General features: G+C 61.5%; 99 protein-coding genes and 2 pseudogenes (2 of these 101 only partly in view). 42 read left to right on the forward strand and 59 right to left on the reverse strand.

Translation table 11 applies throughout. The annotated features are described in order from the left end of the window. Positions 1–114, forward strand: partial view of an inositol monophosphatase family protein gene (locus HJB89_RS18600; RefSeq protein ID WP_221150365.1) — the final stretch only. It extends 708 nt beyond the left edge of the window; 114 of the gene's 822 nt are visible here — the last part of the coding sequence; its start codon lies off the left edge, out of view; it ends in the stop codon at positions 112–114. Here the strand turns inward: HJB89_RS18600 and HJB89_RS18605 are convergent. The 10 genes from HJB89_RS18605 to HJB89_RS18650 form a co-directional block, all read right to left on the reverse strand. After that, positions 111–974, reverse strand: a complete 864-nt coding sequence (locus HJB89_RS18605) for a glycerophosphodiester phosphodiesterase family protein (RefSeq protein ID WP_207585890.1) — start codon at positions 972–974, stop codon at positions 111–113. The two genes, HJB89_RS18600 and HJB89_RS18605, sit on opposite strands and share 4 nt — an antisense overlap. Positions 975–1044: 70 nt before the next feature. Next, entirely contained in the window at positions 1045–2139 is a 1095-nt protein-coding gene (locus HJB89_RS18610; RefSeq protein ID WP_207585891.1) for an alanine--glyoxylate aminotransferase family protein, read from the reverse strand. A gap of 11 nt (positions 2140–2150) precedes the next feature. Further along, a complete protein-coding gene (locus HJB89_RS18615) occupies positions 2151–2933 on the reverse strand; it encodes an ABC transporter ATP-binding protein (RefSeq protein ID WP_207585892.1) in 783 nt (260 codons plus the stop codon). Next, positions 2930–3724, reverse strand: coding sequence for an ABC transporter ATP-binding protein (locus HJB89_RS18620; RefSeq protein ID WP_207585893.1), 795 nt, complete (start codon positions 3722–3724; stop codon positions 2930–2932). The genes HJB89_RS18615 and HJB89_RS18620 overlap by 4 nt, the downstream gene beginning before the upstream one ends. Beyond that, complete coding sequence (locus HJB89_RS18625) at positions 3721–4554, reverse strand: ABC transporter permease (protein WP_207585894.1); 834 nt, start codon at positions 4552–4554, stop codon at positions 3721–3723. Before HJB89_RS18625 ends, HJB89_RS18620 begins: the two co-directional genes overlap by 4 nt. Then, entirely contained in the window at positions 4551–5540 is a 990-nt protein-coding gene (locus HJB89_RS18630) for an ABC transporter permease (RefSeq protein WP_207585895.1), read from the reverse strand. Before HJB89_RS18630 ends, HJB89_RS18625 begins: the two co-directional genes overlap by 4 nt. 40 nt (positions 5541–5580) lie before the next feature. Then, entirely contained in the window at positions 5581–7191 is a 1611-nt protein-coding gene (locus HJB89_RS18635; RefSeq protein WP_207585896.1) for an ABC transporter substrate-binding protein, read from the reverse strand. Positions 7192–7365: 174 nt separating this feature from the next. Beyond that, positions 7366–8763 (reverse strand): LLM class flavin-dependent oxidoreductase, encoded by a 1398-nt coding sequence (locus HJB89_RS18640; RefSeq protein WP_207585897.1) that lies wholly within the window; start codon positions 8761–8763, stop codon positions 7366–7368. Positions 8764–8781: 18 nt separating this feature from the next. After that, the gene (locus HJB89_RS18645; RefSeq protein WP_207585898.1) at positions 8782–9834 is read right to left on the reverse strand and encodes an ABC transporter permease; all 1053 of its coding nucleotides are present in this window, start codon (positions 9832–9834) and stop codon (positions 8782–8784) included. Continuing rightward, complete coding sequence (locus tag HJB89_RS18650; RefSeq protein WP_207585899.1) at positions 9831–11315, reverse strand: sugar ABC transporter ATP-binding protein; 1485 nt, start codon at positions 11313–11315, stop codon at positions 9831–9833. Before HJB89_RS18650 ends, HJB89_RS18645 begins: the two co-directional genes overlap by 4 nt. Before the next feature lie 230 nt (positions 11316–11545). On the opposite strand from HJB89_RS18650, the gene HJB89_RS18655 reads away from it, so the two are divergent. Beyond that, positions 11546–12592, forward strand: a complete 1047-nt coding sequence (locus tag HJB89_RS18655; RefSeq protein WP_207585900.1) for a substrate-binding domain-containing protein — start codon at positions 11546–11548, stop codon at positions 12590–12592. Between the two features lie 79 nt (positions 12593–12671). Continuing rightward, positions 12672–13880, forward strand: a complete 1209-nt coding sequence (locus HJB89_RS18660) for an acyl-CoA dehydrogenase family protein (protein WP_221150366.1) — start codon at positions 12672–12674, stop codon at positions 13878–13880. A 79-nt stretch (positions 13881–13959) separates the two neighbouring features. Here HJB89_RS18660 and HJB89_RS18665 read toward each other — a convergent pair whose 3' ends face one another. Continuing rightward, the gene (locus HJB89_RS18665; RefSeq protein ID WP_221131193.1) at positions 13960–15177 is read right to left on the reverse strand and encodes an SfnB family sulfur acquisition oxidoreductase; all 1218 of its coding nucleotides are present in this window, start codon (positions 15175–15177) and stop codon (positions 13960–13962) included. A gap of 169 nt (positions 15178–15346) precedes the next feature. On the opposite strand from HJB89_RS18665, the gene HJB89_RS18670 reads away from it, so the two are divergent. Together HJB89_RS18670 and HJB89_RS18675 are read left to right on the forward strand one after the other, a co-directional pair. Further along, on the forward strand, positions 15347–15490 hold the full coding sequence (locus tag HJB89_RS18670) for a hypothetical protein (protein ID WP_221116194.1): 144 nt from the start codon (positions 15347–15349) through the stop codon (positions 15488–15490). Between the two features lie 8 nt (positions 15491–15498). Then, positions 15499–16836: an LLM class flavin-dependent oxidoreductase gene (locus HJB89_RS18675; protein WP_207585903.1), complete on the forward strand. Its 1338-nt coding sequence runs from the start codon at positions 15499–15501 to the stop codon at positions 16834–16836. An 18-nt stretch (positions 16837–16854) separates the two neighbouring features. Here HJB89_RS18675 and HJB89_RS18680 read toward each other — a convergent pair whose 3' ends face one another. The 3 genes from HJB89_RS18680 to HJB89_RS18690 form a co-directional block, all read right to left on the reverse strand. Next, positions 16855–17286: a type II toxin-antitoxin system VapC family toxin gene (locus tag HJB89_RS18680; RefSeq protein ID WP_221131194.1), complete on the reverse strand. Its 432-nt coding sequence runs from the start codon at positions 17284–17286 to the stop codon at positions 16855–16857. Beyond that, on the reverse strand, positions 17286–17537 hold the full coding sequence (locus HJB89_RS18685; RefSeq protein WP_221131195.1) for a type II toxin-antitoxin system Phd/YefM family antitoxin: 252 nt from the start codon (positions 17535–17537) through the stop codon (positions 17286–17288). Before HJB89_RS18685 ends, HJB89_RS18680 begins: the two co-directional genes overlap by 1 nt. A gap of 108 nt (positions 17538–17645) precedes the next feature. Then, positions 17646–18689, reverse strand: coding sequence for a LacI family DNA-binding transcriptional regulator (locus HJB89_RS18690; RefSeq protein ID WP_221131196.1), 1044 nt, complete (start codon positions 18687–18689; stop codon positions 17646–17648). Positions 18690–18903: 214 nt separating this feature from the next. Between HJB89_RS18690 and HJB89_RS18695 the strand changes: the two genes are divergently transcribed. The 16 genes from HJB89_RS18695 to HJB89_RS18770 all read left to right on the forward strand — a co-directional run bounded on the left by HJB89_RS18695 (position 18904) and on the right by HJB89_RS18770 (position 34572). Further along, positions 18904–19938, forward strand: a complete 1035-nt coding sequence (locus tag HJB89_RS18695) for a Gfo/Idh/MocA family protein (RefSeq protein ID WP_207585907.1) — start codon at positions 18904–18906, stop codon at positions 19936–19938. Between the two features lie 11 nt (positions 19939–19949). Beyond that, entirely contained in the window at positions 19950–20852 is a 903-nt protein-coding gene (locus tag HJB89_RS18700) for a sugar phosphate isomerase/epimerase (RefSeq protein ID WP_221141323.1), read from the forward strand. A gap of 61 nt (positions 20853–20913) precedes the next feature. Beyond that, positions 20914–22146 carry a sugar ABC transporter substrate-binding protein gene (locus HJB89_RS18705; protein ID WP_221150367.1) on the forward strand — a complete coding sequence of 411 codons (1233 nt, stop codon included), beginning with the start codon at positions 20914–20916 and terminating at the stop codon, positions 22144–22146. A 191-nt stretch (positions 22147–22337) separates the two neighbouring features. After that, a complete protein-coding gene (locus HJB89_RS18710; RefSeq protein WP_221116190.1) occupies positions 22338–23240 on the forward strand; it encodes a carbohydrate ABC transporter permease in 903 nt (300 codons plus the stop codon). After that, positions 23237–24064, forward strand: coding sequence for a carbohydrate ABC transporter permease (locus HJB89_RS18715; RefSeq protein ID WP_221116189.1), 828 nt, complete (start codon positions 23237–23239; stop codon positions 24062–24064). The genes HJB89_RS18710 and HJB89_RS18715 overlap by 4 nt, the downstream gene beginning before the upstream one ends. Then, positions 24061–25131: an ABC transporter ATP-binding protein gene (locus tag HJB89_RS18720; protein ID WP_221150368.1), complete on the forward strand. Its 1071-nt coding sequence runs from the start codon at positions 24061–24063 to the stop codon at positions 25129–25131. Before HJB89_RS18715 ends, HJB89_RS18720 begins: the two co-directional genes overlap by 4 nt. 254 nt (positions 25132–25385) lie before the next feature. Next, positions 25386–26408 (forward strand): LacI family DNA-binding transcriptional regulator, encoded by a 1023-nt coding sequence (locus HJB89_RS18725; protein ID WP_221116187.1) that lies wholly within the window; start codon positions 25386–25388, stop codon positions 26406–26408. Between the two features lie 38 nt (positions 26409–26446). Then, positions 26447–27400: a substrate-binding domain-containing protein gene (locus HJB89_RS18730; protein WP_164010972.1), complete on the forward strand. Its 954-nt coding sequence runs from the start codon at positions 26447–26449 to the stop codon at positions 27398–27400. After that, positions 27397–28218 carry an ATP-binding cassette domain-containing protein gene (locus HJB89_RS18735; RefSeq protein WP_221150369.1) on the forward strand — a complete coding sequence of 274 codons (822 nt, stop codon included), beginning with the start codon at positions 27397–27399 and terminating at the stop codon, positions 28216–28218. The genes HJB89_RS18730 and HJB89_RS18735 overlap by 4 nt, the downstream gene beginning before the upstream one ends. Next, the gene (locus HJB89_RS18740; protein WP_221150370.1) at positions 28215–29219 is read left to right on the forward strand and encodes an ABC transporter permease; all 1005 of its coding nucleotides are present in this window, start codon (positions 28215–28217) and stop codon (positions 29217–29219) included. Before HJB89_RS18735 ends, HJB89_RS18740 begins: the two co-directional genes overlap by 4 nt. A gap of 4 nt (positions 29220–29223) precedes the next feature. After that, a complete protein-coding gene (locus HJB89_RS18745) occupies positions 29224–30303 on the forward strand; it encodes a phosphotriesterase (RefSeq protein WP_221150371.1) in 1080 nt (359 codons plus the stop codon). Positions 30304–30341: 38 nt separating this feature from the next. Next, a complete protein-coding gene (locus HJB89_RS18750; protein ID WP_221150372.1) occupies positions 30342–31115 on the forward strand; it encodes a glutamine amidotransferase in 774 nt (257 codons plus the stop codon). Positions 31116–31150: 35 nt separating this feature from the next. After that, positions 31151–31993 (forward strand): BtpA/SgcQ family protein, encoded by an 843-nt coding sequence (locus HJB89_RS18755; RefSeq protein WP_221150373.1) that lies wholly within the window; start codon positions 31151–31153, stop codon positions 31991–31993. A 2-nt stretch (positions 31994–31995) separates the two neighbouring features. Then, positions 31996–32643 (forward strand): TenA family protein, encoded by a 648-nt coding sequence (locus HJB89_RS18760; protein WP_221150374.1) that lies wholly within the window; start codon positions 31996–31998, stop codon positions 32641–32643. A gap of 24 nt (positions 32644–32667) precedes the next feature. Then, complete coding sequence (locus HJB89_RS18765; protein ID WP_221150375.1) at positions 32668–33561, forward strand: ribokinase; 894 nt, start codon at positions 32668–32670, stop codon at positions 33559–33561. 177 nt (positions 33562–33738) lie between these two features. Beyond that, positions 33739–34572, forward strand: coding sequence for an inositol monophosphatase family protein (locus HJB89_RS18770; protein ID WP_221116178.1), 834 nt, complete (start codon positions 33739–33741; stop codon positions 34570–34572). Between the two features lies 1 nt (position 34573). Here the strand turns inward: HJB89_RS18770 and HJB89_RS18775 are convergent, their stop codons facing one another. Genes HJB89_RS18775 through HJB89_RS18790 form a run of 4 tightly spaced genes read right to left on the reverse strand, consistent with a single transcriptional unit; the run spans position 34574 to position 38541 of the window. After that, positions 34574–35653: an ABC transporter ATP-binding protein gene (locus HJB89_RS18775; RefSeq protein WP_221150376.1), complete on the reverse strand. Its 1080-nt coding sequence runs from the start codon at positions 35651–35653 to the stop codon at positions 34574–34576. Between the two features lie 28 nt (positions 35654–35681). Continuing rightward, entirely contained in the window at positions 35682–36509 is an 828-nt protein-coding gene (locus HJB89_RS18780; protein WP_221150377.1) for an ABC transporter permease, read from the reverse strand. Continuing rightward, positions 36506–37396, reverse strand: a complete 891-nt coding sequence (locus tag HJB89_RS18785; protein WP_221116175.1) for an ABC transporter permease — start codon at positions 37394–37396, stop codon at positions 36506–36508. The genes HJB89_RS18780 and HJB89_RS18785 overlap by 4 nt, the downstream gene beginning before the upstream one ends. Continuing rightward, the gene (locus HJB89_RS18790; protein WP_221150378.1) at positions 37396–38541 is read right to left on the reverse strand and encodes an extracellular solute-binding protein; all 1146 of its coding nucleotides are present in this window, start codon (positions 38539–38541) and stop codon (positions 37396–37398) included. Before HJB89_RS18790 ends, HJB89_RS18785 begins: the two co-directional genes overlap by 1 nt. A gap of 186 nt (positions 38542–38727) precedes the next feature. On the opposite strand from HJB89_RS18790, the gene msrA reads away from it, so the two are divergent. After that, positions 38728–39237 (forward strand): peptide-methionine (S)-S-oxide reductase MsrA, encoded by a 510-nt coding sequence (gene msrA, locus HJB89_RS18795; RefSeq protein WP_221150379.1) that lies wholly within the window; start codon positions 38728–38730, stop codon positions 39235–39237. 5 nt (positions 39238–39242) lie between these two features. On the opposite strand, the gene HJB89_RS18800 is transcribed toward msrA, so the two are convergent. Then, a complete protein-coding gene (locus HJB89_RS18800) occupies positions 39243–40115 on the reverse strand; it encodes a LysR family transcriptional regulator (RefSeq protein ID WP_221150380.1) in 873 nt (290 codons plus the stop codon). 82 nt (positions 40116–40197) lie between these two features. Between HJB89_RS18800 and HJB89_RS18805 the strand changes: the two genes are divergently transcribed. Continuing rightward, positions 40198–40983 carry an SDR family oxidoreductase gene (locus HJB89_RS18805; protein ID WP_221150381.1) on the forward strand — a complete coding sequence of 262 codons (786 nt, stop codon included), beginning with the start codon at positions 40198–40200 and terminating at the stop codon, positions 40981–40983. Positions 40984–41010: 27 nt separating this feature from the next. Next, entirely contained in the window at positions 41011–41709 is a 699-nt protein-coding gene (locus tag HJB89_RS18810; RefSeq protein ID WP_221150382.1) for a ribonuclease activity regulator RraA, read from the forward strand. Positions 41710–41804: 95 nt separating this feature from the next. On the opposite strand, the gene HJB89_RS18815 is transcribed toward HJB89_RS18810, so the two are convergent. From HJB89_RS18815 to HJB89_RS18840, 6 genes are read right to left on the reverse strand one after another with little or no spacing between them, the layout of a single operon-like run. After that, positions 41805–43094 (reverse strand): amidohydrolase family protein, encoded by a 1290-nt coding sequence (locus HJB89_RS18815; protein ID WP_221150383.1) that lies wholly within the window; start codon positions 43092–43094, stop codon positions 41805–41807. Positions 43095–43120: 26 nt separating this feature from the next. Beyond that, positions 43121–44065 (reverse strand): ABC transporter permease, encoded by a 945-nt coding sequence (locus tag HJB89_RS18820; protein WP_221150416.1) that lies wholly within the window; start codon positions 44063–44065, stop codon positions 43121–43123. Continuing rightward, entirely contained in the window at positions 44062–45111 is a 1050-nt protein-coding gene (locus HJB89_RS18825; RefSeq protein WP_207585709.1) for an ABC transporter permease, read from the reverse strand. Before HJB89_RS18825 ends, HJB89_RS18820 begins: the two co-directional genes overlap by 4 nt. After that, positions 45101–46633, reverse strand: coding sequence for an ABC transporter ATP-binding protein (locus HJB89_RS18830; protein ID WP_221150384.1), 1533 nt, complete (start codon positions 46631–46633; stop codon positions 45101–45103). The genes HJB89_RS18825 and HJB89_RS18830 overlap by 11 nt, the downstream gene beginning before the upstream one ends. Further along, positions 46630–48042 (reverse strand): amidase, encoded by a 1413-nt coding sequence (locus HJB89_RS18835; RefSeq protein WP_221150385.1) that lies wholly within the window; start codon positions 48040–48042, stop codon positions 46630–46632. The genes HJB89_RS18830 and HJB89_RS18835 overlap by 4 nt, the downstream gene beginning before the upstream one ends. Before the next feature lie 8 nt (positions 48043–48050). Then, a complete protein-coding gene (locus HJB89_RS18840; RefSeq protein WP_164010930.1) occupies positions 48051–49037 on the reverse strand; it encodes a BMP family protein in 987 nt (328 codons plus the stop codon). Positions 49038–49360: 323 nt separating this feature from the next. Here HJB89_RS18840 and HJB89_RS18845 point away from each other — a divergent pair, with 323 nt between their 5' ends. From HJB89_RS18845 to HJB89_RS18855, 3 genes are read left to right on the forward strand one after another with little or no spacing between them, the layout of a single operon-like run. Next, positions 49361–49990, forward strand: a complete 630-nt coding sequence (locus HJB89_RS18845) for a CDP-alcohol phosphatidyltransferase family protein (protein WP_221116169.1) — start codon at positions 49361–49363, stop codon at positions 49988–49990. After that, the gene (locus tag HJB89_RS18850; protein WP_221150386.1) at positions 49987–50607 is read left to right on the forward strand and encodes a 1-acyl-sn-glycerol-3-phosphate acyltransferase; all 621 of its coding nucleotides are present in this window, start codon (positions 49987–49989) and stop codon (positions 50605–50607) included. Before HJB89_RS18845 ends, HJB89_RS18850 begins: the two co-directional genes overlap by 4 nt. Further along, positions 50604–51533: a phosphatidate cytidylyltransferase gene (locus HJB89_RS18855; RefSeq protein ID WP_221116167.1), complete on the forward strand. Its 930-nt coding sequence runs from the start codon at positions 50604–50606 to the stop codon at positions 51531–51533. Before HJB89_RS18850 ends, HJB89_RS18855 begins: the two co-directional genes overlap by 4 nt. Positions 51534–51560: 27 nt before the next feature. On the opposite strand, the gene HJB89_RS18860 is transcribed toward HJB89_RS18855, so the two are convergent. The 3 genes from HJB89_RS18860 to HJB89_RS18870 form a co-directional block, all read right to left on the reverse strand. After that, a complete protein-coding gene (locus HJB89_RS18860; protein ID WP_207585714.1) occupies positions 51561–51887 on the reverse strand; it encodes a chaperone modulator CbpM in 327 nt (108 codons plus the stop codon). A gap of 2 nt (positions 51888–51889) precedes the next feature. Further along, on the reverse strand, positions 51890–52804 hold the full coding sequence (locus tag HJB89_RS18865; protein WP_207585715.1) for a DnaJ C-terminal domain-containing protein: 915 nt from the start codon (positions 52802–52804) through the stop codon (positions 51890–51892). 92 nt (positions 52805–52896) lie between these two features. Continuing rightward, positions 52897–53364, reverse strand: a complete 468-nt coding sequence (locus tag HJB89_RS18870; protein ID WP_221150387.1) for a universal stress protein — start codon at positions 53362–53364, stop codon at positions 52897–52899. A 159-nt stretch (positions 53365–53523) separates the two neighbouring features. On the opposite strand from HJB89_RS18870, the gene HJB89_RS18875 reads away from it, so the two are divergent. Then, positions 53524–54426, forward strand: a complete 903-nt coding sequence (locus HJB89_RS18875) for an NAD(P)-dependent oxidoreductase (RefSeq protein WP_221150388.1) — start codon at positions 53524–53526, stop codon at positions 54424–54426. Positions 54427–54615: 189 nt separating this feature from the next. After that, positions 54616–55491: a glutathione-dependent disulfide-bond oxidoreductase gene (gene yghU / locus HJB89_RS18880; protein ID WP_221116165.1), complete on the forward strand. Its 876-nt coding sequence runs from the start codon at positions 54616–54618 to the stop codon at positions 55489–55491. A 77-nt stretch (positions 55492–55568) separates the two neighbouring features. On the opposite strand, the gene HJB89_RS18885 is transcribed toward yghU, so the two are convergent. From HJB89_RS18885 to HJB89_RS18905, 5 genes are read right to left on the reverse strand one after another with little or no spacing between them, the layout of a single operon-like run. Beyond that, positions 55569–57083, reverse strand: a complete 1515-nt coding sequence (locus tag HJB89_RS18885) for an ABC transporter substrate-binding protein (RefSeq protein WP_207585718.1) — start codon at positions 57081–57083, stop codon at positions 55569–55571. 19 nt (positions 57084–57102) lie between these two features. Then, positions 57103–58812 (reverse strand): ABC transporter ATP-binding protein, encoded by a 1710-nt coding sequence (locus HJB89_RS18890; protein WP_207585719.1) that lies wholly within the window; start codon positions 58810–58812, stop codon positions 57103–57105. Then, positions 58809–59660, reverse strand: a complete 852-nt coding sequence (locus tag HJB89_RS18895; protein ID WP_207585720.1) for an ABC transporter permease — start codon at positions 59658–59660, stop codon at positions 58809–58811. Before HJB89_RS18895 ends, HJB89_RS18890 begins: the two co-directional genes overlap by 4 nt. Beyond that, the gene (locus HJB89_RS18900; RefSeq protein ID WP_207585721.1) at positions 59657–60595 is read right to left on the reverse strand and encodes an ABC transporter permease; all 939 of its coding nucleotides are present in this window, start codon (positions 60593–60595) and stop codon (positions 59657–59659) included. The genes HJB89_RS18895 and HJB89_RS18900 overlap by 4 nt, the downstream gene beginning before the upstream one ends. Before the next feature lie 51 nt (positions 60596–60646). Beyond that, entirely contained in the window at positions 60647–61537 is an 891-nt protein-coding gene (locus HJB89_RS18905; RefSeq protein WP_207585722.1) for a proline iminopeptidase-family hydrolase, read from the reverse strand. Between the two features lie 128 nt (positions 61538–61665). Here HJB89_RS18905 and HJB89_RS18910 point away from each other — a divergent pair, with 128 nt between their 5' ends. Next, positions 61666–62463, forward strand: coding sequence for a LuxR family transcriptional regulator (locus HJB89_RS18910; protein ID WP_207585723.1), 798 nt, complete (start codon positions 61666–61668; stop codon positions 62461–62463). Positions 62464–62527: 64 nt separating this feature from the next. Beyond that, positions 62528–63430: a proline iminopeptidase-family hydrolase gene (locus HJB89_RS18915; RefSeq protein ID WP_207585724.1), complete on the forward strand. Its 903-nt coding sequence runs from the start codon at positions 62528–62530 to the stop codon at positions 63428–63430. A gap of 49 nt (positions 63431–63479) precedes the next feature. Here HJB89_RS18915 and HJB89_RS18920 read toward each other — a convergent pair whose 3' ends face one another. The 5 genes from HJB89_RS18920 to HJB89_RS18940 form a co-directional block, all read right to left on the reverse strand. After that, on the reverse strand, positions 63480–64391 hold the full coding sequence (locus HJB89_RS18920; RefSeq protein ID WP_207585725.1) for an acetamidase/formamidase family protein: 912 nt from the start codon (positions 64389–64391) through the stop codon (positions 63480–63482). A gap of 255 nt (positions 64392–64646) precedes the next feature. Continuing rightward, entirely contained in the window at positions 64647–65264 is a 618-nt protein-coding gene (locus HJB89_RS18925; protein ID WP_207585726.1) for an outer membrane protein, read from the reverse strand. 737 nt (positions 65265–66001) lie between these two features. Continuing rightward, on the reverse strand, positions 66002–66259 hold the full coding sequence (locus tag HJB89_RS18930; protein WP_007637043.1) for a GlsB/YeaQ/YmgE family stress response membrane protein: 258 nt from the start codon (positions 66257–66259) through the stop codon (positions 66002–66004). 354 nt (positions 66260–66613) lie between these two features. Then, positions 66614–66910, reverse strand: coding sequence for a hypothetical protein (locus HJB89_RS18935; protein WP_207585727.1), 297 nt, complete (start codon positions 66908–66910; stop codon positions 66614–66616). Between the two features lie 289 nt (positions 66911–67199). Further along, positions 67200–67646, reverse strand: a complete 447-nt coding sequence (locus HJB89_RS18940; RefSeq protein WP_207585728.1) for a GNAT family N-acetyltransferase — start codon at positions 67644–67646, stop codon at positions 67200–67202. Positions 67647–68048: 402 nt separating this feature from the next. Between HJB89_RS18940 and HJB89_RS18945 the strand changes: the two genes are divergently transcribed. Then, positions 68049–70304 (forward strand): EAL domain-containing protein, encoded by a 2256-nt coding sequence (locus HJB89_RS18945; protein ID WP_207585729.1) that lies wholly within the window; start codon positions 68049–68051, stop codon positions 70302–70304. A gap of 159 nt (positions 70305–70463) precedes the next feature. On the opposite strand, the gene HJB89_RS18950 is transcribed toward HJB89_RS18945, so the two are convergent. Genes HJB89_RS18950 through HJB89_RS18965 form a run of 4 tightly spaced genes read right to left on the reverse strand, consistent with a single transcriptional unit; the run spans position 70464 to position 75062 of the window. Then, entirely contained in the window at positions 70464–71453 is a 990-nt protein-coding gene (locus HJB89_RS18950; RefSeq protein WP_207585926.1) for a substrate-binding domain-containing protein, read from the reverse strand. Positions 71454–71506: 53 nt separating this feature from the next. Continuing rightward, the gene (locus tag HJB89_RS18955) at positions 71507–72550 is read right to left on the reverse strand and encodes an ABC transporter permease (RefSeq protein WP_207585730.1); all 1044 of its coding nucleotides are present in this window, start codon (positions 72548–72550) and stop codon (positions 71507–71509) included. Continuing rightward, positions 72550–74067 (reverse strand): sugar ABC transporter ATP-binding protein, encoded by a 1518-nt coding sequence (locus HJB89_RS18960; protein WP_221131209.1) that lies wholly within the window; start codon positions 74065–74067, stop codon positions 72550–72552. The genes HJB89_RS18955 and HJB89_RS18960 overlap by 1 nt, the downstream gene beginning before the upstream one ends. After that, on the reverse strand, positions 74064–75062 hold the full coding sequence (locus tag HJB89_RS18965; protein ID WP_207585732.1) for a LacI family DNA-binding transcriptional regulator: 999 nt from the start codon (positions 75060–75062) through the stop codon (positions 74064–74066). The genes HJB89_RS18960 and HJB89_RS18965 overlap by 4 nt, the downstream gene beginning before the upstream one ends. A gap of 193 nt (positions 75063–75255) precedes the next feature. Between HJB89_RS18965 and HJB89_RS18970 the strand changes: the two genes are divergently transcribed. Continuing rightward, entirely contained in the window at positions 75256–75696 is a 441-nt protein-coding gene (locus HJB89_RS18970; protein WP_207585927.1) for an RbsD/FucU family protein, read from the forward strand. Positions 75697–75781: 85 nt separating this feature from the next. On the opposite strand, the gene HJB89_RS18975 is transcribed toward HJB89_RS18970, so the two are convergent. From HJB89_RS18975 to HJB89_RS19005, 7 genes are read right to left on the reverse strand one after another with little or no spacing between them, the layout of a single operon-like run. Further along, positions 75782–76486 carry a hypothetical protein gene (locus HJB89_RS18975; protein WP_221150389.1) on the reverse strand — a complete coding sequence of 235 codons (705 nt, stop codon included), beginning with the start codon at positions 76484–76486 and terminating at the stop codon, positions 75782–75784. Between the two features lie 8 nt (positions 76487–76494). Next, positions 76495–77547 carry an ABC transporter ATP-binding protein gene (locus HJB89_RS18980; protein WP_221150390.1) on the reverse strand — a complete coding sequence of 351 codons (1053 nt, stop codon included), beginning with the start codon at positions 77545–77547 and terminating at the stop codon, positions 76495–76497. Between the two features lie 19 nt (positions 77548–77566). Continuing rightward, a complete protein-coding gene (locus HJB89_RS18985; RefSeq protein ID WP_207585735.1) occupies positions 77567–78409 on the reverse strand; it encodes a carbohydrate ABC transporter permease in 843 nt (280 codons plus the stop codon). Further along, positions 78399–79331, reverse strand: coding sequence for a carbohydrate ABC transporter permease (locus HJB89_RS18990; RefSeq protein ID WP_207585736.1), 933 nt, complete (start codon positions 79329–79331; stop codon positions 78399–78401). Before HJB89_RS18990 ends, HJB89_RS18985 begins: the two co-directional genes overlap by 11 nt. 11 nt (positions 79332–79342) lie before the next feature. Next, positions 79343–80626 (reverse strand): sugar ABC transporter substrate-binding protein, encoded by a 1284-nt coding sequence (locus HJB89_RS18995; protein ID WP_207585737.1) that lies wholly within the window; start codon positions 80624–80626, stop codon positions 79343–79345. Between the two features lie 28 nt (positions 80627–80654). Continuing rightward, a complete protein-coding gene (locus HJB89_RS19000; protein ID WP_207585928.1) occupies positions 80655–82256 on the reverse strand; it encodes an FAD-dependent oxidoreductase in 1602 nt (533 codons plus the stop codon). A 13-nt stretch (positions 82257–82269) separates the two neighbouring features. Next, complete coding sequence (locus HJB89_RS19005; RefSeq protein ID WP_221116153.1) at positions 82270–83301, reverse strand: LacI family DNA-binding transcriptional regulator; 1032 nt, start codon at positions 83299–83301, stop codon at positions 82270–82272. 148 nt (positions 83302–83449) lie between these two features. Between HJB89_RS19005 and HJB89_RS19010 the strand changes: the two genes are divergently transcribed. From HJB89_RS19010 to HJB89_RS19040, 8 genes and pseudogenes are all read left to right on the forward strand, one after another. Beyond that, complete coding sequence (locus HJB89_RS19010; protein WP_259672077.1) at positions 83450–84070, forward strand: SGNH/GDSL hydrolase family protein; 621 nt, start codon at positions 83450–83452, stop codon at positions 84068–84070. A gap of 597 nt (positions 84071–84667) precedes the next feature. Then, the gene (locus HJB89_RS19015; protein WP_221150391.1) at positions 84668–86710 is read left to right on the forward strand and encodes an SPFH domain-containing protein; all 2043 of its coding nucleotides are present in this window, start codon (positions 84668–84670) and stop codon (positions 86708–86710) included. A gap of 198 nt (positions 86711–86908) precedes the next feature. Next, positions 86909–88177, forward strand: coding sequence for a DNA repair exonuclease (locus tag HJB89_RS19020; protein WP_221150392.1), 1269 nt, complete (start codon positions 86909–86911; stop codon positions 88175–88177). Beyond that, on the forward strand, positions 88177–91650 hold the full coding sequence (locus HJB89_RS19025; RefSeq protein WP_221150393.1) for an AAA family ATPase: 3474 nt from the start codon (positions 88177–88179) through the stop codon (positions 91648–91650). The genes HJB89_RS19020 and HJB89_RS19025 overlap by 1 nt, the downstream gene beginning before the upstream one ends. A 266-nt stretch (positions 91651–91916) precedes the next feature. Next, positions 91917–92240, forward strand: a pseudogene (locus tag HJB89_RS33775) (lysozyme inhibitor LprI family protein); the annotation flags it as partial. 189 nt (positions 92241–92429) lie between these two features. Continuing rightward, a complete protein-coding gene (locus HJB89_RS19030) occupies positions 92430–97553 on the forward strand; it encodes a hypothetical protein (RefSeq protein WP_259672078.1) in 5124 nt (1707 codons plus the stop codon). 7 nt (positions 97554–97560) lie between these two features. Further along, positions 97561–103527 carry an MG2 domain-containing protein gene (locus HJB89_RS19035; RefSeq protein ID WP_221150395.1) on the forward strand — a complete coding sequence of 1989 codons (5967 nt, stop codon included), beginning with the start codon at positions 97561–97563 and terminating at the stop codon, positions 103525–103527. A 49-nt stretch (positions 103528–103576) separates the two neighbouring features. Beyond that, positions 103577–105865, forward strand: coding sequence for a transglycosylase domain-containing protein (locus HJB89_RS19040; protein ID WP_259669399.1), 2289 nt, complete (start codon positions 103577–103579; stop codon positions 105863–105865). Positions 105866–105955: 90 nt separating this feature from the next. Here the strand turns inward: HJB89_RS19040 and HJB89_RS19045 are convergent, their stop codons facing one another. Continuing rightward, positions 105956–106192, reverse strand: coding sequence for a BrnA antitoxin family protein (locus tag HJB89_RS19045; RefSeq protein WP_207585745.1), 237 nt, complete (start codon positions 106190–106192; stop codon positions 105956–105958). Between the two features lie 556 nt (positions 106193–106748). Further along, a pseudogene (locus tag HJB89_RS19050) lies at positions 106749–106959 on the reverse strand (transposase); the annotation flags it as partial. A 124-nt stretch (positions 106960–107083) separates the two neighbouring features. On the opposite strand from HJB89_RS19050, the gene HJB89_RS19055 reads away from it, so the two are divergent. Continuing rightward, positions 107084–107389, forward strand: a complete 306-nt coding sequence (locus tag HJB89_RS19055) for a hypothetical protein (RefSeq protein WP_207585746.1) — start codon at positions 107084–107086, stop codon at positions 107387–107389. Between the two features lie 148 nt (positions 107390–107537). Here the strand turns inward: HJB89_RS19055 and rsgA are convergent, their stop codons facing one another. The 8 genes from rsgA to HJB89_RS19095 all read right to left on the reverse strand — a co-directional run. Continuing rightward, positions 107538–108560 (reverse strand): ribosome small subunit-dependent GTPase A, encoded by a 1023-nt coding sequence (gene rsgA / locus HJB89_RS19060; RefSeq protein WP_221150396.1) that lies wholly within the window; start codon positions 108558–108560, stop codon positions 107538–107540. Positions 108561–108873: 313 nt separating this feature from the next. Next, entirely contained in the window at positions 108874–109140 is a 267-nt protein-coding gene (locus HJB89_RS19065; protein ID WP_221117933.1) for a DUF2277 domain-containing protein, read from the reverse strand. Positions 109141–109482: 342 nt separating this feature from the next. Then, the gene (locus tag HJB89_RS19070; protein ID WP_207585749.1) at positions 109483–110553 is read right to left on the reverse strand and encodes an ABC transporter ATP-binding protein; all 1071 of its coding nucleotides are present in this window, start codon (positions 110551–110553) and stop codon (positions 109483–109485) included. A 124-nt stretch (positions 110554–110677) separates the two neighbouring features. Then, positions 110678–111976 (reverse strand): D-tagatose-bisphosphate aldolase, class II, non-catalytic subunit, encoded by a 1299-nt coding sequence (locus HJB89_RS19075; protein WP_221131215.1) that lies wholly within the window; start codon positions 111974–111976, stop codon positions 110678–110680. After that, entirely contained in the window at positions 111973–112926 is a 954-nt protein-coding gene (locus HJB89_RS19080) for an SIS domain-containing protein (RefSeq protein WP_221117937.1), read from the reverse strand. The genes HJB89_RS19075 and HJB89_RS19080 overlap by 4 nt, the downstream gene beginning before the upstream one ends. Before the next feature lie 11 nt (positions 112927–112937). Continuing rightward, positions 112938–113771: a carbohydrate ABC transporter permease gene (locus HJB89_RS19085; RefSeq protein WP_207585930.1), complete on the reverse strand. Its 834-nt coding sequence runs from the start codon at positions 113769–113771 to the stop codon at positions 112938–112940. Positions 113772–113794: 23 nt separating this feature from the next. Further along, positions 113795–114712: a carbohydrate ABC transporter permease gene (locus HJB89_RS19090; protein ID WP_207585752.1), complete on the reverse strand. Its 918-nt coding sequence runs from the start codon at positions 114710–114712 to the stop codon at positions 113795–113797. Further along, on the reverse strand, positions 114709–115343 hold the 3' portion of the coding sequence (locus HJB89_RS19095; protein ID WP_207585753.1) for a sugar ABC transporter substrate-binding protein. 622 nt of this gene lie beyond the right edge of the window; only the last 635 of its 1257 coding nucleotides appear in the window; its start codon lies off the right edge, out of view — the gene reads right to left on this strand; it ends in the stop codon at positions 114709–114711. The genes HJB89_RS19090 and HJB89_RS19095 overlap by 4 nt, the downstream gene beginning before the upstream one ends.

The following is a 115343-nucleotide window of genomic DNA, read 5'->3' on the forward strand; positions in this document are numbered from 1 at the left end:
CCGCCGGTCGACAGGCTGCTTGCGGATGGCGGACCGGTCATCGCCCACTCACCGGGGCTGGCCGGCGAATTCGCCTTCATCCTCGACATCGAGGGGCTCACGCCCAACGGTTAATCCGCCATGCGTCGGCGCCAGGCGCGTTCGGTCGCCGGTGCCTCGTCGGTGGTGATCTGGTCCGGCTTCAGGGCCATCAGCGCCTGGAAGTTCCGCCATTCCTCTTCGCTGAAACCGGCCGCCGGATCCTTCAAGGTAAAGGTCCAGGCATCGACCCGTTTGCCTTCGTCCTGGCAGAGCGCGATCATATCGAGACCTCCATTGGCGGCGGCAAGGATCAGCGGCCAGTGGAGATAGACCGTGTCCGGTTCGGTCGGGCCGCGCAGATCGGCGCGCAATGCCGTCTCGACAGCCTTCCAGCCGCTGGCGTTCCCGATATCGTAGAGCTTGTCGGTCGGATCGATGCCGCGCAAGAGATGCGGAAGCTTCTCCTTGACCGCGACGATCAGGTCGAGACTGCCGCCGCTGACGATCACCGAGGCGGCGATATCCCGGAAATGCTCGGCAAGATGCTCGATGCCGCCGGCGCCGATCGCTTCGAAATCGTCCTTCATGTCGAATTGCAGCAGTGCGGCCGGATGCGTCGATTGCATCATGGCGGCGAGATCCTCGCTCAGGATGAGCGGCCGGCCGCCCTCCTGCATCCTGATATCCCGGAGGTCGGCGAGGCTCTTCTCAACGATCGGCCCATATCCTGTCGTTTCGCCTTCGAGATCTTCGTCGTGCAGCACGACGAAACCGCCATCGGCGCGCACCCGCAAATCGAGTTCCATCGAGGCACCTGCTGCAAATCCCTCCGCCATGACCTCGGCGGAAAACAGCGGATCGGCAAAGCGTTTGCGCAGCCGGTGCCATTTCAGACGGGTGCGATGTCCCTCATGTGAAATCTCCAGGCCCTGCGCATCCAGCAATCTCGTCATCTGCACAAATCTCCGCGATGCTACTCTCCTGCCTTGACGCGCCGTGATTATCAAGGGCCGGATACGGCTTTCAGCGGCAGTAGGCCTCGCATATCGCCTCCGCAGCGGCGGCGACATCCGTGGGATAACCGGCCTGCCTGAGGGCGGCGCCATAGGCCACGACGTTCGACAGCACCGCCTGGAATGCGGCGCGCGGACCTGTATGGTTCAGCCGGACGAGGCGGGCCGGCGCGGTTCCCACACCTTCGGTCAGCTCCACTCCCAGCCGCCCCGCGGCGGCGATCAGCGCATCAGGCGCCAGTGCCTTCGGCATCGGCACCGCCGTCACCAGGTTCGAAGCTTTGGCTGCCGGCACCCAGACCCCCACGCCGAGCGCTGCAAGCCCCGCCCGTGTTGCCGATGCTGCCAGTGCATGGCGGGCGACGACATTCTCCAGGCCTTCGGCCTCGATGCGGTCGAGTGCGGTTTCGAGCGCGAAGAATTCCAACGGCGCCGGCGTTCCCGGCAGGCCGCGCCGTCCGCCGTCGACCCAGGTCTTCAGATCGGCCAACGACAGGATCGAATCGCGCGGCGCGCCATCGCTCAGAATGAGGCCCCAGGCGCGCCGGCTGATCGAGAGCGCCGAGACGCCCGCTGGACCGCCAAGCGCCTTCTGCGCACCGATCACCGCGATGTCGATGCCGAGATCGTCGACGTCGAGCCGATGGCCGCCGATCGAGGCGACCGCATCGACGACGGTGACGATGCCGCGGGCACGCGCAAGCGCCAGTATCTCAGGGAGGGGGTTGAGAATGCCGCTTGCCGATTCCGCATGAACCAGGGCGAGCACATCGATAGACGGGCCGGCTTCCAGCGCCTCGGCGATCGCCTCGATCTCCGTCGGCCGCCCTGGTTCGGCGATGATATCCTTGACCGCAGCACCACCTCGCCGCAGCCATTGCCCGAACCAGCCGCCATAGGGGCTGGTGACGATGTTGAGCGCCGTAAGGCCCGGACGGGCAAGGCTGACCGCCGCCGCCTCCAGCGCCACCATCGCCTCTGCCTGCACCAGCAATATGTCGTTGCCGCTGCTCAAGATGCTGCCAATTCTGTCGGCAAGAACGGCATAGCGCTCTGGTGGATAGGAGGGCGCGCCATGCAGGGGATTCCAACCAAGATCGGACATGGATACTTCCTTCAAGATGGATCCGTGACGAGACGGGGGACAGCGGCAACAAGCGCGCGGGCGGCATCGGATTGCGGCGCGGCAACGACCGCCGCTGCCGGGCCGATCTCGACGATCCGCCCGCCTTCCATGACGGCGATGCGGTGGGAGACGGCGCGGACCACGGCAAGATCGTGCGAAATGAACAAACAGGCAATGCCCTGTTCCTTCTGCAGATCGACCAGAAGTTCGAGGATCCTGCCGCGCACGGTGACGTCGAGTGCCGAGACCGCTTCGTCGAGCACAAGCAACGAGGGCCGTGTCGCAATCGCCCGCGCGATCGCCACACGCTGTCGCTGGCCGCCGGAGAGCGCACGAACGGGACGAGTGGCATAATCTGCAGCCAGACCGACACGCTCGAGAAGCATGGCGATCTCGCCGGGGCGCTGGTCTTTCGGGACGACGCCATGGATGCGCAACGGATCATCGAGGACAGTGCCGACAGTCGCCAGCGGATTGAAGGCCGCCAGCGGATCCTGGAACACTATCTGCATGCGCGCCCGCTTGCGGCGCAAAGTCGCGCCATTCAGCGTTAGCCAATCCTCTCCCTCGAAGCGGATCGAGCCGGCATCGGCCGCAAGAAGCCGCAGCAGGATGCGCGACAGCGTCGATTTCCCGCTGCCGGAAGCGCCGACGAGCCCGAGTGTTTCGCCGGCCGCAATCGTCAGCGACACGTTGTCGAGGGCGGCAACCCGACGCCCTGCGGAAGAAAACCCTTTCGCCAGGTTTTCGACGGACAGCAGGGTATCATTCATGACGGCACCTCCGCGATCAGCGGCGGTGTCGCGAGGTCGCGGTGGCTGGCGATGAGCGCGGCGGTATAAACGCTTTTCGGCGCCGAAAGCACTGAACGGACCGGTCCCGCCTCGACCAGCCTCGCGTCGCAGAAAACCGCGATGCGATCGACGAAGCCGGAGGCAAGGGCGATGTCGTGCGTGATGAAAAGCAGCGTCATGCCGTCCTCGCGAACCAGCCCGTCGAGCAGGCGGACGATCTCGGCCTGGACGACGACATCGAGCGCGCTGGTCGCTTCGTCGGCGATCAGCAGCGCTGGTTTCGCGGCAATGGCTGCGGCGATCGCCACGCGCTGGCGCTGACCGCCGGAAAGCTGATGCGGAAAAGCCCGCATCACCTTGTCGGGCTGCGGTATCCGCACCCGCCCAAGCAGCTCTTCGGCCCTGATATAGGCCTGTTTCCAGCTGACGCCGAGATGGCGCCTCGCGCCTTCGGCGACCTGTTCGCCGACCGTCAGCACGGGATTGAGGCTCGCGCCCGGATCCTGGAAGACGAAGCCGAAATCGCGACCAGGGCGGGGCGGATGGCCAAGCCCAGGCCAAAACACCTCGCCGCCAACTCTCGTTCCCTCCGGCAGCAGGCCGGCGAGCGCGCGGGCGACGGTGCTCTTGCCGGAGCCGCTTTCGCCGATGATCGCAAGCCTTTCGCCTGTAGCGATATCGAGATCGATATGGTCGAGCGCGGCAGCACTGTTCCTGCCGCGCCCGTAGGTGACCGAAAGCTGCCGCAGGCTGCAGAAAACGCCGTTCATGCCGCCCTCACGCCGTCATCGCCAAGCGCCTTGCTAATACCTTCGCTGAAGAGATGGACGCCGAGCACGGTGACGGCGAGTGCCGCCCCCGGTAGGACCGAGAGATAGGAGGCCGAACGCAGCACACTGCGGCCCTCGGCGATCATCGAGCCCCAGGTGGCGATATTGGGATTGCCAAGACCAAGAAAGGAAAGTGCTGCCTCGGTGAGAATTGCGCCGGCGACAATGGTGGCCGACAGCGCCAGCACCGGCGGCAAAGCGTTCGGCAGGATCTCCCGGAAGGCGATCTCGGCCGGATGCATGCCGATCACCCTTGCAGAGGCGACGTAATCCTGCTCGCGGATCGCCAGCACCTGCGCTCTCGTCAGCCGCGCCGGATCGGCCCATGTGCCAAGCGCGATGGCAAGGACGACGACAGGCATCGAGACCCCGATGGTGCTGACGAAGGCAAGGGCGAGCAGAAAGCCCGGCACGATCTGGAAAGCGTCGACCACGCGCATCAGCGCCTCGTCGACGATCCCGCCGGCAAAACCGGCCGCCATGCCGACGCAGAGGCCAAGCAGCATGGCCGAAAACGCTGCCGCAAGGCCGACGGCAAGCGAGGTTCGCGCACCATAGAGTAAGCCCGCCACCACGTCGCGGCCAAGCCGGTCGGTGCCAAGCGGAAAACCTGGATCGGTGAATGGCTGAAGCAGCGCCCGGCCGGCAATTCTCAGCGGATCGCCCGGCGAAATGATCGGAGCAAGCAGCCCAACCGCAAGCAGGACGAGAAGGATCACAAGCCCGACCGCGCCTTCCGGCGTGCTGAGGAGGCGGCGGAGACGGCTCATGCATTGCCCTCCGAAGCGCCGATGCGCGGATCGAGCGCGGCATAGACGAGATCGACGAGAAAGTTGACCGAAATAACGAGGACGGCACTGGTAACGATAATACCCATCAACAGCGGCGCGTCGCGGCCGTTGACCGCCTCCTGCGCCAGCCGCCCGAACCCGGGAATAGCAAAGACGCTCTCGATCACCACGCTGCCGCCGAGCATGGCCGCCGATTGTAGCCCGAGCATGGTGACGAGCGGCAGCAGCGCATTGCGCGCCACGTGGCGTAGCACGATGCGACTGCGCGACAGACCTTTGGCGCGGGCAAAGAGCACGAAATCCAGCTTCCAGGCCTCCGCCATGCCGGCGCGCATCACCCGCAGGAACAGGGCGAGATAGATCAAGGCGAGCGCGCCGACCGGCAGGACCAGATGATCGGCAATGTCGAGCGCGCGCGACAATCCTGTCTTGCCGGAAGCGATCGTCTCGATGCCGGCGATCGGAAACCAGCGCAGCGTCACCGAAAAGGCGATGCTCAGAACCAGGCCGAGCCAGAAGCTCGGAATGGCGTAGACAATCAGCGAACCGATCGACAGCAATCGGTCGCGAAGGGTGCCCGGCCGGGCGCCGGCAAGGATACCGAGCGCCGAGCCCAAGCCGAAAGACAGCGCGGTGGCGCTGCCCATCAACAGCAGCGTGTTGGGCAGGCGTTCGGCAATTAGTGCGCCGACCGGCCGCCCGAAGGCCACCGACCAGCCGAGATCGAGCCGGGCAAGCGAGGAAAGATAGAGCCACAGGCGCGCGAGCACGGACCGGTCGAGGCCATAGCTTTCGCGCAGCGACTGCCTGAGTGCCGCATCGCCGCCCCCGATCGAGCCAAGATAGGCGTCGACGGCATCGCCCGAAGCGGATTCGAGCAGCAAAAAGGTGAAGATCACCACGATCAGCAGCACCGGAATACTGCTGATCGCCCTGCGCCTCAGGAGGATGATTGCACGTTTCACGCCGGACTGGGCCCCCGGAAGAGAATTGCCGCCAATCTTATCATGATTGCAGCGCGGTATCGCCCCAGTTCGAAACGGCCCAGCGCGGATTGTCCGAGACGTTGAGCACGGTATCGCGCGCAACGGTTATGAAGCCCCATTCCGCGACGTTGATCAGCGGCAGATCGGCGACGACGAGCTGCTGGAACTTGCGGTAGAGATCGGTGCGCGCCGTCGTGTCGACGGTTTCGGAGGCCTGATGGATGATCTTGTCGAGCTCCGGATTGACGTAGCCGCCCTGGTTGGAAAAGGGCACACCATCAGGTGTGCCGGACTGGACGAGAATGGTGGTGGAGATCGCCGGATCGCCGCGGAACACCGGCGGACCGACGGCAAGATCGAAATCGTGGTCGGTATAAACAGCTTTCTGGTGGGCGGCCGCATCGGCATTGACGATCTCGGCATCGATGCCGATCACGGCGAGCGCCTGGCGAAGGTAATCGCCGAACTGGCGGGTCTCGTTGAAATAGGGCGCCGGGCGAAGCTTCAGCTTGAAGCGGTTACCGTCCGCCCCTTTGGCGTAACCCGCCTTGTCAAGAATATCGTTGGCGGCGGCGGGGTCGAATGCATAGGCCGCGACATCTGATGTGTAGAACTCCGGCGCATTCCTCGGCACCGGGCCTGTGGAGGCAGCGGCGTAACCGAGGAAGATCGTGTCGACCACAAATTTCTTGTCGATCGCCTGGGCGATCGCCTGGCGGACCCGGAGGTCGGCCAACTCCTTGCGGCGGTGATTGATCTCGACGACCAGCTGATAGGTCAAAGCCTCATAGCCCTTCGAAATCACCTTGATACCGTCGACCTTGGAGATGCGGCCGAGATCGGCAAGCGGCACTGCCGAAAAGGCGGCAAGCTGGATTTCGTCGGCTTCGAGCGCCGCCCCCGCCGACGCGCGATCCGGCAGCACGCGGAAGACGATCTCATCGAGTTTCGGCTGGTCTTTGCCCCAGTAATTCTCATTGCGCGTCAGCCGGTAATATTCGCCGGGCTTGTATTCGGCGAACTTGAACGGACCAGTGCCGACGAGCGCGTTGTTGGCCGGATTGGTGGCGATATCGCTGCCGTCGAAGATGTGCTTGGCAACGACGCTGGTGACGACGGGCAGGGCATTGCGGATCAGCTGGAACGGCGTCGGCTTGGAGAAGCGGAAGACGGCGGTGTAATCATCAGGGGTATCGACGGCTTCGAGATCGGCGAAGACCAGGCGGCCGAGATTCTGCAGCGGCTTCCAGATATTGAGCGCGGAAAAGGCGACATCGAGCGAGGTGAACGGCTTGCCGTCGTGCCAGGTGACGCCGTCGCGCAGCTTGAAGGTGACGGAGAGGCCGTCGGCCGAGCCCTCCCAGGACGTGGCGAGGCGCGGCGAAAGCCCGTCCTTGCCGTCGAACGAGGCTTCGGCCAGTGGTTCGATCACCTTGCTTGCGACGAAAAAGACGCCGTTCGAGGCAACGATGGCAGGATTGAGGTTCTTCGGCTCGGAATCCGCAGCAACGATCAGCCGGCCACCGGCGGGCGCCGTCTGCGCCAGCGCGTGGCGGCTAAGCGCCGTCGAAGCGAGGAGCAGGGCGGCGCCCTTCATCAGCGTGCGCCGCGAGATAGATGGTACGGTCATGACCCCTCCTGATCGATAAAATTTCAAGTGCCCATATTCAGGGCGAAATGCCAACTATCATAGATAATTAAATTCGAATGGTCGGGCCGGGCGAGACATTTTTTGTCACCCAGCCATTATTTGCTTGGAGCAGGATATTCCTCGAAAACCGCTCACACTTTGCGGCATCATGCTCTAGCCGCTGGCGGCGAGGCGTGTTGGCTCGCTAAAGAGATCGCGGTAGGCGGCACCCGGATGCGGCGCGACAAGTCGCGGTCCTGCTCCCCCAAGCTTTTCCCGCAGCGTGCCCTTGGCATATTCGGTCTTGTAGACGCCGCGCTTCTGCAATTCCGGCACCAGCAAATCCACAGCATCCTCGAAACTCTCGGGCGTCACGGCATAGGCGAGGTTGAAACCGTCGACATCGGTGTCCTCGATCCATTCCTGCATCAGATCGGCAACCGTCTGCGGCGAGCCGACGAAAACAGGACCAAAACCGCCGACGCCGACCCAGTCGGCCATTTCGCGCACCGTCCATTCCTTGGTGGGATCGATGGTGGTGAAGGTCTCGACGGCCGATTGCACCGCATTGGTATGACGGTGGCGCAGCACTTCGTCCGGCCCGAATTGGCCGAAATCGATGCCGGTCCAGCCGGAGATCAGCGTCAGCGCGCCTTCGAAGGAGGCATATTTGCGGTATTCGTTGAATTTGCGCTGCGCCTCGGCATCGGTCTCGCCGAGGACTACTGTCTGGAGGTTGAAGGCGAGAATGTCGCGCGGGTTGCGGCCGATACGCTCGGCCGCCTCGCGGACATTCGCGACATAGCGTTTCAGCACCGCCTTCGATGGCGACGCCACGAAGATGCATTCGGCATGGGCGCCGGCGAAATCCTTGCCGCGGCTGGAGGCGCCGGCCTGGTAGAGCACCGGCGTGCGCTGCGGCGAGGGTTCGCTCAAATGAATGCCGGGCACGTTGAAATGCCGGCCGGAATGGCGGATCGGGTGGACTTTTTCTGGATGGGTGAAGATGCCGGTTTCGCGGTCTCGGACCACGGCGCCGTCCTCCCAGCTTCCCTCCCAGAGCTTGTAGCAGACTTCGAGATATTCTTCGGCGAGGTCGTAGCGATCGTCGTGTCCCGTCTGCGCCGGCTGACCGATGTTGAGCGCGCCGCTGTTGAGATAGGAGGTGACGATATTCCAACCGACGCGGCCTTTCGTCAGATGATCGAGCGTCGAGATGCGGCGGGCGAAGGTGTAGGGATGCTCGAAAGAGAGCGAAGCCGTCAGGCCGAAGCCGAGGTGCTCGGTGGCGTAGGCCATGGTCGGGATGAGCTGCAGCGGATCGTTGACCGGCACCTGCGCCGAATGTCGAAGGGCGGCATCGACATTGCCGTTCAGCACATCGTAGACGCCGAGCACGTCGGCGATGAACAGGCCGTCGAACCCGCCGCGCTCCAGCGTCTTTGCCAGATGCACCCAGTAGTCGAGATCCTTATAGGTCCACGACTTGTCGCGTGGATGGCGCCAGAGCCCCGGCGACTGGTGTCCGACGCAATTCATGTCGAAGGCGTTCAGCCTGATTTGGCGGGTCATGTCTTTCTTCCTTGGAATTTAGGAATTGCTGCGGCCGAGGCCGTAGGTCAGCGCCAGCGCGCCGACGAGCACGGCGCCCTTGACAAAATCCTGGGTGTAATAGGGGGCGTTCAGCATGGTCAGACCGTTCAGCAGCACGCCGACGAAGACGGCGCCGGCGATGGTGCCGAGCACGTTTGGGCGCCGCAGGTTGAAAACGGCAAAACCGATCAGCGCGGCGGCAACCGAATCCATCAGCAGCGAGCCGCCGGAAGAGATGTCGCCACGCCCAACGCGGGCGGCAATGATGATGCCGCCGAGCGAGGCCAGCGTGCCCGACAGGACATAGGCGAGCGTCTTCAGCCTGACGGTCGAAGCCCCAGCGAGCCGGGTGGCGACCTCGTTGCCGCCGGTCGCAAACAGCAGCCGGCCGATGCGGGTGCGTTCGGTGAGGATGAAGAGTACGACGGCGACCGCCGCCATTAACACCACTGAGACGGGGAGGGTGCCGAAGATGCTGTAGCGGCCGATCAGCAGGAAGGCCGGGTCGTAGGCGCCGGTCGCCTTCGAACCGTCGGGCAAGGTGAGGCCTGATGAAATCGACCGGCCGGCAGTGGGTATCAGCTGCAGGCCGGAGAGCAGGAACATCATCGCCAGTGTCGCCAGCAGATCCGGCACCTTCAGGCGGACGATCAGCAAGGCGTTGACGAGGCCGACCAGGGCGCCGAAGGCGAGCACCAGCGGCACCGTCGCGTAGGCGTCGAGACCCCAGACGATCATCGCATAACTCGCCGCCATCACGCTCGATGCGGCGACCGCGCCGATCGACAGGTCGAAACCGCCGACAGCAAGCGTGACAGTGACGCCGGCACCGAGGATGGCGACGACCGACACCGCCTGCAGGATGCTCATGAGATTGGCGATGTTGATGAAAGCGGGCTCGGCGATCGAAAAACCGACGATCAGCAGCGCAAGCAGGATAAACACCGCGCCTGCGCGGAGAAACGCCCCTAAGGCTGCAAGGCGGCCGCTTTCGGCGTGCGATACCGTTTGCAGAGTGCCTGCCCGAGTGTCGTCGTCGAACGTCGTCATGCCGATATTTCCTGAATGGCAAAAGGAGCGGCATTTCCGTCCGCGGCGGGTTCCAACACGTGGCGGTCGATGACCAGGATGCGGTCGGCCACTTCATAGGCCTCCTCGGGATCGGAGGTCGCGATCAGCGTCGCCCGGTCGGTGCGGGCACGGATTGCCTGTATGATATCGCGGCGGGCGCCGACGTCGACGCCCTGAAAGGGCTCGTCGAGCAACAGGAGGCGGCTTGGCTCCGCTTCCCAGCGGGCGATCACCGCCTTCTGCTGGTTGCCGCCGGACAGCGACCAGACGGAGGCGAGCGGACCGGCTGCCTTGATGCCGAAATGGGCGATCGCCTGCTCGGCCTCATGTCGTTCGCGCCTGCCGAGGAGGAACCCGCGCGGATACCATTTGGAAAGATGCGGCAGGCTGATCGTCGCCGAGAGCGAATGGCCCGGCCATGCCGGCGGCATCAGCGAGGAACGATGACGGTCTTCGGCCGCCATCGCAACGCCTGACGCAATCGCTTCGGCCGGGCTTTTCGGTCGGTAAGGCCGGCCCTCGAGAAACATCGTGCCACCCTCAAGCGCCGTCGCGCCGAAGATCGCCTGGAGCAGCCGGCTCTTGCCGGCGCCGAGCACGCCGGTCACCGCCACCACTTCGCCCTCATGGAGCGACAGATCGAAGGACGCGCCTGTGGGCAGCAGGCAGGCATCGCGCATCTCGAAAATCACCGGGCCGGTCGCGGGCCGCGCATCCGGCCGGGCCGCATCCAATCTGCGGCCGATCATCGTCTCGATGGCGCTCGAAAAATCGATCGGCCGCGAGAAGGTGCCGACGACGCGGCCGCCGCGCATGACGAGCGCGCGGTCGGCAATCGCTTCGAGATCGGCTGTGCGATGCGATATATAAAGGATTGCCAGTCCCCTCTGGCGAAGCCTCAGCAGAATGTCAAAGAGACGGCGGCTTTCCTCTCCGGAAAGGCTCGCCGTCGGCTCATCGAGAATGAGGAGATCGGCGCGGTTGGCTAGCGCCCGTGCAATCGCCACCAGTTGCCGGTCGGCGCTGGCGAGTTCGCCGAAATCACGGTCGAGCGGCAAGGTGAGGCCGGCAGCATCGAGCATCGCCTGCGCCGCTCGGCGAATGCCGGCGCGCGTGACGAAGAAGGGCGTGCTGCGATCGGCGAAACGGTTGAGAAGCAGGGCGTCGGCGACGGTCAGGCCGGCTGCACCGACCAGATCCGTCGACTGATGCACGGTGACGATACCGGCCCTTGCCGCTTCCGCCGGGCTGCGCGGCGCGAAGGGACGGCCATCGAAACGGATCGTACCGCCGTCGGCCGGAAGCACGCCGGAAAGGATTTTGACCAGCGTCGATTTTCCCGCGCCGTTTGCGCCCATGAGCGCTACGATCTCGCCGCGCTCGATCGAAAGATCGGCGCCGGCAAGCGCCCGCGTCGACCCGAAGCTGCGGCTGATATTTTCTATGTGAAGAAGCGGCATCGACAAGATCCGGGACTGCATTTGTATCAGGAGTGTGCCTCTTTTGGGCGGTCGAATTCCAGGCACGCATTTCCCCGGCGGACAGTGCCGGGGGAACAAAGAATCTCCCGCAGCCCGCAAAATCGGATCATTTAATCTACTAAAAACATAGAGATTATATCTAATAACTTGACGCGTCGCGGGGTGCTGCCTGTCAGACGACGCCTCTTTTTGCCAAAAGGAACGCGACGATGAAATCCCTCGCACGGCTCGCACTGTCTGCCGCCGTCATTCCGTTCATTTTCATTCAAGGCGCAAAGGCCGACGGCCTGTCCGGTGCTCCGGCTCCCTTCGACAAGGGTGGCGTCAAGGTGGCGTTGATCAGCTACATCTCGGCCGGCGATTTCTTCCAGGCCTACCAGGCGGGCGCCGAGGCCCAGGCCAAGGCACTGGATATCGACCTGCGCATCTTCCCCGGGCGGCAGGATGCCGCCGAGCAGCGCGAGCAGATCCTGCAGGCGATCAACCTCGGCGTCTCCGGCATCGTCATCGACCACGGCCTGCCGGAATCGCTCGGCGACGTCGTGCAGCAGGCGCTCGACAAGGGCATCAAAGTCGTGGCTTTCGACGTCAACCTCAACAATCCCAAAATCCCACAGGTGGAGCAGAGCGACCACGAGCTTGCCTCGCTGGCGCTCGCGCAGGTGGTGAAGGATAACGGCAACAGCTTCAACGCCGGTTATGTCTATGTCGCGGGCTTTGCGCCGCTCGACCGCCGCAACGAAGTCTGGGACAAGTTCAAGTCGGACAACAAAGGCGTGGTCGAAAAGGCCCGCTTCGGCAATGTCAGCGACACGACGGCAACCTCGACCGCCGACCAGGCCAAGGCCGTACTCACAGCCAATCCCGATATATCGGTGGTCTTCGCCCCCTATGACGAATTCGCCCGCGGCGTAAAACTCGCTGCCAACGATCTCGGCATTGCAAACAAGCTCAAGATCTATTCTGCCGATGTCTCCACGGCCGATATCCAGGAAATTACCGAGGAAGGCAGTCCCTGGGTCGCGACCGTCGCCACCAATCCGGCCGTGGTCGGCGCCGTCTCGATCCGCGCCGCCGCTCTCGAAATCGCCGGCCAGACGGTACCCCATCAGATTACCGTGAAGCCGACGCTTCTGACGCAGGAGAGCCTGCGCGCCGCCGGCGTCAAGACGATCGAAGAGCTGGCCGAAAAGGTCCCCGCCTTCAGCATCAGCGATGCGGCGACCGCCAGCTGGATCCCGGACAAACTGTTCTGAGGCTTTTGGCTTGATCCTTTCCGGCGGGGAGCGTGCGGCTCCCGCCGGAACATCCCCTTGGAGAATTGGAGTTCCGCCCATGAGCCAGTCCAATGTCGTCTTCGCGGCCCCCCGCAACCCGACGCGAGAAGACCTCTTTGCCCGTGCCGAGGCTATCTCGGCCGACCTTTCCCAGCGCGCGGCCGAACTCGACCGCGACGGCCGTCCGCCACTTGCCGAGATCGTCAAGCTGAAGAATGCCGGCCTGCTCAACGCGCTGCATCCGTCAGAGATCGGCGGCGGCGGCCTCGATTGGGTCGACGGGCTGAGGCTGGTACGCATTCTCGCCCGTGGCGAGAGCTCGATCGGCCAGTTGCTCGGCTACCATTATGTCAATAGCCAGTACATCTACTGGGCGCTCGATGCGGCGCGCGCCCAAGCGCTCGGCGGCGAGACGGTGGCGAAGAACCTCTATTGGGGCGCGGCCGTCAACCCGCGCGACCCCGGGCTGGTGCTGACCCGCCGCGGCAACGGCTATGTGCTGAACGGCCGCAAGTCCTTCTCCACGGCAGCGCGGGTCTCCGACTATATCAACGCCAACGCCACGCTCGATGACAAGATCGCCGGTTTCGCCGTGCCGACCAATCGCCCAGGCTACGTTGCCAGCGACGACTGGGACAATATCGGCCAGCGCCTCTCCGACAGCGGCAGTGTCGAATTCCACGATTTCCCCGTCTACGAGGAGGATTTCGTCGGTGCGCCCGCTGCAGCCGATGTGGCGCCGCCCGTGCTCTCGACCTTCAATACGCCGTTCATCCAGCTGGTCTTCGTCAACCTTTATCTCGGCACCGCCGAAGGCGCGTTGCAGGCGGCCGTCGACTACGTCAGAACCACGACCCGGCCGTGGATCACATCAGGCGTCGAGCGGGCAGCGGACGATCCCTATATCCTCGAACGTGTCGGCGAATTCACCGCCGCGCTGAAGGCCTCGGCAGCCCTTGCCGACAGCGCGGCAACCGCCGTGCAGGCGGGTCTAGCCCACGGCCGAGATGTGACGGCACGCGAGCGCGGCGAGGCGGCGGCGGAAGCCTATGCCGCCAAGGTCCATGCCACCCATGTCTCGCTCGACATCACCTCACGCGTCTTCGAACTGACGGGCGCGCGCTCGACAGCGAACAAATATCGCTTCGACCGGTTCTGGCGCAATGTCCGCACCCACACGCTGCACGACCCGGTCTTCTACAAGGCCAAGGAAGTTGGTGAATTCGTGCTGAACGACAAGATACCGGAGGTCAGCCTCTATAGCTGAGGCGGCCGTCTTCCCTCGAACGCAAAAGCCCCACCGCCAACGCTGGCGGTGGGGCTTTCGTTTGCAAGCGACGGAAATTTCAGAGCGCGCCGTTTTTCGGCGGCGTCACGCCGTTCAGATGGTAGTTGCCGACAACGTGATATTTCCAGCGCACCGGATCGTGCAGCGTATGAGTGCGGGCATTGCGCCAGTGGCGGTCGAGATTGAGGCCTGCCTGTACCGACGAGGTTCCGGCAAGTTCGAAGAGCGTATTCGCCGCCTCGATCGCCACCTCGGTCGTCAGCACCTTGGCGGCGGCAACCGCAAGCGTCGCCTCGACAACGTTTTTCTCCGTCGTCTCGATCTGCGCGGCATCGACCTTGTGGCCGGCACGCTCGACGAGCGCCGTTGCGGCTTCCAGCCGGATGGCGATCTGGCCGACCTTGGCGATCGTCAGCGGATCGTCGGAGGCACGGTCGAGGCCGCTATCCATCCAGGGGCGCGATTTCGTCCTGACGAACTCCAGCGTTTCGGCAAAGGCCGCCCGCGCGATACCGAGATCGATACCGGCATGGATGATCTGGCCGACCGAGCCGATCGTCGTCGGCCGCTCGAAGCCCTTGTGATGGAAGACGACGGAATCGGCGCTGACATAGACATTGTCGAGGATCGTCGTGCCGCTGCCGGTGGTGCGCTGGCCAAAACCGTCCCAGTCGTCGACGATCTCGATGCCTTCGGTGCCTTTCGGCACGAAGGCCATGGTCAGCCGCTCCTCCGCATCGAGCGCAAAGACGGCGATCCAGTCGGCAAAGAGGACGCCGGTCGAATAGAATTTGCGGCCGTTGATCCGGTAACCCGGACCGTCGCGGGTGATGCGCGTGTTATAGTGGCCGACCGTCTTCGTGCCGCGCTCGGAAAGTGCATTGCCGAAACGGTCGCCGGCCAGCACCCGGCCGAAGAAATAACGCTGCTGCTCCTCGCCGCCGTCGGTTCTGAGCGCCTCGAGAATATAGAAATGGTTCTGCGGGATCTGGCCGATCGAACTGTCCGCCTCCGACAGGATCGCGGTGATCTCGGCAAGCACGGCGTTCGAGACGTCGAGCCCGCCATATTGCGCGGGCACGGTGATCGCCAGAAGGCCGGATTGGGCGAGAAGATCGAGTTCGGCGAACGGCAGGAGCCGGTCGCTATCGCGCTCGGCGGCGCGTGCGGCAAATTGCGCCGCCAGCCTGCGGGCGGTTGCGATCACTTCCTCGTCGCTGCCGATACGGGCGGCCACCGGCCGGATCTGGTCTGCTTGCCTCAGGACGGTATTCATCGATGTCTCCAATTCTACCGATCCTATCGGTGAAAGAAATCGAGCATCGAGATAAGAGCACAAATTCTATAGATGTCATGTAAAATGGAAAGTGTTTGCTTATCGGCCTCCGGCCGCCGGGATTAGTGTCTCGGTTCGGCGTTTCCGTGAAAACGCGGCCGGAGAAGGAATGAAATTCCTGGCGGAAATTACTGCAGCCGGCCTCGATTTGAATTCGTCGACCTCCTACGTAACCGATATCCGATGCGTCGCCGCAGCGGCTCCGGAAAGAACGCCCAATGCGGGGCAGGCGGCCGCCTTGCCCGATCCATGAGGAAAATCATGACCCGTTCACGGCAGTTGCGCCTCGGCGCCTTCATGCGTCCCGTCAGCTTGCATACCGGCGCGTGGCGTTATCCCGGTTCCTATCCTGACGCAAACTTCAATTTCGCGCATCTAAAGTTCTTTGCACAGGCGCTGGAACGGGCGAAATTCGACGCCTTCTTCATGGCCGATCATCTTGCCGTGCTCAACATGCCGGTCGAGGCACTCAGGCGCAGCCACACCGTGACCTCTTTCGAGCCCTTCACGCTGCTCTCAGCGCTGGCGGCAGTGACGGAGCGTATCGGTCTCGTCGCTACCGCTTCCACCACATTCGACGAGCCCTATCACATAGCCCGACGTTTCGCCTCGCTCGACCATATCAGCGGTGGCCGCGCCGGCTGGAACATCGTCACGACGTCGAACCCCGACGCCGCTCTCAATTTTGGCCTCGACGAACATATGGAGCATGGCGAGCGTTATCATCGCGCTCGGGAGTTTTATGATGTCGTCACCGGGCTCTGGGACAGCTTCGCCGACGACGCCTTCATTCGCGACCGGGAGAGCGGCCTGTTCTTCGATCCGGAAAAAATGCATGCGCTGAACCATAAGGGCGAGGAACTCAGCGTCCGCGGGCCGCTCAATATCGCCCGCCCGCCGCAGGGATGGCCTGTCATCGTCCAGGCCGGCCAGTCGGATCCCGGCCGCCAGCTTGCCGCGGAGACCGCCGAAATGGTCTTCTGTTCGCCGCGCGATCTTGCCGCCGGCAAGGTGCTTTTTGCCGATATCAAGGGTCGCATGGAAGCCATCGGCCGCAACCGCGACCATCTGAAGATCCTGCCCGCCGCCTTCGTCATCGTCGGCGACAGCATCGAGGAGGCCCGCGCCAAACGTGCCACCCTCGACGGCCTGGTGCATTACGACAGCGCAATCGCCTCGCTTTCGATCGCGCTCGGCCATGACGCTTCCGGCTTCGATCCCGACGCGCCGCTACCGGCCGATATTCCCGACACCAATGCCAGCAAGACCGGCCGCGCCCAGGTCCTGAAGCTTGCGGCGGAAGAAAACCTGACCGTGCGGCAGCTGGCGCAACGCTATGGTGGCTATGCCGGCCTTGCCTTCGTCGGTACACCGGCAAGCATTGCCGACGAAATGGAATGCTGGCTGGAGGAGGAAGGCTCGGACGGCTTCAATATCGTCTTCCCCTATCTGCCGCAGGGTCTCCTTGACGTCACTGAACGACTGGTTCCGGAGCTTCAGCGCCGCGGCCTGTTCCGCAGCGAATATGAAGGCGCAACGCTGCGCGAGCATCTCGGCTTGCCGCGGCCGGAGAACCGGTTCTTCGTATCGGGCGCATGAGGCGCTGCTGCCAGCCGCTCAGCTCCGTGTGCCAGCAAAACGCCAGGGGTCGATGCATTCGATGCCTAGCGGGATGAAATGCGCGACATTGCGGGTCACGAGGTTCAGCCCGTGTTCCAACGCAGTGGCGGCGATCATTGCATCGGCGGATGGACGCTTGTCCGCGGTTGGAAGCAGTCCGGCCCGGCTTGCCGTCGCTGCATCGAATGGCAGGATGCGCTCGGCGAATTCCGTCAGCACGCTCTCATCCATCCAGCGGCGCAGATCCTCGGCGAAGCCGGGGTCCCTTCCGCGCTCGCGCTGGATGCCGAACTGGATTTCCATGATCGTAACCGCTGAGAGATAGGCTTCGGCAACGGAAAACTCCTTCATGAAGTCTTGGAATTCCCGCGACTGCCGCTCGGCTCTTCGCGCAACAGAGACGACATTCGTGTCAAGCAGGAACACCATCAGAACTCGACGGTCCTGTCGTCAAAGCCGAGCCGCTCGGGCTCGAACTCCCTTTCATCGGCTGTCGGATCGCGCAAGGCCGCAAAGAGTGTCTTCGGCGCCTTCCAGTTCGCCTGAAATTCCGCATAACTGACAAGCACATAAGCCGCCTTGCCGCGATCGGTGATCACGAGCGGCCGTTCATTCGCCTCCTTCTTTGCCTTACTCGGATTCTGGTTGAAGGAAGCGCTGGTCATGAAGGACATTTTCATCGACTCGTCCATACTACATTCATCAGAAAGTATGCTACATTTAACTCACTTTTACAAGATCGGCGGGGAGGGAGCCCCCGCTTTCCTGGAGGAGTCATCCAGCGGCGCTCAGACCATGGCCACCGCCTGAAACGCATCGCTTTCTCCCGGCACCAATTCGAGCGGCCAGACGACGTTGCGGCCGGCATCGGGATAGAACTTGCGATAGGCCGGCATGTTGGCGAGAAGCATCTGGCCCAGCGCGATGCCGAGATCGTGGAGTGACATGCGGAAGCAGCTGAGCGAGGGCTGCAGGAACCGCGCTCGAGGCGCGTCACGGAAGCCGATCACGGCAATGTCGCGGCCGGGCATGACGCCTGCCTCCGTCAGGCGGCGGTAAAGGCCGATCGCCATCAGCTCGTAGATCAGGATCACCGCCGTCGGCCGCTCTTCAAGAAGCAGCAGCTCGTGGGCCGCCTGATAGCCGCCTTGTTCGCTCGACTTGACGCGGATGACGAGCGACCGGTCGAACGCTATATCGTGGCGTTCGAGCGCGCGGCGATAGCTCTCGAGAAAGACGTAGCCGAGGTTGACCTCGCTCGACGGCGCGGTGATCGCGATCCGACGGTGGCCGCGTGCGACCAGCCGCTGGACCGCATGTTCGGCCACGCCTTCGAAATCGAGATCGATCCAGGGCGAATTGCTGGCCGAAAGGCTGCGGCCGACCGAAACGAAGGGGATCTTTGCCCGCGACAGAAGATCGATGCGCCGGTCGATACGCTGCATATTCGAGATGATCATCGCATCGACGATGCCCCGCGCCACCATGCGCGTCAGATATTCGTGCGGATCCTCATCGCTCGGGCTGGGCAGCATGATGAGGTCGAGGCTGTGGCGGGCAAAGACGCTTTGCAGGCCGCTGGTGACGCCGAGGAAGAAGTTGTCGGCATTCTCGACCGCCTCCGTGCTGGATTCGATCATCAACCCGATGACCTTCGTCTCTCCCTGTCTCAGGCTCCGCCCCGACTGGTTGGCGACGTAGCCGAGTTCCTCCGCGGCTGCCAGCACGCGGCGGCGCGTTTCCTCGTTGACATCAGGCTTGCCATTCAGCGCCCGGGAGACCGTGCCGATCGAAATATCCAAGTGTTCGGCAAGCTGGCGAATGCCCTTCATCGTTGTTGATTTTCCCTGGAGCATGATGCCGAAAACTGCGCGCGGTTTCCAGATGACATCCTGCTTTCCTTCTCTGATTTAGATCCATTCGGATCTCGGTCCGAAATTTCGCATTTGGCGTCTATTGACATCGCAAAGTGTTTCCGCCAACATTCGTAAACGTTTACGGAGTGCGTGTCACGAGGAGAGTTGGCGCCATTCCCTGGAGGAAATCGTGAAATTCAGTGCCATTCTGTGCGGGTGCGGAGCTATGTCCAAAGGTTGGTTGCGCGCCATCGCTTCCAACCCTCAACTGGCCGAATCCATCACCATCGTCGGTCTCGTCGACCTCAACCGGGAGACGGCGGAAAAGCTCGCTGCCGAGTTCGGTCTTAAGGGCGCTGTGATCGGTTCGGACCTGTCCGAAGTTATCGCTGCGACCAAGGCCGATCTGGTCTTCGACATCGTCATTCCGTCCGCCCGGTACGATGTCGTTTCGGCGGCGCTCAAGGCCGGCTGCCACGTGCTCAGCGAAAAGCCGATGGCCGCCTCGCTTGCCGAGGGCGCTGCGCTGATCGATCTCGCCGCAGAAACCGGCCGCATCCATGCGGTCATCCAAAACCGCCGTTTCATCTCGGGCATCAGGCGCCTGCGCCGCTTCGTCGACAGCGGCGTGATCGGCGAGCTCACCGGCATCCATTGCGACTTCTTCCTCGCACCGCATTTCGGCGGCTTCCGCGAAGAGATGGATAATGTCCTGCTTCTCGACATGGCGATCCACACCTTCGATGCCGCCCGTTACGTCGCCGACAGGAAGCCGCTCGCCGTCTATTGCGTCGAGCGCAATCCGAAGGGGTCGTGGTACCGGCACGGCGCCTCGGCCAATGCCATCTTCGAATTTTCAGACGATATCGTCTTTACCTATCGTGGCTCCTGGTGCGCCGAGGGTGAGCGCACCAGCTGGGAAAGCCAGTGGCGTCTCGTCGGCTCGAAGGGCATGCTCACCTGGGACGGCGAGGAGAGCTTCAAGGCGACGGTTGCGGGCGAGGAGCCCGGCCTGTTGCGTGGTTCTACTTCCGTAAACGTTCCCGGTCCGGAGCATGACGAAGAAACCCACGGCCACGCCAGCGTCATCGCCGACTTCATCGCGGCGATCCGCACCGGCAAACAGCCCGAAACGGTCAACTCCGACAATATCAGAAGCCTCGCCATGGTCTTCGGTGCGATCGAAAGTGCCAAGACCGGCAAGCGCATCGAAATTTCAGCATAGGATCAAGTGACGTGAGCAACCCTGCAAAATCAATTCGCATCGGCACCATGGTCAGCGGTAACAAGGGCGATACCGCCCAGCGCATCGGCGAAATCGCCGACATGGGCTTCGAAAGCTTCGAACCCTTCTTCTGGCAGACGACCAAGGGTCAGGACCTTTCCGAGCTCGGCAAGCGCTGCCTCGACGCGATCGGCGACCGCGACATCACCATCTCGACGCTCGGCATGTTCGGCAATCCGCTGGAAGAGACCGCAATCGACCTGGAGACGCTGCAGGGCTGGAAAGACTGCATCGACAATGCCCATCATTTCGGCGCCACTTGCGTTGCCGGCTTCACCGGCCGCATCCGCGGCAAACCGCTGACCGACAGCCTGGCTCGCTACAAGCAGATCTGGAGCGAGCTCGCCAAACGGGCGGCCGACAAGGGCATCAAGATCGCCTTCGAGAATTGCGCCATGGACGGCAACTGGGCAAGCGGCGACTGGAACATCGCCCACAACCCCGACGCCTGGGAATTGATGTTCAACGAGACGCCGGACGACAATATCGGACTGGAATGGGAGCCGTGCCATCAGATGGTCTATCTGATCGATCCGTTGCCGCAGATCCGCAAATGGGCGCACAAGTTCTTCCACGTCCACGGCAAGGACGCGACCATCCGCTGGGAGGTCATCAAGGAACACGGGATCTTCGGCAAGGAGAAGTTCGTCTTTATGCGCACGCCGGGCTTCGGCGACAGCAACTGGACCGACATCATTTCCGAGCTGCGCCTTGCCGGCTGGTCCGGCTCGATCGATATCGAAGGCTGGCACGACCCGGTCTATCGCGACGCGCTTGAAATGACCGGTCAGGTCTATGCGCTGAACCACCTCAAGCATGCCCGGGGCGGCGAATTCGTCGTCGACCCGGTCTGATGATATCGTTTCCGGCAAGGAGGAATTGCCGGAAACGGGGTAACCACAAAGGAGGAGAACCATGGCTATCCGTAAATATGCAATTCTCGGCGCTCTGGCGCTTACAGGCGTCTCGCTGTTTGGCCTTTCGGCCAAGGCCGAGGACGTCACGCTGACACTCTGGTCGCTGGATAAGGACACCCAGCCGGCGCCGAACCTCGTCAAGGAGTTCAACGCCCAGAACAACGGCATCAAGATCGAGTATCGGCTGATCCAGTTCGACGACGTCGTCACCGAGGCGATGCGCGCCTACGCCACCGGCCAGGCGCCCGATATCATCGCCGTCGACAATCCGGAGCATGCGCTGTTCTCATCGCGCGGCGCCTTCCTCGACCTGACCGATATGATCGCCAAGTCGACCGTCATCAAGCCGGATAATTATTTCCCCGGACCGCTGAAGTCAGTGGAATGGGACGGCAAGTATTTTGGCGTGCCGAAGGCGACCAATACGATCGCGCTCTACTACAACAAGGATATGTTCAAGGCCAAGGGCCTCGATCCGAACAAGCCGCCGCAGACCTGGGACGAACTGGTCGAGGATGCGCGCAAGCTGACCGACCCCGCCAAGAACGTTTACGGTCTGGCTTTTTCGGCCAAGGCCAACGAGGAGGGCACCTTTCAGTTCCTTCCCTGGGCCCAGATGGGCGGCGGCAGCTATCAGCACATCAATGCCGACGGCGCGGTGAAGGCGCTCGGGATCTGGAAGACGATCATGGACGAGAAGCTCGCGTCTCCCGATACGCTGACACGCGGCCAGTGGGATTCGACCGGCACCTTCAACTCCGGCAATGCGGCAATGGCGATCTCGGGTCCCTGGGAACTCGACCGCATGACGCAGGAAGCGAAATTCGACTGGGGCGTCACCCTGCTTCCGGTTCCAAAGGAAGGGGCTGAACGTTCGTCGGCCATGGGCGACTTCAACTGGGCGATCTTTGCTACCAGCAAACATCCGGCCGAAGCCTTCAAGGCGCTCGAATATTTCGCCTCGCAGGACGACAAGATGTTCAAGAATTTCGGCCAGCTTCCGGCCCGTTCCGACATCTCCATCCCCGAGACCGGTCAGCCGCTGAAGGATGCCGCCCTCAAGGTGTTCCTCGAACAGCTGAAATATGCCAAGCCGCGCGGTCCGCATCCGCAATGGCCGAAGATCTCCAAGGCGATCCAGGACGCCATCCAGGCGGCGTTGACCGGCCAGATGAGCCCGAAGGACGCACTCGACCAGGCAGCGGACAAGATCAAGGCTGTGCTGGGCTAAGGAGCGGTTCGGTGTAGCCGAAGCGAAAGCGAAGAGCTGGATTGGCTCCTTGCTCCCTCTTCTCTCCGCTGGGGAGAAGAGGAAACCAAAATCATCCACCGATGGCATATGCCATCCAACTCTTTCCTCCCGGCAGGGGCCGTCTTCCGCGTCATGCGCCAGGCGGCCCCGATCGGAGCATCGGAGGACGCATGAAGAGGATCCTGATGAGCGTCAGGGACGGCCGCGGTTTCGATATCGTGCTGGTCGCTTTCCCGCTCGGCTTTCTGTTCCTGATGGCGGGCCTGCCGCTGATCTACAATGTGGTGATGAGCTTCCAGGAGGTCGACATGTTCAGCCTCGGGACCTTCTCGCGTCCTTTCGTCGGCTTCAAGAATTATACCGAGCTCTTCGCGCAGCCGGAAACGCTGCCGATCCTCTATAACACCGTCATCTTCGTCACCGGCTCGATCGCCGGCCAGTTCCTGATCGGCTTTGGCCTGGCGCTGTTCTTCTGGGTCAACTTCCCCGGCGCCTCATGGATGCGCGGCCTGTTCCTCGTCTCCTGGGTGATGCCCGGCCTCGTCGTCGGCGCCATCTGGAACTGGATTCTCTCTGGTGATTTCGGCGTGCTGAATTTCATCCTCAGGGAAAGCGGCATCATCTCCGGCAACATCTTCTGGCGCTCGGACCCGCATTATTCGCTCTATGCGGTGATCATCGCCAATATCTGGCTCGGCACCTCGTTCAACATGATCCTTCTGTCCGTCGGTCTTGCCGGCATTCCCGCCGATCTCTTCGAAGCGGCCGAACTCGACGGCGCCAATGTCTGGCAGCGCTTCTGGACGATCACGCTGCCGATGATGCGCTCGACCATCGGCGCCATCGTCTCGCTCGGTCTGATCTTCACTCTGCAGCAGTTCGATCTCTTCGCCGCGATCACCTCCGGCGGGCCGAACAATTCGTCGAACGTCACGCAATACTGGGCCTGGGATCTCTCCTTCCGGCAATACGACTTCGCCAAGGGCGCGACGATCTCCGTCATCATGATCGTCTTCGTCATGTTCGCGTCCGTCGTTTATGTCCGGTCCACACGCCACGAGGTGCGCGGATGATGACGACAAACCGTGGCCGCCTGATGCTGGCGATATCGATCGTCATGGCGGCAATCTATCTCTTCCCGCTTTACTGGATGTACATCACTGCGCTGAAAAGCGGCTCGGAGATGTTTGCGACGCCGCCCAGCTTCTGGCCGGCAGCACCCCAATGGGGGACCTACGCCACAGTCTGGGAAAGCCGCGACATGGGCCGCTATCTCTGGAACTCGCTGGTCATCGCTCTCGGCTCCATGGCGCTCATCGCGCTGCTTGGCGTCGGTTGCGCCTATGTGCTCGCCAGGTACCGCAATGTCTGGGTGGATATCGGCCTGTTTCTGATCCTGATGCTGCAGGTCCTGCCAGCATCGCTGATGATCACGCCGATCTTCGTCGGTTTCTCGCAGATCGGCATGCTGTCCTATCCGCGGCTCGCCGTCATTATTGCCGTCGCCGCAAAGAGCATGCCCTTCTTCGTCATCCTGGTTCGCGCCACCTTCATGAGCGTTCCCCAGGAACTGGAGGAGGCAGCCCTCGTCGATGGCAATTCGCGCGTCGGCGCCTTCTTCAACATCGTGCTGCCGCTCGCCCGCAACGGCATTCTCGTCAGCGCCATCCTGATCTTCATGCAGGCCTTCGGCGAATTCGTCTACTCGAAGTCGATGATCCAGGCGGCCGAACTTCAGCCGGCCAGCGTCGGCCTCAATTCCTTCATGGGGCCGAATACCAACGAATGGAACAACATCATGGCCTACGCCACGATGTATGTGACGCCGATCCTTGCCATCTTCGTTCTCTTGCAGCGCCGCATCGTATCCGGCCTCACCTCTGGAGCCCTCAAATGACCACGCAGATCGAGCTCAGAGGCGTCAATAAATATTACGGCGCCTTCCACGCCCTGAAGAACATCGACCTGTCGATTGCCAAGGGAACTTTCGTCGCGCTCGTCGGCCCTTCGGGCTGCGGCAAGTCCACGCTGCTGCGCTCGCTCGCCGGCCTCGAAAGCATCTCGACCGGCGATTTGAGGATCGCCGGCGAGCTGATGAACGGCGTGCCGCCGCGCAAGCGAGACGTCGCCATGGTGTTCCAGTCCTATGCGCTCTATCCGCATATGACGGTTGAAGAGAACCTGACCTATAGCCTGCGCATCCGCGGCATTGCCAAGGCCGAGGCCAAGAAGGCCGCCGAGGACGTGGCGGCGACGACAGGTCTGTCGCATCTGCTGAAGCGCTATCCCCGCGAACTTTCCGGCGGCCAGCGCCAGCGCGTCGCCATGAGCCGCGCCATCATCCGCCATCCGAAGGCCTTCCTGTTCGACGAGCCGCTGTCCAATCTCGATGCGGCGCTGCGCGTCCACATGCGCAAGGAAATCCGGGCGCTGCACGACCGGCTGAACGCAACCTTCGTCTACGTCACGCACGATCAGGTCGAAGCGATGACGATGGCCGATCATGTGGTGGTGATGCGCGACGGTATCATCGAACAGCAGGGCGCGCCGCTGGACCTCTACGACCGGCCGGTGAACCGGTTCGTCGCCGGTTTCATCGGTTCGCCGGCCATGAATTTCATTCCGGCGATCGGCGCGGAAGACGGCAAGAGCCTGATCCTGGATTTCGGCGCCGTGAAGCAGACACTTGCGCTCGCCCGCGCCGTCGAGCCGGGGCGCAAGCTCGTCGCCGGCATCCGGCCCGAACATATCGGCGTCGTCGAGCCCGGGCATGGCAGTTTCGATGTGCCGATCGCCTTCGTCGAATCGACCGGCTCATCGACCTTCATCGTCGCCGAAACCCAGCCGGAACTGACGATCGTCGAGACGCGCCGCGACAGGGTAAAATCAGGAGATACGATCGGGCTTTCGATCGATCCGGCCCAGATCCATCTCTTCGATGCATCGACGGACCACGTCATATAAAGCGGCCAAGCAGCCTGCCGGTTCGGATTTGTCATAAATCGAACCTGGGCGACGGCGTCGAGCCAAGTCTCGGACACACCACCCGAGGCTGGCTGCGCCAAAAGTGCGTCCCGACGAGCGCCCGAGCCGTCCGATCGAGCTTCGATCGCCTATAGAAAAATACATCCCGCAGATTCATCGCTGTTGACAACGACGAGCAATCGATATTGTCTTGTAAAGCGCTTTACTAAACCGCTTTACAATAGGTCCAATCAATGGCCAAGGGAACGACACCGAGCTTGAAGGATGTTGCGGCCGCAGCCGGCGTCTCGGTCACCACCGTGTCCCGTTTCGTCAACGGCAGCCTCGACCTACCGTTTCAGACCAAGAAGCGCATTGAGGACGCGATCAAGACGCTGAACTACCGGCCGAACCCGCATGCGCGCCGCCTGAGCAGGGGGCGCTCTGACACGATCGGCCTCGTCGTGCCCGATATCGCCAACCCCTTCTTCGCGACCCTCGTCGCCGCCGTCGAGCAGGCGGCCGACGAAAAGAAGCTCGCCGTCTCGCTGCATGCCACGCTCAACCGGCCGGGCCGCGAGATTGAATATCTGCAGCTGATCGAGCGCAATCACGTCGACGGCCTGATCTTCGTCACCAACCACCCCGACGACGGCGCGCTTGCAGCCCTCATCAACGGCACCGGCAAGGTCATCATCGTCGATGAGGACGTTCCCGATTCGAAAGCGCCGAAGCTGTTCTGCGACAATGAGCAAGGCGGTTATCTCGCTGGTCAGCACTTGGCCGCACAGGGTCACCGCCATGTCCTGTTCATCGGCGGTGACGAGCGCATGATCAGCGCCCGCAGACGTTATGACGGTCTGTTGAAGGCGCTCAGGGAGCGGCATGGCAGCGAGGCCCAGGCCGATCGCTATGCCGGCGAATATACGATCGAATACGGCCGTGCAGCTGCGCTTGAATATCTCTCGGGTGACCGAAAGGCGACGGCGATCTTCGCCAGCTCCGACGAGATCGCCATCGGGCTGGTCGAGGTCTTCGGAAGCCGGGGCGTCTCGATCCCGGCTGACATCTCGATCATCGGCTTCGACGATGTCGGCCCACTTCATCTTTTTGCACCGCCGCTGACAGCGATCCGCCAGCCGGTCCGCCAGATCGGCCGACGGTCACTGGAGCTGCTTCTGGAAACCAATTGGCACGAGTGGAAACCATCCGCTTCCGAGGAACTGGTGCCTGTCGAAATCGTGGTGCGGAACTCCGTTGCGCCGCCCGCGAAATAAAAAACAGCAACGTCAAAAAACCAAAAGAGGATGAGAACATGACACTGAATTTGACTAGACGAACGATGATCGCAGCCGCCGGCTTCACCGCATTGACCTTCATCGGCCTGTCCGGCGCCCAGGCCCAGGAAAAGAAGACCGTCGCACTCGTACAGATCAACCAGCAGGCGCTTTTCTTCAATCAGATGAATGAGGGTGCCCAGAAGGCAGCCGACGCCGCCGGCGTCAAGCTGGTGATCTTCAACGCCAACAATGAGACGACCGCGCAAAACAGCGCGATCGAAACCTACGTCCAGGAAAAGGTCTCCGGTCTTGCCGTCGTGGCGATCGACGTCAACGGCATCATGCCGGCGGTCAAGCAGGCGGCCGACGCCGGCATTCCTGTCGTTGCCATCGACGCCATCCTGCCTGATGGTCCGCAGAAGGCGCAGATCGGCGTCGACAACGCCGCAGCCGGCGCCGACATGGGCAAGTACTTTCTCGACTACGTCAAGGCGAACATGGGCGGCAAGGCCAAGCTCGGCGTCGTCGGCGCACTGAACTCGTTCATCCAGAACATCCGCCAGGACGGCTTCGAGAAGACCTTGAAAGGCGTCGACGGCATCGAAATGGCCGGCGTCGTCGACGGCCAGAATATCCAGGACAACGCCCTCGCGGCGGCCGAGAACCTGATCACCGCCAATCCCGACCTGACGGCGATCTACGCCACCGGCGAGCCGGCGCTGATGGGGGCGATCGCCGCTGTCCAGAGCCAGGGAAAGCAGGATAAGATCAAGGTATTCGGCTGGGATCTGACTGCCGAAGCCATTGCCGGCATCGATGCCGGCTTCGTCGTCGCCGTCGTCCAGCAAGATCCGGCCGCGATGGGCGGTGCCGCCGTCGACGCGCTCGTAAAGGCCTCGGCCGGCGAGGCCGTCACCAAGACGATTTCGGTACCAATCACCATCGTGACCAAGGAGAATGTCGAGCCGTACCGGGCCGTCTTCAAATGATCGAAAGCGGACAGCATCATCTCGCTGCCGCCGGCTCCGGAGGGCTCGCCCCCTCCGGAGCCGGAACTTCCGGCGGCACCCGATCCGATCCGCGCATCTCGTTGCGCGGTATCCGCAAGTCCTTCGGCTCGCATCAGGCGCTGCGCGGCGTCGATCTCGACATCTTCCCCGGCGAATGCCTGGGCCTCGTCGGCGATAACGCTGCCGGCAAGTCGACACTGACGAAAATCATCTCGGGGACCTACATTCCCGATGCCGGCACGATCACCATGGAAGGCGAGGAGGTCCGCTTCTCCGGCCCCGCGGATGCGCGCGGCAGAAACATCGAAATGGTGTTCCAGGATCTCAGCCTCTGCGACCACATCGATGTCGTCGGCAATCTCTTCCTCGGCCGCGAACTCAGCCGCGGCCCGTTTCTCGATACCAGGACGATGCTGTCCGAAGCTCGCAAGATGCTGGATTCGCTGGAAATCCGCATCCCGAGACTGACCGGCAAAGTCGCCCAGCTATCCGGCGGACAGCGTCAGGCGATCGCCATTGCGCGAGCGGCCTCCTTCAAGCCGAAAGTGCTGATCATGGACGAGCCGACATCGGCACTTGCCGTTGCCGAAGTCGAAGCGGTTCTCGCATTGATCAACCGCGTCAAGGCGAACGGGGTCTCGGTGATCCTTATCACCCACCGGCTGCAGGATCTCTTCCGGGTCTGCGACCGCATTGCGGTGATGTATGAGGGCACGAAGGTGGCCGAGCGGCAGATCGGCCGCACCAACCTCGAGGATCTCGTCCATTTGATCGTCGGTGAAGGAGCCAGGCAATGACGGCTTACACGGAACGCGGCCACGGATCTCGGGCCGCCGATTTCTTCGGCGAACATGCGCAAGTGCTGTCGATCGCCATCTTCTTCCTGGCTTGCATGATCTTCTTCTCGATCGGCAGCGAGACCTTCTTCACGCTCGGCAACATCCTGAACATCGTCCGGCAGGCCGCCCCCATCCTGATCGTCGCCATCGCCATGACCTTCGTCATCATTACTGGCGGTATTGATCTGTCGGTCGGCTCGCAGGTCGCCCTTGTCAATGCGGTTGCGGCAATCGTCATGGCGATGGGAATTCCCTGGCCGTCCGTGGTCATCGGCATGCTGGTGCTCGGCGCGTTTATGGGTCTGGTTCAGGGCTGGTTTGTCGCCTATCAGGGCATTCCGGCCTTCATCGTCACGCTCGCCGGCCTCTCGATCCTGCGCGGCCTGGCGCTCTATCTGACCCAGGGATATTCCATCCCGATCAAGGATGCGCCGGGCTTCTTCGCGCTCGGCCGGGGCGAAATCCTGAGCTTCCCGATCCCCGCAGTCATCGCCCTCATCATCGCCATTCTCGGCTATGTGATCATCACAGCGACGAAATACGGCCGGCAGGTCGTGGCGGTCGGCTCCAACATGGAAGCGGCACGGCGTGTCGGCATGCCCGCCAAATGGATCATCGCCTCGGTCTATATCATCTCCGGCATCGCCTGCGCGGTCGCCGGCCTGCTGATTGCCGCCCGGCTCGGCTCCGGCTCGTCCAATGCCGCCGTCGGTTTCGAGTTGCAGGTGATTGCGGCCGTCGTTCTCGGCGGAACGTCGCTGATGGGCGGACGCGGCACCATCCTCGGCACGGTGCTCGGCACGCTGACCATCGCCGTCATCGGTAACGGCCTGATCCTGATGCACATATCGCCGTTCTTCACCCAGATCGTCACCGGCGCCATCATTCTCGTCGCCATCTGGCTGAACACCCGCATCTTCACCACCAATTTCCGTTTCGGAATGGGCAGGAAAGGATGAGGCGATGAATGAACAGGCAGCAGATAGCTTGTCCGAAGCGCATGTCCGCTCCGGCAAGGTGATGACCGTCACCGGTCCGATTTCGGCGGATGCGCTCGGCGTGACGCTGATGCACGAACACATCCTCAACGACTGCCGCTGCTGGTGGCACGCGCCGAAGGCGCCGGAGCGGCAATATCTGGCCGAACGCTTCGTCTGCATGGAGATCCTCGGCGAACTCCGGCAGGATCCCTTCGTCAACAAGCACAATATCACCCTCGACGACGAACATCTGGCGGTGGCCGAACTCAAGGATTTCGCCGGCGCCGGCGGGCGCACGGTGGTGGAACCGACCTGCAAGGGCATCGGCCGCGATCCACTGGCGCTCCAGCGTATTTCGAAAGCATCCGGCCTCAACATCGTGATGGGGGCGGGTTATTATCTCGGCTCCTCGCATCCGGAGGGCGTCGCGGCAATGAGCGTCGAGGACATCGCGCGGGAAATTGTCCGTGAGGCGAGGGAAGGCGTCGACGGCACCGGCGTCAGGATCGGCCTGATCGGCGAGATCGGCGTCTCGTCGGATTTCACCGCCGAGGAAGAGAAATCGCTGCGCGGTGCTGCCCAGGCGCAGGTGCTGACCGGACTTCCCATGATGGTGCATCTGCCGGGCTGGTTCCGTCTCGGCCATCGCGTGCTCGACGTGGTGGCAGAAGAGGGTGCGGATCTCAGCCACACCGTCCTTTGCCACATGAACCCGTCGCATGACGATATTGCCTATCAGAGCGAACTGGCGGAGCGCGGCGCCTTCATCGAATACGACATGATCGGCATGGATTTCTTCTATGCCGACCAGCAGGTGCAGTGCCCGAGCGACGAAGAGGCTGCGCGCGCGGTCGTGCGTCTCGTCGAGGCCGGTTATCTCGACCGGATTCTTCTGTCGCACGACGTCTTTCTGAAGATGATGCTGACGCACTACGGCGGCAACGGCTACGCCTACATCCTTCGCCACTTCCTTCCGCGTCTTCAGCGGCACGGCCTCGACGGGACGGTCCTAAACGAGATGATGCGCGGCAATCCGCGCCGCGTCTTTCACGCCGGAGCCTAGCTCCATCAATGCAATCGATCACAGGTAACCGGAAGACTATGACAAAGAAAATCCTCCTTGTCGGCGAGAGCTGGGTTAGCTCCGCCACGCATTACAAAGGCTTCGACCAGTTCGGCAGCGTCACCTTCCATCTCGGCGCCGAACCGCTGGTCAAGACGCTCGCCGGCAGCGCCTTCGAACTCACCTATATGCCGGCGCATGAGGCGGTGGAGAAGTTCCCCTTCGATATATCCGGGCTCGACTCTTACGATGCCATCATCCTCTCCGATATCGGCGCCAATTCGCTGCTGCTGCCGCCGGATGTGTGGCTGCATTCGCGCACGGTGCCGAACCGGCTGAAGCTGCTGAAGGCATGGGTGGAAAAGGGCGGCGGCCTGCTGATGGTCGGCGGCTATTTCTCCTTCCAGGGCATCGACGGCAAGGCGCGCTGGCGGCGCACCCCTGTCGAAGACACGCTGCCCGTCACCTGCCTGCCCTATGACGACCGCGTCGAGATTCCCGAGGGAACCGTTGCCGAGGTGGTGAAGCCTGAGCACCCGACGATGCAGGGCCTCGAAGGCGCCTGGCCGGTGCTTCTCGGCGTCAACGAGGTCGAAGTGCGCAACCGTGCGGATGTCGAAGTCATCGCGCGCTTGCCGCAGGATCAGGGTGGCCATCCGCTGTTCGTCGTTGGCACGCACGGCACTGGACGAACGGCGGCCTGGACGTCGGATATCGGCCCGCACTGGCTCTCGCCTGCCTTCTGCGAATGGGAAGGTTACGGCCGGCTGTGGAAAAACATCCTCGGCTGGCTCACCGAGAACCAGGCGTGATTTCAGCACGCGGCAGAAATTGGAAAGGGAATGACATGCAGGAAATTTCGGACAGATCATCCAACGCCGTCAGGGACATCTTCGGCAGGGAGAAGGTTCTGATCGGCATGATCCACTGCCCGGCCTTTCCGGGTGCACCCCGCTACAGGGCTGCTGCGATGGACGCGATCTACGACGCGTGCATGCGCGACGCCGAAGCCTGCATGGAAGGCGGCCTGCATGGGTTGATCATCGAAAATCACGGCGACGTGCCATTCTCGAAGCCCGAGGATATCGGCCCCGAGACGACGGGTTTCATGTCCGTCGTCACCGACCGGATCGCGCGCGCGGCCGGCATTCCGCTCGGCGTCAACGTCCTTGCCAATGCGCCGATTCCAGCCTTCGCCATCGCCATGGCCGGCGGCGCCAAATTCATCCGCGTCAATCAATGGGCCAATGCCTATGTTGCCAATGAAGGTTTCATCGAGGGCAGGGCCGCCGAAGCCATGCGCTACCGCTCGCTGCTCAGGGCCGAGCACATCAAGGTTTTTGCCGACAGCCACGTCAAACACGGCAGCCACGCCATCGTCGCCGACCGCTCGATCCAGGAACTGACGCGTGACCTCGCCTTCTTCGATGCCGACGGCGTCATCGCCACCGGCCAGCGAACCGGCAATTCGGCGACGATGGAGGAAATCGAGGAGATCGGCGCAGCGACGCATCTGCCGCTGCTCGTCGGCTCCGGCGTCAACAAGGACAATATCGTCGATATTCTGAGCCGCACCAACGGCGTCATCGTCGCCTCATCGCTAAAACATGGCGGTGTCTGGTGGAATCCTGTCGATATCGAGCGGGTGCGCGCCTTCCGGGCGGTTGCCGAACCGGGACTGGAGGGCTGAGCATGGCCAAGGAGAGCCTTTCAGACCGCATTCTACGTGAGAACGACGCCGTCTTCCGGACGATGCTTGGCCACCGTTTCGTCGAGGACGTGAAGAACGACACCTTGAGCAAGGAGGCTTTCGAGCGTTATCTCGTCTACGAAGGCGCCTTCGTCGACAGCGCCATCTCGATCTTTGCTTATGCGGCGGCGACCGCCAAGACGATGACGCAGAAGCGCTGGCTGATCGCGGTTCTCGACGCGCTGGCAACCGAGCAGATCAGCTATTTCGAACGCACCTTCGCCAGCCGCGGCATTGATCCTTCTTCCTTCGACACCGGCATCGCCGAGGTCGAGGCCTTTCGTACCGGCATGTTGGAGATCGCTCGCCAGGGCGGCTTCCTCGACACGGTCGCGGCGATGTTTGCGGCCGAGTGGATGTATTGGACATGGTCGAAGGAAGCGGCTACCCGCTCGATCAGCGATCCGCTGCTGAAGGAATGGGTCGAGCTGCATGTCGATCCTAATTTCGCCGCCCAGGCGCAATGGTTGAAAAATGAACTCGACATGGCAGGAGAAACCCTGGAAGAGGATGAAATGGCTCGATTGAGCGCGATCTTCGGCCAGGCGATGCAGCTCGAGATCGATTTTCACAATGCGCCTTATCTTTAGCTTCAGCCTTGCGAAAGCGGATGCATGCGTGCCTACATAGTCGGCAATGTCGCCATCGACGAAACCATCGCCGTTTCCGAACTTCCGGTCATTGGTGCCTCCATCCTCGGCACTGCCGGTGGCAGCGATCTCGGCGGCAAGGGCACCAACCAGGCGGTCGTCATGGCCCGCTGCGGCGTTCCGACAACGTTGGTGGCGCCTGTCGGTTGGGATGCGAGGGCCGAGACGATCCGCCACTACCTCGCGGAGGAACCGCTTCAGAGCGACCTGATCGAAATGCAAGATACATCGAGCGACGTCTCGATCATCTTCCGGCTGCCGGGCGGTGAAAATGCCATCGTCACGACGACGGAATCAGCGCAGAGCCTGTCCCTGTCCCATGTCGCACGAAGCCTGTCGACCGCCGGTCAAGGCGATCTGATGATGCTGCAGGGAAATCTGTCCGATCAGGCGACCCGCGACATCCTGGAGCAGGCAAGAGCGATCGGCATGATCACCGCCTTCAATCCCTCGCCGGTGCGTTCCTATTTCTCCGATCTTTGGGGGTTGATCGATATAGCGTTCCTCAACAAGGGTGAGGCCCAGGCCCTGACAGGAACGACAGGCCGCGATGCTGCCGAATATCTTTTGAGCCGGGGCCTGCGCGAAATCGTTCTGACCCTCGGCAGCGACGGCGCGACGCTTGTCAATCGGCGCGATAGCATTGAAGTGCCCGCCCGAGCCTGCGATGTGGTCGATACGACGGGTGCGGGCGATACGTTTATGGCCGTGGCGCTGGCATCCTGTGGGCTGCGAGGGGGACGGCTGGACAGGCAGGCCATCGAGCATGCCGCCGCCGCCGCCGCTATCACCGTCTCTCGGCACGGGACCAGAAAGGCGTTTCCTACGGTTTCCGAGCTTGAAACGATCTTGAAATAACCGGCTTGACGCCATTATGTTGACGCTGACAAACAAACTCTGCGTTCTCGTCGACTGTTGGATGGCGTTTGACGGCAATGGCAGCGGACAGCTTCATCAAACCATCATCAGCCTCTGCGAAGGGATGGGCGCCTCGTAGCTCACCCCGTCATATCAGCAGCAATCCGGACTCTTCTCATGGCATCCTCTCCGATTTCCGCGCGTCTTTCCCCGACCGCATCGTCCCGCCTCGCCGTGCTTGCCGAAACGGTCATAAAGGCGGGCGAAACCGCCCGCGGCTCGCTGCGGCGACGAACATCGGCCGAAATGCTGGCCAAGGCGCCGCGCGACTATCAGACCGAGATCGATGTCGCCGTCGAGCGGATCATCGTCGACGAGATGACGAAGGCTTTTCCGGATTATGCCATTCAAGGCGAGGAAGCCGTCGGCAACCGCACGGCCGGGCCGGAAACACCCATCATCTATATCGATCCGATCGACGGCACCACCAATTATGCCTGGGGCCTTCCGCATTTCGGCATGACGATCGCAATCGCCGAAGGCGGCAGGCTCGTCGCCGGCGTCGTTTATGACGCGATGCAGGACGAGCTGTTCAGCGCCGAGCTCGGCGGCGGTGCCTATCTCGACGGCGAGCGCATCCGCTGCGCCGAGGTCGGCGACATCGAAAACGTGCTTGTCGGTGCAGGCCTGCCAATCCCGGGCCAGGTCAAGGCGGTCGCCGAAGCGGCCTATTTCGACGCCATCAAACGGCTGATGGCCAACACGGCAGGCGTACGCCGCCTCGGCTCGGCGGCGCTGTCGATCGCCTATGTCGCCTGCGGCCGGCTGGACGGATTCTTCGAGGACGGGCTCTCGATCCATGATTTCGGCGCCTCGGCGCTGATGGTCGAGGAGGCAGGCGGCATCGTCACGCGTTTTTCCGGTGCCGCCGTCGACGGGCCGGGCGATATCCTCGCCGCCAGCAAGGCATTGTATCCCTGGCTCAAGGAAGGCTTCGCGACGAAGGCGTAACTTAGACCGGCAACAGCCGCCCAAGGTCCGCATCGCCCCTTGCCGTCATCGATTGATGGACGAGTTCATTGTTGCGGTAGACGAAAAAACTGGTGCAGCTCGGCTCGACCTTCATTCCGGTCCGAATCCGATCGTCCGGCGCCACCATCGCCTTCAAGCGGCTGCCGTCGGCCAGATCGACATCGACCATCTTATGCGTGCCGAAATCGACGACGCGATGGACCGTCGCGGCATCCGGCCGGTCCGAGGACCGGATCATCAGCGCTTCAGGACGGGTGGCCAGCGTCACGGGTCCGTCCTCGATGGGGATCGCAAGCGGGAAGAGCGGATGCTCGCAGGCGCCGTTTCTGGTGTGGCTCTCGACGAAATTCATCGAGCCGATGAAGCCGGCGACGAAGGCTGTCTGCGGCTGCCGGTAGATAGTGCTCGGCGGCGCGATCTGCTCTGTGCGTCCGTCGCGCATGACGACGATGCGGTCGGCGAGCGCCAAGGCTTCGTCCTGGCCGTGGGTAACGAAGAGCGTGGTGATGCCGAGGCGCTGCTGGATATCGCGCACTTCTTCCCGCAGCCTTTCGCGCAGGTGCTGGTCAAGGCTGGCGAAGGGTTCGTCGAGCAACAGGATCTTCGGCTCGAGCACCAGCGAGCGGGCAAGGGCGACGCGCTGCTGCTGTCCGCCCGACAGTTGCGTCGTCATCCGCCGCCCGTAATCGGCAAGGCCGACCAGATCGAGCGCATTCTCGACACTCTGACGAATTTCGGATTTCGGCAGCCGGCGAAGCTTCAGACCGAAGGCGATATTGTTGAAGACATCCATATGCGTCCAGAGCGCGTGGCTCTGGAACACCATGCCGGTCGGGCGCCGCTCGGGCGGCAGGCTCGTCACATCCCTGCCGTCGATGCGGATCGTTCCGCCGCTCGGACGCTCGAAGCCACCGATCATTCTGAGGAGCGTCGATTTGCCGGAGCCGGAGGGGCCAAGCAGGCAGACGAGTTCGCCGTCGCCGACTTCGAGCGAAAACTCGCGAACGGCAAAGGTGCTTCCGAACAGCTTCGAAACGCCCTCGATCATTAGATGTGCCATTCTCAAACCTTTCCTCAATTGGCGCCTCTCACGCACCAAAACCTCTCGCGAACGCGCCAGTGCCGATGACGCGGCGCGCAAACATCAGCGCGATGAAGGACGGCAGCCACAGCATGACGGAGAGCACGGCGCCATATTGCACGACGATCTGATTGTTGATGAAGCTGATCATCAGCACCGGCATGGTGCGGATCCCAGGCGCGCCAATCAGCCAGGCGCCTTCGGTTTCGTAGAAGGTGCCGACGAAGGTCAGAAGCAGGGCGGCGGTGATCGTCGGTGCGGCCTGCGGCAGCGTGATCGACCAGAAGACGCGCAGCGGCGTGGCGCCGGCATCGCGGGCTGCCTCTTCCATGCGTCGGTCGACATTCTGGAAGGCTGCGACCGGAATCCAGATCATCAGCATCAGCGTGCCGACAAGCTGGATCAGCACAACGCCCCAGAAGGTGCTGATCAGGCCGAGCTGCAGGAAGATGCCGGCAATGGCGACGAGCAGGCCGAATTTCGGGAAGGCATGCGATGCGAGAAACGACAGGAACAGGATATTTCTGCCGGGAAAGCGCATGCGCGCGAAAGCATAGGCGGCGGGAAGGCAGATGACGGCGGAAAGGGCGGTCACCGTCGCGGTCAGCCGCAGACTGAGCAAGAGAGCATCCCAGACATCCGAGCGCGCCAGCGTCTGGCCCCAGAAGCGCAGGCCGAATTGCTGCGGGATCACCGACGGGTAACGCCAGACCTCGGTGAAGGCCCATGTGCCGACGACGATCAGCGGCAGCGCGATGAACAGCGTCAGCAGGCATGCGAAGAGCATGCCGATCCAGTCGAAGCGAAGGCCGATGCCCGGTCTAGTTGTTCTCATGGCCGGACCTCCCGGTTGCGGGCAATCGACCGGATATAGAAGATGCCGAAGACCAGGCAGAAGGCGAATGTGATGACGGCCTGGGTCATGGCGTTCAGCGGGTCGTTCATGTCGGCGAAGGTGCGCTGCATGAACGGCCCCATCATCTCCGGCGATGCCGGGCCGAGCACATAGGGAAGGGTGAAGGCGGAAAAGATGCCGAGCACCGCAAAGGAAGCAGTGACCAGCAGGGAATTGCCCATGCGCGGCAGAATGATCGAGACGAAGACCCGAAGCGGCCCTGCGCCGACGTCGCGGGCGGCCTCGATGGCGCTGTTCGAAACCGAGGAGAGGCCGGCCGTCAGCATCAGCACCGTCAACGGAAGATTGTCCCAAACGAGGCCGATCACCGGTCCCCACGGCGTCAGATAGGGCGTGCGCAGCTTGGGCAGGCCGACGGCGTTCAGCAACAGGTCGACGGTGCCGTTCGGCCCGATGGTCCTGATCAGCGCATAAGCAAGAATGATTGACGGCACGAACATCGGGAAGATCGCAAGAGCCTGCACGTAGGCAGCAAGGCGACCTTGCGAGAAGCGAAGGTAAAGCGCGATCGGAAGGCCGATCGCCAGAAGCAGAATGCCACAGACGGCGGTGGTCCACAGCGTCAGCCATAGATTGCCGAGGCTGTAGCCATCGGAAAAGAAGAAGCGGTAGGAGGCGAGCGAGAACTCCGTCGCGCCCTCAGGGCCTCGAACCAAAATCGTGCCGACGACCGCCGAAAAGATCGGGAAGATGATCAGCCATCCAACCAGGAAGACCGGCAGGGCGACGAGGAGGAGCCCGAGGAAGCTCCTCCTGTCGATAGATTGGTGACGGCGCGGTGCCGCCAGCGCGGTATCGGCGGACATCAGGTGCGGCTGATGCCCGGCGCGACGTTGCGATACCAGCCGTCGTTGATCGCCTTTTCCCAATCGCCGCTCGGGAAGGTGGGGATGGTCGACGGAATGACGTCAGCATATTTCTTGCGCAGATCGTCGGAGATATGGTCCCAGGAGATGGCAGGGAAGCCGCCGATCTGGGTGATGATCGCTTCCTGCATTTCCTTCGTCAGCATGAACGCGGCCAGCTTCAGCGCCGCATTCTTGTTGGCGCCGTTCGAGAACACCGTGATGCTGGAGAAGCCGCCGCAAAGGGCGAGATCGCCAAGCTGCACCAAGCCAGTCGTCTCGGGCAGTACGCCCTGCGAGATCGCCTGCAGCACCTGGTCCGACCAGACCGGCACCATGGTGACGACACCCTGGGCAAGCAGCTGGATCGACTGGGTATTGCCTGATGTATAGGCGCCCTTGTCGTAGAGCGAAGGGGCGAGATCGTTGAGCAGCTTCCAGGCCGGCGTCAGCGCCTTGGTGCCGTAGTCCACGGTGAAATTGTCGACCTTGAATTTCTTCGGATCGCGGCCGTTCACCTCATGAATTGCGCGGCGAACGAAGTTGCTGCCCGAACCGCCCTTGTCGGGTCTGTTGTAGATGAACTGGCCCGGATGGGCCTTGATCCAGGTCGTGAGCTGATCCCAGCTTTTTGGGGCATCCTTCGGGTCGAGTTTGGCCGTGTCGTAGGCGAGCAGCACCTGCGAGCCGCGATAGGGAAGCGAGTAGGGGGTATCGAAGGCCAGTGGATTGATGTGGTCGTAGCCTTCGATGTTTTCGGCTGACAATTTCACCCAGAGGCCGGCATCGATACCACCCGCCGGCAAACGCGGATCGAACTGCTCGAAAAGGTCAGCCTGCGGATCGGTCTTCGTCTTCAGCGCTGCGAGCGCGCGGTCGGCGATGGCGCGCAGGCCGTTATTATCGCCGGCATCGGTCACCTTCAGCGGGAGTTCGGGATGCGCCTTTTCGAAGGCAGGGCGGATGATGTTGTTCCAGAGGTCGACGATATTGGCATCCGAACCGCTATAGAGGTCGATCGTGCCGACTGCCGCCGATGCGAAGCGCGGGAGAGCCAGAAGACCCGCCGCAGCCGACGATGTGATCAGAAATTCACGCCTATTCATAACCGTCTCCATCAGGTGTCGAGGCTCTGCCTCGGCGGATTGTCGGAGGCCTTGCTAGCGCCGGCGCGTAACATCGACATGACAGGACCAGGCTGTTCGAAAGGAAATTGCACAGCTGTGCTTATTTCCGCTGTGTGGAAATCGCGGGCCGGAGATACTATCTCTTGGCAAACAAGGAGACATCCAATGACCGAAGAACGTGCAGTGCTCGCCGGTGGCTGCTTCTGGGGCATGCAGGACCTCATCCGCCGGTACAAGGGCGTGATTTCGACCCGGGTCGGCTATTCCGGCGGCGACGTGCCGAATGCCACCTATCGCAACCACGGAAACCACGCCGAGGCGATCGAGATCATCTTCGATCCCGCAAGGATCAGCTATCGCGAAATCCTCGAATTTTTCTTCCAGATTCACGACCCGAGCACGCGCAACCGCCAGGGTAATGACGTCGGCGCGAGCTACCGCTCGGCGATCTTCTACGCCAGCCCCGAGCAGGAGCGTGTTGCCAAGGATACGATCGCCGATGTCGACGCATCCGGCCTATGGCCCGGCAAGGTCGTCACCGAAGTTGTGCCCGTCGGCGATTTCTGGGAGGCCGAGCCCGAGCACCAGGATTATCTGGAGCGGATTCCGAACGGCTACACCTGCCACTTCGTCCGGCCCGGTTGGAAGCTGCCGGTCCGCCAGAAGATCGCCTGAGCCGATCAGGCCTCCATCGCCGCACGGCTGGTTTCCAGAAGTGCGGCGACGAGGTTTGCCCGCGGCGAGGACCGCGTCACGATGATGCCGACCGTGCGCACGGCGGACGAGCGGGGGAGGGGCAGCCTGACGATATCCAATCCAGCCGGCCAGGGCGGCGCCCAATCCGGCACGATCGAGACCCCGAGGCCACGGTTTACCATTACCGCGATCGCCTCCAGCGCGTCGAGTTCATAACGCTCGATGGGGCGGATTCCGATCTCGCGTAAGTATTCATCGGCGATATGGCCGCCCCACTGATTGCGGTCGTAGCGGATGAAGGGCAGGGTCTGCAGCAATTCGAGCGGATCGGCCCCGTTACAATCCCGCGGCGCGATCAGCACGAGCGGCTCCTGGCGCAACCTGTTGAAGCTCAGCGTCTTTTGCATCGGAAATCGCGGTTCGATGATAAACGCCGCATCCAGCGCGCCGTTCAAAACCTCGTCATAAAGATCCATCGAAGCGCCCGGCTTGAGGAAGATTTCGATCAGCGGGTAATCCTGCGCGAGGCGATGAAGAATATCGGGAACGAGGCCGGTCAGCGCCGTATTGATCGCGCCGATCCGCATCTCGCCCGAAATCGTCGCGGTGCCGGCCATCGTTTTCAGATCGCGCGTGTCGCGCACCAGATCCCTGCAGCGTTCGAGAATGGCAAAGCCGGCCTCCGTCGGCCGCATGACGCGGCCGGAGCGCACCAGCAGCCGCACCCCAAGCTCGGCCTCCAATGCGCGAATGCGCTGGGCAACGGCCGCCGGCGTGAGGTTCAGCCGCTGGGCGGCCTCCGCCAGCGAATGGCGCTCGGCAACGACGATGAAGGTTTCGAGAAAGCGTGTGTCCATCGATAGTTTTTCTATCTCCTGAACGAAGCAAAAGCGATATTTTATTTACAGTCCGCTGCTCCGAAATATAGGAGACGAACGGATGGATTTCGGCCTGAAGGATAAGACCGCCCTGGTGCTTGGCGCCGGCGGCGGACTGGGCAACGCGATCGCCGTCAAGCTTGCGCGCGAAGGCGCCAGAATTGCCGCGGCGGATATTGACCTTGCCGCCGCGCAGAAGACCGCAGCCGCAATTGAATCCGAAGGGGGCGGGGCGCTGGCATTGCAATGGGATCTTTCCGATCTCGACTCGATCGATGCGCATGTCGCTGCGATCGAACGCGAATTCGGACCTGTCGATATCCTCGTCAACAATACCGGCGGCCCGCCGCCGACCACCGTCTCCGGCCAGGAGACGGCAGTCTGGAGCCAGTATTTCCAAAGCATGGTGCTCTCCGTCATAGCAGTCACCGATCGTGTGCTGCCGCAGATGCGGGCGCGCAAATGGGGACGGATCGTCACATCGACCTCGTCGGGCGTCGTGGCGCCGATCCCCAATCTCGGCATCTCGAACGCGCTACGCCTGTCGCTGGTGGGATGGTCGAAAACGCTGGCGCGCGAGGTAGGGCGCGACGGCATCACCGTCAACATCGTCCTGCCTGGCCGGATTGCCACCGGCCGCATCACCTTCCTCGACGAGCAGAAGGCCAAGCGCGAAAACCGCTCCATCGATGACGTCGTCGCCGAAAGCACCGGCAGCATTCCGCTCGGCCGCTATGGCCGGCCGGAAGAATATGGCAACGTCGTCGCCTTCCTGGCGAGCGAGCCTGCCTCCTATCTGACCGGATCGGTGATCCGCGTCGATGGCGGCATGATCCAGAGCATCTGACTGAAACCGGATTGGACCCGAGAACCAATGGCCCTTAGCACTGAAGCGATAGCAACACTCAAGGTCGTCTCGACGGCGACACTGACGACCGTTCTTCTAAAGAAAGGCTTGCGCAATGTCTGGATCCGCGGCGCCGTTCCGTTAAAGCCCGGCCAGCCGCGCATCGTCGGCCCGGCCTTCACGCTCCGCTTCGTTCCGGCCCGCGAGGATCTGGCGACGCCGGCATCCTGGGCCTCGCCGATCTCGACGCGCGCTGCAATCGAGGCGATGCCGGAAGGCTGCGTCGCCGTCGTCGACGCGATGGGCGTGACCGATGCCGGCATCTTCGGCGATATCCTCTGCGCCCGCATGCAGAAGCGGGGTGTTGCCGCACTTGTCACCGACGGCGTGGTGCGCGACCTTGCCGGCGTGCTCGACACCGACCTGCCGGTCTGGTGCCGCGGCGTCGCGGCACCTCCCTCGGTTGCCGGCCTCACCTTCGTCGCCTGGCAGCAGCCGATCGGTTGCGGCGGCGTGGCGGTCTTTCCCGATGACATCATCGTCGTCGACCAGGACGGCGCGGTGCTGATCCCGGCCGATCTGCTCGAGGCTGTGTTGGCGGAAGCCCCGGAACAGGAGCGCATGGAAGCCTGGATCATGACCAGGATCGATGACGGCGTGGCGCTGCCCGGCCTCTATCCGATGAACGCCGAAACCAAGGCGCTCTACGAGGCTTCGAAGAAATAATCTCCAAGTCAGTGCGAATGGAAAGGGGTCGCTGCCTCGCGACCCCTTTTGTTTTGGCGCAGATAGAAGCTGCTCCGATAAGCCGCCCCCGCACTTCAATAACGCGGCGCGTAATCCAAACCGCCGTCGATCCGCGTCGGGCGTCCGTCCAGGAAAAGCTCGCCGATGCGCGGCGCCGAGCGGGCGATGATCTTGCCGCGACGGATCACCGCCAGCCGGTTCGGCTTCAGCCGCAGCGCTTCCAGCGTGTCGCTCGCCTGGAGGATGACGAGGTCGGCGTTGCATCCCTTTTCCAGGCCGTAACCTGCAAGCCCCATCGTCTTTGCCGAATTGACCGTCAATGCGTCGAATATTCTCTTCTTGTCGTCGATGCCGGCCATCTGCGCGACATGGATCGCCATATGGCCGACCTCCAGCATGTCGCCCGATCCCATCGAGTACCAGGGGTCCATGACGCAATCGTGCCCGAAGGAGACATTAAGCCCCGCATCCATCAATTCCCTGACGCGGGTCATGCCGCGGCGTTTCGGATAGGTGTCGTGCCGGCCCTGCAGCATGATGTTGATCAGCGGATTGGGGATGACGTTGATCTCGGCCTCCGCCATCAGCGGAATGAGCTTGGAGACATAGTAATTGTCCATCGAGTGCATCGAGGTCAGATGCGAGCCGGCGACGCGCCCTTTGAGCCCGAAGCGGATAGTTTCCGCAGCCAACGTCTCGATATGGCGCGAGTGCGGATCGTCGGTTTCGTCGCAATGCATGTCGACCGGCAGGCCGCGGTCGGCAGCGATGCGGCAGAGCGCCTCGACCGAGGCCGTACCTTCGCCCATCGTCCGTTCGAAGTGGGGAATGCCGCCGACGATGTCGACGCCCATGTCGAGGGCGCGGTTGAGAGTGTCGATCGCGCCGGGCGAGCGGTAATAGCCATCCTGAGGAAAAGCGACCAATTGCAGGTCGATATAGGGCGCGACCTTTTCGCGAACCTCGATCATCGCCTCGACGGTCACCAGTCTGGGATCGCTGGTGTCGACGTGGCTGCGAATGAAGAGCAGCCCCTGCGTGACCGCCAGGTCGCAATAGCGCAACGCACGATCGACCAGCTCTTCTTTCGTCACGATCGGGCGCAACTCTCCCCAGAGCGCGATTCCTTCAAGCAGCGTGCCGGATACATTCATGCGCGGCAGGCCGAGCGACAGGGTGGCGTCCATATGGAAATGCGGATCGACGAAGGGCGGGCTGACCAGCCGGCCTGTCGCGTCGATCTCTTCCCCCGCCTGCGCCTGGAGATTGCGCTCGACAACGATGATCTTGCCGCCCTGGATGCCGATATCGATATTCTTTGAGCCATCGGGGAGATTTGCATTTCTGACGATCAGATCGAACATCGGAACCTCATTGGATGTGGGCGGTTTCAGCGTTCGCCGCGTCGATAGGGCTGCATCAGCGCCTGCGGAACGCGGGCGCGGCGGGCCATGACGGCAAGGGCGGCGATGGAAAGGATATAGGGGGTCATCAGGAAAAGCTGATAGGGCATGAGCCCGCTCAGCGCGGTTTGCAGCCGAAGCTGAAAGGCGTCGAAGAAGGCGAAGAGCAGGGCGCCTAAAAGCGCGCGGCCGGGGCGCCAGGAGGCGAACACGACGAGGGCGATGCAGATCCAGCCGCGTCCCTGCACCATGGTCGGGAAGAAACTGTTGAACGCCGACAATGTCAGGAAAGCCCCGCCCATTCCCATCAACGCGCTTCCGGCAATCACCGCCCCATAGCGCACCTTCATTGGATTGACGCCCTGGGCTTCCGCCGCATGCGGATTTTCGCCGGTCATGCGGATCGCAAGCCCCACCGGCGTGCGGAAGATGATGTAGGCCATCAGCAAGGCGATAATGATCGCAAGATAGGTCGGCGCCGTCTGCGTGAAGAGGGCCGGCCCGATGAAAGGCAGGGTCGAAAGCCCAGGAACGGCGATCGGTTGGAACGGCACGATGGTGGGTGGCGTATTGGCAAGCGGCACGATCAGCCGGAAGACATAATAGCTGAAGCTGGAGGCAAACAGCGTGACGCCGAGACCGGAGACATGCTGGGAAAGGCCGAGCGTCACCGTCAGCGACGCGTGCAGCAGGCCGAAGACGCCGCCGGCTATGCCAGCTATCAGAAGGCCGGTCCAGAGATCGGCGCCGTGATAAACGGAAAGCCAGCCGATCATCGCGCCGAAGGTCATGATGCCTTCGATGCCGAGATTGAGCACGCCGGCCCGTTCGCAGAGCAAGGCGCCAAGCGTGCCGAAAATCAGCGGCGTGGCGATGCGCAGGATTGCCGCCCAGAGTCCTGATGAAGCGATGATGTCGAACAGTTGCATTATCGCCGGATCCTGTATTGGGTGAAGAACAATGCGATCAGCATCGTCAACAGCGATAACGCCACGGTGACATCGGCGATATAGGTGGGGATGCCAAGGCCTCGGCTCATGCCGTCCGCGCCCACAAACATGGTTGCCGTGAAAATGGCGGCGAAGACGACACCGAGCGGATTGAGGTTGGCGAGCATCGCGACAACAATGCCGGAATAGCCGAAACCCGGCGACAGATCGGTCGTCACGTAGCCCTTGACCCCCATCACCTCGATCGCTCCCGCGAGCCCCGCAAGCCCGCCGGACAGGCAGGCGACTTTCACCAAAGTTCTGCCGAGCGGCACGCCGGCGAAGATCGCACCGGTGGGATTGAGGCCGGCGGCGCGAGACTGCATGCCGAACACGGTTCGGGACTGAACAAAATGAACGACGACGGCCAGCCCGATCGCGATGGCAAAGCCGATATGCAGGCGTGAGCGGGCGATCAATTTCGGCAGCATGGCATGATCGCTGACGGATTGCGACTGCGGCCAGCCGAAGGCGAGCGGGTCCTTGAGAACGCCGTCGATCAGCATCGAGACGAAGAGCACCGCGATGAAGTTCAGCAACAGGCTGGTGACGACCTCATCGACCGAGAAGCGCAGCCTGAGCCAGAGGGGAATGAGAATGAGCACCATGCCGGCAATGGCGCCGATCAGCAGCAGGAGCGGAATGAGAATGGGTGCCGGAAGATCGCCCAGCAGTTTCGAACTCGCCGCGGCAACGGCGATGGCGCCGAGATAAAATTGGCCCTCGGCGCCGATATTCCAGAGCCGCGCCCGAAAAGCGACGGCGGCGGCAAGCCCCGTCAGCATCAGCGGCGTTGCTCGCGTCAGGGTTTCGGTCGCCGACAGCCGCGAGCCGAAAGCACCGATCAGGATACGCCAATAGGCATCGAGCACCGGCGCGCCGGCAATGGCGATCAAGATGCCCGCCAGCGCAAGCGCTGCGATCACCGCGATGACGGGCGTGACGATCAGCAGGTAAAGCGGACGGTGTTCGCGGCGCTCAAATCGCATGGCTGGTCTCGTGGGTTTCTTGCCATTCGCCGGTCATCATCAGCCCCAGCCTGCGGGCATCGGCGTCTTCGGCCTCGACGGGCGGTGACAGGCGGCCACCGACGATCGCCTGTATACGGTCGGCGAGCGCGATCACCTCGTCGAGGTCTTCGGAGATCAGCAGGACGGCGGCACCCTGCCTGCGGGCTTCGAGCAGGCGCGCGTGCACGGCGGCCACGGCCCCTTCGTCGAGTCCCCGTGCGGGCTGCGCGGCGATCAGGATACGCGGCTGCCGATGCAGGTTGCGGCCGAGAATGAGCTTCTGCATATTGCCGCCGGAGAGCACCCGGGTACGGACGGCTGGCCCGCCGCCGCGAACATCGAACCCGTCGATGATCGCCCTGGCGAAGGCCATGCCGGCCTTGCGGTTGACAAAACCGAGGCGCGAGAAGGCCGGTGAGGCGAGGCGCTCCAGCACGGCATTTTCCCAGATCGCCATCTCGCCGATCACGCCCTCCTCGTTGCGGTCTTCAGGAATGCGGCCGATACCGGCGTCGACGACATCGGCGACGCCGAGATTGCCGATGGCTTCTCCGAACAGAAGAAGGTCGCCGCCGCTGCGCGCCAGCGTGCCGGAGAGAAGGTGCGCCAACGCCGCCTGGCCATTGCCCGAAACGCCGATGATGCCGAGGATCTCGCCCTGGTGCAGCCGAAAGCTGATCGATTTCAACCGATCGATGCCGTCGATGCGCACCGTGACATCGGCGGCTTCAAGCGCAACCGCCGCGGGCGTCGACGGCTCGCGCACCGGCCGCGTCACGCGGCGGCCGACCATCAGTTCGGCAAGTTCGGCCTTGCTGGTTTCCGACGCCTTGCGTTCGGCGACCATCTTGCCGCCGCGCAACACGACGATGCGGTCGGCTGCCGCCATCACCTCGTCGAGCTTGTGGGAGATGAAGATCAGCGACAGGCCCTGGCGGGCCATCTCCTTCAAGGTCGTAAACAGCCGTTCGGCCTCGATATTGGTCAGTACCGCCGTCGGCTCGTCGAGGATCAGGATGCGGGCATCGTTATAGAGCGCCTTGAGGATCTCGACGCGTTGCTGCTCGCCGACCGACAAGTCGCCAATACGGGCATCTGGATCGACCTTGAGGCCGAAGCGCTCGGAAATTGCCAGGAGCTTCTTTCGCGCCGCTGATGTTCCCGAGCGCCAGGCCCACAGGTTTTCGGTGCCGGTCATGACATTTTCGAGAACGGTGAGATTGGGTGCGAGCGAGAAGTGCTGATGCACCATACCGACGCCGGCGCGGATCGCCGCCCGCGGCTTGCCCTGCGGCACCTCCAGACCCTCGATCAGAATCCGGCCGGCATCGGGCATGTAATGGCCGAAAAGGATGCTCATCAGCGTGGTCTTGCCGGCGCCGTTTTCGCCGAGCAGAGCGACGACCTCACCCTTGGCAAGCGTCATGGAGATATCGTCATTGGCAAGATTGCCGCCGAAGCGCTTGCTGACGCCGATAATCTCCAGCACAGGTCCGGTCATGACGGCAATCCTGCGACCGGAAAACGGTGCTGCCATCGCGCCTCGGCCTCCAGGCGTGCGGCAAGCGACAGCAGGCGCGGCTCGTGACCCATCGGCGCCATGATCTGCACCGGCAGCGGTATCCCATGCTCATCCTGTCCGAAAGGCAGCGTCAAAGCAGGAAAACCCGAAATATTGGCGAGGCAGGCAAGCGGCGCGAATGCCGTCATCCGCTCGAGATGCAGATCCGTGTCGCCATGATCGGACGGAAAGGAGCCGATCGCAAGAGGCGCAGACGAGAGCATCGGCATCAAGATGCAATCGACCCTGTCGAACAGCGCCCAGAGGTTATGGCTGACCAGGACGGCGTCGTTCAGCGTATTCCAGAGCATGGTGGCGGGAAGCGCCCGTCCGCGCGCCGCGAAAGCCTGCGTCAGAGGCTCGGCCCTGCTTTCATCAAGAGCCGCCGCCGTGATGAGCGCCGCAAGGTTGACGGAGACGATATCGGCAAAGGCGCGGCCGCTTGAAGTGACGCTCCGTTCGAACTCAGCCCAGTTCAGTGGAACGAGCTCGTGTCCGTCGCTCTCAAGAGCACGAGCCGCATCCTCAACGGCTGCGAGCCGACCGCCCTCGGTCGGATAGACCGATCCGGTATCGGCCAGCAGGCCGATCCGCAAACGGCCGTTGCCGATATCGACAGGAGAAGGATCCGGAAATGGCCCTTGTGAATTGCCGCTCAGCCTATCGAATATTCGCGCGGTATCCCGCACCGAGCGGCAAACCGCGAGTTCGCTGGCGATCCCGCCGAGGTGGTTGCCGAAGGATGGCCCGCCCGGCATGGCGCCGCGTGTCGGCTTCATTCCGACAAGGCCGCAGCAGGCGGCGGGCACACGGATCGAGCCGCCGGCATCGGTGGCATGCGCAATGGCGACGATCCCGGCGGCAACCGCCGCCGCCGCACCACCGGAAGAGCCGCCTGCGGTTCGTGCCGGATCGAGCGGATTGCGGCAGAGCGGTCCGATCGCCGGTTCGCTGGCAAGCGACAGGCCGAATTCCGGGCTCGTCGTCAGGCCGAACAGGCAGAAGCCGGCGTCGCGGAAACGGGACGCGAGGTCGGAATCCGCTTCGCCGCCTTTTCTTTCGAAGAGGCGGGACCCGGCCGCTACTGGCAGGCCGGCGAAAGGCCCGCCAAGATCCTTCGCCAAGGTCGGCACGCCGGCAAAGGGCCTGGCGGCAAAGTGTTCGGGCTCACTCTGCCGTTCCCGGTCGCGGCCCTCCGCCGAAGCAAGGCCTATAGCGGCATCGACATAGGCGATCGCGCCGAGCGGCTCCTGCCGTCCGGCTGCCTCAAGAGAAGCCAGCATCGCCTCGGCAGCGCTCAGGCTGCCATGCCTGATCGCTGCCGCCAGGTCGGTTGCATCGCCCTGCATGAGCCGGATTACTTCGGCTCATCCATCATCTTCGGAACTTCGAAGGTGCCGGCCTTGATCTCCGCCCGCTTGGCTTCCATCGCAGCCTCGGCTTCAGCGGGCGCCACACCCTTGACGAAGACGATATCACTGCCGCCTTCCTTCATCAGGCCGTAAGACGTGTAGTTCCTGCCGACCGGCTTTCCGGCAGCGACATCGGCGATCGCAGCGTTCAGGATCGGGCGGAAGTACCACATGGCGTTGGCGAACACCGTATCCGGGTAGCGCGGCGTATAGTCGATCAGCGAACCGACAGACTTGATGCCGCGCTCCTTGGCGGCATCGGCCGTGCCGATACGCTCGCCGAACAGGATGTCGGCGCCGGCATCGATCTGGGCAAGACCGGCTTCCCGCGCCTTCGGCGGGTCGAAGAAGGTGCCGATGAACGAGACGAGGTGCTTGGCGTCGGGATTGACGGCCTTGACGCCCGCCGCGAACGCATTGATCAGCATGTTGACTTCGGGGATCGGAATGGCGCCGACCGAACCAACAACATTCGACTTGGTCATTTTGCCGGCCAGCATGCCGGCAAGATAGGCACCGTCATGGTTCCAGGTGCCGAAGACGCCGAAATTGTCGCCGGCCTGCTCGCCGCTCGAACCCAGCACGAAAGCGGTGTCGGGATAATCGGCTGCGACCTGCCTGGCCTCTTTCTCCACCGCGTAGGCTTCGCCGATGATTAGCTTGTTGCCCTGCTCGGCATATTCTCGCATGGCGCGCGGATAATCGGTGCCGGAGACACCTTCGGAGAAGACGTATTCGATGGCACCTTCCTTGGCTGCGTCCTGCAGGGCCTTATGCAGGCAGGAGTTCCAGGCATTTTCGACCGGCGACGCATGAATGCCGGCAACCTTCAGCGGCGCGGCAGCTCTCGCCAGCGGGGCAAAGCCGCTGACGCCGAGCGCAATGCCCGACGCGATCACTGCCCGGCGTGAAATCAGGATGTCTTTGGTCATCGACTGCTCCCCCTTTTTTACCGTTTGGTTCAAAAATCATAGGTAGCGCCCAAAAATGTGTCAAGCGTCGAATGGGCTTAAAAATCAGGCTGTTCGATCCATTGCCCGTGTTCTTCAGCCGATTTTTCCGAACTCGTCTGGTGTCGCGGTTTGGCCGAAAGGACGCGGCAGCCGCCGGCTTCTTAAGCGGTCAAGGCTCGATGGTGAAAAGCGCGCTCTTTCAGCGTCAGCGAGAGTGACCCTGGGCCGAATATACCGGGCGTGACGGCTTGGCGCGACGACATCGGCAGGATATGCAAGGGGATCGGGTTGGGGAAATGAAAATGGGGCAAGAAGAGGACGCCTCGCGGCGGCCGATCGCGAGCCGGTCGTCGTCTTGGGCGATCGGCATGAGCGCACGGCTGGCGCGCACCGGCGTCACGCCGAACCGCATTTCGTTGCTGTCGATCCTGTTTGCCGGCATCGGCGCGGCGCTGATCCTGCTTACGGCACATCCGATCGCCATGATCTGTGCTGCGATCTCGGTGCAACTGCGGCTCGTCTGCAATCTGCTCGATGGGATGGTCGCAATCGAAGGTGGCAAGAAAACTAAGAGTGGACCGATCTACAACGAATTCCCCGACCGGATCGCCGACAGCCTGCTTCTCGTTGCCGCCGGCTATGCCTGCGCCTTTGCCTGGCTTGGCTGGCTTGGTGCGCTGCTCGCAGCATTCACCGCCTATATCCGGGTCTTCGGCGGAGCGGTCGGCCTTCCTCAAGACTTCAGCGGCATCATGGCCAAGCAGCGCCGCATGGCGGTGCTGACGGCGGGGCTCGTTGCCCAAAGCATCGAGACGCTGATATCCGCCAGCCATTGGTCGCTGATCCTGGCCTCGGCCATCATCGCAGCCGGCAGCCTGGTCACCTGCATCACGCGCACGAAAACGCTTGCCCGCTCGCTGGAGAGATTATGATCGCTCTCATTCGTCGCCTTCTCGTGCTGTTCGTCCGAATCCTGGTCGGCGCCCGAAGCGAATGGCGGGGCTGTGCGCCCGACACTCGCCGCCGCATTTACTTCGCCAATCACAACAGTCATGTCGATACGGTCGCCGTCATGGCAGCCCTGCCGTATCAGGTGCGGCGGCTGTCCCATCCGGTTGCGGCGCGCGACTATTGGGGGAAGAACGGCTTTCGGCGCTTCATCGCCGAAAAAGGCCTGCGCGCCGTCCTGATAGACCGCAAGCCGCTGCCGGACAGCAATCCGCTGGCGCCGATCGAGCGCCTGCTCGAGGAGGGGCGCTCGGTGCTGATCTTTCCGGAGGGGACGAGAAGCGCCACCGAAGAAATCGCCCCATTCCGCAGCGGCATCTATCGCCTCGCCTGCCGTTTCCCCGATGTCGATCTGGTCCCGGTCCATCTCGACAATCTCCAGCGCATCCTGCCCAAAGGAAGCATGCTGATCGTCCCGATCACCTGCACGGCGCGTTTCGGCAAGCCGTTGCGCGTCGAACCGGGCGAGGGAAAAGACGCCTTCCTGGCCCGCGCCCGTGCCGCGGTCATCGAGCTCGCGGACGGGGGACACATCGCATGACCAGCCTTTTCTCGATCGTGCTTGCCGCGATCCTCGGCCTGCTTGCCGTCGCTTCCGCGATCGGCTTCATTCTGCAGCGACGCGCAACCGAGCCCGGTTCCGTCGCCACCGTCCAGAACCTCAACGCCCGCATCCGCTCCTGGTGGATCATGGTCGCAGTGTTCGGCGGTGCGATCCTGCTTGGCGAGACGGCCACGGTCATCCTGTTCGCATTTCTGTCCTTCATGGCGCTCCGCGAATTCTGGACGCTGACACCGTCGCGGCGCGGCGATCACCTGGCGCTGTTCCTGTCCTTTTTCGTGGTTCTGCCGGTGCATTACGTGCTGCTCGGGACCGAGTGGTACGGTCTCTTTGCCATCTTCATCCCGGTCTATGCCTTCCTGATCCTACCGGCAGTGGCGACCTTGACCGGTGACGTCAACGAATTCCTGGCGCGCAGCGCCAGGGTGCAATGGGGATTGATGTTGACGGTCTATTCGATCAGCCATGCCCCCGCACTACTCATGCTGCAGACCGGCACTCCGTCGGCGCTTCTGCTGGTCTATCTGGTCATCGTCGTGCAGCTCAGCGACGTCTTCCAGTATGTCTGGGGCAAGCTCTTGGGAAAGCATCGCTTCTCGCCGAACATCAGCCCATCGAAGACACTCGAAGGCCTGATTGGAGGCGGCGCCTCGGCCATCCTTCTGGGAACACTGCTCTATCGCCTGACACCGTTTTCGCCGCTGCAGGCGGCGGCCGTCAGCACGGTCATCGTCGTCGCCGGCTTCTTCGGCGGCTTCGTGCTCTCGGCGATCAAGCGCGACCTCAACGCCAAGGACTGGGGCTATGTGATTGAAGGCCATGGCGGCGTGCTCGACCGCCTGGACTCCATAACTTTCGCCGCACCGCTGTTCTTCCACATCGTCCGCTATTGGTTCACCAGCTGAGGCGGATATCCGAAAGCATGCGGCCGATCATTCAACCCGGTCGATGTCTTCGAGGCTCTCGAACAGCCGGAGCTGGACCTCGCGCTCCTGCCTGCCGATAGCCGTCATCAGCTTGTCCATCGTTCCCCGCAGATCATACAACTGGTCGATCAGGTCAATGACGACATCGACGCCGGCTTCGTTGATCCCCATGTCGCCCATCAGATCCTGAATGAGCCTGGCGCGGGCAACGTCGGCGTCGCGAAACCATCGCCTTTCGCCGGACGTCTCGGGAATCAACCAGCCCTGTTCGATCCAGAAATCGAGCTGGACGACATCGATTTTCAAGTAAAGACGGAATTCGAGATCATCCATGATCAAGCCTCCATGTTCTTCCTCGGATCGTATGGATGTGACGTCTCCCATTCCTTGATCAGGGACGTCAGCCGTTCGTCGGGATTGGCGGGCAGCACGATCTTCAGGGAGACATAGACGTCGCCGTGCCCGCCGCCGCGATTGGCAACGCCTTTGCCCTTGAGACGCAGGACCTTGCCCGTATTCGAGTGCGGGGGCAGCGTCAGGTTGACGGGTCCCGACGGTGTCGGCACACGGACCTTGCCGCCGAGCACCGCCTCGCCAAGTGAGATCGGCAGTTCCAGGCGGATGTCGTCGCCATCCCGCGTGAAGAAGCGGTGAGGGCTCACGCGGATCTCGATGAGGGCATCACCCGGCGGCCCGCCTCCAATACCCGGCTCGCCCTTGCCGCGCAGCCGCAAGGTCTGGCCGTCGCGGGTTCCGGGCGGGATCTGCACATCGAGCGGTGGCCCGTCCGGCAGCTTGACCTCGGTCCTGGTGCCGTTGATGGCCTCAAGAAAGTTGACCTGCATGGAGAACCGCCGATCCTGGCCATGACTGCGCATCCTGCCGCCGCCGGCGCGGCGCGAAAAGAAATTGGCAAAGGAATTGTCGGCATCGCCGAAATCGGCAAAGCCGGCACTGTTGTGGTAGGGATTTTCGGGACCGCTCGCCGAGGCATAGTCGCGGTAATAACTGCGTTGCGCCCGCTCGGCGCCCGTCATGTCGATCTCGCCGCGATCGAAGCGCCCGCGTTTTCCCTCGTCGCCCAATATCTCGTAGGCGGTCGAAATTTCCTTGAACCGCTCCTCGGCGTGTCTGTCGCCGGGATTAAGGTCGGGGTGAAGTTTCTTGGCAAGCTTGCGAAAGGCGCTTTGAATGTCCTTTTGCGACGCATCCCGCTTCACACCCAGAAGCTCGTATGGATCCTGGCTCATGCATATCTCCGTCAGGGCAGTTAATACTGCCGATTGGCTTGGGGGAAATATAGGTTCTCAGACCGCCGCCGGGGAGGGGAAGCCACAGAAGGTTAGAGCGCCAGCGCGTCTTCTTCGTGAGGGGCCGAGCCGTCATGCGCTTGATCGGGACGCCGATCGATGAGAACCGAGCATCCGGCGTGGCGCACGACCTTCTCGACGATCGAGGAGAAGACGTAGTCGGTGATATCCGCCACATGGGATGAAAGCAGGATGAGATCGGCTGATCTCTCCCTGGCGGCCGACACGAGCACGGAGGCGGCAACGCCGATGCGGATCTCGACTGTCGCCGGAATGGCGAGCTCCTTGCAGAGCGACACAAGTTTCCTCTCGGCATCGACGATAGCGGTCGTCTCGAATTCCTCGGGAATACCCGACAGGTGACGGTGGGGGATGTTCTCGATGGCATGCATGACGACGACGTTTCCGCCTTCGTCCAGGAGCTCTGCCGCCCGGCGCAGGAGACGGATTGCCGTTTGCCGGGAGCCCATGCCGATGCCGCAGATGATCGTTCGATACATTAAATCCTCGCACGCAAATGGTCGCACCGATTATACCGGCATCGACCGTTTCTGTTTTGACCGATATCAAACAGAAACGCCGAAATAGCGCAATGATCGCGTCCAGGAAGCGGCCGTTCGCTTCAAAATAGAATTTTGGGGGTCGTCACGATTGACGGCATGGCCATCGGCAATAGCTCTATCGTGACGTCGTTACTGATCGAGGTTCACATGCAGACTTTTGCAATCATCGGAGCGGGCGCAATGGGAAGCGCGGTCGCCAAACGGCTGGTCGATCACGGCGCCACCGTGCTGACCTGTCTCGAAGGCCGCAGCGAGCAGACGATCGCGCGGGCTAAGGCGGCCGGCATGGTGCCGGTCGGCCGCCAGGAGCTGGCGAAGGCAGAGATCATCCTGTCGATCGTTCCGCCGGCGGAAGCGATCGGGGTTGCCGGGCTCGTCGCGGAGATATTGCCGGGGGTGCAGGCGCCGCCGCCTTTCATCGACCTCAATGCAATTGCGCCGAAAACAATGCAGGCAGTGGCGGCACGGTTCGGCGGCAGCGGCGTGGAAGTGTTGGATGGCGCGATCATCGGCGGGCCGCCGGTTCCCGGCAAATCAGGTCCGACCCTCTATATCAGCGGCGATACAGCGGCGCGAACCAGGCTGCTCGAAGAATGCGGCCTCAAAATCCGCAGGCTCGATGGACCGCTCGGCGCGGCCTCGGCGCTGAAGATGTGTTATGCCGGCATCAACAAGGGCTTTGTCGGCCTCGGCGCGGCGATGCTGCTTGCCGCATCGCGCTCGGGTGCTACCGAAAGCCTGAAGGCCGAACTCGCCGAAAGCCTTCCGGACGTCGACCGCAAGCTGTCGAAATCCATTCCGGATATGTATCCGAAAGCCTATCGATGGGTTGCCGAAATGCAGGAGATCGCCGATTTCCTTGGAGAGGATGATCCGGCGGCGGGGATTTTTCGGGGCATGGCGGACGTCTTTGCCAGGATGGCTGGCGATGTTGAGGGTAGCCGTCTCCTCGTCGGACAGTTGGATGAGATCCTCGCGACCGCGGAAACCGGCGGCTGAGCACGGCGGTCAAGCAATCGTCGCTGCGCCGAATATCGGGGGCGGCAGCATCTCTTAGCCAACGCTCTGACGATTATGTGAAGCCGTTCCGACACCTCTGACAAACCTCATTGCCTCTGCTATGTCAGGAAAAATGCGTCGGCCAAACGGACGTCGCAACCTATCCGACCAATGCCAGGAGTTTGAAATATGAGCGGTTCTTCCGAGTATACCCCCCCGAAGGTCTGGACCTGGAATAAGGCGAATGGCGGCCAGTTCGCCAGCATCAACCGCCCGATAGCAGGCCCGACGCATGACAAGGAGCTTCCGATCGGTCGCCATCCGCTGCAGCTTTATTCGCTCGGAACGCCGAACGGCCAGAAGGTCACGATCATGCTCGAGGAGTTGCTGGCGCTTGGCCATAGCGGTGCGGAGTACGACGCCTGGCTGATCCGGATCGGCGATGGCGACCAGTTCGGCAGCGGCTTCGTCGCCGTCAATCCCAACTCGAAGATCCCGGCGCTGATGGATCGCAGCGGCGAAACGCCGATCCGCGTCTTCGAATCCGGCGCCATCCTGACCTATCTCGCCGAAAAGTTCGGGGCTTTCCTGCCGACCGCACCGGGCGAGCGCGCCGAATGCCTGTCATGGCTGTTTTGGCAGATGGGAAGCGCACCCTATCTCGGCGGCGGTTTCGGCCATTTCTACGCCTATGCGCCGACGAAGATCGAATATGCCATCGACCGTTTCGCCATGGAAGTGAAGCGCCAGCTCGACGTGCTCGATCGTCGCCTCGCTGAAAGCGAGTATCTGGCCGGCAGCCAATATACGATCGCCGATATTGCCGTCTGGCCTTGGTATGGCGGCCTGGTGAAGGGCTTGACCTATGGAGCCGCCGAATTCCTGCAGGTCGAGGACTATAAGAACGTCCAGCGCTGGGCCGACGCAATCGGCGACCGCCCGGCAGTAAAACGCGGGCGAATGGTCAACCGGACCTCCGGCGAGCCGTCGAGCCAGTTGCATGAGCGTCACGACGCCAGCGATTTCGAGACGAGGACGCAAGACAAACTCGCGGTCGCCAGTTAAGCAACCGCCGCGACTTTCGCTTCCCCCGAAATAGATGATGCTCCGCCGCCCAGAGGCGACGGAGCGTGGGCCAAAACTCAGTTCTTGACGGTATCCTCCAGGAAGAATCGGCCGAGCGGGTTCTGGTAGAAGTTCTCGATATTCTTGCGCGTGACGTTGATATAGGGGCTGTAATAGAGGTCGATCCAGTTGACGTCGTCCTTGGCCATCTTCTGCAGATCGACATACATCTCCTGGCGCTTCTTCGGGTCAAGCTCGAGACGCGCCTTGGCGACCAGTTCCTTCACCGCCTCGTTCTTGTAGTTGGTCGAATAATTGTTGTTGGAATCGTGGCCGAGCACGAAGGTGGTCTTCTGGTCCGGATCGAGAATGTCGTTGGTCCAGTAGTTGACCGAGACGTCGTAGTCGCCGGCAACGGTCATATCCCATTCCTGGCTCGGATCGACCTTCTGCAGATTGGCGGTGATGCCGGCCTTCTGCAGCTGCTGCTGGACCAGCACGGCCGTCTGTTCATCGACTTCGTCGCCGGCGCGGACCAAGTAATTCAGCGTCAGGTCGGAGGCGCCGGCGGCCGCCAGCATCTCCTTAGCCTTTGCCGGATCATAAGGCCGCTGCAGATTGTCGGCGAAATAATAGAGAGCCCCCTTCGGAATGTAGGAATTGGCGACCGTGCCCTGGCCGAAGGTGACGGTATCGACGATCGCCTTCTTGTCGATCGCCAGATCCAGCGCCTGGCGGACTTCCTTCTTGCCGAGCGCTCCATGCGCATGGTTGATCAGCAGATGATCCTCACGGGTCGAGGCGTCGATATCGACGTTGAGGTTTGGATCCTTCTTCAGCTCCTCGACACGGGAGAAGGGAACGAAGATCGCCGCATCCAGCTCACCGGCCTGGACGTTCAGCATGCGGGTATTGTCGTCGGGCACGGAGATCCATTCGACGCCGTCGAGCTTGACGCGGTCGGCCTGCCAGAAGTTCGGGTTCTTCTTCAAGATGATACGGTCGCCGCGGCGCCATTCCTCGACGGTGAACGCGCCGGATGCGATCGGCTTTTCGGCATAGGCGTCGGCACCAAGCGATTCCATGCCCTTCTTGGAAATGACCGAAGCATTTGGCAGCGCCAGCGTCGAAAGGAACGGCGCGGACGGGTTTTTCAGCTTGATCGTCAGCGTATGCGCATCGGTCGCGACCGCCGTGTCGATCACCTTGTAGGAATCGCTCCAGAGCGAGGCAGCATCGTCGCGGATGCGCAACAGGCTGAAGGCGGCGTCTTCCGCCGTCAGCGGCGAACCGTCGGAGAATTTCGCGTCGCGGATCTTGAACGTATAGGTCAGTCCGTCGTCCGAGGCAGTCCAGCTTTCGGCAAGGCCCGGTTCCAGCTTGGTGCCTGTCTTGTCGACGCGGATCAGCACGTCGTAGACGTTTGAGAACACCCAGTTGTCGATGTTCTGGGCTGTTTTGATCGGATCGAATGTCGTCGAGTCCTCGCGGCGGCCGATGGTCAGCACACCGGCGGCCTCGGCATAGCTTGTGCTGAGTGTCAGGCCGGCGAGCAGGGCTGCAAGCCCGATTGATTTCCATCTGTTTGTCATGAATTCGTTCCCTTCGTTGTTATGGCATTCGTTTGATGGGTTGGATCGGCACCGCTTGCTGATCGTCCCGGCCGCCGGCGCCTTGCAACAGCGGCGTATCAGGATCGATGTCGGGAATGGCCGCGATCAGCGCCGCCGTATAGGCATGGCTCGGCCGCGCGAAGACCTCTTCGGACCGGCCTTGCTCGACGATCTCGCCGCGATACATCACGACGACGCGTTCGCAGAGATTGCGGACGATCGCCAGATCATGGGCGATGAAGATCAGCGTGAGGTTCATCCTCGCGGTGAGTTCGCGGAACAGCTCGATGATCTGCGCCTGGATGGTGACGTCGAGCGCGGCGACGCATTCATCGGCGATGATCAGCTTCGGGTTGACGGCGAGCGCCCGGGCGATACCGGCGCGCTGGCATTGGCCGCCGCTCATGCTGCGCGGTTTGCGGCCGGCGAATTCGCGTTCGAGGCCAACCAGATCGAGCAGCGCGTCGATCCGCGCCGGGATATCGGCCCTGGCGACCTTGCCCTGCACCTTCAGCACCTCGGACAGCATCTGCCCGATCGTCAGCCGCGGATTGAGCGCATTGTAGGGATCCTGGAAGACCATCGCCGTCTCGCGCCGGAGTTTTGCCAGGCCGGCGCTTTTCTGCAGGGCCAGATCGACGCCGTCGAAGGTGACGTGGCCTGAGGAAAGCGGTGTGAGGCCGAGCACGGCGCGGGCAAGCGTGCTCTTGCCGCTGCCGGATTCGCCGACGATGCCGACCGTCTCGCCCGGCATGATCTGCAGGCTGACGCCGGCAACGGCGCTGACCGTCTTGCCACCGCCCTTGAACAGGCTGCCGCCGGCTCTGAACCGCACATGCAGATCGTCGATTTCGAGCAGTGGCCGAGCCGGTGGGCTGGCCGCGGCAATGCCCAACAGCGGCGCGGGCGTCGCGCCGGGCAGGGAAGGGTGGCTGTTGATCAGGTTGATCGTATAGGGATGCTGCGGCCGCGCCAGGATCGTCCGCTTCGGCCCCTCTTCGAGGAGCTTGCCGTCGCGCAGCACGGCGATGCGGTCGCAGCTTTGGGCAACGATGCCGAGATCGTGTGTAATCAGAATGATCGACAGCCCGCGCCGGTCGCGTATCTCCATCAACAGTCGCAGGATCTGCGCCTGGATGGTCACGTCGAGCGCCGTCGTCGGCTCGTCAGCGATCAGGATCTTCGGGTTGCAGGACAGAGCAACGCCGATCATCGCCCGCTGCCGCATGCCGCCGGAAAATTCGTGCGGATAGCTGTCATACTGGCGCACCGGATCGGGGAAGCCGACCTGCGCGAGGATTTCCGTCGCAGCAGCGCGGGCTTCGCGGACGCCGAGGCGTTGATGATAGCGGATGCCCTCGGCGATCTGGTCACCGATCCGCATCACCGGGTCGAGATGACTGGTCGGGTTCTGGAAGATCATGCCGATCTCGCCGCCGCGCACCTTCAGCATCTCGCCGTCGTCGACCCGCATGAGGTCGCGCCCTTCAAGCAGCACCGAGCCGCTTTCGATCTTCAACAGCGAGGAGGGCAGCAGCCGCACCAGCGAACGGCAGAACAGGCTCTTGCCCGAGCCGCTCTCGCCGACGAGTCCGAGGATCTCACCTTTGCCGAGATCGAGCGAGACCGCATCGAGCAGCGTGCGCGGGCCGGAATCGAGATGGACGCGTACTGTGAGATCGCGGACGGACAGCACGGAGCCGCTCATTCGTGCACTCCGAGCAGTTCGCCGAGAGCGTCGCCCAGCATGCTGAAGCCGAAAGCAAGGCAGACGATGGAGAGGCCGGGAAACAGCGTGATCCACCAGGCGGTGGTGATGAAGCTCTGTCCTTCCGCGACCATGACACCCCATTCGGCCACCGGCGGCTGGACGCCGAGGCCGAGATAACTGACGGCAGCGCCGCTGAGCAGTACGAGCGTAGCATCGGACATCGAAAAGACGATCGAACCGGCGATCGCGTTCGGCAGCAGGTGGCGGAACATGATGCGCGAGCGGCTGAAGCCGAGGCTGACGGCGGCAACGGCGTAGTCGCTGCTTTTCAGCACCAGCATCTGCGCCCGGATCAGCCTCGCGTAGGAAACCCAGCCGACCAGTGCCATGGCGATATAGAAGCTGCCGAGGCCAGGGCCGAGGATTGCGATGATCGACAGCATCAGCACGAGGAAAGGGAAGGCGAGAATGATATCGACGAGGCGCATGAACAGCGCATCGACGATGCCGCCGAAGAAGCCGGCGATCGTGCCGACCGTCGTGCCGATCAGGAAGGGGAAGATGACGCCGATCAGCGCCATCTGCAGATCGAGGCGGGCGCCCCAGAGGACGCGCGAGAGGATATCGCGGCCGAAATTGTCGGTGCCGAACGGATGTAACAGGGAAGGCGCCTGCAGGCGCACCTCGGCGTTCTGCATGATCGGGTCGTAGGGCGCGATAACAGGCGCGCCGATCGCCAGCAGGACGAAGAACAGCAATATGCCCGCACCGACGGCAAGCATCAGCCGCCGTCTGAAGAACCGGTGCCAACCGAGGGATGCTGGGGCGATTGCTTCGATGCTCATAGCCTCACCCTCGGATCGACGGTGACGGTAACGATGTCGGCGATGAAGTTGATGAGCACGGTGGCGCAGGCAAAGACCATGGCGACGCCCTGGACCACCATGTAATCGCGTGAAAAGATCGCCCTGACGAGCAGCTGCCCCATGCCGGGCAGCGCAAAGACGGTCTCGACCACCACCGTGCCGCCGATCAGCCAGCCGATGTTGACGGCAAGCAGGTTGATCGTCGGCACCAGCGAGTTCGGCAGCACATGCCGCCAGAAGACGATCCCCTCCGGCATGCCACGGGCGCGCGCTGCCGTCGCCACATCCGATTTCAGCTGCTCGATCATCGCCGCCCGCAGGCTGCGCGTCAGCACGGTCGAGAGCGACAGGGCGACCGTCAGGCTCGGCAGCACGAGATGCGACAGCTTCTCACCGATCGTCGCGCCATAACCGGAAACCGGCAGCACGCCGAGTTCGACGCTAAACAGGATAATCAGCATCAGCCCCAGCCAGAAGGGCGGAAAGCCGATGCCGAATGTCGAGACGATGCGCACCGCATGATCGGGCGCCCGGCCGGCATTGCGGGCGGCGATCGCCGACATCGGCACCGCAATCAGGACCGAAAGCACGACGCTGGAAACGACCAGCGCAAGCGTCGGCTCGATGCGGGTGACGATCAGCTTCAGCACGTCGATCTTGTAAAGGATCGACTTGCCCATCTCGCCATTGGCAAGGTTCTTGAGGAAATAAACATATTGCAGCCACATCGGCTGATCGAGGCCGTACTGGGCGCGGATGCTGGCAAGAGCTGCCGGTGTCGCGCGCGTGCCGAGGATGTTGCGCGCCGGATCGCCTGGGATCAACCGGACCAGAATAAAAGTGATGACGCTGATGCCAAAAATGACCGGCAGGAACTGCAGCGGTCGGGTCAGAACGAATCTATAGCGATGCATGAAGGCGATCGCCCCTCTTTCTTCGTCGGGTTTGAGCCGCTTTACTTTGCATCAGGCTGCCTTGTGCCGGGCGAGAAAATCGAGAAGCGCCGGATAATAATCCTGCGGATTCTCATAAAACGGCATGTGGCTGGCGTTGGCAAATACCTTGAGTTCGGCATTCGGCAGCGCAAGCTTCATCCTGAGCGCACAGGCCGGGGTCAGCTCATCATGCTCTCCCGTCGTGATGAGCACCGGCAGCATCAGCCGCGGCAGATCTGGGATGCGGTTCCAATCCTTGAGGTTTCCGATGTAGAGAAACTCGTTCGGCCCCTGCATCGTCTCGTAGGGCGCCATGTTCCAATCGTCGAGCGAGCGGCGCACCGGCGCCGGCCATTCCGGCAGACGGCAGACATGCCGATAATTCAGAATGGTGACGGCAGCGAGATATTCGGGGTGATTGTAGGTGCCTTGCGCCTCGTGCTTCTGCATCATCGACACGGTTTCTGGACCAAGCGCGGCGCGTAGCCGTTCCAGTTCCGAGATCAGATGCGGCATGTCGGCTACGGTATCTTCGAGGATCAGCGTCTTGAGGTTTTCGGGATAGGTCAGAGCATATTCGATCGCCAGCCACCCGCCCCAGGAATGGCCGAGCATGTGGACCTTGCCGAGGCCCAGCGCCTTGCGCACCGTCTCCGTCTCCTCGACATAACGGCCGATCGTCCAGAGCGAGAGATCGGCCGGCCGGTCGGAGGCGCCGGTACCGAGCTGGTCGAAGGCAACGACGCGATAGCCCTTGTCGATGAGACAGGAATGCGCCTCGCGCAGGTAGTCGCAGGGCAGGCCCGGCCCGCCGTTCAGGCAGAAAACCGTCTCGCTGCCGGTCCCGAAACTATAAGCAACGACGCGATAGCCATCGACATCGATCTCGAATCGCTCGTCCGGCCGTATTTCACGCCACATTGATCGCTCCGCCAGAAGATTTCACTTGCTCAATAATTGGGCACGGCTAAATTTTTACCTTAAACCGCATTCCGTGCCAGCTATAAGAAGTGATAGGGTGGGCAGTACGCCGTACCTGGGAGCAAATCATGCTTGACGATATCGGAACGATCAGACGGCGGTTTACAGCGCATGAAACGCTGGACGGCCGGATCGACCAGGCCTTCGAGGCGATGCAGCAGATCGGCTTCGAAGCGCTGATCTATGACTATACGCCGGTGCCCTACGATCTCGACGGCGCCATCATGATACCCTCGCTGCTGAAGCTCAGGAATATATCAGACGACATGCACGACTACTGGTTCGATCGCGGCTATTTCCGTATCGATCCGGTGCAGCAGGTGGCGCTGCGCACCTCCGCACCCTTCTTCTGGAACTATGACGCCGACGCCGATACGTTGATCAGGCGTTTCATGAGCGAGGCCACCGCGCCGGTGACGCGCTATTTGCGTGAACGCGACATGTCGACCGGCGTCACCGTCCCGGTTCACATGCCACGCGGCGACTATGCGACGGTCACCGGTATCCGCTTCGGCCGCAATAGCGATTTCGAACGGCACGCCCTGCGCTATATCGCCGACTTCAATCTGCTGGCCCATGTCTTCCATGAGACCGCCTATTCGCTGTTCGACACGCGGGCGAAGAGCGTCGGCACGATCCGCCTGACCGAACGCGAACGTGAATGCCTGCGCCATTCGGCGGAAGGTTATTCAGCCAAGGAAATTTCCCGCATCATCGACCGTTCCGTCCCGACTGTCGTCATGCATCTGAACGCCGCAACCAAGAAACTCGGCGCCCGCAACCGCACCCAGGCCGTGGTGCGCGCTACCCATTACCGCCTGCTCGAAGACCGGCCGACCCAACCCTGGCCACCCTATAACTTGTGATAGCTGCCTTCGCCGTTGCCGCCGCGTTATGCTTTTTCATCACCGCTGAATGATGGAGACGCCTATGGGCGAAGTCACGACCACCGAAGCCTATTTGCCCTTTCGCGACTATCGCACCTGGTATCGCGTCACCGGCTCGCTGGAGAGCAGCAAACTGCCCCTCGTCGTCGCCCATGGCGGGCCTGGCTGCACGCATGATTACGTCGATTCCTTCAAGGATATCGCCGCCCTCGACGGCCGCCCGGTCATCCATTACGACCAGCTCGGCAATGGCAATTCCACCCGACTTCCAGAAAAAGGCCCGGATTTCTGGACGGTTGGCCTGTTCCTCGAAGAGCTGGACGCGCTGCTGTCCCATCTCGGCATTCAGCATCGTTATGCCTTCCTCGGCCAGTCCTGGGGCGGCATGCTCGGCGCCGAACATGCGGTGCGCCGGCCGCAAGGCTTGAAGGCGCTGGTCATCGCCAACTCGCCTGCAAACATGCACACCTGGGTTTCGGAGGCGAACCGGCTGAGGCAGGAACTGCCGAAGGAGGTGCAGGACACGCTGCTGAAGCATGAACTGGCGGGAAGCCTCACCGATCCGGACTATATCGCCGCCTCGCGCGTCTTTTATGACCGCCATGTCTGCCGCGTGTCGCCGTGGCCGCCCGAAGTGGCGCGGACCTTCGCGATCATGGACGAGGACAACACCGTCTACCGCAACATGAATGGCCCGACCGAATTTCACGTCATCGGCACAATGAAAGACTGGACGATCGAGAACAGGCTTGACCGTATCGAAGCCCCGACGCTGCTGATCTCGGGAAAATACGACGAGGCGACGCCACTGGTGGTCAGGCCCTACCTCGAACGTGTCCCGGGCTGCGAATGGGTGCTCTTCGAAAACTCCAGCCACATGCCGCATGTCGAGGAAAAACAGCTTTGCCTGGCGACCGTTTCCGGTTTCCTGTCACGGCACGATTGAGGAACGCGCTGCCGGCCCATTGGATCGCCCGCGATAAGCTGGCGATCACCTATCGACGAACCAGCCATTTCTTGGCGACGCGGCAAGCCATCGTATAGGCCGGATCAAAGACGTTGCCGACGTCGTAGCGCACCACCTGGCCGAGCAGATGGCTGGCCGCCGTCCTGTCCAAGCCATAATCCGACGCCAGCCAGGTCAACATTTCGCTGGTTGCATGTTGGAGCGCCTGATCGAGGGGTCGGGCGTTGCCGATGGTGAAGATGTCCTCGGCGGTTTCGCCGCGCGGCCAGACCAGCCCGGCCTTTTTTTCCACCGTCAGCCTCACCGTGACTTCGAAGGTGGTCTCGATGCCGGTTCCGACAATCTCGCCATCCCCTTGCACGGCATGGCAATCGCCGAGAAAGAACAAGGCGCCCGGAGCCGATACCGGAAAGCGAACCGTGGTGCCGGGACCGAACAGTCGATAGTCCATGTTGCCGCCATATTCGCCGCTGGTCGCGGTCGAGATCGCTTGGCCGAGGCTGGGCGCCACGCCGAAACAGCCGATCATCGGGGCGAGCGGCAGAACGAAATATTCGAGGCCTGCGACCGGCTCGGACAGCCGGACGGTCGAGGCATCGCGGTCGATGGCCCAGATGGCGATATCGCGCGGCGGCAGGTCACGCACCGTCTCGGGATCGACCACGTTGGCGGCGACGACGCTTCGGGTAAACCCCGTGTCCCTGGTCGGGATCATGCTGATGATCTCGACCTTAAGCGCATCTCCGGGCTCGGCACCTTCCACGAAGATCGGGCCGTTCATCGGATTGCCGCCGGGTGCCTGCTTGACACCGTCCTTGTCATGTCCGGCGGCATCAAGCGTCTCAGTGATCACCGTGTCGCCACTGGCGACATGGAGCGCCGGGGGAAATGAACCGATGACATTATGGAAGATCGTCGGAATGAAGCGGTGAGTGGTCATCACAATACGCTCTCGCTCGTTTGGAATGTTGTGAGCCTGCAGTTGAACTGCTCGGCGGAGAGAGTTGGAGACTAGATCAGAGATTGCCTGCAATGCCAATCCACAGCATCACCCGAAATACGGTTCGGCCGCATTCCGGCCGCCGATCGGCAGGCTGTCATATCAACGCGTCTTTAGACATCGGGGAGGACTCCCTGGAATCCTGAAAGCAGATGATCACGCCTCGACCGACGTCGAGGCGCGATCACTTTACGCTCAGAATTTGAAGCTGGTGCCGAACGTTACCTTTTGCTGATTAACCTCGAAATCGCCGAGCGCCGAACCGAAATCCTTGCTCCCGAAATCGTCATAACGATATTCAGCGCGCATCAATATATTGTCTGTCAGGGCGCGCTCCACACCTGCGCCGGCGGTCCAGCCAATCAGAATGTCGTCCTTCTTGCCAACGCCCGGCACGTCGACTTCTCCACCGGCTGCGGCCAAACCCCCGGTTCCGTAGATCAACATACGGTCCAAAGCATATCCCACGCGGCCACGCGCCGAGCCGTCCCATTTCAGGGAAACGTCACTCCCATCCTTCCAGTTGTAGTTGAAGTCATTTTCGATACCGAAGATGAAAGGGCCGTGCTGGAAATTATATCCGCCATAAATACCCGTGGACCCGCCATCGAGATCCTGCTCGGAACCGCTGAGGTAGCTTGCATGTGTCGCGGTATATCCGCCTTGCAGTCCAAGATAGAACCCCGACCAGTCGAAGGCCGACTGGGTCTGTTCCTGTTGAACATATGCGGGATCTTGAACCACGAGATCGGCGGCAAAAGCCGGCACTGCCGATAAAGTCACTGCGGCCAACGCGATTATCTTTTTATACATTAAAGTGCCTCGTCATTCGATTATTGGAGAAAGCTCAGCAAACCGGCAAGTCGGCTGGGGCCGATGCATTATGCTGCGGTTCGGAGTTGCGGTTTGCACTTTATTGTTGAGATATGTTGTGAACTCGGACACGGCGCAGGCGCCAAGGTCGCGCGTCAAGACGTCTCCGGACGTGTCGATACAAAACGAGCGCCAGCGCATATTCGGGCTACCACCCGATCAAATTGTCGATCGTCGGGCGCAGAATCCAACGCAGGCAGTGTAGAATTCCAACTCGCAGAAAACGAAACTTCCATCACAAACGTGCGGCCGCAAAATACGAATATTTGAGCCTATGTAATTGTAATAAAATAATTATTTTTGTTCCATAACCTGCATTACGCCACATTGTTTTGTAGCCGCAAAGTTGAAGTGTCCTGTTTCTGCAAAGTTGGAATGTCACACTCCCCGGGTCTGATTGACGCTTGGGAGATTGCGGATGGGACTGATTGCGATGAGCGAGCGCGATCTGCAGCGGATCGAAGTTCTGTCGAAAGATCCGGATGCTGCGCATCGATAAGTAAGAAGACACGTGAACAGAAACGCCAGAGAGCGCTCGACCCATTAGGGGAGCGCGCTCTGCCGTCCAAGCAGCCAAGCGAGCGATCACTCGCTGCATGGCAATCGTTTTTCCGGCGATAGACCATGGATATGGGCCGGACCGCCCGTCGCTCAAGATCGACGGAGAGCCTCTCCGATCAGGCCGTCCGTCTAACCATGCGCGCGATCGCGATGAGGATGCAGGCTCCAACGAAGCCCGCGATGAGATATCCCAGCCATCCGCCGAGGACGACGCCGAAGAGCGAGAGAATGAAGTTGGCGACGATCGCGCCGACGATGCCAAGCAAGACGTTCATGAGGACGCCCATGTTGCTCTTCATGAACATTTCGGCGAGCCATCCTGCCAAACCGCCAATGATGATTGCTGCAATCCAGCCGATACCTGCGTTTTCCATATGAATTCCCCTGAATGTTGGACGAAACGGCGATCGCCACCGGACTGCCAGGTCATCAAATCTTTGCGGGAATGATTGCCGCGCGACCGAGAATTAAACACGCGCGGTGCCGATTGGTTCCGGCGGTCAGACGGACTCTATTCATGCGAACGCCGCTGGTGATAGTTTTCCAGCAATCGTCATCGGCATTCGCGATGGATTCAATCGAAGCGCGGATCCTGGGAAGCGGACGATCAAACACCTAGGGCGCTGTCGCAGAGGCTGAAGGTCATCGATGATCTCTCTGAGGGCGATCTGCCGATCTGGAAAGCTTAGGCCGAAGGAATCCAGTCCAATCGAAGCACTGCGCCGCTCTTATCCAGCCACCAACTGGCCGGATTGCATGGCTGGCCGCGAACCTACACAAGGCGCATGCGTGAAAATCGAAAAAAATTTCAACTCCAGATACATGTGCCGCATCAGGCCGCTGAGCTTTTGCTGGTCGCGAATGCCGCATTCGAACCAGGAGACAAGCTCCCTTGCAACATGCTGCGCTGCCGGACTGCCAATGTCATATGATTTTTCCTGACACCATTGCCTGAGCACAGCTTTCAGCATGGCCACGTCATCGGGCTGCAGCGCCGGCTTCGTAATTCCCGAATGCTGGGTCATCCGTATTCCTCCCCAATTACATCAGCCGATCCTAATCTACGGATTTCCGTTTTCAACCTCGCGTACGAAAACGTACGTATCGAGGCGCTGGCGGCACCGGAATCCGGATAGCCGGCGGCATGTCCGGGCCATCTGCCTGCCGTGGCGGGCGACCACGACCATCCATGTCCCATCACGACCTGCGCCGAAACCTCCCTCCCACAGGCACACCGGGGCGATCGCCCGAAGCCAGCGACCTCGGCCGCGCCAGCATGGCGCCATCTGTGGCAGACCCTTACCGCCCCCTACGCTAAGTTCCCGATTTCGAGTAGAGCCCAAGATCGCCGCCAATGGCGAACCCGCAGCGCTGATAAAATTTCGACAACGCACCCTCTCGCTGTGAGACCAGCCAGACGCTATTACAACCTTCGGCCATTGCTGTTTCGTAAATTGCCGAAAGCAGCGCTGTCCCTATCCCCGCGCCCTGCGCTTCAGGCAGTACCGAAAGCTCGTCCAGGTAAATGACCGGACCGGAGTGGCGCCGCTGTCGTATGCCCAACGCTACCCCTAGCACCTTGCCTCCCTCGATGGCCGCAAGGGCAATCGATTTGGGCGTTTCAAGCACAGTCTTCACATTCTCAACCGCCGCTTCAAGCGACCAATCCTCGTTCCACGGAGGTCGAGCATAGGCACTTACCAGTACGGCGGCGGCGCTGCTGAGATGTTCTGGAATAAGACGCTTAATCTGAAACGGCATGAATCCACCCTACGTTGAGTGAGGTGACATTTGCAGCAGTTTGACCGTTAACGCAACGGGGTCGCAGATGCGACGCACCCGCTGCTCTTCACACCGTGGGTAGTTGTGTTGCGCACGAAGTGACGTGGGTCGCATCTTTCATGTCGCTGTCAGAGCTTTTCCGATCGTTGGCTTGAATTCCGCATCAAGTGGACCCATCACGCCAGAGTCTCTCCGGCGCTGACGAAGGTTTGTTGGCCATAGATTTTGTGTGTGGATCGAGCTCGGCTTGCCGAGATATCGCGTCGAAGCAGGAGATTATCATGGCCAAAGAAAACCAATAGCTCCGAGGTGTGCGCGGTTTAGCGTTGCTTTAAACAAACTGTGCAAGGGTAGAGGCCTGTCATCTACACCGGCAACCTGATGAAGTTTCGAAGAAATCCAAACATGGTGCGCAGCCTCGCGGGCGCTGTAAACCGAACTGGCGCATTTGCTCCCGCAATATTTGCTGCAATTATTGCAATCATCGTCGTCTCTGTTGCAACGAACTGGCGGCTCGAGCGATCGCTCGCCGATGAACGCTCGATTGTTGCCGGTGAGCTCGCCACCATATCATCTCGACTTCAAACGAACCTCAATAGCAATGTGAAGCTGTTGCAAGGGCTGGCAGCTGGAATTGCGGTCGACCCGGCGATGGACCAGAACCAATTTTCCAAGCTTGCCGCGCAGATCCTGCAGCCCGATTCACAACTGCGCAGCTTCGCCGCGGCCCCCGGCATGGTGGTCAAATGGGTTTATCCAGAAAAAGGCAACGAAAAGGCCATCGGGCTCGATTACCGAACGAATGAGAAGCAACGCGATAGCGCAATGCTGGCGCGCAACACCCACAATATCGTTCTGACCGGCCCTGTGGACCTTGTCCAAGGTGGAACCGCTTTCGTTGTCAGATGGCCAATTTATGTCACTGACGGAACGAGCCAGGTCTTTTGGGGTCTGCTGTCTGGGCTGATAGATATACCAAAGCTCTACCGAGAAAGCGGCCTTGAATCGACCGACCTTGAGATTGCCATCAGTACCGTGCCGGAGCCGGATTTACCTAAAAAAGTGTTCCTCGGCAGCCTGCAAACTTTTTCGAAGAAACCGGTTAAGGCGTCCGTCGATATGGCTTATGGACGATGGACCCTGGTCGCGGCGCCTAAGGGCGGATGGGGCCAAAATAGCGGGATCGGCATTTTTGAGCTCTATGCGAGCTTGTTGTCGTTATGTGTCGTTGCGCCGATTATCTGGGTCGGTTTTCTGACCAAATCACGCCAAAGAACGATTGAAAAGCTTCGCCTTCACAAGAAAAAGCTCGTTCGAGCACGGCAAAGGCTGGAGTACCTGTCGTTGCATGACGCCCTCACGGGACTTCCCAATCGACGATTTGTCGACCAGATCATCTCGCAGCCGCCGCGACCTGATCCAGAAGATTGTCTGATACTCATCCATATCGACCTGGATCGATTTAAAGAGATTAACGACACGAAAGGGCATGCTGGCGGTGACACAGTCTTGCAAGCAACAGCTTCGCGCCTTGCGGGGTTGGCCGGCCCAAACGAGGTCGCTGCTCGGATCGGCGGAGATGAGTTCATCTTCGCCAGCTGGAATGCCAATCCCGAGCCTAAAGCAAAGGCATTAGCCAGTCTGATTGTCGATTCTCTCGAGCAGACAATCTTTATTGATGGCGTGGAGTGTGTCGTCGGCGCCAGCGTCGGTGTCGCCTGGGAGACCCCACGGGCGGGCTGGCGAGACCTCAGCCAATTGCTTTTGAATGCCGACCTGGCTCTATACGAGGCAAAGAAGACGGGCCGCGGCCGTGCCGCCGTTTTCACCGAAGAGCTTCGCAGCGCGGCGATCCTTTCGAAAGAACTGGCGGACGAATTTCATCACGCCCTCGATTGCGATGAACTCGTTGCATTCTTCCAACCGCAGTTCGATGCGAACACATTGACTATCGCCGGCGTTGAGGCACTTGCCCGGTGGGTTCACCCGAAAAAAGGTCTGCTCGGCCCAGACAAATTTCTTGATGTCGCCGAAAGGCTGGGGCGTAGCGGGGACATGGACCGGCTGATCCTGCAAAAGGCTCTCTTCGAGCTTACAAGATGGGACAGCTTGGGAATGCAGATCCCGCGTGTCTCGGTAAACATTTCAGCGCGTCGACTGGCACAGCCAAATCTGCTTGCGGAACTGTCCGAGCTTCCCGTCGCGAGGGGCCGCCTGTGTTTCGAGTTGCTGGAGACAATCTCCTTCGACCATCTTCAGCCTGTTCTCAATGACATCATTCCAGCTGTCAAAGAGCTCGGCATTGAAATCGAGATCGACGATTTCGGCACCGAACATGCCAGTATCGTCAGTCTACTGAGATTTGAGCCGCGAAGATTGAAGATCGATCGGGAAATTATCAAGCCGATTATCGCCTCTCCATCTCAACGCCGTCTGGTCTCCTCGATCATAGAAATTGGCCGGTCACAGAACATCGACATCGTCGCAGAGGGCGTGGAGACAATGGAGCATGCGAAGATCCTGAAAGATCTTGGTTGCCATTTGCTGCAGGGTTACGCGCTGGCGCGACCAATGACCTCGGAGCAGTTGATCGAATTTTGCCGTGCGAAAGACGAGGGACTCACAGCGGCAGGCTGATAGCCATGCCCTGCTTCCCCAAGCACTCCAGGCTTGCGCGTTCCACAACCGGCTCACCAGGGGATGGCATCGAGATCAGCAAGGGCTCGACGCGCTCCAGCCAATTGATTGGCTCGACCCGGCTAGGCAGATACGCCCAGCCGGGTTGAGCCTGCGCCTTTACTTGCCCATCATTTGCTTCGCGTTTTCGGGCGTGATGGCTGTGGTATCGACCGTTACCGTCGGCTCAACAGACGACGCGCAGTCCAGCAGTATCGACTTTGCCATGTCGATCGCCTCCTTCCCTCCCGTAGGATAGGTAAAGGTCGCGGACCAATCGCCCTTTGCGACCGCCTCAATTCCCCCGGCAGGCCCAGGCAAGCCGTCAGTGCCGATGATCTTCACGCTCTTACCGGCACCTTTCGCAGCAAGCAGCGCACCCGCCGCCATCATATCGTTGCTGGCATAGACCATCTTGATATCGGGATGGGCCTGCAGCATGGCGGCGAACGCCGTTTGCGCTTTATCCGGCAGCCAGTCCGCCGCCTGTTCTGCCACGATCTGGATCTTGGAATTGGCTTTCACGCCATCTTTGAAGCCATTGAGCCGTTCGACGGCCGGTGTCGAACTGGGCAGCCCCTGCAGCACGGCGGCCTCGCCGCCATCCGGAAGAAGCGTCTTGCTGGTATATTCGCCGGCCGCCAGCGCAATCTTGTAGTTATCGCCTCCGATGAAAGCTGTGTAGTCCTTGCCAGCTTCACCGTTCGTCTTGCGATCAAGTTCGATGACCGGGATACCCGCGTCCATAACCCGTTTGACGGCGGGTGTCAGCGGGGCCGCCTCGAAAGGCGAGATCAACAGAAGGTCGACCTTTTGGGTGATGAAATTGTCGACTTGCGACGTCTGCGTGTTGACGTTGCCTGCCCCGTCGGCAATCTGCAGTGTGAACTGCGGGACTGCCTTGGCGGCTGCTTCCAGTTCATCGTTGACGTGCTGGCGGTAGGGCTCCGCATTGTTTGCCTGCGAGAAGCCGATGACGAATTCGCCATCCTTGGCGCAAGCCTTCACAAGCGGATCGGCAGCTTGGGCCACGCCCGCAATACAAAGACATGAGCCCGCCATAAGTGCCATGCGCCGGGCACTCGAAAATCGAAGTGCATTCTGTGTCATTACTTTCTCCTCCACATTGGTCCCGGATCCACCCTCCGGAAGATGCCGCCACACTACCTGCCCAATCCTTCGCGGCGACGAACGAGGGATTGAAGGACTGCCGCCAGAACGATAATTGCCGCTGTAGAAAGCAGCTGCATGGCCGGCGTGATGTTGTTGAGCTGAAGAATATTGGCCAAGGCGCCAAGCATGATCGTACCGGCGATCGTTCCGACCATGGAACCCGACCCGCCAAACAGGCTTGTCCCACCAATGACGACAGCCGCGATGGCCGTCAGTTCATATCCGGTGCCATCATTGGCGCTCCCGAAATTGAATTGCCCGGCATGGACGATGCCGGCCAGCGCGGATGCAAAGCCGGTAATGGCGTAAACGGCGATCTTGATTGCCGAGACCGGAACACCTGAAATGCGAGCGGCGCGCTCGTTTCCGCCGACGGCATAGACGTAACGGCCGAATCTAGTCGTGTTCAGCACCAGCGTGGCGATGCAAGCAAAAATCAAAAAGACGATCGTGGCCACCGGAACGACATTGCCGAACAATCGCCCGCCGAGAACCGCAAAGATGGGTGGAGCCAGCCCAGGGCCATCACCATAGGATATATTGATGTACTGATTGCCCGACACGACGAGTGCCAGCCCGCGAGCTGCCTGTAAACCGGCAAGAGTGACGATAAAGGCTTCAAGCCGAAACTTGCTTGAGATCGCTCCCTGGACCAAGCCGAAACAAGTGCCCATCAGCAGCACTGCCAGCACCGTTGTAATCAGTCCAAAACCGCCGGAGACCATCAATGTTGCTGTGACGACGCTCGCAAGACCAAGGGCGGCCCCAACCGAAAGATCGATCCCGGCGGTTATGATCACAAACGTCATTCCGATGGCGATGATGCCGGTTTCCGACACTGCGCGAACGATGTTGGCGATGTTGTCGGGTTGAATGAACAGGATGACCCCATGCCTACGCGGCGAGAATATGATGCCACCGGCAAACACCAGCACAAGGCCGATCAGGCTTTGGAAGCGGACGATCACCGCAAGCGGATCGATGCGCTTTGCCGGTTGAATCGGAGAACTCGACGTAATTTGCTGTTCGGACATCATCCCTCCCTCCCGTTGGCGGCGGCCAGAACGTCGTGTTCGCCCACCCCGCCAGAAAATTCGGCAACGCTGCAGCCATTGCGTAGAACCACTATTCGATCGCATAGGCCAATCAGCTCAGGCATTTCGCTTGAAGCGACAAGGATGCCCAATCCGTCCGAGGCAAATTCGCGCAAGCGGGCGTAAATCTCTCCCTTTGCTCCGACGTCAACACCGCGGGTCGGCTCGTCGAGAAGCAACAAGCTGGGATTGCCCAGCACTTCCTTGGCAAGGACGACCTTCTGCTGGTTGCCGCCAGAAAGAGCACCCACCGCGATCCCGGGATTCTTGGGACGGATGTCGAAATTCCCGAACGAGCTCTTGATCGCATCGTCCTGTCGACGTGCAGACAACAAGCCGTTTGGGGATATTCGGCGAATGATCGACATGACCAGATTGAGGCCGACAGACATACGCAGCATCAGCCCGGCGCCGCGCCGATCGTCGGTTACGAAGGCGAGGCCAGCCCGGCGCGCGGCTGCGATGGATCTAAGCCTTGCCGGTTTGCCGCCAATGGTAACCTCACCCTGCCATCGGCCCGGCACACCTGTCCCGTAAAGAGCGCTAAGAAGCTCCGTTCGCCCTGCACCCATCACGCCAGCCAAACCGACAATTTCACCGCGGTGAACATCCAGGTCGATCTTCGATGGAGCTTGCCAGCCGGGTGACGCCCGGTGCGGGCGGAAAGAGGCCTGCCGCATCCTCAGTAACACGTCGCCGACACGATCCGATCGAGGCGGGTAAAGCTCGTTCAACGGACGGCCGACGAGAAGCTGCACCAGTTGGGCTTGCGGAGCGTTCGGTTCGGTAATGCCGGCGACCTTGCCGTCGCGCATGACCGTCACGCGATGGGCAATCTGCGGCACTTCCTCAAGGCGATGCGAAATATAGACGATACCGACGCCTGATGATGCGAGCCCGCGCATGATATCGAACAATCGATCGACTTCGCCGACAGTCAACGCCGCTGTCGGCTCATCCATAATCAGAGCGCGCGATGCATAGGACAGCGCCTTGACAATGGCGACGACCTGGCGTTGGCCGATAGATAGCTCGCCGACAAGCTGAGCGGGATCGATCGATCGGTCGATTGCTTCCAGCCTTTTGTGCGCTTCGCGCAGCATCGCCTTTCCGTCGAGCATGCCATGGGGATGGACAAGCTCGCGGCCAAGAAAGAGATTGGCCGCGACGCTCAGACTCGGAACGAGATCCAATTCCTGGAAAATCGTTGCAATTCCCGCCGCCTGTGCATCCCGGGGGCTGTGAAATCGGGCGGGTTTGCCATCGATAAAGATCTCTCCCTGGTCCGGCGTGTGCACACCGGACATCAGGTTCATCAACGTCGATTTGCCCGCGCCATTCTCTCCAAGCAGGGCATGGATTTCACCCACTTTAAGATCGAAGTCCACGCCACGCAGCGCTTGAACCCCGCCAAAATGCTTGGTGACCCCTTTCGCCGAAAGAACAACCTGGCTCATGCTGCTTCTCCACACGATTCACGCACCCGCAAAACCGGCGACAGTCGAACGGTCTCGCGGGGGCGGTGCTTGTTGCCGATCCGCGCAATCAGCAAGTCGGCCGCCTTCCTGCCAATCTCATCGCAAGGCTGGGCCATCAGCGTCAGGCGCGGCTCGAAGTAGTCTGCCCATTCGAAATCATCGATCCCGAGCACCGAAATGTCTTCGGGAACGCGCAGTCCCCGTTCCCGAATGGCTCTCATAGCGCCGATCATCGCTAGATTGTTTGAGGCAAGGATTGCTGTCGGTGGCTCCTTCAGTTCCAGCAAGCGGTGCGTCGAAGCGGCGGCGTCAGCCGTGCTGCGGTTGCCGTTGCTGATGAAGGCATGTGGGACCTCTATCCCCCTCTCCGTCATAGCTTCCCGGAAAGCCCTGGTGCGCTCCACGGTCGTCGCAAATCCAGGCTGGCCGAGGATGATCCCAACCCGGTGGTGATGGAGCGTGACGAGGTGATCGACCAGCATGCGAATTGCCGCCGTGTTGTCGGTCCCGACCTGATCGAAACGATCATCGGAGAGCCTGTCGACGAGCACACAGGGAACATCGCATTCAAGGAGGTAGTCCAGCGATTTCTTAGGATCGCCCGAAGCGGCAAGGATAATCCCGTCGACACGGCGGTGGTGCAGATGCCGGACGAGTTCCAGTTCTCGATCCGGATCATCCTGTGTATCGCACAGAAATACGATCAAGCCTCGCTTGGAACACTCGGCTTCGATCGCGCAGATGATGTCGCTGAAGTAAGGGTTCGAAATCGCCGAAATCGCCAGTCCGACCGTGCCCGTCGACGATAATTTGAGAGAGCGTGCAACAGCGTTCGGGATGTATCCGATCTCGTCCACGGCCTCCATGACGAGCTTCGCCTTCTCGGGCGACACGTAGCGCGTCTTGTTGAGAACATGGGAAACCGTGGAGACCGAAACCCCCGCCGCCTTTGCAACTTCGGAAATCGTCGTCATGAGCGCGCTCCGGCGTTCGCCGGCAGCACAACAAGAAAGCGTCTCAAATTTTCCTCCCAGGCGGAATTCCAACCTTAAAAAGGCTCTCCAAGGATCCGCGAATAAGATCAGGCTAGCGCCATCGAAACGTTTGCGCAATCGTTTTTTTCTCGATATTGTCCAATTCGTGATCATCTCTTGGGAGGGAAATGACGTGCTCAAAGGCGTTCCGCCGTTCGTTACGGCCGACTTGTTGTGGGTTATGGCCTCTATGGGTCATGGCGACGAATTGGCCATCGTCGATCGAAACTTCTCGGGCTTTCGGGTGTCGACCCAGACCACCAGCGGAAAGCTTCTCATCTTGGAGGGGGTCGATGCACCGACTGCAGTTGACGGGATCCTCAAGATGATGCCCCTGGACAGATTCGGCGACACGCCGCTGATGCACATGGAGGCCGTCGACGCGCCGGGTGAGTTGCTGGAAGTGCACCGGGACGTCATCACCGTATGCGGTGAGGCAGAAGGGCGCTCGATCGCGAGCCAACCTATCGAGAGGTTTGCTTACTATCCCATTGCGATGCGATCGTTTGCGATCATCCAGACCGCTGAATCGCGCCCCTATGGGAACTTCATCCTGAGGAAGGGCGTGCTCTGAGGGTCAAGCCTCGAGCAGGGCCGGCGATTGGGCTGCGGGCCCCTGAATTTCCATCTGATCCGCATGGGTTGCTTGTCGGCAAGGATTAACTGCCGGCCAAGCGCCTTGCGCTCTCCACGATCGGCCGAACAGCGGCTTCCATGCTTTCCGGCGTCGTGCCGGTGACGATGACGCCGAGCAGCGCCGCAGCGATGCCGGCCGCCTTCAACTTTGGCATATCCTCGGCCGTGAATTTCTTCTGGCTCGGCGCAATGACCGGGATGCCGGCCTTGGCGACAATCGCTCTGTAGCGGGCAAGATCGGTCTCATCGAGCGGCTTGCCGTAGTCCGCGAAGGCAGCAATAGAGGCTTCCATCATCGCGCCCGGAATCTTGAGGATTTTGCGAAATTCCTCCTCGGTGCTCCTTTCGCCGAGCGCCGGCATCGGCCGAAGCTTCGATTGCCAGAGATGGGGCTGCATGTCGCTGATATAGATGTTGAAGCCCTCGAAGCCGAGAGCGGCGAGCGCATCCATCTCCTGCGCGCTCGGCACATTCGTCTGCCCGGCCATGACAAGGAGCGGCACGCCCAACGTGGCGAGCTTCTCGAAGAAGGGCCGCTCTTGCGCGAAGCTGCCGAAGGTGGTGCCGGTCGCGCGGTGGTAGGCATTGAGATGCACTTTCAGCGCAAAGGCCCCTGCCCTCAACGCCGCCCTGGCGAGATCAAGGTCATGACGCGCAAGTGAGACGATGACCGGAAAGTCGCCACCTCGCAGCGCCTTGGTGAGTTTGGTTTCAGGATAGGCATCCATGTTGGATCTCAATTCAGCCGCTGGCCATCATCGGCCGCAAAGAGATGGACGGTGGCAAGTTCTGGCCGCACGCGGATCATCGCGCCGGGCGAGAGTGACACGCGCTCGCGGAAAACGCAGGTGACCGTCGTATCGCCGAGTTTCACCGTCATATGCGTTTCCGAACCCATCGGCTCGACCAGGATGATTTCCGCGGGCACGCCCTGCTCGTCGAGGGCGAAATGTTCGGGACGAATGCCGTAAACCGCGTTGCGGCCCCTGAATTCCTCGGCCGCCTCCGGCAGCGGCAGCAGGATACCCGGTGCCGCGAAACCGCCCGAGGTGATTGTGCCGGTCAGGAAATTCATGGCCGGCGACCCGATGAAACCCGCGACGAACTGGTTGGCCGGCCGGTCGTAGAGATCGAGCGGCGCGCCGATCTGCTCAACCCGGCCGCCGTTGAGCACGACGATCTTGTCGGCCATGGTCATCGCCTCCACCTGGTCGTGGGTGACGTAGATGGTCGTGGTTTTGAGTTTCTGGTGCAGGCTCCTGATTTCGCCGCGCATCACGACGCGCAGCTTGGCATCGAGGTTCGACAGCGGCTCGTCGAACAGAAACACCTGCGGATCGCGGACGATCGCTCGGCCCATGGCGACGCGCTGCCGTTGCCCGCCCGAAAGCTGGCGCGGATAACGGTCGAGCAGATGCGACAGCCCAAGGATATCGGCCGCCCAATTCACCCGCTCCTCGATCGCGGCCTTTTTGATGCCGCGATGCTCTAGCGAAAACCCCATATTCGTCGCGACCGTCATATGCGGATAGAGCGCATAATTCTGGAAGACCATGGCGATGTCGCGATCCTTTGGATCGAGCTCGTTCACCACGCGCCGGCCGATGCGGACGTCGCCAGCGGTGATCGTCTCCAACCCGGCGATCATCCGGAGCAAAGTGGACTTGCCGCAACCGGAGGGTCCGACAAGCACGACGAACTCGCCGTCTTCGATTTCGAGGGTGACGTCGTGGATGATGCCCAAGGCACCATAATTCTTTCGGACGCGGGAAAGGGTAACTTCAGCCATCATTCGATTTCCGGGTTCTTCAGCCCTTGAGGCCGGTATGCGCGAGCCCTTCGACGAATTGCTTCTGCGCGATGATGAAGACGATGAGCACGGGAAGCGCCGTCAGCGTCGCGGCGGCGAGCTGGATGTTCCACATGGGACCGCCATAGGCGTCGGTGTATTGGGTAAGCGCCTGCGGCAGGGTGAACTTGTCGGCACTTGAGAGGAACACGATCGGTTCGAGGAACAGGTTCCAGGAATGCAGGAAGGTGAATATCGCGACCGATGCAAGCGCCGGTCTTGCCAGCGGCAGTGCGATCTTCCGAAAAATCTTGAAGCGGCCGAGGCCATCGACGCGCGCCGCTTCCTCCAGCTCCGCCGGCAGTGTCACGAAAAACTGCCGCATCACGAAGGTGGCGAAAACGCTCGGCGCGCCGAAGATCGGCACGAGGATCAACGGCCAGTGGGTGTTTACCATGCCCGCCTTCAGGAACATCTGGAAGAGCGGCACAATCGTCACTTCCGACGGAATGAGAAGGCCGAGCAATACGATCATGAAGATCGCGTTGGCGAAGGGAAATCTGATGCGCGCGAAAGCGTAGCCCGCCATCGAGGAGACGACCATGGTGCCAACCGTCACAACCCCGGCGATATAGGCCGAGTTCCAATATTGCGTCACGAAGGGCTGCAATTCGAACACCTTGCTGTAGGTCGTCCAGTCGTAGCTCTCCGGGATGAGACGCGGCGGAAAAGCGAAGATATCGCTGATCGGCTTCACCGAGGATGTCACCATCCACCAGGTCGGGAAGACGAAGGGGATTAGCAGCACGCACATCAGCCCGTAGACAAACGTTTTCAGTCGCGGAGAGAGATCAGCTTTCATAGAAGACAATCCTCTTGCGCATCTGCCATTGGGCAAAGGTCAGGGCGGCGACGATGACGAAGAGCAAGATCGACAGCGTCGAGCCGTAGCCGAAGAGATGGAACTGGAAGGCCTGCTGATAGAGGTAATAGACCAGCACCGTCGTCGATATTCCCGGTCCACCCTGGGTCAGAACGGCAATCTGCGCGAAAACCTGCAGCGACCCGACGATGGTGATGATCGAGGTCAAGAGGATGGTCGGGCTGATCAACGGCAGGGTGATGCGACGGAACTGCTTGAAGCGCGGCGCACCGTCGATGCGGGCGGCCTCGTAGAGTTCGTTCGGCACGCCCTGCAGGGCCGCCAGGAACAGGATCATGTTGAGGCCGACATTCTTGAAAACCTGCACGACGATCACTGAGATCATCGCGGTCGTTTCCTCACGCAGCCAGTTCGGCCCTTCGATACCGACGAGCTGCAACATGCCGTTGATGCCGCCGTTCTTCTGCAAAAGGAAACCCCAGACGATCGTCCACGCGACCAGCGACACCACGACCGGCGAGAAGAACAGCGTGCGGAAGATGGTGATGCCGGCGAGCTTCTGGTTGAGAAGCACCGCGAGCAGCAACGCCAGCGCCATGTTGAGGATCACCAGCCCGGCAGAAAAGATCGCGGTCGCGCCCAGCACTTCGAGGAGGTTCGTGTCCTCGATCAGCATCTGATAGTTCTGCGTGCCGGTATAGGTGAAGGTATTGGCGAGCACGTTCCACTCGTGGAGCGAATACCAGAAGACAAGCCCGAGCGGGATCAGCACGAACCCAATGATGCCGATCAGCTGCGGGGCGATGAAAAGGAAACCGGCGAGGCTGTCGCGCCGTCCGATCGTCCAGAAGGGCGATGAGGCACGGCCTTCCGAGCGTATATGATCCCGTGCGACAGCCATCACCTTACCTCTTAGCGCTTCAGCAGTGGGCCGATCTGGCCGCAGATCTTCTGGAGCGTGCCGGGAATATCGGCATCCGGACGCCAGACGGCATCAAGCCCGGAGCGCACCGCCTGCTGGATTTGTGCAAAGCCGGTATGACCGGGAATGACCTTGCCGGTGGCGATGCCGGAGATGACAACCTTGCCGATCTGCTCCTGGCTGAGCAGCGGGTTGGTCTTCTTGAGCACATCTGCGTTCAGCAGCGACTTGCGGGCCGAGGGGAAGAACTGGCTGAGTTTGGCCGAGTTTTCCGGATTGGTCATATAGGCGACGAATTCGGCGGCGGTGTTGGCATTCTTGCCGGCCTGCATGACGCCGACGCCGGCCTGACCGATCAGCGAATATTCGCCGGCCGGCCCCTTCGGCAGCGGCACCAGATCCCAAGAGAACGGCTTGTCCTTCGGGAGGAGCGAGGCGCGGCTGATCTGAGTGATGGTCATCGCCGCATTGCCGGCAAAGAAATCGACGTTTTCGCCGGGACCCGGGATCGCCTTCTTCTTGAAGATCGCGTCGTGGATGAAAGTCAGCGCATCGACCATGGGTTTTTCGGTGATCGTGCAGGTCTTGCCATCGGCGCTCCAGGGCGAAGCGCCCCAGCCGTTCCAGACCGAAGCGAGATTCTGCCAGATCTGGTAATTGAAGTCGCGCACGATCAAGCCGCCCTTGCCCGGCACCTTATCCCCTTGGCCGACGGCCGAGGCCGTGGCGATCACGTTATCCCAGGTCCATTGCCCGGCGGCAATCATCTCGGCCGGCGTCTTGGCGCCAGCCGCCTTGATGACGTCGTTGTTGACGAACATCGCAAACGGCGAGGTTGAAAATGGATAGGCGTAAAGCTTGCCATCCTTGGTCCAGCGTTCGGCCGCCGTGGGGATCAGTTCTTCGGCATTGTAGCCCTTGGTCGCCTTCAACACATCGGTAAGCGGGTAAAGCGCGCCGGAGTTGACGAAGTCGTAGGCTGCGGTCTCGAAAATCCAGGCCATATCAGGCGCATTGCCGCCGGCGATCTGGGTGGTCAGCGCGGTCGTGTAGGTGTCGAACGGCAGCGACTCATAAGTCACCTTCACATTCGGATGATCCTTGGAAAAGCCCGCGGCGATCTCGTTGAAGAGCTTCAGATGCGCCTCGTTGGCGCTCCAGATCGTCATGCGCAGGTTGATCGCATCTTCGGCATTGGCGATGCCATGCCATGCGAATGGCGCGGCGAGCGCCAATGCCGCGACGGCCGATCTCAGGGTCCTGTGATAGTTCATTCCCGTTCCTCCTCCAAAGATGGGTTAATCAGTATGCCGAGACGTCCGGCCAGCGCATTTCGATGCCTTCGCGCCTAAGCTCCCGCTGGAAATCGTGGAGTTGCTCATCGTTTTCCTGAACCTGGTGCGGCGTAAGCCCCTTCTCCAGGCAATGGGCTGCCAGCATGCCGGCAGCTTCGCCGATGTTCCATTCGACAGGGTGCAAGCGGTAGCAGCCATTGGTGATGTGGGTGGTGCCGATGTTCTTGCCGGCGGCAATGAGATTCTTCATTCGCTGCGGCAGGAGTGAACCAAGCGGGATCTCGAACGGGCAGGACGGCACGTCGATATAGTTGTCGCCGCCGGTCGAGGGGTGAAGGTCGATGCGGTACATGCCGATGCCGACGCTATCGCGGTAGTTGACCGCGCCCTTTGTGCCGCGCACCGAATAAGACAGGTCCTGCTCTACAATGCGAGTGACCGGCTTGATGCGGCGGCTTTCGCGGATATAGGGCGCCATGGCAAGACCATGTTCCGTGCCGGTAATGTCGCCGCGAAGTCGGAGACCGCGGTAGCCCTGGCCGCCGTCGAAACGAGGCGCTTCCGTCTGCAGCCAGTAGAAGACCGAATAGGAAAGGTCGGCTGCCGACTTCAGGTGCCGTGCTTTTTCCTCTTCCGATACGTCGATAATCGTGCCGTCCATGTAGTCGATCATCGGCCAGTTCACAAAGCAGATGTCCGACTGGTAGAAACCGGGCTGGAAGTTGCGCCGGGCTGCGATGCGACGAAAGAGCCAGAGGTTTTCGTCGCCACCGCCCTTGCGCTGGTCGGCATCGACGGCCAGCGGATCATCGTCAACATTAGGCGTGAAGGAGCGTGTCGTGAATTCCAGCGTGCGCGGATGCGGCGCGGTGAAGCCGAGCAGCGGCCCGCCCCAGAAATGCGGCTGGTATTCGCGCCAATAGTCGTAGTTTTCCGGCTTGTCGATCGTCTGGTCGCCATCCACGCAATCGACCGCGAAACAGACCGACACGGCTTGAACGTTATCCGGCTGGGCTTCAGGCGGCGCGCTCGGTTCGCGGGTGTCGGATTGCGCCTCGAAACCCTTCACATACTCCGTCTCGGTCATCGGCAAGAGGTCGCCGAGTTCGGTGGCGTCGAGGATATAAGCTGCGGAAATGGTGATCTCCAGATCCGTGTCGCGGTGACGGACGGTGACGGAACGAACCATATCACCATCGACATCGGCCCCGACCGGACGGTAGGGCTGCAGCAACTTCAGGCGGCCGGCACCCCGATAGGGCATCAACATGGCTTCCATCACCGCCAGGCTGACCCGCGGTTCAGCGCAGATGCGGCTGACCCAGCCGGCGCCGGGATTGAGGTCGCCCCAGGCGCGCGCGCCTTCGGTAAGCGGATAGTTGTCGCGGTAATATTGGCGGATGCCGTTGCGCAGCTTGCGATACGAGCGAGTGATGCCAAACTGCTCGACCCAGCTATGCTCGTCCGACGGCACGCCCTGGCTGGTCGACTGACCACCGATCCAGTCGAATTCCTCGGTCATGATGACACTGCGGCCAGCCCGGCAGGCGCCAAGCGCAGCCGCCACGCCACCGAGACCACCGCCGACAATCAGGATATCCGCTTGCATTTCTTTCACGTTCTCAATTCCGTTTCTTTGCGGGTCCGAGGGTTTCGCCCTCGACCGGTTCACACGTCAGAAGAACTTGCTCAATCGGGATCGCCCCCTCGATGCGACGCACCAGCATGGCGGTCGCCTGCCGCCCCATCTCTTCGCGAGGAATATTGAAGGAGGTGAACTGCACATGGCTGCGTCCGGCCCGCACGTGGCGGCCGAGCACGACAGCGGAAAAATCATCCGGTACCGACAACCCTCGCTCGCGGGCCACCGCCTCGACCCGCACCGCGTCCGCCAGTTCGACGAAGAAGACGGCGGTTGCGCCACAGGTAAGGATGGTATCGAGAATTTCGCCGGCCGACCTGCCGACATCATCGACATGCAAGACCAACTCGGCGCCCTCGGCAACCGCCGCGGCAAAGCCGTGCCAGCGGTCGACAACGGATTCGGCCGATCCGTTAGGGCCGACATAGGCCAGCTTCTCATGTCCGAGCGCCCTCGCCTTTTCGACCAGCGCACGGGTGCCGGTCGCGTAGTCGCCGCCAACATAAGGAACGGGTCCGCCAGCGTCCTCGCGTCGGCCGATCGCCACGAAGGGATAGTCGCCGGAAACCAGGCGCTTGAGTTCCGCGCGGTCGAATTCGCGGCCGAGCACGAGGCAGCCGTCGGCAATTCTCAACCGGTTGCCGTCGGCAAAAATCTTGCGGTCGTTGCCGACTCCGGCGCCGGTAAGAAGCAACAGGTCGTAGTTCTGCGCCTGCGCCTCTTCCTCAATGCCGAGCAGGAAAGGCGTGAAGAAGTCTGCCTGTTCGCTCGGGAAAGCCGGTTCATAGGTGAAGACGCCGAGGATACGGTTGAGGCCTTTGGCCATCCGTCGGGCGATCGGGTCCGCAACGTAACCAGTCGTGCGAATGACCTGTTGGACGCGCTCGCGGGTTTCCAGCGGGATACGCGCAAGAGCGGTCGGCGCGCCGTTCAGCACAAGCGAAACGGTTGCCTGACTGACGCCCGCAAGCTTGGCAATATCATGCTGAGTCAAGCGCTTAGGACTTGCCACGCAGTGTTCTCCCGATCGACTCTTGACTGTTAATACGTATTAGCAGCTAATACGTATTAACAGGATGAGGACGGCGGCTGTCAAGCGCGAAAATTTGGGGAGATCGGTGGGTTTTGGAGAGCATTTGAGATCGCTTGGAATTTCCGGCATGCGCGTGTTTGGCGACAGCATCACCGCTGGCTTCAACGCCAGCCAGCCGCACCTTGCCTGGCCGGCTTTGTTTGCCGAGGCAGTCGACTGTCTCCCGATCCGCAACCACGCCATCCCCGGCACCGTGCTGCAAGGATCTCAGCTGGCGGACGGAAACCCGCGACCGGACAATGGCATCGGCCGTTTCGAGAAAGTGCTTCTGGATGCGCCGCACCGTGATGCGATCCTCATCTTGTACGGCTATAACGACGCCCGTTATACCGCCGCTCCCGACACAATGAACGTCCGAAACTTCAGCCGCGACTACGCGACGATGCTGGAAAAGTTGATCGCGGCGGGGCACGCGGAACGGCTGGCGATCGGCAGCCCACCCTACCTCCCGGATGCCGGGTTCTTAGTCGGCAGCACCGGCTTCACGAGCCAGACGCGCATGGGTTTCGAAGGGTATGTCGAAGTCGTGCGCAAGCTGGCGCGACGCTTCTCGCTCTTCTATGCACCTGTCTACGAAAACATGAAGGCGCACGGCGATGGCGACCTGACCTCCGCCGATATGGTCCATCCGAACGATGCCGGACATCGCGCGATCTTCGACGCCTTTACAAATGCGGATCGGTCATAGCGCATCAAGCAAGGGCAGCACGGTCTCTGTCTGGAGCGCGACCAAGCGCGACGCATGCCGCTGATCGGGGGATCGAGAAGCCGGAACCGAATTTCGATTTCTTGAGTTATCGAAGAAACCAAAAGCCCCTTTATTTATGTGGATTTCGAGAGCCAGGTATAATTTAGAAGAATTGAATGCTCGAAATACCAAAATCGTCGGAAGTACTTATCCGATTTCCGCATTGGACGTCTTTAAACCTATAGGCGCAATCATTACGTCGTCCATCGTCATGTCTATCAAGGCGACACCGATGTGAGAGCATTCACGACCACGCCGCCCCTCATTGGGGACTTGGGACGCGAGGTCATTTTTCCCAGACAATGAGCAGCCCAAGCGTTCGATGCACCTTTACTGCATAATTCCTTAGATCGGAATCGATCCAAGGACAAAATTATGCAGCAATTCAAAGTGCTACAACGTCCTTTGCGCGTCGGAAAAGACGCGCGGCGCTGTAGTGCCTCGAGCAAATAGGCGCGCCATCTCCCCGTCTTATCAACCAACACCAACCGGGCGGCCATCGGGTGGACGAACCCGTGCGCCCATACGAGAGAAAAGATGGAAAACCTGCAATATCTTGGTCCGATGGGGTGGAAGGCGATCGAAATCGCCGTCCCGATCATCGTGGTGGCAATCCTGTTCCGGTGGAGCGGCGTGATCCGCTATATCCCCAACGACAGGCTCGGCATTCTCGAAAAGCTATGGAGTTTTCGCGGCTCCGTTGAGAATGGCTTCATTGCGCTCTACGGTGAGGCCGGCTTCCAGCCGGAAGTCGTGCGCGGCGGCCTGCATTTCTTCATGCCGTTCCAATATTCGATGCATCGCGCCAATCTCGTAACCATTCCGCAGGGCCAGATCGGCTATGTCTTCGCCCGTGACGGCGAGCCGTTGCCGCCGACCCAGACGCTTGCTTCGAATATCGAAGCCGGTGATTTTCAGGATGTGCGCGGCTTTCTCACAAAGGGCGGCCAGAAGGGGCCACAACGCAAGATCCTGCGCGAAGGCACCTATGCCATTAATCTCGTGCAGTTCATCGTGCTGACCGCACAATCGAACTACGCCGTCAACCTGAACGCGTCGGAACAAAGACTGTTTGCCGACATGTCGACGCTGATTAGCGGGCGGAATGGCTTCGAGCCCGTCGTCATTCACGACGCCGAGGACCTGATCGGCATCGTCACCATCCATGACGGTCCGGCGCTGCCGGATGGCGAGATCATTGCGCCGACTGTTGCCAACAACCCAAAGGATCCGAACTTCCACAATAATTTTCAGGATCCGGAGAAGTTTCTCAATGCCGGCGGTTATCGCGGCCGGCAATTGCAGGTGCTTGCCGATGGCAGTTATTTCCTCAACCGCATCTTCGCGACCGTCGAACTTGTGGAGAAGACGATCATCGACGTTGGCACGGTGGGTGTCGTCGTCTCCTATACCGGCCGGCGAAGCGCCGATATTTCCGGCCAATCCTATCGTCATGGCGAATTGGTCGAGACAGGCGCACGCGGTGTCTGGTCGACGCCGCTTCTGCCGGGCAAATATGCGTTCAATACCTTTGCCGGCAATATCATCATCGTGCCAACCACCAACTTCGTGCTGAAGTGGACGAAGGAACAGTTCGGCGAGCACAGGCTGGATGAGAATCTTTCCGAAGTATCGCTGATCACCAAGGACGCGTTCGAACCCGTGCTGCCGCTCTCGGTCGTCGTGCATATCGATTATATGAAGGCGCCCCTCGTCGTGCAGCGTTTCGGCGATATCAAACGGCTGGTCGAACAGACGCTCGATCCGATGGTCTCGGCCTATTTCAAGAATATCGCCCAGACCAAGACATTGATCGAACTGCTGCAGGAACGCAGCGAAATCCAGCGCAAATCCGGCGACGAAATGCGCGAGAAGTTTACCTCCTACAGCCTCGAACTGCAGGAAGTGCTGATCGGTACGCCGCGGGCCAACAATGGCCAGAACAGCATCGAGCAGATCCTGATCCAGCTGCGCGAACGTCAGATCGCCGTTGAAAAGGTCGAGACCTATAAGTTGCAGGAAGCCGCGGCGGTCCAGGAGCGCACATTGCGCGAGAAGGAAGCGCTGGCCGAACAGCAGGCCAAGATCACGACATCAGCACTCACCATCGAGATCAGCGAGAACGAAGGCAAGGCGCAACTCGCCCGCACCCGTCAGCAGGCAGAGACCATTCAGGTCACAGCCAAGGCCGAAGCTGAGAAGGTGCGCCTCGCCGGCCTCGGCGAAGCCGACCGGATCAAGGCCATCGCGCTTGCCGATGCCGAACGCATCAAGGCGACCGGTTTTGCCGATGCCCAAAAGGTGCGCGCCATCGGCTTGGCGGAAGCCGAGGCGACGGAGAAGAAGGTCGCGGCCTTCGGTGGACCGGACTATCAGCTCCACTCGCAAGTCCTCATGCGGTTTGCCGAAGCAATCGAAAACGGCAGGCTGCCGCTCGTGCCGCAGATTCAGGTCGGCGGTGGCGGCGAAAAGGGCGCCACCAATGGTCTCGTCGAAATGATGCTGTCGATGCTGGTCGCCGATCGGCTTGGACGGCCGGCTTCACCGGCTGCGGTGCCGACGCCGATCGAGCAGCAGTGATTGTGGATGGGCCGGCAATGCCGGCCTATTTTGCCGCCGCCCGACCAAAAGGCTGCGATCGCGACGAGACCACTGCCGTCATGGCCATCGACGCTCGCTGCACATTCTCACCTTTTACTGCCAAGCGACAACAATCGCGCGTTTATCTGTCAGCCGGCAGCTGCTACACCGTCCTATCGCAACACCATTTCTGTATTCATGGCCTATCGTTTCGTCCACACTGCCGATCTCCATCTCGACTCTCCCCTGCGTTCCCTGGCTCTTCGCAATGCGGAACTGGCCGATCTCGTGAGCGACGCCAGCCGGCAGGCGCTGGTGGCGATCGTCGACCTGTGCCTTGAGGAACAGGTCGATGCGCTCGTCATCGCCGGCGATCTCTATGATGGCGATCAGACGTCGATGAAGACGGCACGCTTCCTGGCAAGCCAGCTGGAACGGTTGCACCGAGCGGGGATTCACGTCTTCAAGATCCGCGGCAATCACGATGCGATGTCGAAGATCGCCAAGGAACTGGTGATGCCCGATACGCTGAAGATCTTCGGCGGCCACGCCGAGATCGTGGAGGCCACGAAGGGTAACCTGTCGGTCGCGATCCACGGCCTGAGCTTCGCCAAGCCGCAAGCGCCAGACTCGCTTCTGCCGAAGTTCAAGCCGCCGGTGACGGGCGCGGTCAATATCGGCATCATGCATACGAGTCTCGCCGGATCCGCCGGACATGACGTCTATGCGCCCTGCAACGTGCTCGACCTTCACGCCTCGGGATTCGACTACTGGGCGCTCGGCCATCTTCACCAGCGCAGCCAGCATCCCGGCACGGCGACGGTCATCATGCCTGGTATGCCGCAGGGCCGCGACATCAACGAGTCGGGCGTCAAGACCGTATCGCTGGTGACCGTGGCGGACGACCGGACCGTGGCGGTCGAGGAGCGGCTCACCAGCGTCGCGCAGTTCGAGCGGATCGATGTCGATCTGACGGGTGTCGATGATTGGCGTGATGCGGCTATGGCGATCGAAGCGGCACTGACAGCACAGCGCGACCGCACGGCCTCGGCGCATCTCGTCGCGCGCCTGAGGCTTTCCGGCCGCACCCAGCTTGCCTGGCAGCTTCGGCGTGACATCGACCTCATGCAAGCGGAAGCCGAGCAGCGCGGCGACCGGATCGGCCGGACCTGGATCGAGAAGCTGGAACTCGCCTTCGAAGCACCCTTGCCCCTCGCAGATGCTTCCGCCGCCGATCCCGTCGTCGAACTCGGTGCGTTGATGCGGGACGAGGTCATCGCCCGCAGCGGGTTTCGCGACGATATCAGGGAGGTGGTTCGCGACCTGCTCGCCGACCTGCCGCCCGAGAGCCGAGCATTCGCCGGGCTTGACGAGGCGGGCTTCGAACGCTTCATCGACAGCCTTCTCACCGACGGCGCCGAGGACATTGCCGCCCGGATGAAGGCCGCGGACCGGGCGGAAAGCTGATGCGCCTCCGACGGCTGGACCTCACCCGCTATGGCAAGTTCACCGACCACTCGATCGATTTCGGCGCGGTCCGTCCGGGTTCGCCCGACTTGCACATCGTCTATGGCCTGAACGAAGCGGGCAAGTCGACCACCTTCGCCGCCTATCTCGATCTGCTCTTCGGCATAGGTGAGCGCAGCACCTACAATTTCCTGCATCCATACAACACGATGAAGGTCGGCGCCCGACTGGAATTCGATGGCGAGGAATACGAGCTGGCGCGGCTCAAGCTCCGGACCGGCAGCCTCGTCGACGATCGGGGGCAAGCTGTGAACGAGGCACTCCTGGCCGGCGCACTCGGCGGCATCGGCCGCGAGGCCTATCGCACGATGTTCTCACTCGACGACCAGTCGCTGAAAGAGGGCGGCAACGCCATCATCCAGAGCAAGGGCGAGCTTGGCGAGTTGTTATTCTCGGCAAGTTCCGGCCTCGCAGGCTTAAGCCGTTCGCTGGTTTCCGCCGCCGACGAAGCCAATGTGATCTATAGGAAGCGGTCGTCGAGCACGAAGCTTGCCGAACTCAAGCGCGCGCTCGAAGCGTTGAAGGCCGAGCGCAATGCCATCGACACATTGGCCTCCGCCTACTCGGCGCTGAAATCGACCCATGAGCAGGCCGATGCCGCCTATATCGCGACCACGCGAGAACTGGCCGAGGCCAAGGCCCGGCATCAGGAACTGACGCGCCTTCTCGGCGCCCTGCCCGCGGCGCTGGAGCTCCGGCGGCTGGACACAGATGCGGCCGACATGGGCGATCTGCCGCGGCCGCCGTCCGAATGGTTCGCGCTCCTGCCGCAGCTTTCCCGCGATGAGACGCGGCTGCAGGCGCTTGTCGAAATCGCCGACCGCACGCTGCGCCAGCTTACAGACGAGATCGAGGCGATCGCCATCGATCACAAGGCGCTGACGCTAACTGCGCATATGGACCTGCTGGACCAGGGGCGGGTTCGCCATCTCGCGGCCGACAGCGACCTGCCGAAGCGCCGGCGGGCGCTGGCCGAACAGGACGGTGTGCTGGTCCGGCTTCTGGCCGATCTCGAACAGCCGGGCCATGCGACGCCCGAAGCACTGCTGCTGCCCGCCTCGCTGATCGGCACCGTCCGCGATCTCATCGAACGACGCTCCGGCGTCGAGGCGAAACTGGCTGCCGCGGGTCGCGAACGGGTGCGAGCGCGCGAGAATCTCGAAAGGCTGGGCGAGGAAGGCGGCTGGAAAAATGCAGCTGCGGTCCCAGATCCCGCGCGTCTTGGCCGCATCGAGGCCGCCCTGAGCCGGCTCACGGGGTCTGATCTGGCAGTGCGGCTCACCTTGGAAGAACGTACACTTGTCCAGGTGAAGCGAATACAGGAGAACCAGTTTGCACAGCTCGCACCCTGGACCGGCGATGCCGCGGCGCTGCAACGGACGCCCGCGGCGGAGCCTCGCCAGATCGAGGCCTGGCGTGGCCAGGCGACCTCGATCGACAAGCGGATCGCCGATCACCAGGCCCGGTTGCGCGATCTCGGCACCGAACAGGCGCTGACCAAAGCCCGGATCGCGGCCTTCGTCGCCGGCGGTTCGATCGACGATAGCGAGGCCACGAGGCGACGCGATGAACGCGATGCCGCCTGGCAGGCGCATCTTGCCAGCCTGAATGCCGCCACGGCCCGGACATTCGAGGATCGGATGCGCCAGGACGACATGTTGTCCGCCGGCCGGCTGTCGCGGGCACAGGAACTGGCCGAGCTTCGCCAACTCCGCCAGACGGAAGCGGCAACGGCAGCAGCGATCGAACGGCAAAGGGAACTGCTCGCCGAGGCGCATGCCGAACATGATGCGCTTGCCGAGCGCATCCGTGGTCTGCTGCCCGGCGCGATCGAATACGACGCTGAAGCCACGGCGCGCATTGCAGCACTCGCGGCATGGAGCACCAAGCGGTCCGCGGCGCTGGCCGCCTGGGACGATCTGCAGCGAGCCGAAGACGCATTGGCCGCGCTTCGCCTCGAACTGAACAGGGATGCCGCGACACTTGCGGCCGACCTTGCGGATGCCGGTCGTGGTGACGCCGACCATCTGCCGGTCGCCGACCTGATGCAGGCTGCGAATGAAATGCTCGCTGCCGGCAAAGCCGAGCTGGCGGCGCGGCAGGCGCATGAGAAGGCAATCGGTGACCTCAGCCGCGATGTCAGGGAACGCGAGCGCGACCAGCAGGAGGCGGAAGCCACCATAGCGGCCTGGGACCGGGAATGGGCGGAGGCGCTGTCGCGAACCTGGTTTGCCGACAAGGCCGGCTCGATGGCCGCCGTCCGCGCCATACTGGACGTGCTGGGCACGCTGCCAGCCATCCTGAAGGAGCGGCATGACCTCGCAAGCCGCGTTGCCGCGATGGAGCGTGACCAGGAGCAATTCCGCGGAGATATTTCTGGTCTTCTCGCAGAATGCGGCCTCAGCCAGTCGGCGGCGGATACGCTCGCCTCTGCCAATACGCTCGTCGAACGCCATGAGGCAGCGCGGCGCGCGGCGCAGCTTCGGGCAGACCGGCAAGCGGATCTCGAACAACAAGGGGAGAAACGACGGGCGCTGGAGGAGGAACTGGCCGTTCACAATGCCCGCAAGAACGAACTGACCAGCTATTTCGGGACGGACTCGCTTGCCTCAGTCGAAACATTTTTGAACCAGGCTCGGGAGCGGGACCGGCTGGAGGAGCGGGCCGCCACCTTGCGCGGCCAGATCACCGAGGCATTGCGGGCTGCGAGTTTCGCCGAGGCCGAACGGCGCCTTGCCGATATCGACGCCGGCGCCGTCGAGCGCGATGCAATGGAGCTTGGCGCCCGGATCGAGGATCTTACCGAGCGGGCGAAGCTTCTCTACTCCGACATGTCGCTGGCACGGCAGAAGCTTGAGGCCGTCGGCGGAGACGATGCGGTGGCGCGGATCGAGGCCAAGCGGCGAACCATCTTCCTTGAGATCGAGGAACTGGCCGTGCGGCATCTGACGCTGCGTGCCGGCGCGCTCGCGGCCGAGCAGGCGCTGCATATCTATCGCGAGAAACATCGCAGCTCGATGATGAAACGCGCATCGGAAGCCTTCCGCCTGATCACCGGCGGCAACTATTCCGGCCTGACCACCCAGCCCGACCGCGACAAGGAAATACTGATCGGCGTGTCACGCGATGCCGGCTCGAAGCTTGCGGACGCGATGTCGACGGGCACGCAGTTCCAGCTCTATCTCGCGCTTCGGCTTGCAGGCTATGAGGAATTCGCAGCGCTTCGCCCGCCCGTGCCCTTCGTTGCCGACGACATTATGGAGAGCTTCGACAATCCTCGTTCCGAAGAAGTCTTCCGCCTGCTCGGCGAAATGGCAAAGGTCGGACAGGTCATCTACCTCACGCATCACTGGCATCTCTGCGAGATCGCACGGAACGTCGTTTCGAACGTGACGATACATCAACTGCCGTAACGGGCATAAGAAATGCCTTCGAGGAAGCCGGAAAAGGCTCCACAGTCCCGCCGCCAAACATTTAGCGCATTGCGGTTCTCGGCGTGCTGCAACCGGCTCTTGTCTTGATCGAGGATAGTTCATATTGACTAAGGCATGTCGCGCAAAAGTGTGCAGCGGTTTTGTGCTAACGACATGCGTAAAAACAAAGACCTAAAGCGCGAGGAGCGATCTGAAAGATCGCCAAGCGCTTTAGGGCGCAGGCCACTTAAAAAAACGAGTTATCCATGGCTTTCGTCTTTCGCCTGCGTTTGCTTGTTGCCCTCAGTGGCTGTCTTTTCTCAGCGGTCTCCCATGCGCAATCCTTTGATTGCGGCAAGGCGCAGTCGGCCATTGAAAAGGCGATTTGTGCCTCCCCTGCCTTGATTGCTGAGGACACCGCCTTGGCGGCCTCCTATCGGCAGGCATTGACCGATCTCAACGGCGACCCGACGAGGCTGGACGATCTACGCCAAAAGCAACGCCTCTGGTTGGCTGACCGCAATAAATCCTGTGTAGACACCGATCCGGTCCGGCTGTCGGCATGCCTGACAACACGCTATCAGACGCGTCTTGCGACGCTTGTGGCAGCGAGCGCTTCTCCGAGCCAGAAGCCGCCTGCATCTGTCGTCGAGCCTGCGCCATCAACCGCGTCGGAGACACAGGCGGCGGCGACACAAGATGCACCAGCACCGTCGGCTGCAGCTGTGTCGCAACCCGCGCCCGTAAAAGCCCCGCCCCAGCTCGTGTCGCAGCCGCATTTGGCATTGGATCAACTGCCTGCCGATCGAGAGGGCAGCACCTTGCTGATGGTCGAAACGCCCGGCCATATTACCATCCGCACGCAGAGCGCCGCGGGTGCGGCATTGCAGCTCGTCGATATGATCGCAGGCCCGGGGGACCGTATGGGCGCAGCTGGCGTCAGCGACGGCCGGATCGATGCGCTGCTCGACAAAGGCACCTACAAGATCCGTGTGTTCGGAGCCAAAGGAGCTGCCGGCGACGTCAGGCTTACCGCACAAGCCTATCAGGAGCTTGAACAGCCCGACGCCGCTTTGACCTCGCTGACCCCCATCCATGCCGATCTAAGCGATCTGCAACAAAGATCCTATTGGATCGACATTCCCGATTCCGGACGCGTCGATATCGAGGCGGTTGGACGCTCGCTTCAGGATCTGCGCTTGTGGCGAAACGGCACCGATATTGCCGCTCTCTCGCCGAAAATGTCGATCTTCGAACTGAAGCCGGGCCTCCCCATGACCCGGGCCGCGCTGACGGGAACGGTCGAGCCCGGCCGCTACCTCGTGACGGCCTATGGCGGCCAGAAGCTTGTCTGGACCAACTCGGACGCCGCAGAGCCATTCCACATTCGCGCCGGCACGCAGATCTCGCTGGCCGGAGGGATTGCCGAAAATGTCATCGGGCCTTTCGGCTCGATACGTTTTGAGGCGCCGGCAGATCTCGATACTTTCCGTCTGGAGCTGCCGCAATCGGCGGCGGCGGTGCTCCGGGCCGGTCGGATTTCCGGCACGGCGACAGCTTTTCAGAGTGCCGCGATCGACAAGGCTAGCCGTGAACCGACAGCCACGCTTTCGCTTTCGTCAGACAGCCAGCCGAGCATTGTCGAAGTCTCGGGTTATGAAGGCCAGCATTTCCAGCTCCGGGGGCTTCGGTTCAGCACCGAGACCCAATTTAAAGGCTCAGTACCCAATCTCATCAGTCTCGACGTTGCCGGCGAAGGCGGCGATGAAATTCCGGCCACGGCCTTGCTGGTGCGCCAGGATAGCAGTGGCAAAGCCACCATCGTCGCGTCCGACTTGCCTCATTTGGGCCCGGGCCAGGCTTGGCGGCGGCGCTTCAATTTGCGCGGGCCGACATCGCTGCTGTTCGAGATGACGCAAGCAGGCCAGATCGCGATCCGCACATCAGGCGTTGCGCTGCATGCCGACATCAGCCCGGTTCTGGTCGGCAATGCCCCGCGCGCCGATGGCCGCAATGCCGATCGTTTCGATCTTGACGCCGGCTATTATCTGCTGCGACTGCTGCCTGACAACAATGCCGTCGGCATCCTCGACCTTTCCTTCGGCACGCCGGGCCTCGTCCCACCGGTCCAACCCGCCGCTCCGGCACGCACCACTATTTCCTTTGGCATCCGCGAAGCCGAAAAGGCCACACGCTACCAGATCATCACCAATGCCGCGCCCGGTTTGCTGACGGGACCTCGTGCGGTGGCACTGCCCGCCGATCTGCAGGGGCGACCACTGGCGCTTTGGCAGCCCACCGATGCTTCGGCGTTGCGGGAGTCCTTGCCGGATCAGCCGATGTCCAATATTCCGGCGCCCGTGCCGCGGGCCAAAGGCGCCGCGAATGACGATGCGAACGCCCTGTCGCGGCCGGCGTCGGCAGCGGATCTGCAGATCGATATCCACGTGCCGCTCGGCGGAACGATCGCCGCCGTCGACATGCACAATACATCCGTCGCTTTTGCGACCAGCAACCAGCGCGTCGACGCAAAAGGCCGGACGTTGACCCTGCGCTTCCCCGCCCCTGCCGCTGCCCGGTCCATCGTCGTCAGCTGGCAGCCGGATGCTGCTGCGGCGCAGAAAATCGCACCGCAGACCCCCGCATCCCCGCTGATTGCCGGCCGAAGCCAGTTTCTCGATCTCGCCGAAAACGCACAGAAATCCTACCGGCTCGAGGTTGCCGAGGGCGGGCTTTACCGCATCGAAACCCTTGGGCGTTTGCAGACATCACTGAGCCTTGGCACATCATTCCTGCCGGGACTGGGGGAAGCTTCGGACAATGGCGGTGGCCACAATGCGCTGCTGCAAACCTATCTGCGCGCGGGGACCTATCAGATCGACGTCTCCGCCCAGAATTCCTCCGGCCATCTTGGCGTTTCCGTTACGCCGGCCTCGCTGTTGACCGCGGCAAGCCTGGTCGCCGATGGCACCAGCCGAGGGGCCCTCTCAGGCGGACGCGGCGCCATCGTGCCGATCGAGATCGCAACTGCAGGAACGTATCAGCTCGATCTCTATTCCCTTGGCGAAGACCTTACCGCGCGTCTCGAGGATGCGGAGGGATGGCCGCTCACCGCGCCAGGCCCGCTTTCCACGCTCAGTCAGGATTTCACCCCGGGGCACTATCGCCTGGTAATCCTGCCGCGCGACGTCGACACGCGGTTTGTCGCACGGCTAAGACCGGTCATCGACCCACCGCAGTTGCAGGGCCACGGACCACACCCGCTGGCCTTCAATCAAGCCCAAGCATTTCAGTGGCGCGAGCCTCAGAGCAAAAGTGATGCACGCGTTGCCGATAGCTGGACGTTTGATCTCCTTGCCGATGCCGATGTCAGCATCGACCTGACCGAAGGCATGATCGGCGCTCTGTTTCGCGACGACAAGGACCAGATCGCCCGATTTGTCGCCGCTCCCCAATTCACCGGCACGTTGAAGGCCGGGCATTATCGCATTGATCTCATGAGCCTCGCCCATGATGACCGACTGGATTATCAGATTACCCTGAACACCCAGGATTTGCAGCCGGGCGAAGCACGCTTCGTCAACCTTCCCGCCGAGCTTTCCTTCAATGTCGACAAGGACCGTGTCGTCAGCCTCGGCACGTTCGGCCGCAGCGAAATCAAAGGCGTGCTGAAGGACGAGCATGGCACCGTCGTCGAACGCCTGACGGGGCGCAGCGATGATTGGAACATCGCGCTCTCCACCCTTCTGCCGGCTGGATCCTATACGCTGGCCCTTGATCAGGCGGCAGCGTCGGGTACGGCCAGCAGCCAATCGGGTGATAGTTCCGACGATCAAGACACAGACTCCGGGGACGGTGAGCAGGAGCCAGGCGACGATCAGGCCGATGTTGGGGATCTCGAGGTTCAGTTTGCCCTGCCGCAGGAGCAGCCGCAGCCAGCACTCACCGAGAGCGGCACCACCGAGGTCAACGGCGCCTCCGTCTTTACGTTTCCCTTGCCGGCCAACACGAAGGATCAACTTGCGCTGGTCGTAGCCCAGTCCACCAGTGACCTGGTTCTCTCGGTCGAAAAACGAGACGCCGACGGCAGTTGGAAGCCGCAAGCCTTTGCCCGTGGCCGCACGCCGCTGATCGCCTGGCCGGCGTCTGAGGGAGATATCCAATGGCGCGCATCGGTTTGGACCCTTGATGGTGGAACAGCACCGATCAAAATCGCCGCGCGCAGCATTACCCGCGATATGCGCGAGCCCGGCGACATTGCCTTGGAGCCCGTGGCCATCGATGGCCTTGATCTCTCCCTGAACGTTGCTCTCGCACATGCCCCGTCGGCCGGTCTCGTTGACCTCGGCGCTGCTGCGGATCTGCTTGTCGGCGCAACTGCGGACCGTCCGCTCACGGCGGCCATGCCGGGACTTTTTGCTCCGCAATCGGATCGTTTATGGCTGGTCTCCCGCACTACGAGCCATGCGCAGGTAAACCCAGCACAGCCCAAAGCAGAAATCGCGCTGACGCTTGCGCCAGGAGATCAGGCAATTATCCCAGCCGCACCGCCTTTGCCGGGCAAAGTAAGAATGTGGCGCGCGGATTCGGCTTTTGGACAGCCGGGCCTGACGGCCGGACGCGGCATGGGCATCAGCCTCAACAGTGCGGTCGCCCTCTCCGATAATCAGGATCTGCATATCTGGAACGCCGCAAGCGATGACAGCCTGCAGATGCGGCTTAAGCCAATCGATGCAGCCGAACTCGAGGCGGTGCAGCTGAATGGCACCTTGACGGCGACCATTCCAGCCTTCAGCGCGCGGCCGGTGAAGCTGGCACCAGGGGTGAAACGGCTCACCCTCGACCTGGCGCCGGGGATCGCCGTCGTCTCCACTCCTTCAGCCTCGCAATTGTTGAACGTCTGGTCCGGCGCGGCTCCCCTGTCGCGCAGCATTGCGACGTCGACCGAAGAGATCTGGCTCGTCAACCTGACGGGTGATGCCGGCTCGACGCGCATCAGCCTGTCACCGGGCCAAGCCGTTACGCTCAGCAATGATCAGATCAAGCGCCGGTTCTTCGGCACGGTCGGATCGGAAGAAATCGCGGTTGATGCCATGAAAGGAGATGTCCTGAACGTCTCCGGCGGCGCGGCGACCTTTATCGGGGCCGACGGCCGGGTCTTGCGTGGTGACAGGATTTCCGTGTCCGGACCCGGGCAACTGATTGTCGATCACGGTGCCGGTCTCTTAGCACTGTGGCTGGAACGGGGCGGCAAGTCGCCTTGGCCGACACCCGAACCAAAATCGATGACCCTGCCGCAGAGCGTGACGCTCGAGGGCGAGGCCATGGCCTTCCGCCTCGATCCGGCCCAACCGATGGTGCTTGACGTCAGCACCGACGCCCCGGTCATTGTCGGCCTGGAGCAAGAGGGTCACCGCGACCTGCAGCTGTTTCCGACGGGAGCGGAATTCCACCGCTATCTTGCGGCGGGCGAGGCAGTCCTGACGCTCTATTCCACGCATGAGGGCCCCTTGTCGGGCAGCCTGGATATGACGGCAACAGCGGTCGTCCCGGTGAATGACGGCATTGGAGCCCCGGTCGTGCTTGCACCCGGCGCGACAGCCTTGTTCGGCTTCGAGGTCAAGAAGAGCGGCAATATCGGTGTCGGCCTGCGTTCCGATCCGGACCTTGCCATCGGCCGACTGCTGGATGCCAAAGGCCAGGTGCTCGGCGACGGGGTCAATCAGCTGAAGCAGCTTGCCGCAGGATCTTACCTATTGGAAGCGCGCGCACCGGCGGACGCACCGGCGCTCATTGTCAGGCCATCGGTGGTTGGATTGTCACCACCGCCCGCAGGTCCGCCGCCCGAAATTATCAGCGATTATTTGCAGCGTGCCGGTTTGAAACCCACGGGATCGAAGTGAAACACCAATGAAAAAGATCGTATTTCTCATTGCCCTCGCTCTTGCGTCTTCAACGCTGATCGCAAGCGGTCATGCGCAGCAAGGCGCCGCCTCGCCGACACTGGATGTTCTGCAACGCGCCGACGGCGTCAAAATCGTGCCGGAGAGGTTCTTGCGCGCCTATGATCCCGTCACGATCTTCTTCCCTGCGGATACCGGCCCTGCAGCCGGCGGCCCGGAAGACTCGCCCGAGCGTTTTGTGACCATGGAACCGGCGGCTGCCGGCGCCTGGCAGTGGCTCGGCCCGCGCGCCCTGCAATTCCGGCCGGCCGACAAGTGGCAGCCGCTGTCGCGCGTCAAGGTAACGATGCTGGCGCATGACAAGGCCGCTGGTGGCGAGACGGAACTGATACCGCTGCTGCCAGTACCGGTATCCACGGCTCCGGCTGCAACCGATGATCCCATCAGCGAGCTTGACCAGATCACATTGACCTTTGCCGAACCCGTCGATGTCGCGGCGCTGAGCCGACTTCTGTCGATCGAACTGCGTCCTGCGCCGGGCATTGGCGACGAAGGCGGTTTGATGCTGGGGGCGCAGCATTTCGATGTCCAGCCGCTTGAACGCAACAGCCGCAGCGACCAGCAATCCTATGTGGTGAAGCTGCATGCCAACGTGCCCGATGGCCGCGTCGCCCTTCTGCGGTTGAAGCTTGCCGACACGCCCGACTTCAGCGATCAGACCTTCGAGTTGCGCGTGCGCACCGCCGTGCCCTTCACCATGATCAGTTCGGATTGCGGACGGGGCTTCGACGCCGCCACAAGCGATGACATCATGCGCTGCACATCCAATGCCACTGTCAGCGATGACAGCGCCGCAGTCGATGATGACGGCAACCCGCTCGACGCCGAGGCAGCGCCGGCCGATCGATCGGGTCGTGGCCTGATCTTCCGCTTTTCGAGCAATCCGCTGGCCGGGAAACAGTTTTCGGTCCGGGACGCCTTGCGCATTTCTCCACCGGTCGACGATCTGACGGCGGAAGCCAGCGACGGCCGTCTTTATATCAATGGCCGCTTTCTCACCGACAAGGTCTATACGCTTGATGTGACCGCCGGCGCCTTGGCGGATGACCGCGGCAGACCGCTGGCGACCGGCTTCGGCCAGAAATTCGCCTTCGCGCCGGAACAGTCCTCGCTCGTCTGGGATGCGTCGCAGGGCGTGGTCGAGCGCTTTGGCCCGCAACTCGTGCCGCTGCGCGGACGCGGCTACGACAGGGCCGATGTGCGCATCCATGCGATCGATCCGCTGTCACGCGATTTTTGGCCTTTCCCGCAATCCGGCCTCGATACGGACGACGACGAAGCACCGCCCTTGCCCGGCAAGGAGCCGCAGAAATGGGCCGACAGCGATGAGATTTCAGCCGATGCGATCCAGGCGCGCGTCAAGGCCTTGGGTTCGCCGGCGATATCCGAGTTCGTGGACCTGCCGATTCACAAGGGCGGCGTCGACACCAAATTCGGCCTGGATCTGAAATCCTTTTTTGCCCGGATTGCTGGGCCTGACCAGCCCGGCACCTATCTCGTCGGCCTGCGTGCGGTGGACAATCAAACCCGGCATTGGCTTCGTGTGCAGGTCACCGACCTGACCTTGAGCGCGGTGGAGGAACAGGACCGGGTGCGATTTGCCGTCACCTCGCTTGCCAAGGGTAATCCGATCAGCGGGGCGCAAATCCGCCTCGATGGTTTGCGCGACGGCAAATTCGTCACGCTGGCGACTGGGACGACAGATGCACAGGGCTTCTTTTCCTGGGAGCTGCAGCAGCGCGCCGACGCGAAGATCCGGCGCGTCATCGTGACGAAGGGGCTGGATACCCTGGTCGTCGACCCCGATCACGCGCCTGCCCAATATGCTGCGGACAACTGGACCAAGCCGTCGGCCGCCTGGCTGGATTGGACGACCAATCCGACGGACAGCCGCACCGAGCAGAGCCGCACCCTTTGCCACGTCTTCACCGAGCGACCGATCTACCGTCCGGAGGAGCCCGTGCATATCAAGGGCTATGTCCGCAGCTATCTCGGGGGCCACTTGACGCTGCCGACGCAAGGCGGCCAGATCGTGATTACCGGCCCTGACAAACAGGAGTGGCGCGTACCGGTGCGGCTGGACGCATTCGGCGGCTTTTACCACAAATTCGACGCCGAGACGCCGGCAACCGGGGATTACGAAGTTCATTTCGAGCCGGGCGACACGGCGGGGGCTACCGACCAGGATCAACCGGCGCAGACATCCGGTGAGGACGGGAATGCCGACGGCCAGGCGAGTGATAACGCGACCGATGATGCGCAGGCAGACGATAACCAGGCCGATACTGCTGAGAGTGCCGATAGCGACAGCAGCGCCGCGAGCCCGGCCGACAACACGGTCCAATGCGGCAGCATCTCCTTCAAGAAAGAGGCCTATCGCCTGCCGACTTTCGAAGTCGTGCTCAACAATCCGCAAACCGTACCGCTCGATTCCTCCTTCAACGTCGATCTGATCGCCCGCTATTTCGCCGGTGGACTGCTGGCGGATCGGCCGATCCGCTGGCGAGCCGTTCAGTATCCCTACAATTGGACACCACCTGGCCACGAGGGCTTCTTTTTTTCGACGGATTCCCGTTACTCCGGCGGCGATGAATTCAAATCCTCGCCGGCGCTCGAACGAGACGGCAGCACAGACGCCGGCGGCGCCTCGCGCATCAGCTTCGACACGACGATCGAGCCGACGGCGCAACCCCGCCGCTATATGATCGAGGCGACCGTTACCGGCGACGATGATCTGCAGGTGCGCAGCATCACTAACGTTTTTGCCGTCCCGCCGTTCGTGCTTGGCCTGAAGGTGCCGCGTTATGTGCCAAATCCCGGCGCCATCGAGCCTGAGATCCTGGCGGTCGACGGCAATGGCGAACCCGTCGCCGGGCTGGAGATGACGGCACGCCTGATCCATCGCAACTGGACGTCGACCCTGCAGGCGAGCGACTTCAGCCAGGGTTCGGCAAAATACGTCACGCAGGTCATGGACGACACCGTGCTGGAGCGCAAGATTACCAGCACTCGGGATATCCAGACCCTGGCGCTCGAGGCAAAGGACGCAGGCGTCTATGTTATTCAACTCGAGGCAAGCGACCGGATCGGCCGCCAGCAGCAGGTGAGCGTCGACTTCTTCGTCGGCGGCACCACGCCGGTTAGCTGGGCACAGGCGCCCGCGCGCACCGCGGTCGTGACCACGGACAAGGACAGTTACATTCCCGGCGAAACCGCCAACCTGCTGATCCAGTCGCCCTTCCAGACAGCCCGCGCGCTCGCCGTCGTCGAAGAGCCAGAGGGAAAATTCCGCTATGATTGGGTCGATATCGCCGATGGATACGGCCATTATGCCGTGCCCGTCCGCAAGGAATATACACCGCAAATTCCCGTGCACTTCCTCATCCTGCGCGGCCGGCTGGAGACCAGCATCCCCTCGCCGAACGCACCCTTCGACCAGGGCAAGCCTGTAACGATCGCCGCGACGAAGGCGGTGACGGTGAAGCCGGTGAAGAACACCGTAAATCTCACCTTGGATTATCCGAAGAAGGCCCGCCCTGGTGACGAAGTGGAGGTCACGCTGCATCTGGCCGACGATAGCGGTCAGCCGATCGCGGGCGATGCCACTTTCTGGATGATCGACCAGGCCGTGCTGTCGCTCGCACCGGAACAGCCGCTGGATCCGCTGCCGAATTTTGTCGTCAAGCGCCAATCCACCATGGCACTGCGCGACACCCGCAACATGGCCTTCGGCGTCATTCCGCTGGATGAGGTGCCGGGCGGTGACGAGCGGGAGGAATGGGGCACGGACAACAATATTTCCGTTCGCAAGAATTTTACGCCGGTCCCGATCTATCTTCCCGACGTGAAGATCGGCCCGGATGGCATCGCCAAGATCAAGGTGAAGCTGCCGGACTCGCTGACCGTATTCAAGCTGCGCGCCAAGGCCGTCAGCGGTCCCGACCGCTTCGGCTATGGCACCGGCGAAATGCTGATCCGGCAGGAAATAGTCGCCCAACCCGCCCTGCCCCGCTTCCTGCGGTATGGCGACCAATTCGAGGCAGGCATCATTGCCCGCATCGTCGAGGGTGGTGGCGGCGCCGGCGCTGCTTCCATTGCTTCCGACGGACTGACGCTGGAGGGCAGCAAGGACCTCTCCTTCGCCTGGGAGCAGAACAAGCCCGCTCACATCGGCGTTCTCGCTGAGGTGCCCGAGCCAAGGCCTGGCAAGGAGGACGTGCAGCTGCGTTTCGGGGTCGAGCGCGTCGCCGACCATGCCAGCGACGCCGTGGAAATCACGCTGCCTTTGAAGTCCGACCGTATCCCGACCAAGCACTACGAAATCGTCGAAATCCCGGCGGGCGGCTCGAAAACATTGCCGGCACCCCAGCAAGACGTGCGCCCCGGATCGTTTCAGCGTGCGATGACGCTAACCGCCGATCCGGCACTGGTGAAGCTGGTTGCCGGCCTCAACACTTTGGTGGAATCTCCCTATGGCTCCACCGAACAACGCATATCGCTCGCCTCCTCCGGCATCGCCTTCAAAAGTTTCGCCCCGATCCTGGCGGCAGCAAACCTTGACAAACGCATCGATGGCGATGTGCACAACACCGTGCTGGCAATCGGCCAGGCGGTCGACGCCGATGGCCTTGTCGGCTTCTGGCCGCACAGCAAGGGCAATGTCTCGCTGACGGCCTGGGCCTATTCTTTCCTGGTTGCGGCCGACAAGGTGGGCGTGCCCACCGACAAGGCTTTGTCGGATCGCCTTGCGAGCGTGCTGAAACTGTCGCTACGCTCGGATTATCCGCATCTGCTCAGCGGCGACGAGATTCGCGAGCGGGTCGAGGCTCTGACGGCTCTGGCCGAAGGCGGCAAGCTCGACCCGGCCTATACTGCCGAACTTGCCCGCTCGGCCGCGTTGATGCCGAATGTCAGCGTTGCCAGAATGACCGCGGCGGCAGCGGGTGCGCCCGATGCCGACCCACGCCTTGTCGGCGGTTTGGCCGACACGATGTGGTCGCGCGTTCGCATCCTCTCCCGCAATGGCCAGCTGGTTTATGACGGCCAAGCCGAGGATGGGGGCAGTCCGATCATCCTGCCTTCCGAAACCCGCAGTCTCGCCGAAATGGTGCGCGCCGCGGCTTTGACCTCGGAAACGGATCCGCGCTATCCGGCTTTGAAAAATGCCTTGCTGCAACTCGGCGGAGGCGACGGCTGGGGTTCGACCAATGCCACTTCGGCTGCGATCCGCGCGCTTGCCGCCGCCTGGCAAAGGCCGACGACGCCATTGCCGCTGACGCTGGCGCAGAACGGAAAGTTTCAAAACCTGACGCTTGACGCAAATGCTCCCGTGCTGCGACAAGTCAGCCTGGATCCGGGCGCCGTCACCATCCAGAATACCGGAACGACGACCGCTCTGGCGCTGGTGGAAACCACCTATCTATCTGCCGAAGCCGGCTACACCGCGCAGGCCGAAAGCCGGGGATTTGCCCTTACCCGCACGCTTTTCCGTGTCCCCGCGGGCAACGCGCCGCTGGAGAAGCTGGTTCCCGATGCTAAAGGTGCGATCCAGCTCAAGGTCGGCGATGTGCTCGAGGAAAGGATCGAACTGGTCGTCTCCGAAGATCGCACCCATGTCGCCCTTACCCTGCCGCTTGCAGCCGGGCTTGATCCGCTCAACCCCAACATCGCCACCGCGCCGGCTGAGGCGACACCGGCAGTCGCGCCGACCCTGCCGACCGATTGGATCTCCTATGGCGACGATCAGGTATTTTGTGCTTCCGACAGGCTGCCGAAGGGCAACTACACCTTTGCCTACCGGACGCGCGCCTTGATCCCCGGTTCCTACACGCAGCCCCAGGCCCTTGCCGAAACCATGTACCAAAAGGGCTTACGGGGAATGAGTGCTGCCATGCAAATCGTGGTGGCGAAGTGAGCCTTCACAATCGGGACAGATATCAGACGAGGAGCCAGCCAGCCGGGCAATGACACTCTTGAGAAGCCGCCGATCAACGCTTGTCCGTTTCTCCTCGCTGGTTCTCGCAGCCGGCGTCCTGGTCTATGGCTATCTCATCAATCAGCGCGCGCAGTTGATCGCGCCTGCGCCGACCTCGATACTTTATGATCGCGGCGGCGCGTTCCTCGCTCAGATCGGCCATGCCGACGGCGCAAGTGGGCGTATCGACTATGGCTATTGGCCGCTGGAGCAATTGCCCGACCGCGTCGTCAAGGCAACGCTTGCCCTCGAAGACAGGCGGTTCTACGACCATATCGGCATCGATCCCTACGCTGTCGGCCGCGCAGCCTGGCAAAATCTCGATGCCGTCGGCCGCCGCTCGGGCGCCTCGACCATTGCGATGCAAGTGGCGCGGATGCAGCAGCCGGAATCGCGCACGCTCATCCACAAGGCGCTTGAGGCCGGCACCGGCGTCCTCCTGACCCTGCGTTACGGCCGCGATGCGATGCTGGGGCAATATTTGCGGCTGGCGCCTTACGGCAATGGCAGCCACGGCATCGCCCATGCGGCGCGGCTCTATTTCGACAAGCCGGTCGCAGACTTGTCCTGGGCGGAAATCGCGCTGCTATCAGCGATCCCGCAGTCGCCGACCCGGATGAACCCGCTGCGGCCGCAGGGCTTGCGCCGGGCCATTCACCGCGGCCATCAAATGCTGGACGCGCTGGCGAAACAGAAAATCATCAGGGCTGACGAGGCAGAGATCGCCCATCATCAGCTCGATGAGATGCGGATGCCCGACATACCCCGCCGCCCGGATGCCCTGCACCTGATATTGCGCTATCATGACCTCATCGAGAACGGCCAGATAGCCCCTGCGTCCGCCAGCACGCCGCTGATCCACACGACGATCGACCTCACCCTGCAGGCCGACATTACTGGTCTCGCACGACAATATCTCGATCACTGGCGTTCTGCGGGCGCGCAGCAAGTCGGCGCCATGGTGGTGTCGCGCCAAACAGGCGAAGTCCTCGCCCAAGTGGGTTCGACCAACTATTACGGCAGGCATGCCGGCGCATTCGACTACACCCGGACACAGCGCTCGCCGGGCTCGACCCTCAAACCTTTCGTCTATGCGCTGGCCTTCGAGCGCGGCTTACTGAAGCCAACCGACATGTTGCTCGATCTGCCGGAAGGCGCGTCGGGCATCGGCGATGCGGATCGCGAATTCCTCGGCCCTATGCTGCCGCGCCAGGCACTGGCCAATTCGCGCAATGTTCCCGCCACCAATCTACTGCGCAGCATCGGTCTCGAGACGACGTTCCGCTTTTTGCGCGATCTCGGTCTGCACGACCTGGAAACCCCAGCCGATTATTTCGGCCTGTCGATGGCAATCGGCTCGCTGCCGACCCGCCTGGATAGGCTGATGCGGGCCTATGGGGCGCTCGCCAATGATGGCCAGATGCAGGATTTGCGCTGGGCGCGCGAGCAGCCACAGCCGCAATCCGTTAGGGTCATTTCGCTCGATACGGCCCGGTTGATTACCTCCTTCCTCTCCGATCCGCAGGCCCGGCTGCCGAGCTTCCATCGCTATGGCACGCTGGAATATCCATTCCCCGTCGCCATCAAGACCGGCACCTCCCAAGGCTATCGGGACGCCTGGGCGATCGCCTATTCGGAGAAGGTCATCGTCGGCGTTTGGATCGGACGGGGCGATGACGGCACGATGAGCCGGATGACCGGCGCCGGCAGTGCCGCCCGCCTCGTGCACGCGATCCTCGACAGGGTGCACGGCAATAAGCCGGGAGACATCGCCGACGCGCGTTTCCCGACGCCACCGGACCGCAAGCCGATGGAGGTCTGCGTCGTCAATGGACAGACGAATGACAACAGCTGCAGCCAGACGCTGGTCGAATGGTTAAAGCCCGACGAGATACCGAAGGTGGCTGCACGATCGCCTGGTCCGGACGCCACCCTCAAACCTGTGTCGATCAGTGCAACAGCCGAGAGGAGCAAGAATTCACTCGCCAACGCCGATGGCTCCAACCCGCAGATCCGTCTCGCCATCTCGACACCGGCTCGCAACAGTCAGATCTGGCGCAATCCGGAACAGCCGGCGGCATTCGACCGGCTGCCTCTGAAGGCCGATGTCCAACCGCATGTGCCGCAGATCGTCTGGTATGTCGACGGCCAGCCCTTCGCCGTCACCGACCCCGACAAGCCTGTCTTCTGGCCCATTCAGAGCGGAGAACACCGCTTCCAAATCCGCCTGCCCTACCGCGACGAAACCTCCGCAGTCGTCCCGGTGTATGTGCAATGAGGACGTCGCAGTGCCGCAATTGTACCGCGGTCGGCATATGGAACTGGAAATCCTTTGAACGAAGGGGGTCAGCAGCGGCCGCATAACCGCTTAGCCATCGTTCCTCATCGCGGCGCGGAGCACATCGTTGATGCGGTCCTGCCAGCCCGGGCCATCCTCCTGAAAATAAACGAGCACGTCGCTGTCGAGTTTCAGAGTGACCTGTTCCTTGACGTTCGGCAGCGCCGGCCGCTCGACGGGCGGTGCGGCGGCCACCTTTTTGGCCGGCCTGAACAAGGCTTCCGCGGCATCAAGCGCATTGACGGGGCGGCGTGGAGTTTTGGTCACGGTTCTCTCCAATGGTTCGCTCATTTCTGCGGTCACGGTCTTATCATGGGATTGATCGTCCGCCAGGACGCTTCTGGGGTCGTTAACTGCTCCCGTCATTCCAACGAGACCCATTTTGCAAAGCGGCCGCTCCTTCAGCAGTGCGTCGTACCGATCACGAATCTCATTTAACGAATAGAGGGAACGAAATCCAGACGACTTGGTTTGGCCTTGGAAAGCGGCGCCTGGTTTCCGGAGCCGCACCATGTGTAGCCGAGGAGCCTGTTGTGAATGTTCTAAGTTTCAGCAGAAAAAACATTGGTGATGGTCCTGATGCTGGTTTCGTGACCAACGGACGTTGATGACCGCCGGCTCTACAGCTTTGCCCTGCAATACGATATGGACGGCAAGAGCTGGCGACCGAGATCTGAGACGATATGCGGCCAGCTCTACGGCGAGGTGGAAGCGTAAGTATCCCCCGGCAAAGCCGGGGGCTTTAATATGTGAGCCGCTCAAAGCGTCGGGATGCGGACGCTGACGCGGCCCCGGTTTCAATGCGTCACCTGGAGGTGGCCGTTCAACGCCACAGGTTCAATTGCTCAAGCCTGTGGTCGTCCTTCTCTTGGTTGCGGATAATCGCGGATTGTCTCCTCATCACGACCGACAGTCGACACGACATACCCACGCACCCAAAAGTGCTACCCGGTAAAGCCGCGCTTTCTCTCACCGTAGACCCGCCCAAGGTGGATGGCACTCTTGCCCTTCATGTATCCCACAACCTGACTAATATTACTGGATCAACCATCGCGATGGATCGTCATCGATAGAGGATGGCTTGTGGCAAAGTTTGAGTTGACCGTTTTCGATGGCGAGGCGACACTTGCAATCGACAGCAAGGCAGGAGGAAAAATAATGGACGAGCCAGAGCGCTGGCGCGACATGGCAAGCGCACCGAAGGACGGCAGTCGGATTCTCGTCACGATCCGTCAGTCCGAACAGGGGCCGGCAGAAGTTGACCTCGCATATTGGTCGAATGGCGATCATTTCGGTGCAGAAGGCTGGCGCGCCTCTGATTCCTCACCTGGCCGCATCATCGAATATGCCGCGCCGGAACTGAAGTGCTGGATGCCGATGCCCTCTGCCAATCTCAATCGCACCTCGATGCCCGCACCCTGGGAAGGCGAGGACGCTCAGCAGCTCGACGGGTCAGGAATTTAAGAACTCGCGCCAAGAGCGTTGTTCACAAGGCCATAGTTCGGCGTCGACCGTCGCAACAATATCAGCGGCCCTTCGGCGGTTGAGAGACAACCTGCAGCCGGAGTTCGCCTGTTTAAAAAAATCTTGATGTGCTGCGGCGCGTAACCCCCTACAGGTTCTTCCTCCGGATTGTCTTGTTGCCGCGCGGTCCAGTTTCCTGTGGCGAGTTCTTCACATTCTCGTCGAATAGCGCCCGCCATCGGGACAATCGATCACGAGACAAAGCTCCGGCATCCACGGCCGACAGCACTGCGCAGCCAGGTTCGTGCTGGTGGCTACAGTTCCGGAACCGGCAATTTGGCGCCAGCTCGGTTATTTCTGAATATAATGCGTCGATACCATCGGCAGCGTCGCTCACCTGGAGGGTACGCATTCCAGGCGTATCGATGACCCATCCACCCCCTGCAATTGGGTGGATTGAGCGTGCTGTTGTCGTATGGCTGCCCTTGGCATCATGCTCTCGAATGCCGCCAGTCTTTTGAGACTGGTCACCGCGTAGTCCTGCCAAAGCATTGACTAACGTCGATTTACCGACCCCGGAGGAGCCGACGAGCGCGATCGTCTGCCCGGGCTGACACCACGGTGCGAGAGCGGCCGCGGCATCTATAGATCGCGCGTCCAGTACCACGACGGGCAGATCGCGTTGCAGCGCCGCTGCGTCGCGCCGATAGATAGGTACGTCGTCGGTGGTATCCGCTTTTGTGAGGACGATTACGGGCGCCGTTCCTGCCTGATTGGCGAGTGCGATGTAGCGTTCCAATCTGGCCACGTTGAAGTCCAAATTGCAGGACGTGACGATCAATAATGTATCGACATTGGAAGCACCGAGCTGGTAGGTAGCTCGGCCTTCGGTCCGGCGCTGCAGCAACGTTCTGCGCTCCAGACGCCGAACCAACGCATGATCGTGCGGCTCGACCAGCACCCAGTCGCCCACGGCGAACTCGCCGGTGTTGATTTGATGCGATATCTTCAGCTTCGCTAGACCCGTTGGCGAGACAATGCTCAGACGACTACGGTGAACCTCGGCAATGCGCCGTGGGACGAGATCGCTCTCTGCTGATGTCAGGTGATCCGAAAAGAATTCAGACCATCCCTGCGATTTGAGGAATGCAGATTCGCTTTCAAGGTTCAAAGACCAGGTAGTGGGTGCTGTGTCGCGTTCGATGGGCTAACTCCGTCCTGTAGAAATCGGCGGTTTCAGTTAGGGGGCAAGTATCACATTTTCCGGCTTTGTGCTGATCATGCGTGCATGAACGCTGCGGGCGGCAGCTTGTCCGCTCCCCTATCAGGACTTGCGAAACGCGCTGAGGTATAAGGCTGCCCAATTGAGGAGGCTGTGGTGCGACAAGCGAGCTTGAGCTGGCGCGATTTTGAATCCAAAGGACGTCGAAGCGCAAGCGGCACGCATCTGCTCGGGTTATGAGGTGAGGTAAGCTGGAGCTCTGTTACGCGAAGCGCATCGCTGTTTTCGCGCGCGCCTTTGCAGCAACTTCCTCTCGATCGCGAGGGGGTTGGGAGGTCTCAAGCGAACTGAGCAGCTCGTGGGCGCATTTCGTGATCGCAATGACCGCCTGCTCGAACGCCGCCTCATTGCGTTTCGACGGCTTGGTGGTTCCGCTCAACTTGCGCACGAACTGAAGCGCGGCGTCATGGACCTCCTCGTCCGTAGCTGGCGGATCGAAATTGAATAGGGGTTTGATATTTCGGCACATGGCTTTCTCCCGATCGCCTCTCTCTTCCACCGAGAAGAGGATTGCTTCATATAAAGTAGTCGCGTGAGCGTGATTTACAAACGGACCGCTTCGCCGCGGTCGGGTCCACGCACCGCGGAAGCAGCGTCCCCGCTTCGGGGTTGTCCCCGTGACTTTGGCGTTGTCAGAGCATGATGCCGAAAAGTGTGAGCGGTTTTCTCATAACATCATGCTCTAACTCTTTAATGTAGAACAGGATTCAGATTTTAGGCCGACCCGGTCTAAAATCATCCTATGGCGGCCTCGCATTGCCAGTCGAAAGTGCCGAAAAGACGTTGATATTGAACCAGTGCTCCCAATCAATCAGGCGGGCATCAATCGCTTTTCAGTCTTAGCGTCGAACAGATGCAGCTTGCTGAGGTCGGGGGCAAGGCCGAGCTTATCACCCGCACGGAGTTCAAGGCGCTCCCTCACCGTCACAACGAGGTTATCGGCACCGAGCTTGGCGGTGACCTGGATCTCGGCTCCGGTCGGCTCGACAAGGGCGACTTCAGCCGTCACGGGACCTTGTCCGATCGTCAGGTGCTCAGGCCGGATGCCATAGGTGATTGCGGCGCCGCGCGCCAATGTTGTCCCTTCGGGCAATGGCAGCCTTCCACCGCCATCCGCGACGAATTCAACCGGTCCCGACCTGCTGACCTGCCCGTGAATGAGGTTCATCCCCGGAGACCCGATGAACCCTGCTACGAACAGGTTCGCCGGCTGGTCGTAGAGATCGAGAGGGGAGCCTATCTGCTCTACGAAGCCGTCCCGCATCACGACGATGCGATCGGCCATCGTCATTGCCTCGATTTGGTCGTGAGTGACGTAAATTGTTGTTGTCTTCAGTCGCTGGTGCAGTTGCTTGATTTCGGAGCGCATCTGAACGCGCAGCTTCGCGTCCAGATTGGATAATGGCTCGTCGAATAGAAAGACCTGCGGATTACGCACGATCGCACGGCCCATCGCCACACGCTGGCGCTGGCCGCCCGATAGATTTCTCGGATATCTGCCGAGCAGATGCTCGAGCCCAAGGATTTGGGCAGCCTCCCGAACACGCTGCTTCGTCTGCTCTTTGGGAGCTCTCGCCAGCTTCAGCGAAAATCCCATATTCGCCTCGACCGTCAGATGCGGGTAAAGCGCGTAGGACTGGAAGACCATGGCAATGTCGCGCTCTTTCGGTGCGACGTTGTTCACGACCTTGCTGCCGATCGAAATTCTGCCGTCGGAAATCTCTTCGAGGCCGGCGATCATTCGCAACAATGTCGACTTTCCGCAGCCGGAAGGGCCGACGAGGATCACGAATTCCCCGTCGTCGATATGAATATTCACCCCATGCAGGACTTCGAAGTGACCGTAGCTCTTACGGGCATTCGCCACACTTACTGACGCCATGATTTTCTCCGGCTGGATGTTCGTAGTTCGACGAGCAGCCTTTAGTCCTTTGTTTTTATGCATGTCGTTATCCCGGAACCGCTGCACACTTCCGGGCGACATGCTTTAAGCGGCTGCAAACTGCTCATTGCATTGCGGTCGCGGCAGAATAGGGAGCCAAGGCCGCGTCGATGGCTGAAAGACAGAGTTTTCGGGCATTGGGATCGACCCGCTTTGACACCACGTCCGGATATAACCGCCCGAGATACTGGCTGATCAATGTCTCGGGAATGGCGTCCGGGAGCCGGTTGAACAATGCGTCGACTGCCGCGGCTGCCCTTGGATCAGGCCAGTAGTAGCGGATACGATCGCTATAGCTGAAATGCCGCTGCAGGCGCTCTTCATCGGGGCTGCCGCTATAGTGCCCTGCCCAGTGCGCCGGTTGCTCCACCATCATTGTTTCCATGGTCGCGGCCAGTCCGGTTCCCGGTGTCGTTCCGGCGAGGATGCCGGCAATCGCATCGAGACCGTAGAGGGCCTCGCGAAGCGCGAACGTCAGCCCGGGTCCTACCTTGAGAATGGCAAAGCCGCCGTCGACCAGAGCGGACAAAGCGCTGGTCGGCTGGTAGTCCGTGGAATGCGCTTCGAAAACCAGCCCCGGCATTTCGTCCAGCGACTGAATAAGACTGGTCGCTCGTTCGGGCTTGTAAAGGACCACGTTCGTGTTGCCGAATTCGACGCCCGGCTGAACCACGATACCGATCACCCGATCCATTGCCGAAGCCAAACCAGCTTGGGAAAATGATGTCTGATGGACCGCCAGTGTCCTCACTGCCGCATCGGCACGGGTGATGTCGATTTCTTCGAGTGCGTGAGTTGCACCGCCGGGAGGCGGCACCTCGGTCCCGATGATATACACCGGCGGGCGCCGGCCGCAGCGATGAGCGGCCTCTTCGGCAGCTTTTGCCAGTTGCGCGGCGCGGACGGCGATGATCTCGTCGTCGAGTGCAGCCGGTTCGCCGGCGCAGCCCATGGAAGTGTCGAGATGCAGCTTCTCAAACCCGGCTTCCACATAGGCTGTGACCATGGCCGAGGCGCGCGCCATTGCTTCCTGCGCCGACAGCTTCCTCCATGGGTTCGGACCAAGATGATCGCCGCCCAGGATGACGCGTTCGGCTGGAAAACCAACGGCCGTGGCGACGTTTTCGATGAAGCGGCGAAAGTCCGGTGGCGTCATCCCGGTATAGCCGCCTTCCTGATTGACCTGATTGCAGGTGGCTTCGATGAGGACTGGCCGATCCTCCGCGGCGGCGCGGCGGAGCGTGGCCTCGATTACCAGAGGATGCGCTGAGCAGACCGAGGTGATCCCGCGTGGACAGGCGAGATTTCTCGCGCCGAAAAGCTTTCGAAGCGCGGTCTGCCGGTTCTCTTCGATCTGCGTCATGCCAGCTTCACGACCTTGGTCAGGTGGCGGGGAGATACCGTATCGATCTGCCGAGCCTGAGCGGCGCGCTCGCCGAGGACCTGCAGCGCGGGAAGGACGACCAGACCCGCGAGCGAAAGATCGACATCCACCGCGAGCTCCACATCGCCGGGGCCGCCGAGGCCAATGACGACGGCGCCCTTCTCTTTCAATTCGCCAACCAGCTTTATTTCCGCCTCTCTCTGGTCGGAGCTGTAGAGCATCACCACCGCCGTTTTTCGGTCGACGAGGCTGATCGGCCCGTGACGGTACTCCAGGGGGTGGAAGGCTTGCGTCATGATCTGGCTCATTTCCATGAGCTTCAGGGCGCCTTCCAGGGCGATGCCGAACAGCGGACCTCCGCCAAGAAACACGAAGTGGGTTCTGTCTGCGATGATGCCGGGAAGCGCATGATCGAGAGCGCCGGCGAGCTTGCGGGCGGAACCGACAACGGAGCCCGGCACATGCCGCCCGATCATCTGCAGTCCAAGAAGGACCATCAGGCTTGCCGAAACCGTCATGACGATGCCTTCGTCGGGATGGGTTTCGGCAGAAACCAGCCGATCGCAGTTTTTGGCAAGAGAGCTTTCTGGTTCGACGGTTAGAGCAGTGACGAATGCGCCAGCGGCGCGGCTTGCTTTCGCGGCAGCGACTGTCTCCGTCGTCTCACCGCTGCGCGAAAGCGCCACCACGTGCGTGTCGCGCCACTCGGACCAGAATGCCGAGGGCCGATTTTGCCATTCGGCGCCAGGGACTGCAATCGCCTTTCGCCCGGCCATATTGGAATAGGCCGCAAGCGAGAGTGCGAGATTGAAGGAAGTGCCGCAGCCGACGAAGACGAGCAGCTTGGAACTGTCATCGGCGGGGTTAGTGCCAATGGCTTTTTCCCAATAGGGAAATTGCTCGAAAATAACCTTTTCGGTCGTATTCATGAAGTCTCCGATTATTTGACCGAACCCGCCAGCAGGCCGCTGACGAGGTAACGGTTGAGAAAAATGACGACGAGGGCGGGGATGACGATCGCGATCGAGCCGCTGGCCGTGATCAGGCCGTAATCGATAAAGTTCTTCGTCACGAATTCCGGGATGAGCACTGTCAAGGGCTTGGTCGCCTGCGGCGAGAAGATGAGCGGGACAAGGTATTGTCCCCAGGCCCCCAGGAAGGTCAGGATCGCCGCTGCCGTCAGCCCGGGTCCGGCGAGCGGCAAGACGATGTTGAAGAAGATGTAAAGCCTGCCTGCGCCATCGAGCTGGGCTGCTTCCTCCAACGCGATCGGAAGAGCTTCGAAGACGCTTCTAAGCAGCCAGAGCGAAAGCGGTAGGAATGCCGATACATAAATCAGCGCGACGCCGACATAGGTGTCGACGAGATGCAGCTTGATCATGATCTGGTAGAGCGGGATCAGGACCGCGTATGCGGGAATGGCGAGCGTCGCAACGACGGCAACGAAGAGTGTTTTCCTGCCGGGGAACTGAAGCCGCGTGAAGGCGTAAGCTCCGAGCGCGGATATTGCGACGCAGAACAGCGTCGCTGCGACGGAGGTCACGATGCTGTTCAGCAAAGCGGCGCGAAACTGCTTGAAGACCTCCACCCCTCCGATCCGCGCAATGTTGATGCCGAACAACCGCGAATAGTGATCCAGCGTAAAGTGCTGCGGAAAAAAGTTGATAGGGCGGACCGAGAAGTCTTCGCTTGGCGTGACCGAACTCGCAATGGTCCAGTAGATCGGCCCCAAAGACCAGATCAACAGCACGAGGACACCGACCCAGATCATCATTCGATAGGCAAGAGTGGCTTTCATCAGTCGAACCGTGTGTTGCGGTAAACGCGAAGGACGTAGACGAGCGAGATCAGCAGAGAGACGAGCGTGATCACCACCGACAGCGCCATTCCGTAGGAAAAGCGGAGGTTCTGGAACGTTTCCAGGTAGATCTGGACCAGCACCGGCCTGGTCTCGAGGCTGGCACCTGCCAGGACCCAAGCTTCATCGAAGAGGTTGAAGGCGTTTACCGTTGCGTTCGTCATCGCGACCGCGATCGCGCTGCGAACGAGGGGAAGGGTTACCCATCCAAACATCTGGACGCGGGTGGCGCCATCGATCCGCGCGGCCTCGTAGAGATGCGTCGGTATGCTCTGCATTGCGGCGAGAACAATCACGATCGTGAGCGGCATCATTCGCCAGACGTGTACGATCGTCACGGCGACAATTGCGCTGGTGCGATCGTTGAACCAGACATGATTTTCAAATGCGAGCCCGAGCGCGGAGAGAATGCCGTTCAACAGGCCCGCGCCAGGTTGGTAAATCCAAAGCCAGATGACCGAGTTCACGACGCCGGGCAGCGCCCAGGGCAGGATCACCGCAGCCAGAAGCCACTGACGCCCGACCTTGATCTGATTGATGAGCGCGGCCGCAAGAACGCCGAACACGGTTTCTGCAGTGACCGCCAGAACGACGTACATGAGCGTGTTGGTCCAGGTCGTCGCGAGCTGGCCATCGGAGAGCATCCGGCTGTAATTTTCGAGACCGACGAAGGGGGTGCCAGCCTGCATGGGATTGACCCTGTGCAGACTGTCCCAGACCGTTCGCCCCATCGGGTAGAAGACCAACGCCGCCATCGTGATGACGATCGGCGAGACCAGCAGAAGCCCAAGCGTGGTGTCGGCATTGAAGCCGACACCACGCTTGCTCGGCAGACCCTCGGACGCGAAGGCAGTCATTGCGCCATCGCCTGCTTGGCAGCCGCAGCCATCGCCTCCACCGCTTGATCGACGCTCATCTGGCTTTTAGCCGCACTGTTGATCGCCGTATTCACACCACTCGAGAACTGGGGATACCAAGGCGGGGTGCCTTGCGGGAAAAGAGGCTCGACGGTCTTGGACTGCGCCACCAGAACATCGCCGCTATTCAGCTTGCCGGCGTCGTTCAGTTCGGAGAGTGCGGAAGTCCGGGTTGGCAGGAAGCCGTTTGCGGCATTCTTCTTTTGGAAATCCCTGCTCGTAAACCACTTCACGAAGGCGATCGCCGCCTCTTTGTTCGGAGAGACGTTCGGTATGGCAAGGGCCTCGGGAAGACCGAAGCTGCGCGTTTCGCCGCTCGCAGTCGGCACCAGAATGGCTTCTACCTGACCGGCGACCTTCGACTGCTTGGGATCGTTCATCTGGCCGAGACGTCCGGGCTCGCCAGAGATCATGATACTGGTGATGCCCTGCCCGAACATGCTTTCGTTGATCTGGCTGTCCTTGAGGCCGGTGGATGCCGGGTCGACAAGCCCCTCCTTGAGAAGCATGAGTTCGAAAGCGAGCGCCTTATAACCAGCCGAGTCCGGAGACGTGAAGAGCGGGTTGAAAT

The organism is Rhizobium sp. NZLR8 (assembly GCF_019685025.1).
In the GTDB taxonomy this organism is placed as follows: domain Bacteria; phylum Pseudomonadota; class Alphaproteobacteria; order Rhizobiales; family Rhizobiaceae; genus Rhizobium.

What these genes read in the sequence shown, in the direction of transcription:
- HJB89_RS18760 (WP_221150374.1), top strand. Translation starts at nt 31,996, where the DNA reads ATGGCCAAGGAGAGCCTTTCAGACCGCATTCTACGTGAGAACGACGCC.
- HJB89_RS18935 (WP_207585727.1), bottom strand. Translation starts at nt 66,910, where the DNA reads ATGACCCAGCATTCGGGAATTACGAAGCCGGCGCTGCAGCCCGATGAC.
- HJB89_RS18665 (WP_221131193.1), bottom strand. Translation starts at nt 15,177, where the DNA reads ATGAATACCGTCCTGAGGCAAGCAGACCAGATCCGGCCGGTGGCCGCC.
- HJB89_RS18905 (WP_207585722.1), bottom strand. Translation starts at nt 61,537, where the DNA reads ATGTGGCGTGAAATACGGCCGGACGAGCGATTCGAGATCGATGTCGAT.
- HJB89_RS18955 (WP_207585730.1), bottom strand. Translation starts at nt 72,550, where the DNA reads ATGTCCGAACAGCAAATTACGTCGAGTTCTCCGATTCAACCGGCAAAG.
- HJB89_RS18915 (WP_207585724.1), top strand. Translation starts at nt 62,528, where the DNA reads ATGGGCGAAGTCACGACCACCGAAGCCTATTTGCCCTTTCGCGACTAT.
- HJB89_RS18670 (WP_221116194.1), top strand. Translation starts at nt 15,347, where the DNA reads ATGAAATTCCTGGCGGAAATTACTGCAGCCGGCCTCGATTTGAATTCG.
- HJB89_RS19035 (WP_221150395.1), top strand. Translation starts at nt 97,561, where the DNA reads ATGAAAAAGATCGTATTTCTCATTGCCCTCGCTCTTGCGTCTTCAACG.
- HJB89_RS18770 (WP_221116178.1), top strand. Translation starts at nt 33,739, where the DNA reads ATGGCATCCTCTCCGATTTCCGCGCGTCTTTCCCCGACCGCATCGTCC.
- HJB89_RS18910 (WP_207585723.1), top strand. Translation starts at nt 61,666, where the DNA reads ATGCTTGACGATATCGGAACGATCAGACGGCGGTTTACAGCGCATGAA.
- HJB89_RS18765 (WP_221150375.1), top strand. Translation starts at nt 32,668, where the DNA reads ATGCGTGCCTACATAGTCGGCAATGTCGCCATCGACGAAACCATCGCC.
- yghU (WP_221116165.1), top strand. Translation starts at nt 54,616, where the DNA reads ATGAGCGGTTCTTCCGAGTATACCCCCCCGAAGGTCTGGACCTGGAAT.
- HJB89_RS18805 (WP_221150381.1), top strand. Translation starts at nt 40,198, where the DNA reads ATGGATTTCGGCCTGAAGGATAAGACCGCCCTGGTGCTTGGCGCCGGC.
- HJB89_RS18960 (WP_221131209.1), bottom strand. Translation starts at nt 74,067, where the DNA reads ATGAGCCAGGTTGTTCTTTCGGCGAAAGGGGTCACCAAGCATTTTGGC.
- HJB89_RS18650 (WP_207585899.1), bottom strand. Translation starts at nt 11,315, where the DNA reads ATGCCGCTTCTTCACATAGAAAATATCAGCCGCAGCTTCGGGTCGACG.
- HJB89_RS18750 (WP_221150372.1), top strand. Translation starts at nt 30,342, where the DNA reads ATGACAAAGAAAATCCTCCTTGTCGGCGAGAGCTGGGTTAGCTCCGCC.
- HJB89_RS18625 (WP_207585894.1), bottom strand. Translation starts at nt 4,554, where the DNA reads ATGAGCCGTCTCCGCCGCCTCCTCAGCACGCCGGAAGGCGCGGTCGGG.
- HJB89_RS19055 (WP_207585746.1), top strand. Translation starts at nt 107,084, where the DNA reads ATGGACGAGCCAGAGCGCTGGCGCGACATGGCAAGCGCACCGAAGGAC.
- HJB89_RS19010 (WP_259672077.1), top strand. Translation starts at nt 83,450, where the DNA reads ATGCGCGTGTTTGGCGACAGCATCACCGCTGGCTTCAACGCCAGCCAG.
- HJB89_RS18850 (WP_221150386.1), top strand. Translation starts at nt 49,987, where the DNA reads ATGATCGCTCTCATTCGTCGCCTTCTCGTGCTGTTCGTCCGAATCCTG.
- HJB89_RS18855 (WP_221116167.1), top strand. Translation starts at nt 50,604, where the DNA reads ATGACCAGCCTTTTCTCGATCGTGCTTGCCGCGATCCTCGGCCTGCTT.
- HJB89_RS19040 (WP_259669399.1), top strand. Translation starts at nt 103,577, where the DNA reads ATGACACTCTTGAGAAGCCGCCGATCAACGCTTGTCCGTTTCTCCTCG.
- HJB89_RS18680 (WP_221131194.1), bottom strand. Translation starts at nt 17,286, where the DNA reads ATGGTGTTCCTGCTTGACACGAATGTCGTCTCTGTTGCGCGAAGAGCC.
- HJB89_RS18790 (WP_221150378.1), bottom strand. Translation starts at nt 38,541, where the DNA reads ATGAATAGGCGTGAATTTCTGATCACATCGTCGGCTGCGGCGGGTCTT.
- HJB89_RS18925 (WP_207585726.1), bottom strand. Translation starts at nt 65,264, where the DNA reads ATGTATAAAAAGATAATCGCGTTGGCCGCAGTGACTTTATCGGCAGTG.
- HJB89_RS18830 (WP_221150384.1), bottom strand. Translation starts at nt 46,633, where the DNA reads ATGACCGGACCTGTGCTGGAGATTATCGGCGTCAGCAAGCGCTTCGGC.
- msrA (WP_221150379.1), top strand. Translation starts at nt 38,728, where the DNA reads ATGACCGAAGAACGTGCAGTGCTCGCCGGTGGCTGCTTCTGGGGCATG.
- HJB89_RS18995 (WP_207585737.1), bottom strand. Translation starts at nt 80,626, where the DNA reads ATGAACTATCACAGGACCCTGAGATCGGCCGTCGCGGCATTGGCGCTC.
- HJB89_RS18610 (WP_207585891.1), bottom strand. Translation starts at nt 2,139, where the DNA reads ATGTCCGATCTTGGTTGGAATCCCCTGCATGGCGCGCCCTCCTATCCA.
- HJB89_RS18875 (WP_221150388.1), top strand. Translation starts at nt 53,524, where the DNA reads ATGGCCATCGGCAATAGCTCTATCGTGACGTCGTTACTGATCGAGGTT.
- HJB89_RS18980 (WP_221150390.1), bottom strand. Translation starts at nt 77,547, where the DNA reads ATGGCTGAAGTTACCCTTTCCCGCGTCCGAAAGAATTATGGTGCCTTG.
- HJB89_RS18780 (WP_221150377.1), bottom strand. Translation starts at nt 36,509, where the DNA reads ATGAGAACAACTAGACCGGGCATCGGCCTTCGCTTCGACTGGATCGGC.
- HJB89_RS18710 (WP_221116190.1), top strand. Translation starts at nt 22,338, where the DNA reads ATGAAGAGGATCCTGATGAGCGTCAGGGACGGCCGCGGTTTCGATATC.
- HJB89_RS18815 (WP_221150383.1), bottom strand. Translation starts at nt 43,094, where the DNA reads ATGTTCGATCTGATCGTCAGAAATGCAAATCTCCCCGATGGCTCAAAG.
- HJB89_RS18745 (WP_221150371.1), top strand. Translation starts at nt 29,224, where the DNA reads ATGAATGAACAGGCAGCAGATAGCTTGTCCGAAGCGCATGTCCGCTCC.
- HJB89_RS19025 (WP_221150393.1), top strand. Translation starts at nt 88,177, where the DNA reads ATGCGCCTCCGACGGCTGGACCTCACCCGCTATGGCAAGTTCACCGAC.
- HJB89_RS18840 (WP_164010930.1), bottom strand. Translation starts at nt 49,037, where the DNA reads ATGACCAAAGACATCCTGATTTCACGCCGGGCAGTGATCGCGTCGGGC.
- HJB89_RS19070 (WP_207585749.1), bottom strand. Translation starts at nt 110,553, where the DNA reads ATGGCGTCAGTAAGTGTGGCGAATGCCCGTAAGAGCTACGGTCACTTC.
- HJB89_RS18940 (WP_207585728.1), bottom strand. Translation starts at nt 67,646, where the DNA reads ATGCCGTTTCAGATTAAGCGTCTTATTCCAGAACATCTCAGCAGCGCC.
- HJB89_RS18655 (WP_207585900.1), top strand. Translation starts at nt 11,546, where the DNA reads ATGAAATCCCTCGCACGGCTCGCACTGTCTGCCGCCGTCATTCCGTTC.
- HJB89_RS19020 (WP_221150392.1), top strand. Translation starts at nt 86,909, where the DNA reads ATGGCCTATCGTTTCGTCCACACTGCCGATCTCCATCTCGACTCTCCC.
- HJB89_RS18900 (WP_207585721.1), bottom strand. Translation starts at nt 60,595, where the DNA reads ATGCATCGCTATAGATTCGTTCTGACCCGACCGCTGCAGTTCCTGCCG.
- HJB89_RS18725 (WP_221116187.1), top strand. Translation starts at nt 25,386, where the DNA reads ATGGCCAAGGGAACGACACCGAGCTTGAAGGATGTTGCGGCCGCAGCC.
- HJB89_RS18755 (WP_221150373.1), top strand. Translation starts at nt 31,151, where the DNA reads ATGCAGGAAATTTCGGACAGATCATCCAACGCCGTCAGGGACATCTTC.
- HJB89_RS18825 (WP_207585709.1), bottom strand. Translation starts at nt 45,111, where the DNA reads ATGCGATTTGAGCGCCGCGAACACCGTCCGCTTTACCTGCTGATCGTC.
- HJB89_RS18660 (WP_221150366.1), top strand. Translation starts at nt 12,672, where the DNA reads ATGAGCCAGTCCAATGTCGTCTTCGCGGCCCCCCGCAACCCGACGCGA.
- HJB89_RS18895 (WP_207585720.1), bottom strand. Translation starts at nt 59,660, where the DNA reads ATGAGCATCGAAGCAATCGCCCCAGCATCCCTCGGTTGGCACCGGTTC.
- HJB89_RS18860 (WP_207585714.1), bottom strand. Translation starts at nt 51,887, where the DNA reads ATGGATGATCTCGAATTCCGTCTTTACTTGAAAATCGATGTCGTCCAG.
- HJB89_RS18865 (WP_207585715.1), bottom strand. Translation starts at nt 52,804, where the DNA reads ATGAGCCAGGATCCATACGAGCTTCTGGGTGTGAAGCGGGATGCGTCG.
- HJB89_RS18615 (WP_207585892.1), bottom strand. Translation starts at nt 2,933, where the DNA reads ATGAATGATACCCTGCTGTCCGTCGAAAACCTGGCGAAAGGGTTTTCT.
- HJB89_RS18990 (WP_207585736.1), bottom strand. Translation starts at nt 79,331, where the DNA reads ATGGCTGTCGCACGGGATCATATACGCTCGGAAGGCCGTGCCTCATCG.
- HJB89_RS18885 (WP_207585718.1), bottom strand. Translation starts at nt 57,083, where the DNA reads ATGACAAACAGATGGAAATCAATCGGGCTTGCAGCCCTGCTCGCCGGC.
- HJB89_RS18705 (WP_221150367.1), top strand. Translation starts at nt 20,914, where the DNA reads ATGGCTATCCGTAAATATGCAATTCTCGGCGCTCTGGCGCTTACAGGC.
- HJB89_RS18890 (WP_207585719.1), bottom strand. Translation starts at nt 58,812, where the DNA reads ATGAGCGGCTCCGTGCTGTCCGTCCGCGATCTCACAGTACGCGTCCAT.
- HJB89_RS18775 (WP_221150376.1), bottom strand. Translation starts at nt 35,653, where the DNA reads ATGGCACATCTAATGATCGAGGGCGTTTCGAAGCTGTTCGGAAGCACC.
- HJB89_RS18645 (WP_207585898.1), bottom strand. Translation starts at nt 9,834, where the DNA reads ATGACGACGTTCGACGACGACACTCGGGCAGGCACTCTGCAAACGGTA.
- HJB89_RS18605 (WP_207585890.1), bottom strand. Translation starts at nt 974, where the DNA reads ATGACGAGATTGCTGGATGCGCAGGGCCTGGAGATTTCACATGAGGGA.
- HJB89_RS18930 (WP_007637043.1), bottom strand. Translation starts at nt 66,259, where the DNA reads ATGGAAAACGCAGGTATCGGCTGGATTGCAGCAATCATCATTGGCGGT.
- HJB89_RS18620 (WP_207585893.1), bottom strand. Translation starts at nt 3,724, where the DNA reads ATGAACGGCGTTTTCTGCAGCCTGCGGCAGCTTTCGGTCACCTACGGG.
- HJB89_RS18985 (WP_207585735.1), bottom strand. Translation starts at nt 78,409, where the DNA reads ATGAAAGCTGATCTCTCTCCGCGACTGAAAACGTTTGTCTACGGGCTG.
- HJB89_RS18785 (WP_221116175.1), bottom strand. Translation starts at nt 37,396, where the DNA reads ATGTCCGCCGATACCGCGCTGGCGGCACCGCGCCGTCACCAATCTATC.
- HJB89_RS18690 (WP_221131196.1), bottom strand. Translation starts at nt 18,689, where the DNA reads ATGAAGGGCATTCGCCAGCTTGCCGAACACTTGGATATTTCGATCGGC.
- HJB89_RS18635 (WP_207585896.1), bottom strand. Translation starts at nt 7,191, where the DNA reads ATGACCGTACCATCTATCTCGCGGCGCACGCTGATGAAGGGCGCCGCC.
- HJB89_RS18835 (WP_221150385.1), bottom strand. Translation starts at nt 48,042, where the DNA reads ATGCAGGGCGATGCAACCGACCTGGCGGCAGCGATCAGGCATGGCAGC.
- HJB89_RS18870 (WP_221150387.1), bottom strand. Translation starts at nt 53,364, where the DNA reads ATGTATCGAACGATCATCTGCGGCATCGGCATGGGCTCCCGGCAAACG.
- HJB89_RS19015 (WP_221150391.1), top strand. Translation starts at nt 84,668, where the DNA reads ATGGAAAACCTGCAATATCTTGGTCCGATGGGGTGGAAGGCGATCGAA.
- HJB89_RS18715 (WP_221116189.1), top strand. Translation starts at nt 23,237, where the DNA reads ATGATGACGACAAACCGTGGCCGCCTGATGCTGGCGATATCGATCGTC.
- HJB89_RS19080 (WP_221117937.1), bottom strand. Translation starts at nt 112,926, where the DNA reads ATGAATACGACCGAAAAGGTTATTTTCGAGCAATTTCCCTATTGGGAA.
- HJB89_RS18975 (WP_221150389.1), bottom strand. Translation starts at nt 76,486, where the DNA reads ATGGATGCCTATCCTGAAACCAAACTCACCAAGGCGCTGCGAGGTGGC.
- HJB89_RS18740 (WP_221150370.1), top strand. Translation starts at nt 28,215, where the DNA reads ATGACGGCTTACACGGAACGCGGCCACGGATCTCGGGCCGCCGATTTC.
- HJB89_RS19085 (WP_207585930.1), bottom strand. Translation starts at nt 113,771, where the DNA reads ATGATGATCTGGGTCGGTGTCCTCGTGCTGTTGATCTGGTCTTTGGGG.
- HJB89_RS19090 (WP_207585752.1), bottom strand. Translation starts at nt 114,712, where the DNA reads ATGACTGCCTTCGCGTCCGAGGGTCTGCCGAGCAAGCGTGGTGTCGGC.
- HJB89_RS18810 (WP_221150382.1), top strand. Translation starts at nt 41,011, where the DNA reads ATGGCCCTTAGCACTGAAGCGATAGCAACACTCAAGGTCGTCTCGACG.
- HJB89_RS18735 (WP_221150369.1), top strand. Translation starts at nt 27,397, where the DNA reads ATGATCGAAAGCGGACAGCATCATCTCGCTGCCGCCGGCTCCGGAGGG.
- HJB89_RS18720 (WP_221150368.1), top strand. Translation starts at nt 24,061, where the DNA reads ATGACCACGCAGATCGAGCTCAGAGGCGTCAATAAATATTACGGCGCC.
- HJB89_RS18800 (WP_221150380.1), bottom strand. Translation starts at nt 40,115, where the DNA reads ATGGACACACGCTTTCTCGAAACCTTCATCGTCGTTGCCGAGCGCCAT.
- HJB89_RS19000 (WP_207585928.1), bottom strand. Translation starts at nt 82,256, where the DNA reads ATGCAAGCGGATATCCTGATTGTCGGCGGTGGTCTCGGTGGCGTGGCG.
- HJB89_RS18920 (WP_207585725.1), bottom strand. Translation starts at nt 64,391, where the DNA reads ATGACCACTCACCGCTTCATTCCGACGATCTTCCATAATGTCATCGGT.
- HJB89_RS18845 (WP_221116169.1), top strand. Translation starts at nt 49,361, where the DNA reads ATGGGGCAAGAAGAGGACGCCTCGCGGCGGCCGATCGCGAGCCGGTCG.
- HJB89_RS18965 (WP_207585732.1), bottom strand. Translation starts at nt 75,062, where the DNA reads ATGACGACGATTTCCGAAGTTGCAAAGGCGGCGGGGGTTTCGGTCTCC.
- HJB89_RS18685 (WP_221131195.1), bottom strand. Translation starts at nt 17,537, where the DNA reads ATGAAAATGTCCTTCATGACCAGCGCTTCCTTCAACCAGAATCCGAGT.
- HJB89_RS18730 (WP_164010972.1), top strand. Translation starts at nt 26,447, where the DNA reads ATGACACTGAATTTGACTAGACGAACGATGATCGCAGCCGCCGGCTTC.
- HJB89_RS19065 (WP_221117933.1), bottom strand. Translation starts at nt 109,140, where the DNA reads ATGTGCCGAAATATCAAACCCCTATTCAATTTCGATCCGCCAGCTACG.
- HJB89_RS18640 (WP_207585897.1), bottom strand. Translation starts at nt 8,763, where the DNA reads ATGACCCGCCAAATCAGGCTGAACGCCTTCGACATGAATTGCGTCGGA.
- HJB89_RS18945 (WP_207585729.1), top strand. Translation starts at nt 68,049, where the DNA reads ATGAAGTTTCGAAGAAATCCAAACATGGTGCGCAGCCTCGCGGGCGCT.
- HJB89_RS18675 (WP_207585903.1), top strand. Translation starts at nt 15,499, where the DNA reads ATGACCCGTTCACGGCAGTTGCGCCTCGGCGCCTTCATGCGTCCCGTC.
- HJB89_RS18950 (WP_207585926.1), bottom strand. Translation starts at nt 71,453, where the DNA reads ATGACACAGAATGCACTTCGATTTTCGAGTGCCCGGCGCATGGCACTT.
- HJB89_RS19075 (WP_221131215.1), bottom strand. Translation starts at nt 111,976, where the DNA reads ATGACGCAGATCGAAGAGAACCGGCAGACCGCGCTTCGAAAGCTTTTC.